Genomic DNA, 102,729 nt, shown 5'->3' on the forward strand with positions numbered 1-102,729 from the left:
GTCATCGCGAAGGTTCAGTCCGCAGGCGACGAGTTGATTGAGGCCGTGACGCGGAATTATCCCCCTCCCGTTTTTTGCCGAGCCGGATCTATTCGATGTAACGATCAGCCGGTCTACATCACCTCCCTGGACGAAGCGGCCATCCGCTGATTCAGCGTCGCTAACCGGATGGAGAAGCGCGTCCTGCGGGAATCCGAGCGCTATCTGGCTGAGATTTCGGCCAAACGGCAGGGTCCTCGCGTGTCTTGCACGAGGTCGGCCGGCTCGGACGCGACAGAGGCCGGCCCACGGGGGCCGGCCTCTTCAGTTGCCGGTTACCGCGTCAGATCCGTATCCACGGATGTGCTCGCGATGAGCGTGTCGCCCGGTTTGATCTTCACGGATTTCCCATGGACGAAATATCCGCCCACGAGGCCGATCGGGCCGGCCACCATGGCGCCGCCTACGGTAGCCCCCGCCGCCTCTCCACTCTTCTTTCCGCCAAGGACCTTGCCCTGGCTGGCTGCTTCCAGCGTCAGCGGCTGTCCGAATGTAGTCGTCACGGGATTCAGCCCCAGGTACAGTTTCGCGTTAACCCCGTAATGCTTCCGCCCGACGACCTTCGTCACCAGGCCCGTCACCGGCGTGCCCGCGTTCAATACGGACACTCCGTTTGAATTCACCACATCGCGCACGTGCAGGCGCACCGCTGCGCCCTCCTTCACGTGCCGCGAGTCCAACGCCTGGTCGAAGACCAGGACGACCTGTGTACCCTTAGGCACCGTCACCGTTTCGGCGCGCGCCGCTGCTCCCAGTGCCGCCCAGGCAACGCATCCGAGGGCCAGGGCCCTCATCGCCGATTTCATAAGCAACCTCCTTTCAGTAGGGTTGTTACCGTTTCTCTACCCGCGGGTTGAGGTTGCGAAAACGTCGGCGCACCCGCCATACGCCAAATCCCGGGGCTTCCTCAGCCCATCGGCCATCGAGGGTGTTAGCCCGAAACCCACGTTGTAACACCCCCTGTCGGGGTAGGGATGAAACAGACCCCGTGCGGAAGAGCGCGGGTGAGGAGGTTGCACATGCCGCGTCCGATATGGAAGGGAAGCATCAGTTTCGGTCTCGTCAACATCCCAGTCGCCCTCTACTCCGCGGAGAAGAAGGAGGAGCTCGCCTTCACTCTGCTGGATCGGCGGGACAACTCGCCGGTGCGGTACAAGCGGGTGAACGAAAACACCGGCGCGGAGGTCGCGTGGGAAGACATCGTGAAGGGCTACGAGTACGAGCCCGGCAAACGCGTGGTGTTGACCGAAGCGGACCTCAAAGAGGCGAACCCCGAGGCTGCCTCCAAGGTCGAGATCGTGGACTTTGTGGACGCCGCCGAGGTGGACCCGATCTACTTCGAGAAGCCATATTACCTCGGTCCATCCGGCAAGCTCGGCGACAAAGGCTACGTGCTCCTTCGCGAAACGCTGGAGCGCAGCGGAAAGATGGCGATCGGCAAGGTGGTCATCCGAACGAAGCAGAGGCTGTGCGCGGTGACGCCTGAAGGCCCTCTGCTTCAGCTCACCACGATGCGGTTTGCGGACGAGGTACGCGACCCGGCAGGTATCGGCGCGCCGAACAAGACGCCGAAGGAGTTAGGCATATCCCCTAAAGAAATCGAAATGGCGGAACGACTTGTGGAGGGCATGTCCGAGCCGTTTCGGCCGGAGAGATACAAGGACGACTATCGCGGGGATGTCATGGCGCTGATCCAGGCCAGGATCGCCGACGGACAGGCCCTCCGGACCAAGGGAGAGCCCGACAACACGGCCCCCGGAAAACGCGGCAAGGTAATCGACCTGATGCCTCTCCTGATGAAGAGTCTCGAAGCGGCTCGCGAGAAGGGAAAGCCCGCCCGCAAGGCCGGGCCGAAGGCCAAGGCGAAGTCCGCCCCGAAGGGTTCCAGGCCGCGTGGCTCTTGAACAGTACAAACGGAAGCGGGATTTCAGCAAGACCCCGGAGCCGGTCGGTGAGGTGGCAGCGGCTCCCGGGGACCTATCGTTCGTCGTCCAGAAGCACGATGCCTCGCGCCTGCATTACGATTTCAGGCTGGAGATGGACGGAGTGTTGAAGAGTTGGGCCGTTCCGAAAGGGCCCAGCTACGACCCGAAGGACCGCCGCCTCGCCGTGCACGTGGAGGATCACCCCGTTTCATACGGTTCTTTCGAAGGCACCATCCCCGAGGGCGAATACGGGGGCGGGACGGTGATGCTCTGGGATCGCGGATCGTGGTCCCCCATCGGCGACCCCGAGGAGGGCTACAGCAAGGGAGACTTGAAATTCATCCTTCACGGCGCCCGACTCAAAGGCGCCTGGGTGCTGGTGCGGATGGGCAAGCGTTCCGGCGATAAAGACAACTGGCTGCTCATCAAGGAGAAGGACGAGTTCGCGGACCCGGGCCACGCTGACAAAGCGCTCAAAGAGGGGACAGTGAGCGTTGACTCTGGCCGGTCGATAGACGAGATCGCGGCGGGTAAGCCTCCCGCCGACGGGAAAGCGGAGCCTCGCACTTTCAAGCCGGAGCTTGCGACCCTCTCGGAACGGGCCCCAGAAGGAGACGTCTGGCTGCACGAGATCAAGTACGACGGTTACCGCGCCCTGGGTATCGTCCGGGATGGCAGCGTGAAGATTCTGACTCGGAACGGCAACGATTGGACCACCCGCTTCCCGACCGTGGCGAAAGCGCTGGCGAAACTGCCTGTGGGTTCCGCGTGGCTGGACGGCGAAATCGTGGTGCTGGATGAGCATGGCGTCAGCAGCTTCCAGGCGCTCCAGAACGCGCTGAAGACCGGCCAAGTTGGCGATATGACTTACTATGCTTTTGATTTGTTGCGGCAAGATGGCGAAGACCTGGCTCCCCGGCCTCTGCTGGACCGCAAGGCGGCGCTGAAGGGCCTGCTGGAAACGGCTGGCAGCGATATTCTGCGGTACAGCGAACACGTTCGGGGTGACGGCGCGGAATTCCATTCCCTGGCGTGCCGCCACGGTCTGGAGGGCATCGTGTCCAAGCGGGCCGACAGCGCTTACCATCCCGGCCGTGGCCTTGACTGGCTGAAGGTGAAATGCCGCCTCGTTCAGGAGTTTGTCGTTGGTGGCTACACGGAGCCCGAGGGGAGCCGAAGCCATTTTGGCGCGCTGCTCGTCGGGACGTATGGCGGCGACGGCTGCCTGGTCTACGCCGGGAAGGTAGGCACCGGTTTCGATGAGCGCACGCTCGCTGACGTCGCCTCGCGCCTCGGAAAACTGGAGGCCGGCGAATCGCCGTTCTGTGCGGCGATCCCGCGCTCCGTCCAAAGAGGCGCGCGGTGGGTGAAGCCGCAGATGGTCGTGGAGGCGGAGTTCGCCAACTGGACGGGCGATGGTCTCGTGCGTCAGGCGTCGTTCCAGGGCGTCCGCGAAGACAAGCCTGCCAGGGAGGTCGTTCGCGAGGCGCCTTTGGCCGTTCCGGGAGTGAAAGGCGGGCCGAAGGTGAATAAGAAGGCCGCGACACCCTTGTATGCCGGTATTGAGCTCACGCACCCGGACCGCATTGTCTATCCGGACATCCAGTTGACGAAAGCGGAACTGGCGGCCTATTTCGAGGCTGCGGCGCCCTGGATCCTTCCCCATCTTGCCGGGCGGCCGCTCACCCTCGTCCGCTGCCCGGAAGGCGCATCGGGTAAGTGCTTCTACCAGAAGAATGCCGGCGCCAACCCTCCCGAGCACGTAGATCTGGTGTCGGTGACCACGGACGACGGGCCGGCCCAGTATACGGCGATCTCGCGGATCGAGGGCCTGCTCCAACTCGTCCAGTTGGGCGTGCTGGAATTCCACACGTGGGGTGCGACGATGCCGCGTCTGGACCGGCCGGACCGAATCGTCTTCGACCTGGATCCGGATGAGGGCCTCGACCCCCAGAAGGTCGTGGAGGCCGCCAGGGCAGTCCGCGACCGCCTTTCGAATATCGGGTTGCTGAGCTTCGTCAAGACCACGGGGGGCAAGGGGCTCCACGTGGTGGTCCCGTTCTCACGCCGGCACACCTGGGAAGATGCGAAATCCTTCAGCAAAGCCATTGCGGAGAGCATGGTCCGGGAAGCCCCCGACCGATATACCTCCAACCTCCGCAAGGCGGAACGTACCGGCCGCGTCTTTATCGATTATCTGAGGAACGCCGAGGGGGCCACAGCGGTCGCCGCCTACTCCACGAGGGCACGCGCCGGTGCACCGGTCTCCGTGCCGATCGGTTGGGAAGAACTGGACGCGAGCCTGCTCGTCGAACCGTTCACAGTCCGCACCGTCCAAACCCGCCTGTCGAGCGGAGACCCCTGGGCGGATTACGCCTCCACCCGCCAGAGCATCACCGGAAAGATGAGAAACGCCGTGGGCCTTCGCTGACGCCTGTAGAAGCCCGTATGTGCCTCCTCAATAGCGCTGCCCCCTGGCATACAATGAAACTATGGGTACGGAGACCGGTAAGGCGGGCAGGCTGAAGCACGACGAGGCGATTCGCCGCGTGCAGGAGTCGTGCGACGACCTCATCCGCATCATTACCCGCGACCACATCCCACCGGTCTCTTGCCGAGCGGGCTGCGATTGGTGCTGCCGCCAGCCGGTCTACATCACACCCCTTGAGGGAGTTGCGATTCGCGATTTCGTGACCCGGAACCGGATGGAGAAGCGCGTCCTGCGGGAAACAGAGCGCTACCTGGCGGAGGTCGGCGCGAAACGGCAAGGGCCGTCCGGCCTCGCGGCGCTGCACAAGAGCGTGCTGGGGGTGGGGCCGCCGCCGACCGACCGCCAGCGCCACGCCGTCTACGGCCCGAAGTGCATCTTCCTCAACCCGGACGGTCTCTGCTCCATCTACCCGGCGCGCCCTCTGATGTGCCGCGAGCACATCTCCTTTGACGACGTGCGGAAATGCGAGCGCGACGAGCCGTTCCTGGGGCTGGATAAGCCGAGATTTTCGGAGGTCACTTCGTACCTGACCCAGCGCTCCGTGGAACCACGCCTCCGTATGCTGCCGATTTGGGAGTACGAGCGCGCCGCCGCCCTCGCGGACGCCGCGCCCGAGGTGAAACCGGGCGAACTCAAAAAGGCGCTGCGGTGGAAAACGGGGTAGAGCGAAATCCAGTGGATGAGTAAATGAGTCAACGTGAGCAACGCGTCCGCGGACGCGTTGACTCATTCACCCAATGACTTGATGCTTCCCGGATCGACTTCCTCCACCCATCGGACCTTGTCTGCCACCGGGCCCCGAGTGCCCTGCGGCCATTCGCCTTTGGGCCACCCCAGGTAGAAGAATCCGAGGAGGCGCGCCGGCGGCTTGAGGCCGACGAAACCGGCTACGTACGGGTCGATGAGCGTCGATCCGGTGGTCCACTTGCCGCCGAGACCGGCGGCCGAGGCCGCGAGGTGGAGGTTCTGGATGGCGCTTCCGACGGCGATGATCTCCTCGACCTCCGGCCTTACCGGCGTCCCATCGGGCCGCAACGCGGGCGACATCGCCACGGCGATCCACACCGGAGCGCTCCAGACCCGGTCGCGGAAGTCGTCGAATTTCGCTTGTTTGAATTCCCCGTCCGGGGTTGCCATTCGGTAGGCTTCCGAGAAAGCCTGCCCCAGGGCGCGACGCGATTCCCCAGTGTAGACGGTGAACCGCCACGGCTCGGTGCCGCCGTGGCTGGGCGCCCAGTTGGCGGCTTCGAGCAATTTCTCAATCAGAGGACGGTCCACGGGCCTGTCCGCCTGGAGACGAACGAGCGGAAAGCTGCGGCGATTCTCAATGGCTCGCAGAAGGCTGGTCAGGTTTTCCGGAAGCTCCTCAGGCATTACCCATTCCCCCGCCGACCACGACGGTACTCCGTCTTCAAACGGCACAGCCGTATGATAGCCGCCTCACTGCCGAGGGTCCACGGCGGCTATGGCGAACGCAATTCAGGATTCGCTGAGATTGCCTTCCACGGAACACTTCGCCTCCGGCGCGGGTTCATGTCCATCGCTGCCGGAACTCCCTTGTGGAGCAACCGGCGCGCATGACTCCCGGACTGGAGACCAGGATGGCCTATCAGGATTCGATACATACGGCCGCGACAGAGGTTGTCGCGCCGCACACATATACTCTTCCCCCCGCGACCGGCGCCGGTTCCGCGGGATCGGGCCCATCGCCCGCTCATCTCTTTGCGGCCGTGAATGCCTTCCAGCAGACGGCTGTGCTGAAGTCGGCCGTCGAACTGGGCGTTTTCACGGCAATCGCCGATGGAGCCGCCACGCCGGCCGAAATCGGAGCGAAGTGCGGCGCCTCCGAGCGCGGAATTCGCATACTTTGCGATTTCCTCGTCGTCATCGGCTTTCTCACCAAGGCGGGCGCAACGTATGCCCTCACGGAGGATTCCGCCGTGTTTCTCGCGCGCCAGTCCCGTGCGTATATGGGAGGCGCTCTGGACTTCCTGCTGTCGCCGGCCATCGTCGGCGGGTTCCAGGACCTCACCGCCGCGGTGCGCAACGGTGGCACGACAATGCCGCACGAGGGAGCCCTGGCGCCAGACCACCCGATGTGGGTGCAGTTCGCGCAATCGATGGTCCCCATGATGATGATGCCGGCGCAGGCGATCGCGGGCATCGTCAACGGCGAGGCGCCGCGCTCCCTCAAAATCCTGGACATCGCCGCCGGCCACGGGATGTTCGGAATCACCATCGCGCAGCGAAACCCCGCGGCCCAAATCGTCGCCCTGGACTGGCCAAACGTGCTGGAGATTGCCAAGGGGAATGCGCGAGACGCGGGAGTCAGCGACCGCTACGAAACCATCTCCGGCAGCGCCTTCGACGTCGATTTCGGAACCGGCTATGACGTGGTCCTGTTGACCAACTTCATACACCACTTCGACGTTCCCGCCAACGATGCTCTCCTGCGCAAAGTCCATGCCGCATTGGCGCCGGCCGGCCGGGTGGTCGCGCTGGAATTCGTGCCCAATGAAGATCGCGTCTCTCCCCCCATGCCGGCGACCTTCAGCATGATGATGCTGGCTTCCACCCCGGCCGGCGACGCATACACCGCCGGACAGTTGACGGGCATGTACGCCGATGCTGGATTCCCAAGGTGCGAAGTGATCCCGTTGCCGCCCTCGCCTGAATCGGCCGTTGTCGGCTACAAGGAAAGCTGAATCGTAAGTAATACGTGGCCTTGTCCTGCGCCTTACCGCCTTCAGATGAGCGCGGTAAGGCGCAGGATTGCCTCGCGTGCCCGTGCGGATCCCGGCGGGATTTGCGGCCTTGATGGCGGTTCAGTACACAATGCATCATCAACGCGATGAGGTGTATCTCCATGAAGACCGGTATGCGCTGTCTGCTCTGGTTTGCCGCGGTATTGTCCCTCTCCAGTTCGGCGTTAGCAGGTGCCCTCGAAACGGGCTTTCACTCGCCCCCTCCATCCGCCCGGCCGTGGGTCTACTGGTTCTGGCTGAACGGTAACATCACCCGGGAAGGCATCACGGCCGACCTGGAGGCGATGGAGCGCGTCGGCATCGGTGGCGTGCTGATCATGGAAGTGGACCAGGGCGCCCCCAGAGGCCCGGTCGATTTCATGGGCGCCCAATGGAGGGCATTGTTCGCCCACGCCGCATCTGAGGCGAAACGCCTCGGCCTCGAAATCAACATGAACAACGACGCGGGCTGGAACGGCAGCGGCGGCCCGTGGATCAAGCCAGAACAATCCATGCAGAAGGTGGTCTGGAGTGAAACCTCTCTCGCAGGTCCGCAGCGCTTCGAAGGGACGCTTCCCCAACCCCAGACCGTTGCCGGCTTCTACCGCGACATCGAGGTGCTCGCATTCCCGACACCCGGGCCGTACCGGATACCGGATATCCAGGTGAAGGCTGCGTATCAGGTGGGCGCGGTTGGCGCGGCGGAGGCAGCTGACCTGGCACCGGAGATGGTCATCGACACGAAGCAGGTCACCGACATCACCTCCCGGATGGATGCGACCGGGCGAGTCAATTGGGACGTTCCTGCGGGAAATTGGACCGTCATGCGCTTCGGGCATACGAGCACCGGCGCCGTCAATGCGCCCGCCCCGGAAACCGGCCGTGGGCTTGAATGCGACAAGTTGAGCGTGGAAGGCGCCGAGGCGAATTTCGGCGGAATGATGGCCAAACTCGTCGCGGACACCGGCTCCGCTCCCGGCAAGGCGCTGGTTGCCACGCACGTGGATAGCTGGGAGAACGGGTCGCAGAACTGGACCGCCCGCATGCGCGACGAGTTCCGGCACCGGCGCGGTTACGACCCGCTGCCGTTTCTGCCCGTGATGACCGGCCGCGTGGTCGGGAGCGCGGAGGTATCGGAACGATTCCTATGGGATCTTCGCCGTACCATTTCCGAACTCGTCGTTCAGAACTACGCCGGACGCATCCGGGGCCTCGCCCACGCGAACGGCCTGAGATTCACCACCGAGGCGTACGGCGGCCCGTGCGACGACCTCCCCTACGGAGGGCAGGCGGACGAACCGATGGGCGAGTTCTGGATGGGCGGAGGCTCCATCGAGACGTGCCGGGGCATGGCCTCGGCCGCGCACGTCTACGGCAAGCCCATCGTCGGGGCGGAGTCGTTCACCGCCGGCAGTGACGAGCGGTGGCTCCAACACCCCGCTTCAATCAAATCTCTCGGAGACCGCGCCTTCTGCGAGGGAATCAACCGCTTCGTCTTCCACCGTTACGCGATGCAGCCGTGGGTGGATAACCGGCGTCCCGGTATGACGATGGGCCCGTGGGGGCTTCACTACGAGCGCACACAAACGTGGTGGAACCAGTCTGCCGCGTGGCACACCTACCTCGCGCGCTGCCAGCAACTGCTGCGGCAGGGAAGATACGCGGCCGATATCTGCTACCTCCAGGCAGAGGCGCCACCGCAGGCGTTCAACGGACACAGGCCGGCCGGTTACGCCTGGGACGAGTGCCCCGCCGAAGCCGTGCTCACACGCATGACGGTGAAGAACGGGCGCATCGTGCTGCCTGACGGGATGAGCTATCGGGTTCTGGTGCTGTCCGAGTCGCGAAACATGACGCCCGCCCTGCTGCGGAAGCTCGGCGACCTCGTGAAGGCCGGCGCAACCGTTATCGGCCCGCGTCCGCTGAAGTCGCCGAGCCTGAGCGGCTATCCGCAGTGCGATGACGAAGTGAAGCGACTGGCCGACGAAATATGGGGCGATTGCGACGGCAAAGGCGTGAAGGAGCACCGGTATGGCCTCGGGCGCGTGATATGGGGCGTCGCGCCGGAGAAGATTCTCTCTGGCTCGGGAACGGGACCGGATTTCACCGGCGGGCAGCGCCTGAACTGGATCCACCGCACTGTCGGAACCACGGAGATCTACTTCCTGGCCAACCCCCAGGCGAAGCGCGTGGCGGCAGCGTGCACGTTCCGCGTAAGCGGCAAGACGCCCGAGTTGTGGTGGCCGGAAGCTGGTCGCATCGAGCGCGCTCCGATATACCGCCTGGACAAGGGCGCTACGACCGTCCTGCTGCCGCTTGGGCCCAGCGAGTCCGTCTTCGTCGTCTTCCGGAGCGCCGCCGCGAAGAGCGACCCGGTGATGGCGGTCAAACGCGGCGGTACGACCGTGCTCTCCCTGGTGTCCGGTCCCGCGCTCCCGATCGTCGTGAAGAGAGCTTCGTACGGCGTTCTGGGTGACCCCGCCCGGACACGGGACGTCCGGGCAGAGGTTCAGCGCCTCGCTGACTCCGGCGAGCGCGAGTTTCAGGTCGCGGAAATGGCGGCCGGCGATGATCCCGCATACGGCATCGTCAAGACGCTCATCGTTGATTACACGTTAGGCGGTAAGCGGGCTACGGCCAGAGGCGTCGATCCTGAGCGCATAGACCTGGATTCATTCACGCCGGATACAGCCCCGCAGTGCGAGCTGGCCGGTTCGGGCAGCCTCGAGCGCCTCACCGTTTGGCAGCCGGGCCGATACACGGTCGTACGCGCAAGCGGCAGGGCTCAGATTCTGACCATGCCCGATGTTCCAGCTGCTTTGAGCATCGGAGGCCCATGGACGGTCTCATTCCCGCCCGGTAACGGCGCACCGGAGAGGATTCGGCTGGAACGGTTGGCCTCTCTGTCCGACTATCCCGATCCGGGTGTGAAGTACTTCTCCGGAACGGCGGTGTGGCGCACGACAATACACGCGCCGGCCGGCGCGTTCGGCAACGGCCGCACGATGCGGCTGGAACTCGGCGACGTTCAGGTGATCGCCGAGGTGAAACTGAACGGCAAGGGCCTAGGCATCCTCTGGAAGCCCCCGTACAGCGTGGACGTAACCGCCGCGCTCAAGCCCGGCGTGAACAGCCTGGAGGTCAAGGTGACCAACCTGTGGCCGAACAGGTTGGTCGGCGACGAGCAATTGCCCGAAGACAGCGATCGTAACGGGGACGGCACGCTCAAATCCTGGCCGCAATGGCTGATCGACGGTAAACCCAGCCCGACCGGTCGCCTCACGTTCACCAGTTGGCGCTTGTGGAGGAAGGACGATGCCCTGCTGCCATCGGGCCTGCTTGGTCCGGTGACGATCCGGGCGGGCCGAACGTTCGTAATTGAGTGAAGGAAGGCCGGGTGGTGAATCGCCCGCCCGGCTTGCTATCCGACCTTCCAGCATGCAGTATGATGGCAGGGACGCATGGCGTCGATTGGTCTGCAATCGTGAGCAAATGAGAACCCTCACTCTTCACCGCGCTCTGAAATGGCTGCTGGCGCTGTGCCTCGGCGCCGCCGCCGTGTTGTGGCTGCTGCGTCCGGTTGGGCAGGTGGCGCCGGTGTCGAACGCGGTCACCGCCGGCTCCACAGCCCGTAAAGGCAACGTCACCGTCTGGAGCTGGAACATCGCGGCTAAGAGCCTTCAGCAGTTGGTCCCCGCCTTCGAGAAGCGCCACCCCGGGGTTCGCGTCAACGTGGACATGACAGGCGCGCGGATGACCACCCGTCTGATGCTGTCGCTGGCCTCCGGCGTCGGCGCACCGGACGTCTCCCAATTCGAACTCAGCGACGCACCGCGTTACATCGCCACCGGCAAACTCGCGGATCTCACGCCGGTCGCGATGAAGTACCGTTCCAGCTTCCCGGCTTACCTGTGGGACAACTGTATGATGGACGGGAGGGTCTACGCGATCCCGTGGGACATGGGCCCGTGCGCCGTCTTCTACAAGCGAAGCCTCTTCAAGAAATACGGCGTGGATCCCGATCGCATCGAGACGTGGGACGACTATATCCGCGCCGGGCAGGCCATCTTGCGCAAGTCCGGCGGCCGCACGAAGATGCTCCCGCTGGGCGCCAATGCCTTGAACTGGACGTTTCAGATGCTGATCCAGCAGACGGGTGGCCAGATATTTGACGCTCAGGGGCGCATCGCGATCAACTCGCCACAGTCGCGCAAGGCACTGGACATCATGCGCCGGATGCGCGCCGCCGGGATCTGCTCGGATGTTCCGATATTCAGCCAGGAATACCTCGCCAGCATCAATGCGGACACCATCGCCTCCTATCCCGCCGCCGTCTGGATGGCCGGAACGATGAAGGATACCGCCCGGGACTACGCAAAGGGCGATATCACCTGGGGCGTGTTCCGCCTGCCCGCCATGGAGCACGGCGGCAAGCGCGTCGCCAACCTCGGGGGCTCCGTGCTCGTTATACCGGCCCAGTGTCGCAATAAGGAAGCCGCCTGGGCGTTCATCGAATACGCTCTTTGCACCCGCGAAGGGCAGTTGGCCCAGTATCGCAACTTCAGCCTGTTCCCGGGCTACCTCCCCGCGCTCCGCCACCCGGGCGTGGACGATCCCGACCCGTTCTTCAGCGGCCAGCCCGCCGGCAAGGTCTTCGTGACCGACGTCACCAGCATCTCCCGCCTCAACATGACCCCCAACTGGGCATCGGCCGTCGGATACCTCGACCAAGACCTCAGCCACTGGGCCGCCACGGGGATGCGCAACGAAGGCTTCTTCGAGAACGTCGAGCGGAAGCTCCAGCGGAGGCTGGGAGTGCCTCTGGCGCCGCAAACCGGGAGGGTTCCGCGATGACGAACACGCCACGGGCGCAATGGTGGGCGGAAGTGAAGCGATACCGGCACTTCTACCTCTTCGTGTCGCCGTTTTTCATCCTTTTCGCCGTCTTCGGCCTCTACCCGCTGCTGTTCTCGCTGTTCCTCAGCTTCATGAAGTGGGACGGCCTCACGGCGTGGCATTTTGTCGGCGCGTCCAACTTCGTGGCGATGGCGGACGACGAAATCCTCTGGCGCAGCCTGTGGAACACGCTGGTCATCGGACTGCTGTATATTCCGCCGATGATGATCCTGGCGTTTCTGTTCGCCCAGGTGCTGAACACGCAATGGCTGAAGATGCGGGCGTTCTACCGAGCCGCGTTCTTCCTGCCCTGCGTGACCCCGATGGTGGTCATCGCCATCGTGTTCAGCCTGATCTTCAGCGCTGAAAGGGGCGTCCTGAACTACTGGCTGGGCTTTGCGGGGGTAAAGGCGGTCCCGTGGCTCACCAGCGAGGAGTGGTCGAAGGTTTCGGTGGCCATCCTCGTCGTGTGGCGATGGACCGGCTATAACATGATCCTCATGCTGGCCGGATTGCAGGGGATCCCAGGCGAGTACTACGAGGCGGCGATGGTGGATGGCGCCGGCGCGCTTCAGCGCATGCGCGCGATCACCATGCCGATGATGCGGCCCACCTTTCTGTTCTGCGGATTGCTCTCACTGCTGGGCACCATCTATATGTTCGACGAGATCTTCGTCCTCACCAGCGGCGGCCCGGGCACTTCGTCGACCAACTTCGGGATGTACCTCTTCAACATCTCGTTCGGCGATTTCCGGTTCGGATACGCGTCGTGCGTGGCATACACGGTGGCCGTGGCCGTCTTCCTGGTGACCTGGCTTGTGTCGAAGGCCAACCGGCGCGGACTCGATGAGGGCCACGCATGAGAACCACCCACACCGCGCGGACTGGGTTGGGCCGTGCCCTCACCTATCTGGCGCTCACGCTGCTCGCCGCGCTGTTCATTTTCCCCTTCTACTGGCTCGTCGTGTCCGCGTTCAAAACGCAGGCTCAGATCTTCAGCACGCCGCCGCAGTGGCTGCCCAATCCGGTCACAGCCTCGAATTTCGGCGACCTGTGGCGGGAGACGGACATTCCCCGCGCGTTCCTGAACTCCGTCATCATGTCCAGCGGAAACGTGCTGCTCGCGCTGTTCCTGTGCTCGCTGGCCGGCTTCGCGTTCGCTAAATACCCGCGGGCGCCCGGCAACGGCAAGCTGCTGGCGTTCGTGTTGGGAACGATGATGATCCCCGGCGCCGTCACCCTCATCCCGTCGTTCCTCGTGATGGTCAAACTGCACCTCATCAACACCTATTGGGCGATGATCATACCGGGCACGGCCGGCGCTTTCGGCATCTTCTGGATGCGGCAGTACATGGCCGCCAACGTCCCGGATGACCTGGTCGCCGCCGCCCGCATCGACGGCTGCAGCGAGTTCGGAATCTACTGGCGCGTCGCCGCGCCGATCGCCACGCCCGCCCTTGCGGCGCTCGGCATCATGCAGCTCATCGGCAGTTGGAACAACCTGATGTGGGCCTTCATCGTGCTGCGCACCCGCGACATGCTGACGCTGCCGGTCGTTATCTACCTCTTGCAGGGGGAGATTCGCACGCCGTACGGTATGCTGATGGCGGGAGGTTTGCTGACCACCCTGCCGCTGGTCCTGGCGTTCCTGTTCTTCCAACGGCATTTCATCGCAGGCATCACCGCAGGCGCGATCAAACAATAGGCGGAAATGATGAAATCTGAACGATGAACGATGAACGCCGAGCTTCAAAGCGGAGGGCCGGGGGAACCGGCGGCGATCCGGCGCCTGATAAGAATCAGAGGCTATGCACACCCTTTTGGCGATAAGTCTCCTGCTCCTGCCTCTCGCAACCTGTGCCGCCGCGCCCGGCCCGGCGGTTATCCGCCCCGGCGTGGTCTGGAAGGACCTCCATGGCGCCGCGATCCAGGCGCACGGCGGCGGAATCCTCGTGCACAACGGCACGTACTACTGGTACGGCGAGGACAAAACGCACGGATGGTTCAACAGTTCCGGCGTTTCAGGCTACTCATCGCGCGACCTGGTCACCTGGAAACGCCTCGGCCTCGTGCTCCCCAAGGCAGCGTTCCCGGCCCAGTTTCAGGACACCGGTGTGTGCGAGCGGCCCAAGGTCCTCTACAACCGCAAGACCCGCAAGTACGTCATGTGGATGCACCTGGATGCCGCCAACTACAGCGTTTCCGCGGCGGGGATCGCCGTGGCCGACCGGCCGGAGGGTCCGTTCACCTTTCAACGCTTCTTTCGCCCGCGCCCAGAAAGCACTTTCCGCGATATGAACCTGTTGCAGGACTCGGACGGCCGCGCCTATGTGTTTTATTCCGGCGAGGGCAATGCCACGATGCACGTAGTGCGTTTGAACGCGGAGTACACGGGTGTGGAAGAACCGATGGTGGAAGGGCGGACGTGGGCGCGCATTTTCGCCGGCGCGTCCCCTGAGGCTCCCGCGCCGTTCCAGTTCGGCAAGCGTTATTACATCATCACGTCCGCCTGCACGGGCTGGAAGCCCAACGCGGCGCAGTACGCATGGGCCGATAGTGTCCTCGGACCGTGGACGGTGAAGGACAACCCGTGTGACGGCGCGGACGCCGGCACCACGTTCCAATCGCAGAGCACTTTCGTTCTCCCGCTCCCGGGCGGCAGGCCAAACGAGTTCATCTATATGGGCGACCGCTGGAAGCCCGAGGACCTCGCGGACTCGCGCTACATCTGGCTGCCCTTCGCGATACAGGAGGACGGTTCGTTCCGCCTGAAGTGGCAGGATGAATGGGCCTTGCCGAAGCGCTGACGCCGGAGACGAAAGGACTGAGGGAGAGGGATTATGATCGTCAACATACTTATCGTCGCGGCCGGTCTCGGCCTGGTGTTTCTGGCTCTGGAAGGAGACTGCGCTCAACCTCCGCCGAACACACCGCCTTCCGGTGGATCAACGTTCGTGGCGGATCGCAATCCGGTCTTCCGGGGCGCGGATCCGCACGCAATCGTCGTCGGAACGACGATTTGGGTGTACCCCACCGTCGGCCGCGGCCGCTTTGATGCGTTCTCCTCGGCCGATCTGAGGACGTGGGAGCGCCATAACGCGGTGCTGGAACTGACCGGCGTCAAATGGATCCACGACGGCGGATACACCGACTGTCAGGCGTGGGCGCCGGGCGTGGTTCAAAAGGGGGGGAAGTTCTATATGTACTTCTCCGTGGGGCCGCAGAGCCCTGGCTACCCATCCCGCATCGGGGTGGCGGTCGGCGATTCGCCCGCGGGCCCGTTCGTGGACTCCGGCAAGCCGTTACTCACCGGGGGCAACGGCTTTGAAGCGATCGACGCCATGGTTTTCGATGACCCGAAGACGCACAAGTTCTACTTCTATGCCGGCGGCAGCGCCGGGGCGACCCTCCGCGTATTCGAGATGAATCCCGATATGGTCAGCTTCGCCCGCGAGATCAAGGTGAACACGCCTCCGCATTTCACGGAGGGTTCGTTCATGCACTACCGGAACGGCGTCTACTACTTCACCTACAGCCACGGCTGGTGGGAGGGCGACACATACTCCGTCTACTACGTCACGTCCACCACGCCCGTTGGACCTTGGAAGGCCGGCGGCAAGATTCTGAGCAGCGACGACAAGCGCAAGGGTCCGGGGCACCACTCCATCATCAAGCACCCGGATCGCGACGAATGGTACATCGTTTATCACCGCTGGGAGAACCAATCCGGCCGCGGGCCGTACCGCGGATCCCGGCAGGTAGCGATCGACAAGCTTGAATATGGTTCTGACGGCTCCCTCAAGCCGGTGACGATGACCAACGTGCCGCCGCGACTCTGAGCTCGCAGCCCGGACCAGTTTCCTGACCTCTTTCGTCGCCGGCCACGCTCGTAAAATCGGTACTTTCGGCCCTGTCTGGTACAATTTCAACGCGATAGCATCGGTTGTGAAAGGGTTGGGTGGAGGGCACACCCGGCTCGGGAGCGGGACCGATGCGTTGCAGATTGGCCATCATCGTGGGTCTGGCATTCGCGGCGTCCGCATCGAACGCGGCGGACGACCGTTTGCCGCCCGGCGCCCCGGTCCAACCACCCCTTATCCGCGCCCTTCAGCGAACGATGGCGGGCCGGCCGGTCATCGGTGTGGCCCTGCCATGTATAGCGACGGCAGAAATTCCTACCGCCTTCGGACCCGATGAGGGACTGCTTCCACGGCTGCAAGCCATCGGTGACGCCGCCAGCGCCCCGGGCCTCCGCCTCATCCCGTTTGCCGTCGGCTCGGCGTGGGCTCTCGCCCCGGAAACCCGTGAGGAATTCCGGCTGCCCGACCCGAATGCACGACCGCTGGAGTATATGGACCGCCGATCCTCGCTGATGTGGTTCCTGGCGGCGTTGACGCCGGAACAAATCGGCCAGCTGGGCTCCGCGGACGGCCTCCCCGCGCGGGACTTGCGCGGCGCCCCGCGAGCCGCTCTGCTCCGCGCGCTTCAGCCGCCGCTCATCATCGCGGAACGGCAGGAGCCGGTGAAGCCCGCCGCCGGGGAGGGAGACTTTGAGACCCCGGTATGGCGCGACGTGCGCCGCGTGGATGACCCGCTGGATGCTTCCAGCCTCCGCGTTTTCGCCCGGCTGCAAGTCCGTGAGGCATACTTCCGGACCAGTGGAGACCAATATGTCAGCCTCCCTGTCGTCCCGCCGCCTGATGAACGCGCGCTGCGAGGGGATCGGGCCGGCAAGACCATTGGCCTTTATGGCAACCTTGAGATTCCCTGCATCACCATGGTCGCCAACCGCTACAAACCCTCGGATCTGACCGGCGGGACACTGCGGCAGCCGATCGGACTGGAAGGCGTCCACACGGTCAAAGAGGTCGTTGAAGCCGCATCCCGAGCGACCGGTTTGACGCTCCACGTGATTCCGATGTGGAAGGACATTCAGGTCTTCGTCGGCTCGAAGACCCTCCCGAGCGGCGACGTTATGGACACCCTTCGCCTGGCGCTGGAGGGGGCCTGGCGCAAAGTCGGGTCGGAATATGTGCTTGCCTGGGACGTCCGCGGCCTCGCGCCCCTGCAGCGGTCCACAATCGAGTCGTTGGCCGGAACCAGCAAACGGACTGAGGGTATACTGCACTCGGCTTATCGGTCAGGCGCCTGGATCTCGATGGCGCGGAGCCTCATGTTCGACGAAGACAATTCCCTGTCGCTCACACGGGAGCAGCGGGACATTATACTGCCCGAAATCCCGGCGGGATACCCGACGATCGGCTACGAACAAATGACCCCGTACCAGCAGGCATGGGTGCAGACGCAGGCCCGGACCCGCGCGGTGACCGGGAGGACCGATAGCGGTGCGGTTTTCGAAAGGGCCATCTCACGGGACGAAGTCAGGGCCACCGCAATCAACAGCCACCTCAATATCATCATCTCGGTCGAGGAACCTTCGGTCGGACGCCTGCGGCTCGACCCGGAGTTCGGCAGTATCGAGCTCATCGGGCAGGAGGATATCCGTCGGAGCGGGCTGAGGGACGCGGCCAAACTCTTCCCGGTGACTCCGGAAATGATGAACTCGCCGGGCATATCGGAAGAGGCGGCGGAACCGAAGGACGAAGATGGAACGGACGAGGACCAGTCTGCGGATCCGGGCGCGTTTGGACCAGCCGCGATCCCGTCGCAAGAGCGGGCGGTGATGGTGCCCCCTACGGGGCCGGCCACACTTGGCGATCTGGCCGCCACCATGCGCCGCCACGGCTTCAACACGCTGTTCTACCCGGTCCTTTATGACGGTTACTCAACGATCCCGAGCGCGGCGTTCCCGCTGCATCCGGCGCTGCGCGGCAAGGACGGGCTGGATGCGGCGTTTGCCGCGATGGCCGGGTCAGGCATCCAGGTCGTGCCGTACCTGAACACGCTCACGTGGCGTGGACCCGATCAACCGTCCCGAGTGCTGCGCAAGCACCCCGGATGGCTGGAGCGCGACATTCTGGGGCGCTGTCGTTCGGAATGGCTGGTGGATCATCCCCTTAAAGACGGTGATCGCGTCCTGGACGTGGCGATCGACCGCGACTACGTCCGCGGTTCGGATCCGGCGGTGGCTTCCCTGCTGCAAACGCTGCTCAAAGAGCTTTCGGCGCGGCAGGCGGTAACGGGCCTGGCCTTCAGCGACTGGCTGCCTGAGCGGTTCGAGGATAGGGCCTCCTCGAACGGGGTCTTGTCTACGTCCACGCAACCTCCCATGGGTTTCGCCGCACCAGACCGATCTGCCTGTCTGCGGGAGACCGGGATGGATCCGGTGGATCTCACCCTCTGGTGGGACCCGCCATTCATGCCGCGGACGATGTCGTCGCGCCGTGAGGATAATGAGCCGTGGGGGATTGGTTCCGATCGGTGGAACGGCGACGAGTCCGGAACCATCGGGCCCGCGGGTGCCCCTCACCCTGACGCCCGCCTGATTTCCGCCCTCCTTGGCTCGGCGAAGGACCTGCGCCCGGACTGGGAGACGTACCTGTTCGACGCATCGGGCAAGTACCCTGAGTTGGCCGGCGGGCCGGAGTCATCAACGCCCCGGCCTGACCGGACGCTAACGCTCCCCGACCACACGATCGGCCTGATCCTGTCGACCGGCGAGCACGCGGACGGAGTATGCATCCCGTTGGCGTCTCAACTCCTCGTAAAGGCAATCCAGGCGCCCGATGTGCTCAAAACGCTCAACGAGGCGATGGACGGGTTGCGGCGCGGAGAGTGGCGCGATTTCGAATTCCACATATCTGGTCCGGACGAACCTCCGGATCGGACGCGGTATGCCCCGCCGTATACCACCGTGTTGAACTTCCAGCGGATGCCGGAGTCCATCCGCGACACGCTTCGCCTCTTCCGCCCGCCCACTCCCAATGAACTGGCGCCGCCGAAGGTAACGAGCGCAACGAAGAAATTCGGCCCCGGTCACTGAAAGCGCCTGTCCGGACCTTGGCAGTTGCGCTACCGCCCGGCGCGCGGCGGACGGCGGCGCTTGGGCGTGGGCGATTTGGCCTTCTTCAGCTCCGCCACGCGCACTGCCTTGTCCATCCAGACCGCGAGTTCGTCCGGGTTGTCCAGCACGAAGGCGGGCACCTCGTAATACTGCATCACCTGATCCGGGTTGTCGAACGGCATGAACGGCCCCATGCCCTCCGCCTCGAAATCGCCGCGATTGGAGCTGTCGACCTTGAAGTACAACCGGTCGTTGGCCATGACGGCGAAGAAAAGCCCCTCCCGGTAAAGGCCCACGCCGCCGAACATGCTCCGGTCAGTCACGTGCGCAACCAGATTCAGGACGCTCAGGGTTTCCGCGCGATATGCGGGTGTTACGGGCACGGCGTTTCCTCCACGCGGCGACGCACATGATGGTGTACCCGCCATGGCTCAGCGCGCCGCTACACTGATATCATACACTCGCTGACGAGGAGACGCAACCAACCAAAATGGCTGTCACCGATCATTCAATCCTGCCGAAAACGCCCGCCGGGGAGATGCTCGCCCTCTGGCTGGACGCCGTGAACTCCGGCGACTTCGAGACGATCCGTCGTTTCATCAGCGAAAGCCATACCGCCGCTGCGCTGGCGACTCGCAACGCCAGGCAGCGGGCGGCGGCACGCGTGCGGACGTGGACCAACACGCGCGGCCTGACGGCGCGGCGGATCGTCGCGTCGAAGCCGCACGCTCTGAACGCCCTGCTGTTCGGGAACCTGGCGGAGGATTGGTGGAACGTTCGCATCGAAGTGGAGCCGGATCCGCCGCACCACGTCAAATCACTCTCGCTCTCGCCCGCGGCCGCGCCGGACGACCTGCGCGAAGGCGGCCCGTTGTCGCCGCCCGAGATTGCCGAACGACTCGACGCCTACACCGCGAAGCTCGCAGATGCCGACATTTTCTCCGGCGCCTATCTGCTTGCGCGAAACGGCGAGGTGCTCACGGCCGGGGCACGCGGCCTCGCCAGCCGCGCGTGGAAAGTCCCAAACACCGTGCAAACCCGGTTCAACCTCGGGTCGTGCAACAAGATGTTCACCTCGGTCGCGATCCTTCAGCAGATCGAATCCGGACGGATCGCTCTGGACGACCGGATCGGCGGCATTCTGCCCGACTACCCCAACGAAGACGTGGCCGCGAACGTGACGATCCGCCATCTGCTCACGCACACCTCGGGCCTGGGCTCGTTCTTCAACCAGCAGTTCGCGGGCGCATCGCGCGCGCGATTTCGCAAGGTCGCCGATTATACGCCCCTCTATGAGCGCGAGCCTCTCGAGTTCCGCCCCGGCGCGCGGTTCAGCTACAGCAACTCCGGCATGATGCTTCTGGGTGTGATCCTGGAGAAAGTGACCGGCGGTGACTACTTCGAGTACATTCGCGAGCGCATCTACGGGCCGGCCGGCATGACCCGCAGCGATTCCTACGACCTCGATGCGGACGAGGCGGACATCGCGGTCGGCTACACCAGCACGGGCGCGGACGGTGGCCACCAATCCGGACCGCGCCGCAGCAATGTCTTCACACACATCGCCAAGGGCAGCCCCGCCGGTGGAGGTTTCTCAACGGTCGAGGACATGCTGCGTTTCGACCAGGCGCTCCGGGGCAACGTCCTGCTTAAGCCGGAGACCACCGCGCTGATGCTCACGCCGCAGGCATCAACGGACTTCGATCCGTCAGTGAAGATCGGATACGGGGTCTTTCTGGAAGAGTCGGCCGGCAAGCGCATCGCGGGCCACAGCGGCGTGTTCGCGGGCGTGAACTCGCAGTTGGACATGCACCTGGACACCGGGTTCACCGCTGTCATCCTGAGCAACTACGATCCGCCCGCCGCCAAGCGCGTGGCCCACAAGGTGAGGGAGTGGGTGGCGGGGGGAGTGATGAATGATGAGTGATGAATGATGAGCGATGGACGCCCGGATTCAGGGGTTCAGTAACCCGGCTGGGAGAGAAGGGGAGCATTTATGAACAGAGACCCATTCTGGAAGGATCCTATGGAAGGGGAAAAGGCTGTCGTCTACTGGACGGGGACAAAGGAACCGCTGTGTGGAGAGTCGCTATGGGAGGGCAATATTGTCCGCCTGCCGGTTCCACCTGGGGATCCGTGGATCAGCATCGTGCTGGGTGGGGGCTTTATCCTGCCGGCAACGGATGGCAGTGGTACTGACACGATCAACCCGGTCGGGATCCTACACGATTTCTACAGCCGTGACGCCGAGGGGGCTCCGTTTCCGGAAAAGGTGACGGCGTGTCTGGCGGGAGAACGGAGGGTCTTCATCGGCTACCCGCATAGGACGTCCCACCTGTATGTTGACAGCGAGGACGACCTGGCTTTCGATATGGTCGCGAACGACTGGCTGGAGATGATGGACGCGGCGGGTTTCAATGTCCGAGTCGCTGTCGGCGACGGTCCCAAAGACTACCCGTACGTGAGCGCTATCGGAACTGGAACTCAGCTCGCCCGAACGCACTGGTTGAAAGGCCAATGCGAAGGGGACCCGCTCGTGTTGTTCGCATCGGACGGCGTGAGAACACCGTTGGAGGAGTTGATCGCGAAGTGGACGCCCTCCGGATCCAAAGCGCTGCGGGACGAGCTCACTCAGCAGATGTACCGTGACCACCGACCCATTTGGCAACTCATCGCCGGCGCCGACCTGTTCTTCTCCTGCTGTGGGTTCGAGGGAGGTTACGAAGCAATTCTAAACGTGCGTGGCGTCCCAGTGGAGAGGATTCACGAAGTGCTCAAGGAAGTAGCCGAAAGTCTCGGCCTCCATCTGTACTATGGTGGCGAAGCGCCACAAGCCCGCGAGTCGACGCGGTGGAGCTACGTCTTCGATGACCATTACCGGCGGATGCCGATACCCAGCCATTGGGAGCAGATCGTGTGAGGGTGAAGCGTTGGTTGCCGCATCCGGCTTTCATCGCTCATCGACCATCGTTCATCGTCTTCGCTACAGCGCGTACACCTCCGCACTTGGGACCACCTGCACGCCGCTGGCGGCCAGCGTGTCTACCGCCTTGTCGATGTCCTCCACACGGAAGATGACCAGGGCGTTGTCGCGGAACTTCTCCGTGAACGCGTAGAGGTATTCCACACTCACATCTGCCGAGCCGAGGGCTTCCATGATGTGTGACAGGCCGCCGGGCCGGTCCGGGACTTCCACCGCGATGACATCGGTGAGTCGCGTCACGAATCCGGCGGCCTTGAGCACCAAGACGGCGGCGGCGGGGTCGGTGACGATGAGGCGCAAAACGCCGAAATCGGACGTATCGGCCAGGCAGAGCGCCCGCATGTTGATGTGCGCCTCGCCAAGCACCTTTGTGACCGCGGCCAGGCGGCCGGGCTTGTTCTCAAGAAACACGGAGAGTTGCTGTACGCGCATCTTCACTCCCTCCTCATCCGAGGCATTCATGCCCCGGCATTATGGCCTTCGGCCACAAAAGCCCTGAAGGGCCTCCAAACCCCGAATCCCTGACTACACTTCCCGCAGATCCACCACCCGCTTCGCCTTGCCCTCGCTCCGCGGGATGGTGCGCGGCTCCACCAGCCGGACCCTCACCGAAATTCCAAGCACGTGCGTGATCTCGCTGTGGATACGTTTCTCAAGGTCTTCGATGGCCCGGATTTCGTCGTTGAACATCGCGTCCGACACCTCCACGCGGACCTCGATCTGGTCCAGATGCCCGGCGGCGCGGTCCACAACGATCAGGTAGTGCGGCTCCAGGTAGCCCAGTTCCAGAAGCGCCGATTCGATCTGCGACGGGAAGACGTTCACACCGCGCACGATGAGCATGTCATCGGTGCGGCCCATCAGGCGCTCCATGCGGGTCACCGTGCGCCCGCACGCGCACTTGTCCGTGTAGAGGCGCGAGAGGTCGCGCGTACGGTAGCGCAGCGCAGGCGCCGCCTGCCGGGAGATCGTCGTAAACACGAGTTCTCCGGTTGCGCCCGGCGGCAGGACCTCCTCCGTCTCGGGATCGATGATCTCCGGGATGAAGTGGTCCTCGCAGACATGAAGCCCGCACTGATGCGGACACTCATAGGAAACGCCAGGGCCGATCACTTCAGTCAGGCCGTAGATATCCAGCGCAGTGATCCCGAGCTTCGCCTCGATATCGCGCTGCATGGCGTTGGACCACGGCTCCGCCCCGAAGAACCCCACGCGCAGTTTCAGGGAGTCAAGCGGGATGCCTTCGTCGCGGATGGTCTCCGCCATGTACGCCGCAAACGACGGCGTGCACGCGAGAGCGGTGGCCCCGAAATCCTGAAGAAGCGTGATCTGGCGCTTGGTGTTGCCGCCCGAAACGGGAACGACCGTGGCGCCGACCCGCTCGGCCCCGTAATGAAGGCCCAGACCGCCGGTGAAAAGGCCGTAACCGTAAGCCACCTGGATGATATCGCCCGGAAAGACACCGCCGGCCGAAAGCGTCCGCGCGATGCATTCCGCCCAGAGCGCGATGTCGTCGCGCGTGTAGCCGACGACGATCGGCTTACCGGTGGTTCCCGAGGAGGCGTGAACCCGGACCACGTCGCCCATCGGGGAGGCAAACAGGCCGAACGGGTAGTTGTCCCGCAGGTCGGTCTTCACCGTGAAAGGGAGGACATGGAGGTCGTCGATTCCACGGATGTCGCCCGGGCAGATGCCCTTCGCGTCCATCGCCTTACGGTAGTGTGGCACGTTGTCGTAGCAGCGCCGCACCGTATCGCGAAGCCGTTGTGATTGCAGTTCGCGCATGGCATCGCGATCCATGCATTCGATCTGTTTGTTCCAGATGATGGTGTTGGTCATTTGGCCCTCATAGAGAATTGAGGGTTGAGAATTGAGATCTGAGGGTCCGGAGTCCGGTCTCATTTCTCCATTCTCATATCTCAAATCTGATGCTCCCACCCCGCGGCCAGGGCGCGTCGGTTCGACTCCAGGAACTTCGGCTTCACGGTGTCCGCCAGCGCCTGCTCCCATATTTCGCGCGGCAGGCCCAGTTCCCTGCCCAGACGTCCCAGAAGCACGACGTTCGCGGCTCGGGCGTTGCCGGCTTCGCACGCGAGGCGGTCGGCGTCCATGGCGAACACCTTCCCGCGCCGTGACACCGACTTCTCGACACCCTGCGGGTATTTCGCCGTGCCAAGGATCACCGGCATTGGCGAGATGATCTGCGTGCTCATGATAACAGCCGCATCCGGCTTCAGCATGTGCGACCAGCGCAGCGCTTCCAGTTGCTCGAAAGCCAGTATGAAATCCGCTGTTCCCGGGTCGATCGTGGGTGCGAAAATGCGGTCGCCGATTCGCACCTGGGTCACCACGGCGCCGCCGCGCTGGGCCATGCCGTGAGTTTCGGAGAACTTCACGTCTTTGCCCGCAAGTAATGCCACGCGGGACAGAATTCGCGCCGCCAGTATCGTCCCCTGCCCGCCAACACCAACAATGAGTATTGAGGTCGGGTCCAGGGCTGAGGGCTGAGGGCTGAAGGCTGGGAGAGACGCAGGTATCGGCGCGGCGCCTGAATCTTGAATCCTGGATACTGGATCCTTCATAGCTCCAGCGCTCCCGTCTGGCAAACGGTGACACACAGGCCGCACGAGGTGCACATCCCTTCGTTGATCACTGGCCTCTCATCATCGCTCCAGGAAATGGCCGGGCAGCCGGGATCCATGCACATCTGGCAACTGGCGCACGCTTCGTCCACCACTTTGACGGCCCTGCCCTCGAGGGTCGTGAGAAGCACGCACGGCCGCCGCGCGATAATGACGGACACCTCGGGCGCCTGCGTCTCTTCCTTGAGGGCTTGCTCAAGCCCCTCGATATCCAACGCGTCCAGCACGCGGATCCGGCGCACACCGAGGCCCTTGCAGATATCCTCGAGCACGGCCTGCGGCGCCGGACGCCCCTTGGCATCCTTTCCTGTTGCCGGGTGGTCCTGATGACCCGTCATCGCGGTGGTCGCGTTGTCCAGGATCAGAACCGTCCCGTGGCTACCGTTATAGACCATGTCCAACAGGCCGGTCATCCCGCTGTGAAGGAACGTTGAATCGCCGATCACTGCGACGGTCTTCTTCGCGTTCGCGGGATCCGCCTTTTCCATGCCCAGCGCGAGGCCGATGCTGGCCCCCATGTCCATGAACATGTCCAGCGCGTTGAGCGGCGGCAGCGCGGCGAGCGTGTAACAGCCGATATCGCCGGTTACGATCAGCCTCAATCGATTCAGCGTGAGAAACACGCCGCGGTGCGGACAGCCCGGGCACAACACCGGAGGGCGTCCCGCGGCCTCTTCCGGCGCGAACGGCGCGGGCGGCGGCGGCGGTTCAGCCATCGCTTTGGCGATCGCCGTCTTCACCATCGTTGTGGAAAGCTCCCCGATGCGCGGCAGGCCGAGTGGCACGATTTTTACGCCGGCCAGTCGAACATTTTCCGCGAGGAACGGCTCCAACTCCTCGACCACGACCACCTTCTCAACGCCCTCCGCGAACTCGCGGACCAGCTTCTCCGGTAGCGGGTAGGAGCACCCCAATTTCAGCACGCTGGCATCCGGGCGAGCCTCCTTCACGTATTGATAGGAGATCCCGGAGGTGATGATGCCGAGTTTGCGATCGCCCCATTCGATCCGGTTGATCGGCGTTGTTTCGGACCAGGCGGCCATTCGGTCGAACCGCGCCAGCACATCCGGCTGCCGGAGTTTGGCGTGCCCCGGGATCATCACGTATTTACGGACGTCCTTCTTATAGGGCCGCAGTTCGCAGGGTGTGCGCTCGCCGATCTCGACGAGGCTCTTCGAGTGCGAAATGCGCATAGTGGTCCTGAGGATCACTACCGTGTCCAGCTGCTCGGACATTTCAAGCGCCGCGCGCACCAAATCCTTGCATTCCTGGCTGTCGGATGGCTCTAGCACAGGAATTCGCGCGAAGCGGCCATAGAAACGGTTGTCCTGCTCGTTCTGGGACGAGTGGATCCCCGGGTCGTCCGCGCTGACGAGCACGATGCCGCCGTTAACGCCGGTGTAAGCGAGGGTGAGAAGCGGGTCGGCAGCCACGTTCACGCCGACGTGCTTCATAGCCGCCAGCGAACGGGCGCCGGCCATGGACCCGCCGATGGCGACCTCCAACGCAACCTTCTCGTTAGGCGACCATTGCGCGGCGATATCGTCGTACCGCGCGATGTTCTCCAGAATTTCAGTGCTGGGCGTGCCGGGATACGCCGCCGCCACCCGGACCCCATATTCATAAGCGCCCCGCGCAACGGCCTCGTTGCCCGAGAGCAGTTCCTTGCTCAAATGATGCCTCCCCTACATGCTTACGATACCGCGCCGCAAGGGGGGCAGGTCAAAAGGGGCGGGAGACGAGAATCAGGATGACTGCGGATGGCCAAGCGGAGGGGGCGGGGCGTCCACATGCGCCGGTGTGCCAGCCAGGTGCTCCCGCCACCATCGTTGGACCGCCAGGAACGCGAACCCCGACACAACTCCGAACGCGGAACCTGCGATGACGTCTGAGGGGTAGTGCATCCCGAGATAAGGCCGCGAGTAGCAGGTGAGGAGCGTAAACGGTATCAGCGCCGCGAGCCAGATGGGGCGGCGGGCTCCGAGCAGCACGGACACAAGCCAGGCGTAATGGGCGTGGCCGGACGGAAAAGAACTCGTGTACCACAACGGCCCCACCTGCCGCACACCATCGAGCGCAAGGAAGGGCCGCTCGCGGAATCCGTAAAGCGCCACAAGCTCAAACAGAAGGCGGTCCGCCAGGAGGAGCGCGACGCCGACGGCAGCCCATTCCTTCCAGCGCCCCCTGGGCGCTCCGACGAGTGTGCCCAAGACCAGCATCGCCAGCAGAAGACCGTGCTCTCCGAGGTACGAGATCGGATACAGCACGGCATCGAGCGCAACGCAGTGGTGCCCGTTCATCCAGAATAAGGTGCGTACATCCCAAGCCATCAAAGGGGTTCTCCCCTCTGTTCCTCGGAGCCCACTATTCGCCCGCCCTCACCGCTAGCGAGACCCCAGGATCCTGCGCGTGACTAGACACCGATATGCTCTATCGACGGATTATATCACGATGGGTATGCAAAGAAACCGCGCCAAACCTCTCTTCATCGCTCCTATGAGGGGCGCACGCACAACTGGAGTGGTATAATGAGGTAGCGCGGAGGCGCGGCCCGTTGATTTTCGAATGGGATCCTCACAAAGCGGGGCTGAACGAAGCGAAACATGGGGTGCGGTTTGAAGAAGCCGCGAGCGCCTTGGCCGATCACTTGTCGCTGACGAACCCGGATCCGTTGCACTCCGAAGAGGAAGACCGGTTTGTCACGTTTGGGATGTCTTCACGGCAGCGCGTGATCGTTGTCGTTCATACAGCGCGAGAAGGCCGAATTCGGCTGATAGGTGCACGCGTAGCGACACCGCGTGAAGTGAGAGCATATGAGCACAACCCTTGATCCGGACATGCTGGCTGAATATGAGTTTGAAGGTGGAGAGCGCGGCAAGTTCGCCGCGGACTACGCGCACGGCACAAACATCATAATCTTGGAACCGGAACTGATGGACGTTTTTCCGGACAGTGAAAGCGTCAACGCGGCGTTGCGCCCATTAGCGAACCTGATTCGGTCTCGAACCCTGTCGACTGCTCCATCCGCGAAGACTTAGCCGGCGCGGCTCAATCGGCCGCCTTCTTCGCTCCACGCTATAGCGCCCGTAGCCCCAGTTCGGCTTCGATCTCGACCAGAAGCTTGCGGTCCTCGTGCGTGAAATTGTGCCTCTTCAGGAGGTCCGGCCGGCGCTCCAACGTCAGGCGCATACTCTCCTTCCTGCGCCAGCGGCGGATCGCCTCGTGGTTGCCGCCCAGCAGAATCTCGGGTATCCTCCACCCCCGATACTCCGCCGGCTTGCTGAAATGCGGGTATTCGAGCAGCCCCTCGCTGAACGATTCTTCTTCGAACGACTCGCCGCGGCCCAGCACGCCCGGGATGAGCCGCGCCACGGAGTCCACGATCGCCATTGCCGCAATCTCGCCACCGGTGAGCACATAGTCGCCGATAGAAACCTCGTCGGTCACCAGATGTTCCCGCACCCGGTCATCCACGCCTTCGTAACGCCCGCAGAGGATGACCAGGCGGCCGCACGCGGCGAACTCCTCGGCTTTGCGCTGCGTATAGGGCTTGCCGCCGGGCGTGGTGAGCACTACACGCGCGCCGGTTTCGCCCGCCGTCAGGTCCTCCACGCAACGGAAAATCGGATCCGGGATCATCACCATGCCGGCCCCGCCGCCGAACGGCGTGTCGTCCGTCTGGTGGTGTTTATCCGTGGTGTAATCGCGCAAATTCACCGCGCGCAGATCGAGCAAGCCCTTGTCCCGGCCGATCTTGAGCATCGAGTTGTTCAGCACGCCGTCGAGCATCTCGGGGAAGATGGTCACTATGTCTACACGCAGCCTCGCGGCAGTAATCGCGTTGACCTCGTTCTTCTCGATCGGGCAATCATTCATACTGCAATTGTAGACCGCCTGCGCCCGCGCCAGGCTGCACCATGAGGAACCGGAATCTGTATGCAACCTATCGTGAACCTGTGGAACGACTCGGAGGCCGCCGCGCTCGGCGACGTCGATATCCTCGCCTATGTGTCCCGTCTGCTCGGCGCGGATCCCAGCCTCGTCGTCTGGGGTGGAGGCAACACATCCATCAAGACCAGTGAGACGGATTTCCGAGGCCGCCACGTCGCGGTGCTCCGCGTGAAAGGCAGCGGCAGCGACCTCAAGGCCGCCAAGCCCGCCGATTTCCCTGCGGTTTTCATGGACGACCTGCTGCCGCTGCTCAACCGCGGCGCGATGAACGACGAGGAGATGGTCTCGTGGGTGAACCACTCCCTCCTCGAACCGAACTCGCCGCGCCCGAGCATTGAGACGCTCCTCCACGCCTTCGTGCCCGCGAAATGCGTTCTGCACAGCCACGCTGACGCCATCGTGGCGCTCACCAACAACGAACGCGGCGAAGAGGTTATCCGCGAGGTATTCGGCGAAGACCTTGGCGTCATCCCGTACATTCGGCCCGGCTTCCGGATGTCTCAGATGGTCGGCGAGGCAGCCCGCAAAAACCCGGCGCTGAAAGGCGTCGTCCTGATGAACCACGGGCTGGTCACATGGCATGACGACCCGCGCGAAGCCTATGCGCTGCACGTGGAAATGGCGAACCGCGCCGTTGCCGGCATCCGGCATCCTGCATTCAGCATTCAGACTCCAGAGTCCGTCCTGGATGCTGAATGCAGGATGCAGAATGCTGCGTCTCTCGCGCCGACGCTGCGCGGCCTTCTGGGCGCGGACAAGCGCGTGGTGATGCGGTACGACGACTCCGAAGATGTCCTTCGGTTCGTGAACTGGGACCGCGCGCCGGAAGCGACCCGGAAGGGCGCCGCCACGCCGGACCACATCCTCAGCAGCAAGCGCCGTCCGATGTGGGTGATCGCGGACAACCCGGCCGACATCGAAAGCCTCCGCACCGCCGCGCGGGAAGGCCTGGAGGACTGGCACCGCGATTACCGCCAGTGGTACGAAACGTTCAACTCCGGCGAGGAAATGCTGCCGCCGTACCCCCGCGTCATACTCGTGAAGGGATTGGGCATGTTCACCGCGTGGGACAACTCGGCCAGGGCCGTTATCCCGGCGGATATCTACCACCATACCATCTCCATCATCGAAGCGGCGGAAAGCATCGCCCCGTACCGAAGCCAGTCCGACGCCGACGCCTTCGCCTCGGAATACTGGCCGCTGGAACTCTACAAGCTCACGCTCGCGCCGCCGGAAAAGGAACTCGCCCGGCGCGTGGCGCTGGTGACGGGCGCCGCCGGCGCGATCGGCGCGGGCATCGCGCGCAAGTTCGCCGCCGCGGGCGCACACGTAATCTGCGCCGATCTCGACCTGCCGAAAGCGCCATCGCTGGCTTCTGACATCACCGCCGCGAACAAGGCGAACCCCGCGTTGGCCGTCGAAATGGACGTCACGAGCGAGCCGTCGGTCCAGGCAGCGTTCCGGCAGATCGCTCTGGCGTACGGCGGCATCGACATTCTCGTTTCCAACGCCGGCATCGCGCATAGCTGCCCCATTGACTGTCTGGAACTCGCCGACTGGCAGCGAAGCCTCGATGTGAACGCCACCGGCCATTTCCTGGTAGCGCGCGAAGCGCTGCGGATGATGAAGCAGCAGGGGACCGGTGGAAGCCTTGTTTTCATCGCGACCAAGAATGTCACCTCGCCCGGAAAGGACTTCGCGGCCTACAGCGCGGCGAAATCCGCCGAGGCGCAATTGGCGAAGGTTCTGGCGCTGGAGGCGGGCCCGTTCGGCATCCGCAGCAATATGGTTAATCCGGATGCGGTATTCGAGGGCAGCGGATTATGGTCGGACGAGGTGCGGGAGCAGCGTGCGAAGGCGCAGGGTATCCGGCCGGAGGAAATCGAGGAGTTCTATCGGAAGCGCAACATCCTGCAGGCGAACGTAACGGCCGAGGATGTGGCGGAAGCGGCGTTGTTCCTGGCATCGGACCGCAGCGCCAAGACGACGGGCGCGATGATCCCGGTTGACGGCGGGATCAAGGACGCGTTTCCTCGGTAGCGCTCAGGAGCCCGTGGCCGGCGGCCACGGCAGGGAACGCAGCACCTCCGTGTCTGAGAAACCGCAGTCCAGACAGGCAGGCACGTCCGAACCGCCCTCGATCGGGGGGACGAAGGCGTGCTCAACCGGGCGGTGGCACTGGCTGCACCATCGCCATTTCTCATCCACGAGGAAGCGGTAATAGTCGCGAGCCATATGCTTCCAGTGGTACAGGGCGGGTCTCATGATCCCATCCTCCGTTGGAAGACCCCTGTTGGCGTCTTCCCTCCACAGGATATATACCACACTGGGGCGCGCCATCAAACAGTTAGCGGACGGACATTGGATGCGCCATTCGCCCACTTCCGCCCGTCGGCCAAAGCGGTCGGATAGCCCTGTCGGTTGGTCGATCCGCCGATTCCAAACGCCGCCTATGCGCTCGTTACAACCGCGGCGTCCGCCGTCGGACGGTTCCCCGTTCCCGTCTAAACCTGCGTCAGTCGGTGCGCCACTCGTTCACGGTGCGTCGGGCAAGGGAACACGCGTGGAATACGGCTCGCGGCCGCTATGCCGGGGGCCCTTCGTTTGGGCGAGCGCCCGGGAAGGTAAACATGTAAGCAAGGGAGAAGAAAAATGTTGATCAACCATAGTCGGATCCTGGCGGTCGTGGTCCTGGCGGGCCTGGCCACCGGATGCAGCAGTTCGAGCAGCCTGTTCAAGCCCAGCGTGGCCGACCAGAAGAAGCTGGGCGACCAGGCCGCCGTGGACCTCGAAAAACAGAGCAAGATGGTCGCCGGACCGCGCCTAGCCCGCGTGGAGCACGTTGGACAGAGGCTTGTGAACGCCCTGCCGTCCAACGACCGCAAGACGTGGGATTTCCGGTTCCACGTCATCGACAGCAAGGAGGTCAATGCCTTCGCGCTTCCAGGCGGCAACATGTTCATCTACACCGGCCTGCTCGACCGCATCAAGACGGACGATGAACTGGCCGCGGTGATGGGGCACGAGATGACGCACGTCCGTAAGGAACACTGGGCCAATATGGCCGCGAAAGACCAGGAGCGCTCGGCCGGGCTTGGAATCCTCCTGGGCGTTACGAGGGCCAGCCGCGACTGGTACAACGTGGCCGGGGTGGCTAATTCCCTGGTGAACCTCCGGTACTCCCGCAAGGATGAGGATCAGGCGGACGAAGGCGGCCTGAACAACATGGTCGCCGCAGGGTACAGACCCAGCGGTATGCTGGACCTGTTCCACACCCTGGAAGTGGCGGCCAGGGAGGGCAGCACGCCCACCTTCCTGCGCGATCATCCGCTGACCTCCACACGCATAGCCAAAACGAAGCAGCGCATCGCCAGGATGAATCGCTGACGCATAGAGGGCGAGATAAGGGGAAGGCGCAACGACGCGCTTTCCCCTCCCACTTTGGTGCCCGCCACCGCACAAATCCACGTAGCTCTGACGCCTGCTCCCGTCCCTCAGCCTTTACCCCTCAGCCCTCGAATCACGTCCAGGTTCCGCCTGTCGTCGTCCGGGTTGTTCTTGGGGGTCTCGAGGATGAACGGAACATGCGCGAGGCGTGGGTCGTTCACAAGCGCGCGGAACGCATCGGGGCCGATCTGCCCCTCCCCGATGTCCTGATGAACGTCAGATTTCCCACCCAACGCCTTGCGGTTGTCGTTGGCGTGGATGCAAAGCAGGCGGTCGAGGCCCACCAGCGCATCGAACTCGTCGATCATCGCCGTTGTGCCTTCGGCGCTGGAGATGTCGTATCCCGTGGCCCATACGTGGGCGGTGTCGATACAGATGGCAACGCGGTCCGCCACGGGCCCGCACAACTCGAGAACGCTCTCCAGTTCCTCGAAGCGCGAACCAACCAGTTTCCCCGATCCATTGGTCGTCTCCAGGAGCACGGTCGTGCCGCTCCCGTCCTCGGAAAGCACCTCGACCAGCGCGGCCGCCACGCGCCGGATGCCGGCGTCCATCCCTGCCCCGAGGTGGCTGCCGATATGGCTGTTCACGTACTCGCTGCCGCTGCGCTCGGCCTGCGCCAGTGCGTCGCGTAGCATCTGCTTTGAGCGGCCCCAGTTGAAATCGTCAGGCGATGCGAGGTTGATGAGGTAGGGCGTGTGCAGCACGCACGGCTTCATGTCCAGGCGTTCTCGCTCGGCGCAGAAAAAGGCACAGTCGGCCTCCTTCCACGCGGTCCCCTTCCAGGCGCCGGGGTTGCCACTGAAGATCTGGAGGCAGTTGCAGGTGGCGTCCTCGGCCCATTTCAATGAGCCGCGGAGGCCGCCCGACAGCGGCGCGTGGACTCCGAAGCGTTCAGGTAGGGCGCTCAAATCGTCTTCCCGCTCTCTGCCGCCGCGGGCGCCTTGGCCGTCGCAGGCTTCTTCATCGACTGCGCGAAAAGGTTGATCGCCGCCAGGATGAGGAAGATCGCGAACACGCGCTTCAGTATCTGCGGGTTCAGGCTGAGGTTCATCCGCGACCCTACCACGTTGCAGACCGCAAACCCGATGGCGACCCACAATACGATGCGCCAGTCTATCTGGCCCGCACGGTGGAAAGTGATCACGCCGGGAAGCGCGACCGGTAGCACAACGATCGCCAGGGAAGTCGCCGCCGCCCTGTGCGGGTCCATCTTCATCAAAATCGTGAAGATGGGCAGCATGATCAGCCCGCCTCCGATCCCGAACAACCCGCTGGCCACCCCAGCAATTGCGCCCACACACAATAGTCCCACCGCCGACTGAAGCCACATCTTCGCTCATCCCCCCTGTGAAAACATCGTTTCATTCAGTATGTATCCGCAATCGCCCCGCCGTATCGGGCACGGGAGTTGCTATCAATACCGCAACGAACAAAGGCTCCGCCGATGGCGGAGCCCAGGGTAACCGGAAGGAGGCAGGTCAGCGGCAGCGACGGGTGTTATCGGCGAAGGCCAGGATCGCATCGGCGAGGTCCCCGGCGGAGGGGTTGAACTTTCCGGCGGCCATCCGGCGGCGAACCTCCCGCACTTTGTCCAAACGAATATCCGGTAGCGCGGCGTAAGCTGCGCGAGCGCGCAGGGCCTGTTCCGCCGGAATCGCCGGCGCGGTTGTGGCCGCCACAGCGCCACGGTCCCCGATAATCGCCCCGTCATGTGTGTAAATCACGTGCTTCTCCCCGCTCTGGCGCCCGCGGCGGCGCCGTCCCGTCTGCTCACACTAACAGTTTCGACGGTGCAGCGCCGAAACTTGAGCGGGATTCACATCTGTACCACATTTCCGGAGAATTCTCACAAGACTTTTTTCAGCCGGCCAAATCCCATGCCTCCTCGCCCAGGCGACGCATGGCCAGCGACTGCTGCCAACGGTCGGACGTCTCGCGCCCCTGCGCGTCCACGATGCCGTAAGTCGGCGGCCCCAGTTCGCTGACGAACGGCAGGATATCGCCGGGAACCGCAGCGCGCTTCCAGTGCGCCATCGCGATGGTCCAGAGCCGTACAAAATCTCGAGCCGGCCCGGACAACCCGTCGCCGACATCCACCTGGATCTGCTGGCCGTTGGAGACGCGCGCGTGGAATGACGAAACGCGCTCCAGCACCGGCGCGAGGTGCTCCTCCGTCATCGCCGTGAACTCGGACCCGACGGCGAAGTGCGAGAGGTCCGCGCAAAAACGCACGTCCGGCACGCGCCGGACCAGTTCCCACACACGGAAGAGGTTCTCAGTCACGGTACCCCGGTGCGTCTCCACGAAAACGGGCAGCCCCACGTCATCGGATAGCGCCATCAGGTCCCGGACCAGCGCCTCAATCTCATCGTCGGTGTTGTAAGGCCCTTCCACGTGGCAGTTGGCATAATCCGCCCCCAGCGAGACCGCGTGTTTGAGTTTGCCCTCAAAACCGGTGATATTCCCGCTCCGCGCGCCGTATCCGAGGCGCAGCCCGTGCCGGCCAAGCGTATCCCTTATCTCCGGGCCGGTCTTCTCGTCAGGCCAGCACTCGACCGCTTCGAAACCGGCCTCCGCCACGCGACGGAATTTCTCGTCCAGGCTCCATTCGGGACCGCCGCGGGGCAGTTCGATCAGCGCCCACATCGCGTGGGTCGGTCTCAGGCGCGGCGGGTTGGCACTACCATCGTTCAGACGGCTCGGCATAAGTGACTCCTTGATCTGTGTTAGTCGGAGTCACAACACAGCATGCCTGCGCCGGGTTCAAGGGAGGCGCGGAGGCAGAAATCAGGCCTATGCAGGGAGGCTCACGGGAGGCCCGGCGCCGCCACGATGTTCGCCCGCACTTCGTTCCAGGGGCGGGCGGCCGCGTGACCGTCGCAGTAGACCGATACCGTGAGGCCGTCCCACTCCATGTAGGCGGGACGTCCCTGCGGCGGCGAATGCCACGGCAGCACGTCCGTGATCAGCACCACGCGCGTCGGCCGCGCAACTACCGACGTCGGACGGGCGGCCAGGGCAGAGTTCTCGGGCTTGGGATAGGGGTTCTCGTCCACCACCCGCGCGTACATATCGCGATAGAAATAACTGGCGCCGCCGTCTTTCCAGAACGGGCGGGCGGGGCCGGTCATCCAGTAATCGCTGAACTTGAGATTCAGGCCGGTGTCCGAGGGGCAGCGCCATATCTCGCGGGCCGCGCCGTACGGAGAGACGGCCTCGATAATGCCGGGCGTGCCTTCGATGAACGGTCCGAATGACGCGTACTGCGGCGTGTTCCATTCGTTCCACGCGGCGGGGAAGGTGTCATTCCAGTCGTCCGCGTACGCGCGGATAGCGACGCCTATCTGTTGCAGGTTTGAGAGGCAGACGGCACGATCTGCTTTCGTACGTGAACGCGATAGAACAGGCAGCGCGATGCCCGCCAGAATGGCGATGATCCCGCTCACCACCAGCATCTCCAGCAGTGTGAAGCCGGCCCGGGCAGTAGGCAGGAGGCAGGAGACAAAAGAGGGTGTCCCGCGCACCGAACCCCGATTCCTCATATACAATCTGCAGTACCTCCGCGCTACCTCCACGTTCCTCTGCGTCCTCCGCGTCCTCTGCGCTGAACTCCTACGTCCAGGACTACTGAAGCAAGATCGATGCCCGGTGTTGTAACCTCGCGATTCGCGCCGCCGTATCGGCTTTGGACGCGCTGGTGGCATCGCGTCATACACTATTGCCGATGGCTACCCAGGCCGCGACGCGGCGAAAGGACGGTTTACCACACATGGGTTATTCTGTCGTACTCATTGCTCTGGCAGTGGTTTTCACCATCGTCACCTACAACCGGTTGGTCGCGCTTCGAAACCGCGTGAAGAACGCGTGGGCGCAGGTGGACGTGCAATTGAAGCGCCGCCACGACCTCATTCCGAACCTCATCGAGACGGCGAAGGGCTACATGGCCCACGAGGCCTCCGTGCTCGAAAGCGTCACCCAGGCGCGCAATCAGGCCATGGGGGCGAGCGGCGTCGCCGGCGCCGCGCAGGCTGAGAACGCTCTCACACAGAGTCTGCGCTCGCTTTTCGCCGTCGCCGAGGCCTATCCGGACCTGAAGGCCAACACCAACATGCTCGCCCTGCAGGAGGAGCTTTCCAGCACGGAAAACAAGATCGCGTTCGCCCGCCAGTTCTACAACGACTCCGTGATGGGCTACAACAACTCCATTCAGCAGTTTCCCGGCAACTATTTCGCGGGCATGTTCGGCTTTCACGAGGAAGCGCTCTTCCAACTTGAAGACCCCGCCGAACGGGAAGTGCCCCAGGTTAAGTTCTAGGTTCCAGGAGAATTGAATGTCTGACAACACACACGAATCCGCCGGTTTTCACCACCTGGCCATGAAGGTCTGGGATTTCGACGCCACCCTGTCCTTTTACCGCGAAGCGCTCGGTTTCATCCCGGCGTACTCGTGGGGCGCGGACGAACGCGCTGCCGGGGGAACCGATTCACGAGCGGCCTTCCTGGACGGAGGAAACGGGAACTACATGGAGATCTTCGCCGGCGGCAGTCGACCGCCGACCGAGGAGCCTCCGGAAGGTGTCCTCCTACATATCGCGCTCCGCGCGCAGGATTGTGACGCCGCCCTCACACGCGCCCGCACCGCTGGAGCGAAGGTCACGATGGAGACGGCGGACATACCGGTCGCCGGAACGCCGCCGACCACCGTCCGCATCGCCTTCATCAAGGGCCCGGACAACGAAATCATCGAGTTCTTCCAGAACGATTTGCTCCGTTAGGGTATCGGGTGCGGGGTCCAGGGTCTAGCCACTCAACCCTACACCCTGGACCCCATACCCTAGACCCTTGCCATGTACGATCAGATTGCCGCGAACAAACGGGACTCCGGATTGCTGCTCATCGGCGTGATGCTGCTTCTGCTGGGCATCGGCTACGTTTTCGCGCGCGCCGAGGGCCTTCCTGTTGAGTTCGGCCTCTTTGCCGCCGCTTGCGTCGGCGTGGTCGCGTGGTTGACGGCCTATTTTGGCGGAAGCTCGATGCTCCTCGCGGCGAGCAGCGCACGGCAGATATCGCACGAGGACGCACCGCAGCTCTTCAATGTCGTTGAGGAGATGTCGATCGCGGCCGGGCTGCCGATGCCGAAGGTGTACATCATCGATGACTCGGCGCCCAACGCGTTCGCCACGGGCCGCAGCCCGGAGACCGCCAGCCTCGCCATCACTACCGGCCTGCTGGAGAAACTCAGCCGCGATGAGCTTCAGGGCGTGATGGCGCACGAGATGTCGCACGTCCGCAACTTTGACACCCGGCTCATGATGCTCCTGGCCGTGCTCGTCGGCGGCATCGTGCTCGCGGCGGACGCCTTCTGGCGCATCAGCTATTTCGGCGGCGGACGGCGGCGAGACAGGGACAGCGACGGCGGCGGGCAGTTGCAGCTGCTCTTCATGGTACTCGCGATCGCCCTGGCGATCCTGGCCCCCATCTTCGCCAAGATGCTCGAAATGGCGGTCTCCCGCCAGCGCGAATACCTGGCCGACGCCAGCGCCGCGCTCATCACTCGCTATCCGGCGGGGCTCGCCGCAGCCCTTGAAAAGATCAGCGCCGACCCCGAGCCGCTGGAGGCCGCCAATCGCGCTACCCAGCACCTCTATATCGTGAATCCGCTCAAGGGCGCCACGCAGAAGGCCGCCGGCCTGTTCGATACCCACCCTCCCATTGAGGAGCGCGTAAGAAGGCTGCGCGCGATGGAAAGCCATCCGGCATAGAGTTCCGGGTTTCGAGTTCCGGGTTCCGAGTTCCGGGTTCCGAGTTCCGGGTTCCGGGTTCAGGGTTCAGGGTTTCGGGTTCCGGATTCCGATCACACGGTACGACCGGCGTCCCGCCGGTCATTCACCCGGTGGGCCCGCAATCAATCTCCCACCGGGTGCGCTTCGCGCTTGTTGTCGACGAGTTTCTTTGCTCCGCTCAGAATGACAAAGGCCAGGACCCTCCGCACCTTTCCCCGTGTTAGGCCTATATTGAGACGTAAGGCTCGGAACCCGGAACTCGAAACTCGAAACCCAAACATGCCCAAACACGAATACAACGGCGCGCTCATAACCGCCATCGAACCCGGCAGCATCGCCGATGAAGCCGGCTTGGAACCGGGCGACCGCATCCTCAAGATCAACGGCGAGGAACTGCGGGACGTTCTGGACTACCAGATGCACGCCTATGACGAAGACGTGGACCTGGAGGTCGCGCGCGGCGACCAGGCCGAACTCATCCAGATCGAGAAATACGCCGGCGAGGGACTCGGCCTGGAACTGGGCGATGTGGTGTTTGACGGCGTCAAGCAGTGCACCAACCGCTGCGTTTTCTGTTTCATCCATCAGAACCCGAAGGGCATGCGCGAGACCATCTGGGTGAAGGACGATGATTACCGCCTCTCCTTCCTGGAGGGCCATTTCGTCACGCTCACGAATCTGTCCGATGTCGAATGGCGCCGCATCGTGGACGAGCGGATGTCGCCGATGCGGGTCAGCGTTCACGCCACGGACCCGGCCGTGCGGCAGAAGATGATCCTCCACAAAAACGCCGGCAAGGTGATGGAGCAGATCCGGGAACTCGTTTCGGTCGGCATCACGGTCCACTGCCAGGTGGTCCTGTGCCCCGGCTGGAACGACGGCGAGGTGCTGCGCCGCACGGTCTATGATCTCGCCCCGTTGTACCCGGGCGTGGAATCGCTGGCCATCGTGCCCGTGGGCCTCACGAAATACCGCAAGAACCTGCCGGACCTCGTTCCCGTAACCCCGGAGATAGCGCGCGACGTCATCAAGACGGTTGGCGGCTACCAGCGCGATCTCAAGCGCACCATCGGCAGCCGCTTCGTTTATCTGGGCGATGAGTTCTACCTCCAGGCCGGGATTGCGCTTCCGAAATACACGGAGTACGAAGGCTATCCGGCTCTGGATGACGGCGTGGGAACGTGCCGCTGGTGGGACCATCGTTGGCGCAACGCCCGCAAGAACCTGCCGGAAGGCATCGCCAAGCCGCGCCGCGTAACGGTTGTGACCGGCGAAATGGCCGGGCCGTTCCTCCAGAAATCGGTGGACCGCCTGAACGAGATCGCGAACGTGGATGCAACTCTAATCCCGGTGAAAAACGAGTTCTACGGAGGCGGCATCAATGTGGCCGGCCTCGTCACCGGATCGGACATCGTCACCGCCCTTGCCGGGACGGATGTGGGACAGGAGACGATCGTGCCGGAGATCATGGTCCGCCAGGGCCGCTTCCTCGACGACGTGACGCTGGAGGACATTCAAAGGGCCACCGGCCGCCCGGTCCGCGTGGTAAGCACGGATCCCGCCGGCCTCATCGATGGGGTGTTAGGACTGTGACGCGGCCACAAAGGGATCGATGAAGCGCACTCCCTCGACGGTGCGGTCGTTTTGGAAGTCTTCGCTGTAAAGCACCGTGGCGCCAGCTTCTCTGGCTGCTGCCCAGATGAGCGCATCCCAGAAGGAGAAGCCATAATTGGGCATCGCATCCAGGGCAAGAAAAGTCAGCGATGCTGTCAGCGGGACTACGGTGGCAGCGCTCGCAAGAAGGTAGACCATTTCGCTCGCCACCGTGTGGCTAAGTGCCGGCGGCTTCATCGGACGCGTAGCGACCGAGTAGAACTCATTCAGAACCTGCACGCTCACCACAAGGGAACCGCTATCGCGGAGCAGTTCCAATAACGCGAGGGCCGCGTCGTGTTTGGCCCCGGCGTCCGGATCAGCCGAGTAGACCAGGACATTGGTGTCAACGAAGCTCGCGTTTGCGGTCGGCCACACGATCGTGAATCTCCTCGCGAGTGGGGTATGGCGGCCCCCCGAGGGGAACCCCCTGCCTGAAACGGCCTATCAACCGCTCTAGCGCTTCTCGACGCTCGGCTGGGCCCACTTCGGCCGACTGCGCGAACGTCACCAGGACACGGGCATCGTCCCGGGCGAAACTTGGCTTCTCGTCCAACTCGACCTTGCCGTCTCGGTATGTGCCTTCCACTGTCAGCAGTCCCATGGGCAAACCTCTTGATTCACATGATACGCTGACGGGTGTTCAATGTACAACAGCAAGAACTCGTTGAAGCCGCACCAAACCTCCTCTGGTTGATGGTAGGTGCGCTTGCGCCTGCGATCCTTCTCGTTTCACTGCGGGATCTGTTTGACGGCGAAATGAGAGTGGGGAAACGGGGGAATGGACTCATTCCCTCATTTCCCCACTTTCCCCGTTTCCCTTGCCCGTCCCACGGGAAAGGCCGCGAGCGTATCTTATGGTCAAGGGTAGCGCGGGCTAATGGTGCGTATCAAACGATCAATCGGCCTGATTTGTCTACGCCGTACCACTGACGCCCCATTCCCCATCCCCTCCTCCGTGTTGACGCTCACAGACACCGGGGCGTACAATATAGCGTGTGGGGCGCCCCGGCGGGCGCCCCCATTTTACATACGTCCGCTCGGAGGAGCCCCCTGATGGAAAACGTCCTGTTGTCGGATCCAGGCTACGGCGAAGCTCGGCTCGCCAACGCCCGCGCAAAAGGCCAATATGAAGCCCTCGCGCAAGCCCTGCAAAAGGGCGCGGATTCCGTGCTGGACGCTGTCGGCGAATCGGGCCTCCGGGGACGCGGAGTCGGCTGGCCCGTCCACGACAAGTGGCTCACATACCGCAAATCGCCCACGGAAACGAAATACCTCATTTGCAACGCCCACGAAGGCGAGCCCGGCAGTTTCAAGGATCGGGCGCTGCTGGAGCGCTTCCCGCACAAAGTGTTGGAGGGCATTCTCCTCGCAGCCTTCGCCGGCGGCGCCACGAAGGGCATCTACTACACCGATGAGAACCACGATGACGCCCTCTCCGCGATCAACAAGGCTATGGACGAAGCCCGTGAGGCCAACCTCCTGGGCGCGAACATCCTCGGATCCGGTTGGGACTTCGAAATCGAGGTCGCCGTCTTCAACAGCTCGCAGTTCCCGAACTACGTGAACGTCAGCGGCGAAGAGACCGCCATCTGCGAGTTTCTGGAAGGCCGGCGTCCGCTCCCGCGGCAGAAGCCCCCTTACGCCGTCGAGGCCGGCCTCCGCGGCAAGCCAACACTCGTCCACAACGTTGAAACGTTCGCCCAACTCCCCGCCATCATCCGCAACGGCGCCCGTTGGTTCAGGTCGATGGGCACAGCGGCCACCCCGGGCACGCTGCTGATGAGCCTGATGGGCCCCGTCAACAACCCGGACGTCTACGAGGTTGAGGCCGGCACCAGCCTCCGCTACCTCATCGATACGCTGGGCGGCGGGTTGATCGAGAACCGGGCGCTCAAGGCCGTCGCGCCGGGCGGACCGGCGTCCGAGTTCATCCTCGGCAGCGCCGCCGATGTCGCCATCGACTACGCCCCGCTCGAGGCGGTTGGCACGCGCCTCGGCGTCGGCGCGGTGTGGGTCATCCCGGCCGGCACGTGCATGGTCGAGGAATGTCTCAAAATGTCGCGCTGGTACGAGCGCATGTCCTGCCGCCAGTGCACCGGCTGCGGCATGGGAAGCAGCGTCATCTTCAGCAACCTCGGCGATATCCGGCGCGGCGTGGTCGGCGTGGAGTACCTCGACTACCTGGCCAGCGTCTGCGAATGGATGCCGGGAAACGGCATCTGCGAATTCGTCGACCGCGTGCCGCGCCACATATTGAGCGCCATGAACCTCTTCCCCGAGGATTTCCTGCAGCACCTCAAAGAAGGCCGCTGCGCGGACGGCTCATTCAGCCTCGTCAACAAGAAGTTCTTCGACCCAACGGCGGTCCTGCAAACCGGCGATGAGGACATGCCGATCAGGCCTTAGCGCCGGAACTGACTTGTGAGCACCTGGAGATGAGGTTTCGAAATCAGGAACCCATTTCCCAGGTTCTCAAGTCTATAACCTCAATACTCGAATGACTTCATACGAAACAACCGACGATCTGAAGAATCTGCCGATCCACGACAACGGCGAGCCGCTTGTGGATTTTCGCACCTGCGGCGCGGTGTTCGCGCCGCGCCACAGCGTGTTCCCGTTCCCGCGGCTGCCGCTTCTGCGTTGGGGCGTCGTGGCCAGGCTCGTCGAGGTGGTGAAAGCGCTTCCCGTCGGCTGGACGCTGCACATCAACGAGGGCTTCCGGCCCATCGAGGTCCAGCGCCTTCAGTTTGAGGCGGGCCGGCGTCGCTTCGAATCGATGTTCCCGGACATGGATCCCGCTGAACGCGCCGCACTGCTCGAGGATTTCACCGCGCCGCCCGACGTCCCCGAGGTCCCGCCGCCGCACAGCACCGGCGGCGCATTGGACATCCGGCTGCTGGATGCTAACGGCGAGGAGGTAGACCTTGTCTCGCCGTTCGCGCGGGACGATACCTTGCACGTCGCCGCGTGGGATGCGCCCGTTTCACCTGAAGCGCGCGCGAACCGCGAGATACTGGGGGCCGCAATGGCAGCCGGCGGCATCACGAACTACCCCGCAGAGTACTGGCACTGGAGTTATGGCGACCAGGGCTGGGCCCACCGCGGCGGCCACCCCGCCGCGATCTACGGACGCCTGGACTACACGATTGCCGGCCTTGAGGCGATGACCGGCATACTCGCAAACCGCGAGAATCCCCTGCACGACTGGCCCGTGGACCTCCCAAAGGAAATCATCACATAGCAGACGGCCGGGGGCAGGGAGCCAGGGTTCTCCCCTGACCCCCAGCCGTTGCGGCACACCCTGCGTCAGTCTTCTTCCCAGCTCTTCGGGCTGAAGCCGGTGACCACACCCTTAACGTTCTGAAGCGCTTCGTCGTAATGCAGAACGGTGCCGTTGCCGTTGAAAGATACGGTCTTCCCGGCCAGGGAACCGTACACGTTCCCGGAGGTGCCGGCGCCGTTCAGCACGATGTCGGCTTCAGGGGCGTACACGGCCGCGGAAAGCGCCCCGTTGCCGGAGATGCTCACGCTGGTGCAGGTCGGCGTGCCGTAGAGGATGAGATCGCACGGCCGCGCCAGCCTGCCGGTCATATCGTTGTTGTTCACGATGCCGTTGCCGCCAATGAACATGCTGCCTGTAACGTAAAGGTACACGCGACCGCTGGTGGTGACGATGCTGTTACCGGTCAGGCTGATCGAATCGCAATAGTACGTGCCCGCAGGGATGGCCAGCGAGCCGGTGATGGCATTCCTGCCGCCATTGATCCTCGAAATCGGGATGGCGTCGCCCGGAATGGCCACATCGGGCATAGTGGCGGTTGCCGGGGCCGACAGTACGCTGCCGGATATGCGGCTGCGATCCAGCGTCACGCTGTTCAGATTCGTGCTTGGACCGTAGATCACGTTTCCGCCGCAGTGGCCGTTGTTCAAGATGGTGATGGCGCTGGGGTTCGTGGAATCCGTCCGAATGTCTCCCTTGGTGCCCACGTTGGTGCCGCCGTACGTACCGCCGCCCGTGGCGGGATCGGAGTTGTACGAGTCCGTTTCGCCGTTGGCCAGCGGAACGCCGTTACGGCCGAACGCCGCCGCGCTGAATGGTGTACCCCAACGCTTGTATGCTATCACCCGCACCTGCTTGGCCAACTTGCCCCGCCCGTTGGCGGCAGGGGAGTATCCATGCGCCGTCACCTGCAGGTAGTCACCCCCCAGTTCGATGATCGGATCCACCGTATAGGTTCCGATGGTGGTGGTCGCCCCGCCAACCGTTTCGACCAGCGGCTTATCGGTGAAATCCACCGGGCTGCCGGTGCAGCGCCACACAGGGTTCGTGTTCATCTGGTTCAGCGCGCGTTCGATACCGGCCTCCGCCAGATTCCGAACGATGAGCGTCTGGCCGCCCGCGCGCGTGGATTTCTGCTCCGATGTAGCCATCGTTGTCATCGCCACCCCCAGCGCGAGCACGATGACCATGAACGCCAGCGCCGCTATCATGGCGAACCCACGGCGCTTTCGATTGTGATTGATATCAGTCATTTTGTGTATCCTCTCGCGATGGGCAAAGTCAGACCTGTGGTGGGACGTTTACCGTCACGGAAGACGCCGCCGCCTCCCGACCCACAACAACGTTGGTGACCGTGGCCGCCGCGCCGTCGGTGGGTGATGCCGTGACGGAGTACGTCCCTTCCATCAGGCCATAAAGTTCAAAGGTCCCGATCGCGTCCGAAGTGGTGGAAATTACGATGGTGCCGACAGGGTAGGCGCCGGTGGTGCTGGTATACGTAGCCTTCACAACGGCATTTGGCACGCCCACGCCGTTGCGCATCACGCACCCGGGGATGCTTCCGCTGCGCATGTTCCGAAGCCGCACCCCGGTCACCGAGACGGGGCACTCGCCGCTGGCCCTGCCGGTACCCAGAATCTGCGTCTGGAAGTCGATGGAAGCGACCCTCGGGCCGGCGGTGGCGGCGACCGGCGTTCCGTCGCGATTTTTCAGTACAAGCGTGAACTGCTGGACATTGCGGGCTATTACCGCGGATCTCTCCGCCGAACGGTAGCTGGTTCGCGGCGAGTGCGCATCGTTGGTTACCACATTGACGGCCGGAACCACGGTTCGCCGCAGCGTCTGGTCCGCGGGATTGATGTAGTAGATAACAGTGTCCGTCACGATCGCCTGGGGCGTCGCCGTTCCGACCCCGTAGTACAGCAGACCGTAGGCGTCCTGCGAGGGAACCTGCAGAATCAAGCAGGCAGCCGGGCTCGGCCCGGAGGATGCCGTATAGGACACGCCGTCCACGATTGTGGAACTGAGAAATGCGGTTGCGCCGCGCGCGTCGGTGGCCATGCGGTCCAGCACCGTGCGCGTGCGAAGCTGCGCGTAGGTACGCGCCTGCTCGTTATGAAAGCCTCTGGTGCCTCCGACGTAAAGCCCGACGGCGGTGGCCATCAGACCGCCGGAAATAGCGGTCGCCACCACCGTTTCCATCAATGATACACCGTAACGGCCTATTCTGAATCGTTTCATCGTGCCCCGATTCCTCCCTGGGCGATGATGGTGCCCATAACCGCGTATCGCGGCTGCTTGTTGGGATCCGTCCAGCGCACGATGACGGTCACATGCTTGGCCGGGTACGTCGCGGTTGTGCCATTCGGGCCCAAGGTGGTGCTGGTGCCGTTCGAGTCGTTGGTGATGATTACACCGCCGCTGCCGCCGCTGAGATTGGCGAGGTTGGGGATCTGCCCCGGATAGCCGGCGTCACCCGGTCTTGAGGCATCGGAAGTCCCATCCGCCTTCAGAAAGCGGGCTTCCTGCGTCCCGGCCGGGGTCGGCGCCTTTATGATGGTCTGCAACGTCGCGAAGGGGATGTTGCGCACCAGTTCGATCTCGAGCTGCGCTGCCTGGTAGGCCTGGGCCATGTTCCTGGCATCGGAGTTGCCAACCGTGCTGATGGCCACCAGGTAAAATGCCGATACGATTCCCACTACGGTAAGGACGATCGCGCACAGAACCTCCACAAGCGTGAAGCCCCGGCGTTTCCCTCGGTGAATTGCAGCATGGCCGCTTCGGCGCGGCGCGCCTGAATCCGGTTTTCTCAAGGCAGCCTCCTTTACAGGCTCTATAGTCGCGGGCGATCCCTGGTGAGCGCCACGGGGAACGCAGATCACTGCAGGACCGGATCCGTTGCGGTGGCGGGGGCCCCGTTGTTCACAACGGATCGAATTGCGCCGCTCGCGTCGATGAAGAACGAACGCCGGCCGGTTGTCCCGAATTGAATGGGGCACGCGGTGATGGCGTAGTTGCTGGCGTCGCCGCCGCCCGCGAAAGCGTATCCGGACTTCTGCCCTGACGCGAGAATCGGGTCCAGTTCCGGTGGCACGAGCGCCCCCAGGTCCTGGATATGGGAGGGATAGGCGTAGTTCCCGCCCACGTTCCGCAGCTGATAGGTCTCCATCGCCTTCGAGATGACGCGCATCGAACCGATCGCGCTACTCTCGTTGGCGGCCATCCGGGACTCCAGCATGTTCGGTATGGCAAGCCCTGCCAGGATAAGGATGACCGTGATCACGATCAACAGCTCCACGAGTGTGAAGCCTCTCGGCCGGCGGCGGTACGCGTTTGCTATCAAAGACATGTACAAACTCCTGTGTAGGCGAACAACCACCCCATACGAAGAGGGCGGTCCCATGCCTTTATACCACGACGCCGGGGCCATCCGGCAGGGGGGAGCAGTACCAACTCATGTCCGCCCTAGTATGAAGGAGCCTGGTCGTTTACACTGAGGAGGCGGGAGGCTCAGGCAAAGCTGGCGGAGGTTCGAGGCATCCTGGCCGAAACGGAGCGGGGAACGAGCCCAGTGGAGACGAAAGACGCCTCCTCCTTCAACTTCGCCAGTCCGGGCCGGAATCGGCGCCGTGTCGCTCCCGCTCCCACACACCCCCTCCCGTATCGCCCCGGTCCCTACCGCGTCAGGCCTTTTCCCCTCCACGGCGCGAGTTCGGGGTGGTCCGGATAGGAATCCGCCGCCCAACCGAGCAAACGATCGCTCAGATCCGGCCGGTTTTCGTCCCGGAAAATGCCGGCAAGGCGCACATACGCCGACGGGTCCAACGGCTCCGACTCGATGGCGGCGCGTAACGTGTACTTTTCGCCGTAAGCGTTTCCGCTGGCCCGGTAGGCGCGCGAAAGGGCCATCCAGGTTGTGGACGATACCGGCGCTTCCCGCACGGCCTGGCGTGCCTGCGTAACGGCCTCACGCGTGTTCAGATAGCAAAGCGCTTGCGCCAGCCCCGCGCGCCATATGCCGTTGCGCGGCTCGGCGGCGAGGTTTGCCGAGTACGCCTCGGCAGCGTCCTCCGCCGGTCCCATCACCTCCATGCCGCTTTTCGCTGCGGCGGCTTCCAGCGCTGTCTCACCCAGCGCGCGACGATAGCCAACTTCCGACGGGTCGATCAAGGATGCCGCGCGGTAATACGGCACGGCTGCCCCCGGCCGGCCTTGCGCTCTTAAGTGCGCGCCAAAACCGCTCGCAGTGTCCGCTCCAAGGGTTGAGAGAGCTGCCACGATGGCCGCGGCGCCCCAGCCATATCCGGCGATTCGGGTTGCGTGGGCGGGTACGGTCCAACGCCTGCGGACAACAGGCTCCAGCGCCGCCGTCAGCCCCCAGCACAGCGCCAGGCACAGCGTGGTGGTTGGCGCGCGAGGAGTGAAGCTTCCCTGGATAACAAACGCGGCGATCGCGCCGAAAACCGCGGCGGCCGTGTCTGCGCGGCGCATTGCAGTTGGACTCCCGCCCGGTGTCGGAACCGGCCGCCCCTTCCTGGCCAACAGGCCGGCTTCTTCCCGCGCCCGGTCCGAGGCCAGGCCCGCGATCAACACCACGAGGAGCGCCCAGGCCACAAGTCCGAGTGCGCCGCCTTCAACGGCCGCGGAATACCACTCGCTTTGCGCGTTCTGGTGCGGCAGCAGGAGGGCGTCAGGCATATTTACAGAATCGTGGGCGATCGTCGACGCCGCGATCCGATAGCCATCCGGGCCGTAACCCAGGAACGGCCGCTGGCCGAAGAGGCCGCTGGCGACGCCCCACAACGTCTTGCGAGCCGACGCCGCCTGAGTTTCGGCGGTGGCCCGCCTCTCCGTACGCGCCGCCGAGCCGGGTAGATGCGTGTCCGCGAACACGGCTAGTGCGGCAACGGCCAGGCCGACCGCAAGCGCACGTCGGGCGGCGCTGAATCCCGGCAGCGATGCGAGCCACCATATGAGGAAGGCGCCCAGCGGCGCCGAAAGCGCGAATGCCGCGGAATGGGAACGCGTCCAGACGATTGGGAGCGCCATCATGATGATCATCGCTATCCCGCCGAGGCTGGGATTCAACGGCCTGGAAGAACCCCGGCCCGCGGCGTAAATCGTCACGATCAGTCCCGCCGCTGCCGCTACCCACGCGGCGCGCGCATAGGTCAACACCAGCGCGACGACGATCGCCGCGATGGCCGGTGTCAGCCAGCGAGGACTCCTCCGCATCCGGGAAATCGCCAGCGCAAACGGCAGCGCCAGCGCGAGGAACGCCCCCAGGTAAACGGGTGAACCCACCGTGCCTGCCGCCGCATATGCCCGATTCGCCGCGCCCCCTTGGAGAAGATCGAGGGCGTAGTGCTGCGCAATGGCGTAGGCCGAGGAGATGCCGGCCGATGCGACCAACGCGAGCATCAACCGCCGACGCGCCCCCGCCTTCCTCGCCACCTCCGCGAAGGCCAGCGCCAGCACAGCCCCCGGCAGCAGGTTCAGCGCCGCCCACGCACTGCTGACCCGCGATACCGCCGCCATCACCGTAACGAGCGTTGCGAGCATCCAGAACACCCCTGGCCAGAGGAGTCGCGATGGCAGCGCCGCCTTGCGCAATCTGCTGAAGAGGAATCCGGCGCCGCCGGCGGCCGCCCACATCGCGGCGATTTTGATCCTCCCACAAAGCGATTGCCCCAACGGGTTCATCAGCAGCGGAGTGAGAAACAGAACCAGGACGGCCAGCCTCTCAAGGGCGCGCCGTGCCTGTTGTGCCGCCAACCGTTCTCTGTTGTCCATGCCGTCGCTGCCTCCATTTGCGCGTTGTTCGCCGTTCGTTTACCTATCGTCGGTCGCTGGCGCCAACCTGAGCCGGCCCCAAAAGAGTGGGGGCGGTCCCGTCTCCGGAGCCGCCCCCAAACATCTTGCTCGCTATCAGCGTTACTGGATCGGGGTGCCTGCGCCCACTGCAACGGCAGCGGAGCCGGCGCGGATAACGCCCGTCTGGTCCACGGAGAAGAAGCGGTCGCCGGAAGAACCAACGGTCGTCGGTGCGGCGGTGAAGCCATAGGTGTTGGCGAAGGCGTCCGTCGAGACTGGCGCGCTGAACGTGTAACCGCTCTTGATACCGGTGGCCAGCACCGGGTCGATGAGGTTGGCGGCATCGCCATCGGCGACGAACAGGGCGACCGTGTTAGCGCCGGTCAGGGAACTGGCATAAAGGTGGCTGGCGCTGCGGGCGCGGAATGTCTCCTGCGCAGAAACCAGGGTGCGCAGCGAGGAAATAGCGCTGGACTCGTTCGCGGCCTTGCGGCTGGAGAGCAGGTTCGGGATCGCGATGGCCGCCAAAATGGCGATGACCGCGATGACGATCAAGAGTTCGATCAGGGTGAAGCCCTTGTTGGCTTTCATGTTCTTGCGCACTGTGGTTCTCCTTGGATTCGCAGTCCAAATGATTGAGACGGCTTCCGGCCGCCTGGTATGATGGCGAATCACCGTTCGAAATTGTCGTCGGGCATCCACTGTCGGCCTCTCTGGACTCTGTCACCCTCTCGGGGACCCCAGGAGACGCTGGGTGGGAGCGCCTGCGCGTTCTATGATCGAACTGTGTGGTTCACCGCGGCCGTGGCCGCTTGTCTACTAGCCGATAGGTCTCCGTCCACCACGCTCCGCCTCAGTTACGATGGGCCAACCCCCTGGTTCGCTCCTCTGCGTCGCGCACCGCCCGTGACCATCTACTCTCTTCTTCCACACTGCCCAGCACACCGGATACAGGATTGGTAGGAACATCGCTTCACCACGTAGCCAAAAAGCAAAACGGCCGGCGAATAGCCGGCCGCTTGCCTGTACCCCAACCGCGGATTCCCAACCCTCAATTCTCAGCCCCGCGTGCTCTCCATCAGGCGTTTCACGTTGTTGGTGCTGAACGACTTGTTGCCCTTGCGCTGGATGATCTCGTGGATGACCCCCGTCTGGGCAACGGGCTTGGTGAAGATCTGGAGCAGGTTGGCGTCCTCCAGGATATCGGCGGAGAGAAACTCCACGCCCTTTGCCTTGAGGTCTTTTACTGCGGCGTGGATGTCCGGCACGGCGTAGGCCACGTGGTGCAGCGCGTTGCCGTGCAGGCGCACCCACTCCTTCACTACCCCGCCGTCGCCGACGCCTTCACTGATGAAAATCTGGATCGAGCCGGCGTTCAACGCGGCGCAATTGGCGTGCGTTCCGTCCTCAAAATCGATCTCAAACCGGTCCGCCACCTCCAGCCCGATCACGCCGGTGTAGAAAGCCAGCGCCTTCTCCAGGTCGTCCACGCGGAAGGCGATGTGGTCGATTGGTCCTATCATCTGCGTCCTCCTGTTTACAGAATGACCCGCGTGACAGCTTGAAAGTTCGGGGGAAGGAGTCACAAGGGAGGTGGCGGCATCCGGGATGCACCGCGGGGGATTTCCTGCCGCGAAGCCGCTGAGGAAACCGAGGGACCGGGAGGCTTCTCACCCCTCCGGTTGAATCCCCTCATGACTCTGTGGACCTCTGTGCTCCTTCGTGCCCTCGGTGGTGAACCCGGGCCCACCGCTCATCGTTCTTCGTTCAGCGTTTGCGTGGGCAGGGGGTTCGTCATCCCCTCGGGAACGAGCTCATTGGCGAACTCGATGACCTTGTCGTCGTTCAATTCGGCGTCATCGTACCCGTTCCACTTCTCCAGGCTCCAGATCTCGGCCACGTTGCCGTTGCCGATAACCACCACGTCGCCCTGGATTTCCGCCTTGTCCCGAAGGTATTTCGGAATCAGCACCCGTCCCGCCTCATCCGGCGTCACTTCGGTGGCGGCGCCCATATAGAACCGCCGCAAAGCGAGGGCCTTCTTATCGGTGTCGGCGATCCGGCCCAGTTTGTCGAGGATCGTCTGCCACTGAGCCGGCGGGTAGAGCGCGATGCAGCCGCTGAACCCGCGCGTCAGGACGTAGGGCGCCTCGAACGCCTCCCGTAATTTCACGGGAAGAACGAGGCGACCCTTGCTGTCCAGGTTGTGGGTTGTGGAGCCGGAATACATGGTTCTGGGGGGCCGCTGAGCGGCTCGGGCCGTCAGGCCATCGCGACCGCGGGCGCCCTTCGCGCGGTGGCCTCGCTGGCCATATCACGCGCGCAGACCGTGCAATACACCTTTTCCGACGGGCGGATCTCACCGTCCTCGCCCGGAAGCATCATCGGGGCCGAGAAGGGGTCGACGGCGCCGCACACGCCGCAGGTTTCAAACGGGATGGACTCACTGCCGGTCGCCCGGACCACATCCTCGATAACCGCCAGAACGATATCCTGCAACGGCAGCTCGACCCGTCCGAACGCGAAATCGCGCTTCAGGGTGATCTCCAGCCCGTCGAGCAGCGGCAGGGCGCTCACCGGCAGACGGACAAGATACGTCACGACGGGACCGTCGCTGTACAGGCGTATCTGCCCGACCTGCGCCAGCCCGGCGGCGTATCCCGCCAGATCGTCGCGTTCCACCGTGTTTCTCGGCTCGGCGAAAAAGACCGCGTCCACCGTCTTTTCGGCCCCACATTGCCTGCTGGCGCGCTTCATTGCTTGTCTGCCCCCTCTGGAATGGTCGTAAATACCACAAAATGGCTCGGTCTGACACTGCCTACCACAAAATGGATTATGACATGTCCCGTCATGGCGCAGAGGGATCAGGAATGGATTTTCACGCCGGCCGGGTGTTGATAAGTGGCATCAGGCCGGTACGATGAAGCCGGATTCACCGCGGAGGACGCAGGGGAACGCGGAGGTCGCGCGGAGGAATCAGTAGGACGGGCGTCTCGCCCGCTACCGGGAAAACTTAGCAGGGCCAATCAAAAGGCGAAACGCGCCCACCGGAAAGGCGCAATCCGGCTCAGCACTTCGGTCAGTACTTACTTCTTCCGCCCATACCCGACTGCCCAGGCGCCTGCCAACGCGCACAGCGCCACGAACCAGTCGCCGAACCGCACATACGGGGTACGGTCGTTACGCAAGCCCACTGTGCCGCTGAGGGTGCCCGCCTGTCCGAGCGGCAGCGATTCCTGGACCTCGCCGGAAGGCGAAATGAGCGCGGAGATGCCGGTATGGCCGCACCGGACGACCCAGCGGCGCGTCTCGATGGCCCGTAGTCGCGCCGCCTCCAGGTGCTGGACCGCCATGCCGGTGCGCCCGAACCAGGCGTCGTTGGTGATGACCACCAGGAGGTTGGCCCCTTCGCGAACGAACGCTCGGGCGGCTTTGGGAGACGCCGATTCGAAGCAGATCGGCACGCCTAGACGCAAATCCCCCGCCGAGAGCACTTCGTACTTCATCCCCGGCTCTTCATCGCGTTCCACAACCCCGAAATCGCCCAGGAACGGCAGCACGTGGCGGAGCGGAACGAACTCCCCGAACGGCACCAATTGTCGCTTTCGATAGATCCCCGCGACGCTTCGATCCGGCCCGAACAGAACGGCGGCGTTGAACGGCGCGCCGCTTGCCCCGTACCCGATGGCGCCGGTCAGCAGCGGCGCATCGAGGCGGGCCGGAACGTCGGTCGCTCGCTGAAGGAGCGCCGGGTCCGCCAGGATGGCCCCCGGCGCAGAAGATTCCGACCACACGATGAGGCCGGCCCCTCCGCCGGCTTTCAGCGTCGCCGCCCGCATCGCCTCGAACGCGCGGTAGCCCCCGGCGCTGCTCCACGCATCGTTGGAGTCGCCCTGAACACACAGCACCGTCCCAAATTGATGATCGCTGTCCGCCGCGCCTGCTCGCGCCCACTCGCTCATCCCATAGCCGATGCCCGTTGCCAACAGCACAACGATGAGACCAGCTATACCGGCGCGTCGCCCGGCGCGATCCCCTCGGACCAAAAGGAACAACGCGGTTCCCGCGAACGCGACCATCGCGCTCACCATATAGCAACCGCCGATCGAGGCCCATTGCGCCACCGGTGTCGCGACGGCCGGCGTTGACAGACCGCCGAACGGGAAGCCATAGGTGCCACTGCCCCGCGCCCATTCTGCAACCGCCCAGATCGCGGGCACGCCGGCCAGAATCGCCACCCTGGAGCGCCGCAGCACCGCGGCCAGCGCCACCGCGATAGGGATGAACCAGAGCGCCTCGATCGCCGTGAACAACGCCCACGGCAGGACCGCCATCCAGATCACGCCCTCGCCGAATGAGGTCGTGAACAGGCCGACCCCGCCCATGAATGCCAGACCCATCAGATAGCCGCGGCCGACCGCCTGTTTCGGCGTCGCGCCGCTCAACGACCACAGCAGTGGAATCAGGGCGAACCAGACGAGGGTATCCCACCCGAACGGCGGAAAGCATGCCGCCAGGAGCAAACCGGACAAAAGAGCGGCCAGGGCGCGCATTTGCCCAGGCCGATTGAGGCATCCTGAGCGCAGCGCAGCGCCCCACCGACTGAAGGCGGCGGTTGTTGCCCCCCAAAGTCGGCTGAAGCCGACTGCGAACCAGCCGGCTTCAGCCGTCTTCGTACGGCAGACGTTGGCTTCAGCCAATGGGGCAACGGAATGGTTCAGCGGGCCTCGGGCGGCTATCATGGGGTCATGAAAATCGTGTCGCTCGTTCACATCGGTATGGTATCATTGTCGGCCGCACTTTTGGCAGGCTGCGCCCGCACTCCACCCGGAGCCACCACGGGCGCACAGACCCTCGTGACGTTCGAGGTGCAGGTGGCCGGGCAGATCGTACCCGGCGACCCAAATGCCTACTACTACATCGTTCTGGATACCGACAACAACCCGGCCACCGGGCCGATTCCGGTCGTGGCCCGCCCATGGGGAAACGGGTACGCCGCGGGCTCCTATACCCACTACGTGCTCTACCATAACGGCGTGTTCGGCGTCTACGAGTCCATCGACCCCAACCATACCACCTCGACCTACCTGGGGCGGCCCCTGCAGGGCGGCATCACAACCACCAACCGGCCCAACGACACCCTGTTCGTCCAGGTGGACCGCGCTCAGATCGCCGATATTCACCCGGACGTCCGCGCCATCGACGTCAATGTCATCAGCACCGACCGCGTGCCGCTCGACCCCCAGGAACTCACCGTTAAGGTAGTGGACGGCCTCGGAGCCTCAGGAAATGACTACGTGACCATCCCGTTCGGCTTCACCACCGTCTACACAAACGGCGTGGACCCCGACCCCGCCCATCCCGAGACTCCCCGCGACGCCGACGGACTCGCGAACAACCCTAACCTCGACCTCATTAACTGGCGCATCACCGTCCAGACACAGTGACTGGGAAACGATGAATGATGTGCGACGAACGATGAAACCGGATTCAGCGCGGAGGATGCAGAGGTAACGCGGAGCAATCCCTGACCCAGCGCTGAGCCGTGGGGCCAGCCCCACGTCCGCGGGCGGAAATGGCACTAATAGATTCCTCCGTGCACCTCCGTGTGCTCAGTGTCCTCCGTGGTGAAATTCTCCGCGTTACCTCTGCGTCCCGCTGCGTCCTCCGCGGTGAAGTCGGGAACCTCCGCGTTGAATCCGAACCCTAGAATCCTGGCGGCAAACTCGACGCCGTGCTGCTCTGCAAATCCCCGCCGCCGATGTTCAAGTTCTCGCCGAACATGCCGGTGGTGAACGGGTCGGCCATCGGGAACGCCTTGATCCGTATCAGCACGCGGATCCCCGTCTCGTTGCGCCAGCCTTTGTCGTTGATCAGCGCGACGGACGCCTCGGTGCAACCCATATCCTTCGCGACGAGGAAGTGGCGGTATCGCTGTCCGCTGTCCGTGCCGGCGAGAGCCCGCACGCGCCAGTCGCGGCCGACGGGCGTGTCGAGGCTGCCCAGCAGCCGTCCGAACCGTCCTGTCGCCGGTATGTAGCGGCCTTCGCCGTCGAAGTGGAGCCCGCCCAGCCGCAGCCGAAGGCCGCTGTTCACGTAGCGCACTTTTGACGTCTCGCCCGGCGCCTTGCCGTTCACGTTGATCGCCGCGTTGGTCACCCATCGTATCCCGGGAGTGGGCTGCACGATCGCCATCGCCAGGAGGTCGCGCCAGGGCGTGAGGTGGTTGCGGAAGTCATACGCCGTGCCGGCGCGGAGCTCCAGGGCGCGCATATCGGCCAGTTTCACTGTGCCGCTGAGGCTCTCGTACGCGAACGGACGGTCGAACTGGAACGGCGTGTAGCCCTTCGGCTTCGAGACGCTGTAGCTCAGCGTGAAGTCCGATTTGCGACCGAGAGGCTGCGTGACGCCCAGGTTGCCGGTCAGCGTGTAGAGCGCTGCGTCACTTGTGTAGATCGCCTGCCGAAATCCGCCGCCCACGTTCAACGTCAGCGATCCGGCCTTCCACCGCCGGTTCGGCGCGGTTGCCTCGAACAACTGCCGCCCCCCGCGATGCCCGTTCGCCTCGAACGAGCCGTCCGCCAGCGTGAGCGCAACCGGCGCCGATTTGGACGCGGTCAGCCCGAGCCTATACGCGTCCGATTTGAGCGTGAGTTCCGGCAGCCGCTGGACCGGCAGATACAGCCCGCCCGTTTCGCCGCCTCCGTGGACCGCTATATGGTTGGCCGCCAGTTCCACATCCACCGCGTTGAAGCCCTGCGCCACGCTGATCTTGTGGTCTACTTCGCTCGTGGCCGGGATGCCCGCCGATGACTGCCGCGTGCTGTCGACGCCGAATTGGAGGGTCCCCTTGGGGTCGAATTTGTACGCCTGCGCGAATCCTGCCGTCACGCCCTGGTATTTGCCGCCGCCCGACTTGCTGCCGTTGTAGCGGAGCGACAAACGGGTGTCCGATGCGCCCACCGCGCGTGCCATCGAGATCCCGGCGCTGCGCGACGTGCTGCCGGGCACATACAGGTAGGAGTTCTTCCGAAGTTCGCCTTCCAGCTGCGTGTCGAAGCCAAGGATCTTGCGGTTGTCGCGCAGATTGGCGCTCAGGTTGCGCCCCGCCTGCCCCGTCACCGAATACAACGACACCTCCCCCTTGCCGTTGGGCGCATAGTCGTGCGTAACTCCGAGGCCGAGCCCCTGCTTCTGCATTACGTCCACATGCACCGCGCCCGTCTGCCCGCCCCGGGCATAGTTCAGCAGCGTCTTAAGGAAGAAGCCTTCCTCCGTGCTCTGCCCCACCACCGGCACGACCGGCGCCTGCCCGCCCTGCTGCTTGATAGGAAAAACCAGCGTCGGCACGGTGGCCAGCCTCCGTCCGAACAGCAGCGTGGTCGCGTGCCGTGCGATGACCTTCCGGTCCGGCAGGATGGTCACCTCTCGGGCGACGACCTCGTACTGCGGCCGCACCGGATCGCACGAGGTGATGTGCGCGTTGTAGAGCGTGATCTCGCGCCTGGATCCCTTAATGCTCTCCGCCATCACGTGGAATGGTGAAAGCGCGCCCACGGGGGTCACATCCGTGGTCGACTTGCTCATCGACCACTCCCGCGTCTTGATGTTGAACTCCAGGAAGCTGTCCGCGCCGCCGCTGACGGTCTCTTTGCCGGTGTCCAGCGCCACGTTTCCGCGCAGGATGGCCGTCGACGTCGTCTCGTCGAAATCGCCCGCGTCCCCGGTCAAAACGTACTGCTTGTGCGTGATGCGAACGTGGCCCGCCGCGACCCAGTGCTTCGCGGACTCCTCGTAGTGGGTGATATCGGCCGAAATTGTGGCGTTCGGCGCGGGCGCGAGCGGCAGGCCGGGCGCGGTCTGCCCCAGTGCGCGCGGGGCGCAGAGGAGGGCAATCGCAGCGACGGCGGTTATTCCTCGCGCCATATCAGCCACGCTCCCACGCCGGTGAAGACCGCGTTCGGCAGCCACGCCGCCAGCACAGGCGGCAGCACCGAACCGCCCATTTCCTTGAAGAACAGGTATCCCTGCACGTAGAGGAAGAAGAGCACCAGCGCGATCAGGATGCCCGTGAAGCCGCCACCGCGGCCGAAATGCACCGCCAGCGGCAGACTGATGATCGTCAGCACCACGCACGCGAACGGCAGCGCGAATTTCAGGTAGTAATCCACCTTCCATTCCCGCGTGTTCGGGTTGCCGGTCCTCACCCCCTCCGCGATCGCCCGCGACAACTGCATCGCGTTCATCTCGTCCGTCGTCTGCGCCATCGTCCACAGCGTGCCCACCGTCCGGTCAACGTCGAACGTGAACTTGGGGAACGCGACCTCGTTGGTGGTGAACCCGCGCGCATCCATCTCGCGCCGCACGCCCCGGTACAGAGTCCATTTGGTGCCGCTGGCGGTGGCCGTCTCGGCGGTGTACAGGACCGGATACGTGCCGGACCGCATCTCGTAGACCATCACGCGCGTCAGCAGAAACGCCACCTCGTTCGGGTTGGCGGAATCCCGCGTCTTCTGCATGTCGCCGATGTAGAACTTGAACTGCCCCGTGCCGAAGAAGACGTCGCTGCGGATGGAGATCGGTCGCACCTTGAAGAACAGGCGGTACTCCGCCATCGACGCGCGGTGGTTCATCATCGGGGCGATGGTCTCATTGATGTAGAAGCTCGCCACGCTGATCAGCGCGGCGACGACCATCATGGGGACGAGGATGCGCTTCAACGGCATCCCGCTCAGGCGCATGACGGTGATCTCGTTCTCGCGCGCCATCCGGTTCACGCCCAGCGACACGCCGAACAGCACCGCCACCGGCAGCGCGTATACGATGAACTGCGGCATCCGGTAGGCGATGACCTTCGCTACTTGCGAAAGCGCCGCGCGGTCGTTCATCACCAGCCGGAACAGGTTCATCAGCACCGCGCTGACCTGCATCAGCAGGAAGCCGAACACCCCAACGAGGAACGGCGCCAGCAGCTCGCGCGCCAGATATCGGTCGGCCGTCTTCACGCTATGAGTATAGGGAACGAAGCGATGAATGATGAACGATGGGCGATGAATAGCGGAGGCGGATTGAGCTTGGAGGGACACAGAGAAAGCTGGTGATGGGCGTCCGGACAGGAGTGGAAGACCGAAGCGCTACCTTCCGTCCGCTCTCTTCCAAGGAATCACCGTTCCTGACGGGACCGGTCCTTCACGGTGAAAGTATGGTCCAGCCCTGCCGGACGCCCGGGATTGGCGTCCAGCAGGACACACCACTTGGACCGTTATTCTGGCACGGGAGGCGCAGCCTCCAATCGCGACTTTTCGTCTTTCTCTTGCTGCTTGATTCTGCTCAATGTCGCTAAGGCCTCCTCTCGCACGTCGAAAGTGATCGTATTGGAATTGAGAAGGTCATCAAGCAGTTTCTTGATGGGAGCACGATCATTGAGAGTCAGCGTGACCCCTTTGGAGACGATCTCGTCGCTCGACAAGAGGACCGATCCACCCAGCGCCACGTGGCGGATCTCCCCCGGTGTTCGGCCATGAACCTCAATCCAAATGATGGATTGCGAGATATAGGCGCCAAGCGCCGGGATTATAGTCTTCAGGACTACCGGATCCTTGGTAGTGCGCGCAGCGGTGATCAGCCATGGAAGCAATCGCCGATCGAGCAAATGCGACACACCGTCCGCAACAGGCTTGAGCCACGTTGCATCAGCACGGGTCTGTTCGATGAAGTCCAGATAGACGGGCGCGGCGTCTATGCCATAGAATGGAAGGCTCTTGAGGGCATCCTCTTTCTTCGTGCGAACAGTAGTGCTGCTTTTCAATATCCTCTGGATGCTCACAGCGCCCGCTTTGCCATTCCCATATTTCTGGAACAGAGACTCGCGCTCTCCGGCATAGGCGGGGGGCGATGCCGCCGCCATTACAGCGAGATACCCGATGTAGATGAATGATAGGGATTTCATGTTCAGTATCCTTTCACGGGCACGGCACGTAGACTTCAAGGCCACTATTGGGATCATGCCATGGGAAGTTGTACTTATCCACTCCGCCAAGATAGATGTTCGTTGGATGACCCGTAGGAGGAGGTGACATCGCAGCCGAAAGCCCAGCGCTATACTGGTCTACCCGATCACGGCAGCGTTGGGTATACACGGGGTAAGACTCGGTGTTGCCATTTGAAACGTCAGTCTCCAGAGAAGGGCGTATCGGGTTCTGTAAGAGCCATAACCTTCCCAAAGCCCAATGGCTTGTGTAGGGCAGATTGGTTGCTGGATCAACCTTTGTCGTAGTCGCCAGTCCTTCATGTACGCTCACATTCTCAAATTGTTGGCTCCAGGAAAAGAACTGAGGGGGGGCACTGGTTCGAGCTGTATGCCGATATCATGCTTGCTAGATCCCGATTCATGTAGGCAATGACATCCCAAGTCGGCGAGAAATTCGTAACGTAGTTGTACCCTTGATTCGGACCAGACGGTACGAAGTCCGTGACCAGGTTGCCGGTATAGGCAGGGTTCGGAGTAGCAGTTGTGCCTAGGTCTTTGGGAACGCGAGGTGGCTGATGCTCATTCAGCGGATTGTTGGCGCTATTTGTCCCATCGCTAGGTTGTGCAGGGAACGGCCCATCCGGCCAGTCCCTTGGGGCCACTGTTATTGCTCTGGACCCGGTGCTGGCAGCACACGCGCTGCGCACGGTTCCGACGCTGATAAACAATACGATCGTTTCCAACAACTCGGCGCATCCAGGTGGCGGCATCTGCGGCGAAGGTTGCTCAGCCAGCTTATTGGACTCGTAGACTTCCTTCGTGCCTTCCGCATAAACATCAGCTCTGGTTACATCGACGCGTGCCTTGAGGTCGGGGCGCAAAGTACCAAGCACATCGAGATACGCCAGAGCCTCCTGATGCCGGTCCACCGCGCCGAGGTCCTCCACGATTCTAAAGGCGGCTTCCTCGAACTGCGCGCTGTCGGGGTACTTCTTCGCATAAGCCTGGCCGGCGGTGATGGCTTCGGTGTATTTGCCGGCCGAGTGCGCGGTGTACGCCATCTGAAACAGGATGTCCTGCGCGTGCTCGGGTTACGCACCCCGGATGCTCTGGAACTGCTGATACGCCGCAGACCAATCGCCGGTCTGTTTGTAGTAGTCGCCGATCAGCAGGTCGGCTCGCGCCATATCGGTCTGAATCGTTGCCGCGCCGCGGCGCTGTTTCAGCAGGGCAAGGACATACTTCTCCTTGGCCGCGTCACCCTTGGCGTGGTACCGCATCGTCAGTTTGTGAAGCACCTCCGGCCAGCGGTAATCGGGACTGGTGGACGAAAGCAGTTCGAAAGAAGCGATGGCGTCGTCATCCATACTGGAGGACTCTTGAACAATGCCCGACCAGAACAGAGCCTGCTGTTGGAGATCGGCGGTGGGGTTGGCGGCCAGGATGGCCTTGTACTTGGCGAGGGCCTCGGTGGACTTTCCTACTTTGAAAAGGTGGTAGGCGGCGCCGAGGTCGGCTGATGTTGGTGCTGTCGTCTGCGCGCAAACGGGGCAGGCGAACAGCAGGGGAAGGGAGAGGGCCGTGAAAAGGCCCATGCGAACTCGCATAGCGTTCCTCCTCGCGATCAATAAGTGCGCATAGTGGCGTGTCTTAGTGGTCACATAGCGCGAGAAGAGCTTGGCTCATAAGAATTATACCCCCCCCGCCTACTTGTCAAGGATTCAAGAGTGCCACATGCGATTCACCGGCGCGGTAGACTGGCCAGCACGGAGGCCGGCCCTGTCTCCTGTCTCCTTCCGCCTGCTATCATTCACGTAGCGCGGACACTTCCGCACGAAGGGACCATATGCGACGCAACGTACTGATAGCGCTTAACAGCATCTACCTTCTGTTCGCGGGGGTCGTAATCGGCGTACCGCTGGGCATCGGCGCCATCGTCGCGCCGGTCGTGTTTCGGCATTTCGGCCAGGACAAAGCCTCGGCGGGCGCCATCGTGGGACGGGCCTTCGAGATGTCCGGCACGCTGTCCATCCTCATCCTGTCGTTGATGCTCGCGGTCGCGGCGGTCGAGTTCTCCTACAGGCGACGCACCAACACCAAACGCCTTCTGATCGTGCGGTGGGTCTTGAATCTGGTCCCGCTCCTCGTCAATCTGTACCTCACGGAGTCGCTGCTGCCGGTGATGAACCTGCGCCAACGCCTGGGTGACCAGAGGATGTTCATGGAACTCCACGGAGAATACCGGGCCTTGACGTGGGTCAGCATCGTGCTGTGCGCCGGCCTCATTGCGATCACCCAGGCGGTCAATATAGGCCCGCGCCGGGACGGCGGCCACCCCCGGCAGGTGTGATGATGGAAGCAGGATTCCTGGACGATCTCCGCGGCCTGCTGGCGCCGGACGCGGTTCTGGCCGAGGGCGCGGAGCGCGCGGTGTATGAATGCGACGCGTATACCGTGGAAAAAAGCGCCCCCAACGTCGTGGTGCTCCCATCCACCTCGGACGAGATAGTGTCCATCGTCCGCCTTTGCAACCGCCACGGCATCCCGTTCCTCGCGCGCGGCGCGGGAACCGGGCTCAGCGGCGGGGCTATCGCGCTTGGCCGCACGGTCATCATCGGCCTGGCCCGCATGAACCGCGTGATCTCGGTGGACGCGGTCAATCGTCGCGCCCGTGTGCAGGCCGGCGTCGTCAACGCGCGTGTCTCGAAGGCCGCCGCCCCGCACGGTCTCCACTTCGCGCCCGACCCCAGCAGTCAGAGCGCCTCCACCATCGGCGGTAATATCGCCGAGAATGCGGGTGGGCCGCATACGCTGAAATACGGCGTCACGACCAACCATATCCTGTCCATCCAGGTCGTCACGCCGGACGGCACGCTCGTCGAGGTGGGCGCTCAGGTCGAGGACCTGCCGGGATATGACCTCCTCGGACTCTACGTCGGCTCAGAAGGAACGTTCGGCATCATCACCGAGGCCACCGTCCGCCTCACGCCGGACCCGCCGGCGTGGCGAACGCTCCTGGCGGTGTTCGACACGCTCGACGACGCAACCAACACGGTCGGCGGCGTGTTTGCCGAGGGAATCGTTCCCGCCGCCGTCGAAATGATGGACGGCACGATCATCCAGTCGGTCGAGGCCGCCTTCCGCCTGGGCTTCCCGCTGGATGCCGCCGCCGTGCTCCTGATCGAACTGGATGGCCTTGAAGCGGGCCTTGACAGGAGCGAGCAGACCTGCCGCGCCGTCTGCGAGCGCTTCCACGCGCGCAGCGTACAGTCCGCCCGCAACGAAGAGGAGCGGACCGCTCTCTGGACCGCCCGCAAGAAGGGCGTCGGCACGTTGGGGCGCATATCGCGCAGCATGGTCACCCAGGACTGCGTGATCCCCCGCTCCTCGCTGCCGCGCGTGCTCAGCGCCATCAGCGGGATTGTCGCCGCTCACGGCCTGCGCGTGGCCAATATCTTCCACGCCGGCGACGGCAATCTGCACCCGATCGTCCTGTTCGACGAGCGAATCCCCGAGGAAGTGGAGCAGATGATCGCAACCAACCACGAGATAGTCGAACTCTGCCTCAGCATCGGCGGCAGCATCACCGGCGAGCACGGCGTGGGCGTGGAGAAACAGGATTTCCTCACCTTGCAGTTCTCGGAGGCCGATCTCGACGTCATGCGACGCATCCATACGGCGCTGGACCCGCGCGACCTCTGTAATCCCGGCAAGGTCTTCCCCGGCAGCAAAGGTTGTTCGCGAGGCTGCGTGACCACCGAATTCAACCTCGCCCGAAAGCGGGCCGCGGTATGAAACGCGGCCGGAATACCTCATCGGGAGGTGACGCATGATGCAGGACATCTCTTCCGCGCTGCGCCTGAAACTCGGCGCCCTGAACGTCGTGGACGGATCGAAGACCCCGTTCGGTGCGACTATCGCCGCGTTCCCCCGCGGCGAAGAGGAAGCCGCTTTCTGCATCGCGCGGGCCCGCGAGGCGGGACTACGCGTGGTCTGCGCGGGCGGCGGAGCCTATGTCGATTCGCTCGCCCCGCTCCCCCCGGCGTCGCTCCTCCTGTCCTCGCACCGAATGACCCGCATCGTTGAGCACCAGCCGGAGAATCTGGTGATGACGGCGGAGGCGGGGGTAACTCTCGCCACGCTGCAGGACGCCCTGCGCCGCCACCGGCAGTTCCTTCCCATCAACGTCCCCGACCCGGACACGGCCACCCTCGCCGGCATCGTTTCGGCGGCGGCCACCGGCTCGTGGCGGGCTGCCTATGGTCCCGTGCGCGACTGGGTGCTCGAAGTGAGGGGCATCGATGGTATGGCCCGGGACGTCCGCGGCGGCGCGCGCGTTGTTAAGAATGTCGCGGGATACGACATCCCCAAGCTCTATACCGGCAGCCGCGGCACGCTGGCGTTCATTACGCAGGTCACGTTCAAGGTCAGGCCGATGCCCGAGCAGGTAACCCGTCTCCTATTCTCCGCCGCGACGTGGGAAGCCCTCCACGCCCGGCTCGCGGCTCTCGCGGCCTCGGAAATACGCCCGACGATCGTCGAAGTGGTCCGCGCCGACATCCGTGACCCCGCCGAGCGCCCAACCGCCGTCATCACTCTGGAGGGCAGCGCCGAAACTGTCCAGTGGCAGGTGGTATCGTGCTCGGAGGTCCTGCGCGGCGAGGGCGCGATGATCGGCCGCGTGGATTACGCGCCGCAGCCTCCGCGGGGAGGCGATGTGGAGGTCACTGTCCGCGTCATCCCTTCCACGATCTGGGAGACGCTCGCGCGCGTCGCCGAATCCGGCTGGCGCGGTTCGGCCGCCTATTGCCCCGTGGAAGGGCGTATCTCCCTGCGTTGCACCGCGTACCCGGACACAATCGAACAGATTGAAGCCATCCGCGCGTATGTGGAGCCTCAGGGCGGAGGAGTGACCATCGAACGAATGCCGCGCGCATGGGCCGGCGTCGTCTCGCCGTTCGGCGCGCCCCGCCCGGACGCCCCATTGGCCCAGGCGATCAAGGCCGCCCTGGACCCGGACAACGTCTTCCCGACGCTTCCGAAATGAGATTTGAGGGCTGGGGGCTGAGGGCTGAGAGTAGAGCCAGACCTCCGGACAGGAGTTTCCCTGCCCGGAGGGCAGGTTTCCTGAACAGACGCCGGATTCATCCGGCTGGCCGGATGCCGGCCCTACCCCCTCAGCCCTACCCCCTCAGCCCTCAGCCTTCACCGCCTCTGCGCGGAGAGCTGGCGGATCAGCGATTGGGCGTCCCGCAAGTCAAGTAATAGCGTGGCATCCCCGGTCGCCTTATTCAGAATCGAGGCATCCACCGGCGTGGCCGGCGTCAGGCCGCCCGCTATCCGCAGGAGCCGCGCGATATCGCTCCAATGCGCGATCATAGAGGTCGCCGAAGACTCGAAGCAGCCCAGGTCCACGTGGCGCCCCTGAATGCGGGGCATTCCGTCCAGGTCTATGTCGCCGGCCGACACGTATTCATCGCGCCCCGCGTCTACGCAGGCAGATGTATCCAGCAAGCGATAGTCACCCTTCAGCAGGCTGTTGAACATCGGATAGACGCTGATATTGTTGTCCTTGCCGGACCGGTCGGTCTCGGAATAATTGGCGCCGTTGCCGTACACGCAATTGGAAAGGACTTTCGTCAATGGGATCGACCAGATCCCCGTATCGTTGAACGCCACGATGTTGTTCGCGACGATTCCTCCGTTCGGGGAAATCGCGATGCCGCGGTTGTTGACGAACGTGTTGTTGGCGATGATCCCCGTGCCCTGTACGCCGCTCACCGCCGAGTAGCCGCCACTCGACCCCGCGTTGTTGGAATCAAACAGGTTGTTTGTGACCAGCAAGGTACTGCCCTTGTCGCCATACACCGAGCCATACACCTGTGAGTTTGTGGACGCCGCGTTGCCCGAAAAGACATTGCCGACCACGGTCAGGAAACTGGACAAGCCGCCGACAACGTATGACGGATAGACCAGACTGTTGTTGTAGAACGCATTGTTTGTCAGGACGGGACTGCTGAAGCGGCACTGCACCGCGGCCCCCGTGTTCCGTGTAAAGACGTTGTTGCGGATATAGGGCGAAGCCCCGGAACAGGTGATGCCCGCCCCGTTCGAAGTCGTGATGCCCCCTCCCATAAGCACGAACCCATCGACCGCGCTCACGCGATACCCCCCACTCGCGCCGAGGATAGGGGTTTTCGATGCCGTGATAATCGTGGGAGTAGCGAGCCAGTCGCGCTGGTCCAGGGCGGTTTCCGTGCCCGCGAAGCCGCCATACAGGTAGCAGTACGGCGGGAGGACGATCATCGTCTTGACACTCGTCAGCAGCGTATAGGTGCCGCTTTGCACCCAGACGTCGCCTCCTATGGACGCGGCCAGGTCGATGCCGGCCTGAATGCTCTTCTTTGCCAGCGCCCACGACGAGCCGTCGTTGGAGTCCTTGCCGGTTGGGCTCACGCGAACGATATGGGGGCTGTACGTCCACGTTCTGCCGTCCGACTCGTCCGCGCCGATATCCACGTGTGCGCCCTGAATCCGCGGCTGGAGGTCGATATCTGTCTCGCCCGCCGCAACGACGCTGTCGTCACCCGCGTCCCGGCAAGGAGAGTCCGCCGCCAGGTGCAGGTTGCCGTACGCGTACACGGCAAACCGGGGGTCGGCCGTGAAATTCCCGTTGGCGCCGGACGGGTCGGTGCCGGCGAACTGCGTACCGATGAGGGGGAAGTTCTCAAACAGGCAGTTGTTGCGGTAGGTGGGCGGCTTCCCGTATGAGGAAAGATTCAGTTTCCCCAGATTGTACGCCACGATGTTGTTGACGATGAGGGCACTGGAGGAGCCGCTCATGGCGTAGCCGCTATTTCCGACGATCGTGTTGTTCGCGATGACGCCTGTGGCGCCTTTCAGGAGGATGACCGGGTAGATCACCTCACCGGTCGAAGAGCACGCGGTGATGGTATTGTCCCGGATTGCCGCCTTGGCGTTGGTGCAGCTGATGATGCCCGCGGGCGTGAGTTGCATCCCGGTGAAGACATTGTGCGAGATCGTTGGCGAAGCGGAATCGCATCGGATCGCCACGCCGGTGAATGCACCTCTCGGGTCTTGCATGAAGGTGAAGCCGTCAATGACCGTCGATTCAGTGATGACATTGCCCGTGGCGGAAATGATAACCCCGGTCCCGCTGGTTGAAAACATCAGTTTGGTGATGCCCTGAATGCCCAGGCGCATGTCCCGGAACAGCTCGAATCCGATGAATCCGCCATAGAGGCTCACATTAGGCTTCAGCGTAATCGCTTCGGTGTAGGCTCCGGGCCCCACCCAGACTTCGTCGCCGGCGTTTGCGCCGGCGTACCCTACGAGAACGGTGGTATAGGCCGTCTGCCACGATCTGCCGTCATGGGTCGGGCCGGGGGAGTTCTTGTCCACATAGACAATGGCTGCGGGCGCGGGAAGGGTCGCGGCCGCGAGGGCGAGCGCAATCAAAGCGCCCGCGATCGGCTGTTGCATCTTGATGCTCCTTCGTTAACGACGCGACGCAGGGCTGAATTCCCCGCGCCGATATGAGTTGCCCAGTTAAGGAGTCAGACGGCTCGCGTCCCAAAGATGTTCCGTCCAACCGCATTGCCCTGATCGCCCCATCTCCGCCTCACCCCATCTCCCGCTCGCAACTGCCTCCTGCCTCCTTCCGGTCTACAATGTAACGGCACCCATGGCACTCATAACCGCACAGAACGTTCAGAAATACTTCGGATCCGACCAGGTCCTCATAGACGCCTCCCTGCAACTCAATGAAGGGGAGCGTCTGTGCCTCGTCGGACCGAACGGCGCCGGCAAGACGACGCTCCTCCGCTGCATCCTCGGCGACGAGAATACCGACGGCGGTTCCATCGCCCTCCTGCCGGGTCTCCGCCTCGGTATCCTCGAGCAGCACTCATCCTTCACGGAGGTGCCAACCGTCTGGGATGCCGCCATGTCGGCGCGCCCCGAGCTCATCGCCTGCCGCGACGAAGCCCGCGCGCTGGAAGAGGCCTGGGCCGCCAACGAACACCCCACCGACGAGGATCTGGACCGCTATAACGAAGTCCACGAACGCCTGCGCCACCTGGGCGACGAGGCCTATGAAAGCGACGTGAAGGCCGCCCTCGCAGGGCTGGGCCTGTCGGAGCCAACGTGGGAACAGGCTCCGGTCACGCTCAGCGGTGGCCAGCGCACCCGCCTCGCCATCGCCCACCTGCTGCTTGCCGGCACCGACGTGCTCTGCCTCGACGAACCGACCAACCACCTGGACGTCGCTGCCATCGAATGGCTGGAGGAGTACCTGATCCGATATCCCGGCGCCGCGCTGATCATTTCGCACGACCGTTATTTCATGGACCAGGTCGGCACGAAGGTCACCGAGCTCGCGGACGGCCGCACCAAATCCTACCCCGGCAACTACAGCCAGTACATCCGCCTCAAGGAAGAGGAGGTTGAGCGACAGCGAAAGGTCTACGATCAGCAGCAGGAGACGATTCAAAAGCTCCAGATCTACATCGACCGCTATCGCGCCGGCAACCGCGCCACGATGTCCAAGTCCCGCCAGAAGGCCCTCGCGCGCATCGAACGGGTGGACCGTCCGCACGAAATCAGCGGTCCCAGCATCCAGTTCCGGGCCGACGTGCGTTCCGGCGACGACGTCCTGCAGGTGCGGGGCGTCAGCAAATCCTTCGACGGCCGGGATGTGCTGCGCGACGTCTCGTTCGAGGTCAGCCGCGGGGAGCGCGTGGGAATTATCGGCGCAAATGGCACCGGGAAAACCACTCTGCTGAAGATCGTCGCGGACGAGATGAAGGCCGATTCCGGCGCCATCCGCTGGGGGATGAACACGGAGCCCGGCTATTTCGCGCAGGAAATGGACATGCCGCTGGACGGCGACACGGTCCTCGACGCACTCATGGACGCCGCCCCGCTCTCCATCGCGGAGGCCCGTGACACGCTGGCGCAGTTCGGCTTCCGCGGCGACGACGTGTTCCGCGAACTGCCGGTCCTCAGCGGCGGCGAGCGCAACCGCCTGCAACTGGCCGTCCTCCTGGCGCGCGGCGCGAACGTCGTGATGCTGGACGAACCAACCAACCACCTCGATCTCCCGTCACGAGATGCGCTGCAAACGGCGCTTTCGAAGTTCGGCGGCACCCTGCTGTTCGTGACGCATGACCGCTACATGCTACACGGCATCGCCACGCGCCTGCTGATCGTTGAAAACGGGACGGTCACCAGTTTCGACGGGACCTACGACGAATACCGGCGCCGTTTGGAGCGCAAGAAGGCGTCGAAGAGCTCGAAGAAAGCGCCTACTCGCCGTGGCAGGGCGCCGAAGGGCCCGAAACCGGAGCAGATCGAGGCCGAGATTCTGGAAATGGAAAAGCGCATCGCTGCGCTGACCAAGATCCTCGCTAACCCGGCGACCTATGCCGACCCCGAGGCCGCCCCGAAAGCCACCGAGGAGTACAACACCCTCACGCTGAAGCTGCCCGAGATGTACAACGCCTGGGAAACCGCCAGCGCCGCCGCGGAAGAGTGATACGGAAACGAGAAAACGGGGAAAGAGAAAATGAGGAAATCGGAAAACTCTTGAGCTGAGCATCGGGACGCAGACCCGTCCCACATCGGAAGACCCTCGGATCTGGCTCCTGGCGCTCAACTCGGTAACGCGAGAGCGTCCTCGCGCAGCCTGGAACAAATTGGCCCCTGGAGCGCAAAGAGGAGGGTACAATGGGCAACGGAGAGGTGGTGCCGGAGACGAAAGGTGTTACGGTGGAGTTACTCGAATCGGTCGACCTTGGCCCTGAGATCGAGGGCATGGCGGGGCGCCGATTTCGAATGCGTTTGGTCACAATCGAGCCTGGAGGCGTGTTCGGCCCGGTTCACGATCATATAGACAGACCGGGCATCGTCTACATATTGCAGGGTACGATCATTGACCATCGCGATGGGGTCGCTACGGCCTATGGGCCGGGATTGGGGTGGCCCGAGGACAGGAACACCACACACTGGCTTGAGAACAACGGAACGATTCCGGCGGTGGAAATCTCGGTCGACATAGTTAGGCAGGAGTAGGCCCAGCGTCATGGGGAGACGAGGAAGCGACCCAGCCATTTCCCCATTTCCCCATTTCAGGCTGGGTCACAACGCGTGTGTTTTGAATATTTTGGTTACCATGGATGCCAGGTTCGAGCGCGACGTAAAATGTAGATAGTGACGTTCGCGCTTGAGAGGTTTCCATGCTGAAGAAGAAATACCGTGAGCAGCCGCACCGGCCTGAACAGCCATTTCTGCTTCCTCCATCTATGGATGACTTGATCCCGCAGAATGCGCCGGTTCGGATGCTACGCGACGTAGTATCGCGCCTTGACTTGAGTGAGCTGGAGCGCCGGTACTCTCGGGTTGGGAACCCTCGGTATAACCCTCGCATGCTGTTGACAGTGCACTTGCTGGGGTTCTTGGAAGGGGTCCGTAGCAGTCGCAGGCTGGAGCAGGCTCTGTTGACGGACATTCGGTTCATGTTCGTTTCAGGCATGAGCCACCCGGACTACCGAACGATCGCGCGTTTCCGTCGAGACAACGCGGAGCATTTGCAGGGCCTCTTCGTTCAGACGGTTGAGTTGTGCCAGGAAGCGGGTCTTGTGTTGCTGGAGCACGTTTCGGTGGACGGGACAAAGATCGAAGCAGATGTAGCGCTGCGGGAGACGTACTCCCGGGAGCGGTTGGCGAAAGCGCGGGCGGCGCTGACGGCGCGGATAGAGCGTTTGCTGGCAGAAGCGGAAGCCATAGACGCCCTTGAGGACGCGGAGTTGGGGGACCGCCGGCTTGATGAGTTGCCGGAAGAGTTGAAAGACGCGGAGCGTCGCAAGAAGCGGTTGGACGAGGCGGAGGAGAAGTTGCGGGAGACGCATCACAAGTCGGTACCCGCGACGGACCTGGACGCGCGAGTTATGAAGACGCGTTCCGGACACCGTGCGGGTTACAACGGTCAGGTGGTTGTGGATCGTCACCGCCTGGTGATTGTGGCTGCGGAGTTGACCAACGATTGCACGGACAATGCTCAGTTCGCGCCGATGCTGGATCAGGTGACGGCGAATACCGGGGCGCAGCCCCTGGAGGCTACGGCGGACTGCGGATACCACAACAAGGAGACGTTGGGCTACATCGCGGAATCCGGCCTCAACGCCTATGTCCCGTATGGTGGTCGTGAGGCGAAGGCGGCGGAGGCATATACGTATGACGCAGATCGGGACACCTATACCAGCGAAGACGGTGTGGTGCTAACGTTTCGGCACATTCGGACCTCGGCTGGGTTCACGCATCGCGTATATCGTTCACGACGCAGCAAGATGCACAAGAGCCGGGAACTGTGTGTGCGGGCGGACGATGACCTCCAGAAGATGATGAAGGCGAAGATGTCGACCGCCGAAGCGAAAGCCATCTACAAGTGGCGCCAACAAGTTGTCGAGCCGGTGTTTGGTCGCTTGAAGACACGGTTCAACCTGCGAAGGTTCTTGTTGCGCGGCCTTCCGGGAGCCAGTGCGGAGTTTCTGTTAGCCTGCATGGCACACAACCTGGACAAGATCAGGGTATTCGGTCGTCCGATGGGGGTGGCAGGGGCGGTGTAACCCGCATACACAGGGCGAAACGGCCCTTGGGACCGCTCAAGCAACCCTGCCACCTCCTCGGAACGCGTTCAACTGATAGCCACCAATCGGATTAACGGCGAAACGGGATATGACCACACAATTTGATCGACAAAAACCGAAAACCCGATCAAGTTGCGACCCAGCCTGTGATGGGGAAATACCTAATTCCATTTCCTCATTTCCCCCGTTTCCTCATTTCCTCATTATCCGTTTAATGCGGTCAGTCGCTGTTGATTACCGGTCGGAAGAGGCCGGCGATCGACTCATTTTCGTGCACGCGGCGGATGGCCTCGGCGAAAAGGGGCGCCACGTCGATGACGCTGATCTTGGGAAGCTGCTGCGCGAGATCCTGCGGCAGGGAATTCGTAACGACAACTTCGGCGACTTCAGGACGGGACAACCGTTCGAGCGCGACGTCCGTGAAAAGCCCATGGGTCGCCATGATGTGGATATCCGGATTGGCTCCCTTGGCCAGGAGCATATCAACCGCCGCCATCATGCTTCCGCCTGTGCTTATCATATCTTCAACGATGACGCAGGTCCTGCCCTTCACGTCGCCGGCGAGGTGCGTGACGCTGGTCTTCTTGTGCTCCGGGTGAAATTTGTATCCGATGGCGAGGGGAGCCTCCAGGATATTGGCAATCCTCCGGGCCTTTTTCGCCATGCCTTCATCCGGCGACACCACCACGAGATCGGGCAGCTTTTTCGAGGCAATGTAGTCGCACATCAAAGGGCGGGCGGTCAGGTGGTCAACCGGGATATTGAAGAACCCCTGTATGGCATCCGCGTGCAGATCGAGCGCCATGACGCGATCCGCGCCGGCGCTGGTCAGGATATCCGCGACCAGTTTTGCGGTGATCGGCTCGCGCGGCATGTCTTTCTTCTCTTGCCTCGCATAGCCATAATAGGGAATCACTGCGTTGATGCGGGCTCCGGAGGCTCTCTTGACCGCGTCCATCATGACCAGGAGTTCCATGAGGTTCATGTCGACCGGCGGTCCGGTGGGTTGAACCAGAAATACATCCTTGCCGCGTACCGTGTCCTCGAATCGGACATACACTTCGCCGTCGTGGAACCGGTCCACTTCAACCTTGCCCAGCGGGACATCCAGTTCGTACGCGATCCGCCGGCTCAATTCCGGATTGGCCGTACCTGAAAACACTTGTAGTCGGTCATAAATGGCTGCCATCGATCATGCGCCCTCCCGGCAGGATGATAGCACAATGCCTGTGGCGCAGGGGGGCGGGTTGCGCGTGGAGCGCCGCCTTCGGTTGTCTCTAATGTGTGTGAGTGCTATCGTGACAGGAAAGGAATCGCCGAGCGGATGCGCGTCCTCGTAATCGGTGGCAACGGCATGCTGGGCCGCGACGTAGTCGCGGCTTTTCGTCATGGGCATAACGTTCTTTGGGCGGACCGTGCGTGCGGCGATCTCACGATCGACATCACCGACCGGCACGCCACGACCGCGGCGCTGCGGCAGACCACCCCGGAACTGGTGATCAACTGCGCGGCCTTCACGGACGTGGACCGGGCGGAGCGCGAGCCGGACGAAGCGTACCGCATCAACGCCTGGGGCACATGGAATCTTGCCTCGGCGTGCGAACTGCACGCGCTGCCGCTGATGCACGTTAGCACGGACTTCGTGTTCGATGGGGAGAAGGGCGCGCCGTATATGGAATTCGACCGGCCGCATCCGATCAACGAATACGGATCGTCCAAACTCGCGGGCGAGCACGCGCTTCAGTGGAGCATGCGCCGGTTCTGGCTTGTGCGCACCCAGTGGCTGTTCGGCGCCGGCGGAAAGTGCTTTCCAGGCACGATGCTGAAACTGGCGGCCAGACAGGACACCATCGACGTTATCGACGATCAGTTCGGCTCGCCGGCCTATTCGGTCGACGTTGCGGCGTTCATGAAGACCATCGTCGAGGAGTGCCCTTTCGGCGTCTACCATGTAAACAACTCGGGGGAGTGTTCGTGGCACGATTTCGCCAGGGCCATCGTGGAACGCGGCGGATACGACGCGGACATGATCCGTCCGATATCGGCGGAGCGATTCGACTCTCCGACAAAACGCCCGCGACGAAGCACATTGCGACGCCTCAGCCTCGAGATGCAGGGCAAAGACAATGCGCGCAGCTGGCAAGACGCGTTAGCCGACTATTTTGCGTCGCTGTGAAACCCGGAATTGACTAATGGATTACTCGAAAACACTGAACCTGCCGAAGACCGATTTCGCGATGAAGGCCAATCTGCCGGACCGCGAACCGCCACGCCTCGCCAACTGGCTCGAAACGGACCTGTACGGGCAGCTGATGAAGCGCCCCGGCAAGGGCAAGTTCATCCTGCACGACGGGCCGCCCTACGCCAACGGCGATATCCATATGGGGCATGCGCTCAACAAGACCCTGAAGGATTTCGTCGTCCGGTCGCACGCGATGATGGGCTACACCGCGCCGTACATCCCCGGGTGGGACTGCCACGGCATGCCGATTGAGAACAAGGTCCGCGAACAGTTTCGCGAGAAGAAGGAAGCGCCCACCCGGGACGGCATCCGCAAGGCATGCCGCGAATATGCCGGGAAATGGGTGCAGACTCAGAAGAAGGAATTCGAGCGTCTGGGCGTGATGGGGGATTGGGACCACCCTTACCTCACGATGGACGACCGGCAGGTCGCGCGCGAGATTCGTGTTTTCGGCGAGCTTGCGGATAAGGGCTTCATCTATCGCGGCCTGAAGCCGGTGATGTGGTGCATCAAGGACGAGACGGCGCTGGCGGAAGCGGAGATCGAGTACGCGGACCACGTGTCGCCGTCGATCCACGTCCGTTTCGCGCTTAAGGACGACCCGAACGGCGTGTTCGCCAGCGATGTGCTCGACATCCCCGCGGAACGCTGCTACACCATCATCTGGACCACTACCCCGTGGACCATCCCCGCCAATACCGCCGTCGCGGTGGCCCCGGAGGAAGTCTACGTCGTTGTGAAAGCAGACGGCGACTTCTATCTGGTTGCCCGCGAACTGCTGGGCGCCACGATGGAAGCCATCGGCGCGCTGCCGTTCGAGGAGGTCAATGAGGTCAAGGGTAAGAACCTGTTGGGGCTGGTTTTCAAACACCCGCTATTCGACCGCGACTCGAGGTTGATCACCGCGGACTACGTGACGATGGACACGGGCACCGGCGTGGTGCATACGGCGCCGGGACACGGGCGCGAAGACTTCGAGAGCGGCGTGCGCTGGGGTTTGCCCATCATCAACCCGGTTTCGCCAAACGGCCACTTCACCGAAGAGGCCGGCCCGTTCGCGGGCATGAAATTGGGCGAAGGCGACAAAGCGGTGCGCACGGCCCTGAGCGAGAACGGCGCCCTGCTGAGCGAAGAGGAATTTACGCATTCCTATCCGCACTGCTGGCGCTGCGGCCGCCCGCTGATATTTCGCGCGACCGTCCAGTGGTTTATGGACATCGACCACGATGGCCACCGCGAGCGGTGCCTTGCCGACATCCCGTCGGTCCGCTGGGTCCCGTCCGAGAGCATCAACCGCATTTCCGCGATGGTGAGCCAGCGCCCGGACTGGTGTCTCAGCCGTCAGCGCGCATGGGGCGTCGGCATACCGGTTGTTGTCTGCGAAACCTGTGACGAACCGCTTCTGAAGAGCGCGCCGATCAACGCGGTGGCGGACCTAGTGGAAAAGCAGGGCTCCGACGCCTGGTTCAATGTGCCGGCCGAGAGGTTTCTTCCCGATGGAACGGTCTGCCCCAAGTGCGGCGGTACAAAGTGGCGCAAGGAAACCGACATCCTCGATGTCTGGTTCGACAGCGGGGCCACCTGCCGAACGGTTATGGAAGGCCGGGGCGAACTTGCGTACCCTGCAGATGTGTATCTGGAAGGGTCCGACCAGCATCGCGGGTGGTTCAACGCGGCGCTGATGGTCGGGGAAGCTACGAAGGGCGTGCCTCCGTTCAAAGCCGTCGTCACCAACGGCTTCATGGTGGACGAGCAGGGACGCGCGATGAGCAAGAGCAAGGGCACCGGCGTCTCGCCGCAGGTGATCATCCACAAGTTCGGCGCGGACGTTTTGCGCCTCTGGGTGAGCAGCACCGACTACACGGAAGACGCCAAGTTCGGCCCGCAAATCCTGGAGCGGGTGGCGGACGCCTACCGCAAAGTGCGAAACACCCTGCGGTTCCTGTTGAGCAACCTGAGCGATTTCGACGCGACGCAAAACGCCGTGCCCGCCGGGCAGATGCGGGAGATCGACCGCTGGGTGATGCTTCGCCTTCAGGAAGTGATCGCCGAAGCCCGCGATGGGTATGATAGCTTTGAATTCACCAGGGTCTACAGGGCTGTGTACGGGTTCTGTGTCACGGAGCTCAGTTCGTTTTACCTGGACGTTCTGAAGGACCGGCTTTATGCATCCGCGCCGAACGATCCGGGCCGGCGGTCCGCACAGACGGCGCTGTACCACATCGCCGAGACGCTTATCCTCCTGATGGCGCCGATCCTTGTGTTCACGTCCGACGAGGCCTGGCAGGAACTGCGGAAATGCAACAGCAGCCTTCCGGACAGCGTTCACCTGGCGCTCTTGCCCGGAGTGGACGCGACCTGGAAGAACGACGGTCTGAAAGCCGGGTGGGACCGGCTTCTGGCGCTTCGCGACGACGTAAACAAATCGCTGGAAGAGGCGCGAAACGACGGCACCGTGGGTAAGCCACTGGAGGCGTGTGTCAACATCTCGGTCAAGGACCAGTACACGGCCGCGACCGCCATGGAGAATGATCTCGAGGCGTTGCGCGAAGCGCTCAATGTCTCCGCGGTGAACGTACAGGTGAGCGCAGCGGAGGACCGCATTTCGGTGACCGCCGCAACGGGCGCGAAATGCCCGCGGTGCTGGCTCATCAAGAACGATATCGGATCGAATAACCGGCAGCCTGACCTATGCGGTCGATGCGCCGAAGCCGTCCCGGCGGAATCAGCCTGACTCCGTCCGAAATGAAGGGAGACACCGTGACCGCAAAACCACAGCGCAATCTGGAGCCCTATAAGAAGAAGCTTCGCGAACTCTACGCGCACCTCACCGCCGAACGGGACGCGATGGAGGAAGCCGGCCTGCACGAAAACCTCGTTGACGAGACCGGCGAGCGTCCGGGCGTCGACACGCACCCGGCTGACGCCGGAACGGAGCTATTCCTGCGTGAACGCGATCAGGTGCTGGAGAATAACCTGGACACCATCCTTGAGCAGTGTGAACGGGCTCTGAAAAAGATCGAGGATGGAACGTACGGCTACAGCGACGAGAGCGGGGAGTTCATCGGGGAAGACCGGCTCGACGCGGTGCCGTATGCCAACCTGACCGTTGAGGAGCAAGAGCATTACATCGGTGGTTAACGGTTGTCGATGAAGCGCTTCGCCTTCTACATTCTCGCGCTCGTTGTGCTGGCTTTCGACGGGCTTACGAAGTCCTGGGCACTGAGCACTCTGGCCGGCGGTCGAAACCTTTCCGTTATCCCCGGCTATGTCTCGCTGAGCGTGGTTTACAATCGAGGCTCGGCGTTCGGGATCGTGCGGCAGGGCTCCGCGGCTCTTGCAGTCATCGCGCTCATCGCGATCGGTTTCATGGTCTACATCGAGCGGCGAGGACTGCCGGACCGACTGGCCCGCGCGGCGATCGCCCTCCAACTGGGCGGCGCACTCGGGAATTTCGCGGACCGCGCGCGGTTCGGGTACGTCATAGACTTCATAGAGCTGGACTGGCGCGGGAAGAACATCTGGCCCGTGTTCAATATCGCGGACTCGGCGATCACGGTAGGTACCATCCTGCTGATCTGGTGGCTCTGGCGCTCGCAGGCCGCCGAAGCGCGGGAGGCCGCAAAGACCGCACGCTAACCAGGATTCTGACTGGATTCACTCGTAACCCATGCATCCGATATTGTTTCAACTTGGCCCGATAAGGGTGTACTCGTTCGGCGTCATGGTGATGCTGGGCTTTCTGGCGGCGGCCTGGTGGGCCACCCGGTCCGGCGCGCGGCGCGGAATATCCCCGGAGACGGTGATGGACGCAGCGCTCTTCATCTTTGTGCCCGCGATGGTGTTCGCCAGGCTCCTATTCGTGGCCCTGAACTACCGGGACTATCACAGCCTCGCCGAAATCGCCATGGTGTGGCAGGGCGGGATGTCATTCCACGGCGGCCTGCTTGGCGGCGTCCTTGGGGGTATGTACTTCTGCCGTCTGCGAAAGATCTCCGCGTGGGACCTTGCGGACGTCGTGGCGCCGGGGATTGCCATCGGATACGCCATCGGCCGTATCGGCTGCTTCCTCAACGGCTGCTGCTACGGGTCCGAGTGTCACCTGCCGTGGGCGATGCGTTTCCCGGACCTCAACTACCCTGGGATGCTCACGCCACCGAGCCACCCCGCGATGCTATATTCGAGCATCGCCGGCCTTTTAATGTTCGGCATCCTCACCGCCGTGGACAAGCGGCGGAAATACGCCGGGCAGACGTTTCTCACATTCCTCGTCCTGTACTGCGTCTACCGGTTTCTCATCGAATACGTGCGGGCCGGTGTCACCGCTGTCGTGGCTGTCGACGGCCTCACGCAAGCGCAGATCGCCAGTGTCGTTATCGCGCTGGTTGCGCTGGCGGTGGCGTTCCGGCGCTCTCGCAAGACGGGCGCACAGACATCAGCCGGGAACCGGGCCAAACCATGAACGAAATACAAACCGCCATCGTGCCGGAGGGGTGCCCTGCCCAGCGCCTGGACGTGTTCCTGGCAGCCCTTATTGAGGGGTCAAGCCGCAGCGCCGCCCAACGCATCATCCGGAACGGCCTCGCCACAGTGAACGGTAAGGTTGCGAAATCCAAAGACGCGGTACAAGCCGGCGATATTGTGGCGTTCACGGCGCCCGACGCGGTGACGCCGACGGCACAGCCGGAAGACCTCCCTCTGGAGATACTTTTCGAAGACGACTCTTTACTGGTGGTGAACAAGGGGCAGGGGATGACCACCCACCCCGCGCCGGGCAGCCCCGGGGGAACGCTTGTGAACGCCTTGCTGGGGCGTGGCGTCTCGCTGAGCGAAGGCGGCAGCGCCCTGCGGCCCGGGATTGTACATCGCCTCGACAAAGACACGAGCGGCCTGCTTGTCGTTGCCAAGAATGCTTCCGCGCACATTTTTCTCGCGCGCCAGCTAGCCGACAGGACTCTCAGCCGTCGGTATATCACGATTATCTGGGGGGTTCCGCGGTGGCTGCACGCGCGGGTCGATGCGCCGATCGGGCGCCACGCAACAAACCGCCAGAAGATGTCGGTGGTCCCGATGGGAGAGGGCCGCGCATCCATCACGGACCTTGACGTGCTGGAACCGTTGGGCGCATTCGCGCTGGTGCGGGCACGCTTACAGAGCGGGCGGACACACCAGATTCGCGTGCACGCGGCGTATTCCGGGCACCCGGTGCTAGGAGATCGCCTCTACGGCGGAGAGCGGCGAGGCCAGGTGAAGCTGCTGCCTCCGGAGGCTTCTGAGGCCATCGCCAGACTGCCCGGCCAGGCACTGCACGCGGCTCATCTCGCCTTCGTCCACCCCGTGTCCAATGAGAGGATGTCATTCACTTCCGCGCCTCCGGCAGAGTTTCTGTCCGTGCTCTCGGCGCTGGGCAGCGGCTTCACGGTTGACAGCTTGCTTGATGCCGTTCGCGCGGAACCATCATCCGAAAGCGTACTCACTTCGGCCTCAGGCCGCTAGACACAGGATCGGATAAGCATGCACCCGGAAATGCCACAACTTTTCGCGCTCCACGAGGTCGATGCGCTCCTCTTGAACCTGGAACGGACCTACCACAAACTGGATAATGGGGACCGGGCCCGCGCCGCTCTGGATGGCGCCCGCGACGATCTTCGCCGGGCTGAAGAAACCCTCCGGCAGGCGCGCGTGAGGCTGGGCGTCGCGGAGTCGACGCTGAAAGCGAACGAAGAGAAACAGAAGCAGCACAACAAGCGCCTTTATGGCGGCACAGTGGTCAACACGCGCGAGGCGGAGGCCGTGGAGCACGAGATCGTCGTGCTGAAGGCGGCCGCCGGCGACCTCGAGACCGAGATTCTGGAAGCCATGGACGCCATCGAGGCGGGTGAAGCTGCGGTCAAAGCGCTCACGAAATCGGTGGCGGACCGCGAGAGCGAACTGTCCGTTATTATGGCCGCGTATGCTAAAGACGGCGCTGTGATCAAAGAGCAGGCGAGCAGCGCGATGGCAAAGCGCGCGGTGGCCGCCGAACCGCTCAGCGCCGGCGTGATGGCACGATACGACTCGGCAAAGGCGCGCACCCGGGACACGGGTGTCGCTATGCTGGACGGACACACATGCGGCGGCTGCCACATGCAGGTTCACGGCGTTGCCATGCTGAACCTTCGGAACAGCACGGACATCGTGACGTGCGACAATTGCGGCCGGATTCTGTTCTTCCGGGCATAGAGCGTATCCAGGCAGGCATAGCAAGGTAGCCACCGGACGGGCCAACGGCCCGCCCGGTGGGTTTCGTGCTGTCGGGATAAAGGACGAACATACATTCGGACGCGCCGCCGTGCGCCCGAGACAGGTAACTCATGGACACGATCAGACTCATCGAAAACCACGCTTCACTCACCGAAGCGGTGAAATGCGCGGGCTCACGTCGCGGCGTCGGGTTGCACGGCGCAGGGACCGCCAGCCACGGATATCTGCTGGCGGCCTATCTCAACCTGGTTGACGCCAACGCGCCCGCTCTTGTCATCGCGCCCACTGCCGATACCGCGGAACGCCTGTATGCCGATCTCCAGGCGTGGTCCGCGCACGCGCCGGCGCTCTTTCCCGCGTCCGACCTCTACCTGCCGGGACCGGACCCCGTTGCCCCGGCGAGACTCGATGTGCTTGACCGACTTGATGCCGGGGAACCGGTCGTGGTGGTTTCCACCCTGCCGGCAACGCTCCAGCGCACCCGGCGCCATGTGGAACGCCTGACCCTTGCGCGCGGGGCTGAAATCGACCTGGCCGCCTTCTCGGACAGCCTCGGCAAGATCGGTTACGATCGCGCCCCCATGGTCGAACGACCCGGGCAGTTCAGCGTTCGCGGCGGCATCCTGGACGTTTTCCCCAGCACCGCGGAATTCCCGGTGCGGGCCGATCTGCTGGGTGACGAGATCGAGAGCCTGCGCGAGTTTGACCCGGATACGCAGAGAAGCGGGTCCGCGGTGGACTCGGTCCACATCCTTGCCGCCGCAGAGGCGGCCGAGGTCGCGAGCGACGCGTCGCTGATCGACTTCCTGTCCGATGCCAGCCCCGTCGTGATCGTCGAGGTCAATGCGGTGAACGCGCAGTGGGATGAGTTTGCCCGCGCCGCCGACGCGCGGTATCGAACGGCGCTAAAACAGGAGCAGGAGGTTGTCCGGCTTGGCAGCGCCAGCCCGCTCCATGAGTCCCACGAAACGCCGGACGTCTTCCGATCCTGGATGGCGCGCCGCCCGCGCCTCTATCTGGACGTGCTGGAGCGCGAAAACCCCTGGGAGCCGGCCGCAACGCCAGTTTCCATCCCGTCTCTGCCCGTGGACGTTTACCGGGGCCGGATGGACAGCCTGGCCGCTCATCTCACGCAATGCGCGAAGGACGGCGTGCGGACGGCTATCGTATCCAACAGCACACAGCGCTTACAGGAACTGCTGGCCGAGAACGGCGTCGCGCCACAGGACGGCGTCCTCTCACTGCTTCACGGAGAGCAGCGCGCGGGATTCCGGCTGCCCGACCTGAACCTCCTCGTGCTCACGGACGCCGAGGTCTTCGGTGAACGCGAGGCGCACGTCGCCCGCCGCCGGTTCAAAGAGGCCCAGCCGATCTCATCGCTGCTGGAACTGAAGGAAGGCGACCTCGTCGTCCACATCCACCACGGCATCGGCCATTTCCGGGGCCTCAGCGTCATCAAGAGCCCGGACGGGACGCAGAGCGAGTTCCTGCGCATCGACTATGCGGGAAGCGATAAGATCTACGTTCCGACGGAGCAGATGGACCGCGTGCAGAAGTACATCGGTAGCACCGAACGCCCGCCCGCGATCAACCGGCTTGGCGGCCACGAGTGGGCCCGCGCGACGTCCAAGGCCAAGGCGAAGGCCAAGGAAATGGCGGCGGAACTGGTGGCGCTTTACGCTGCGCGCCAGGCGGTGAGGGTGGTCCCCGCCGGGCCGGACACAAGCTGGCAGCAGGAGATGGAGAGCGCCTTTCCGTATCGCGAGACACCGGATCAGACGCAGGCCATCCGCGAGGTGAAAGAGGACCTGCAGCAGGCGCACCCGATGGACCGCCTCGTGTGCGGAGACGTCGGCTTCGGTAAAACGGAGGTCGCCGTCAGGGCCGCCTTCAAAATGGTGAACGAAGGGAAGCAAGTGGCCGTGCTTGTCCCGACGACGATCCTCGCGGAACAACACATGAACACCTTCCGTGAGCGCATGGATGCGTTTCCGATCACCATAGAGATGCTCAGCCGATTCCGTACGCCCAAGGAAACCAAGGTTATCCTCGAGGGGCTTCGCGATGGAAACGTGGACATCATCATCGGCACGCATCGGCTGTTAAGCAAGGATATCCATTTCCGCGATCTCGGCCTGCTGGTCGTTGACGAGGAGCAACGGTTCGGGGTGGTTCACAAGGAGCGCATCAAGCAGATGCGAAGGTCCGTCCACGTGCTTACGATGACCGCCACCCCGATCCCGCGCACGCTGCACATGGGGCTGGCCGGCATCCGGGAACTGAGCGTTATGAACGATCCGCCGGAAGGCCGGACGCCGATTCGCACCATCCTCACTGAGCAGTCCGATGCGCTGGTGCGGGAGGCCATCCTCCACGAGACGGACCGTGGCGGGCAGGTCTACCTCGTACACAACCGGGTGGAAGACATCGAATCCATCGCGCAACGCCTCGGCAAACTGGTTCCTACCGCGCGGATAACGGTGGGGCATGGACAGATGGCCGAGAAGCACCTCGAGCAGGTGATGTGGGACTTCTACCACCGGCGCTTCGATGTTCTGGTGTGCACGACCATCATCGAAAGCGGCCTCGACGTCCCCAACGCGAACACGATTATCATCAACAATGCCGACCGGTTCGGCCTGTCGCAGTTATATCAGTTGCGCGGCAGGGTGGGGCGCTCCCCCCGCCAGGCCTACTGCTATCTGCTGTACCGGGCCCACAAGCAGATGTCCGAGGAGGCCGAGCAGCGCCTTCAGGCCGTGAAGGAGTTCTCGGAACTGGGCAGCGGGTTCAAGATCGCGATGCGCGACCTGGAGATCCGCGGCGCCGGCAACCTGCTGGGAGCCGAACAGAGCGGAATGGTTGCGAGCGTGGGGTTCGAGTATTACTGCCAGTTGATTCAACAGGCCGTGGCCGAGTTCAAAGGCGAGGTGGACGAGCAGTGGAACCTGCCGGCCGCGGACATCCCGGTCCCGGCGTTCATCCCATCGGACTACATCGCCGACGACGGCCTGCGGATCGCCTTCTACAAGAAGGTGACGGCCGTAAGGGAAGAAAAGGGATTGAAGACGCTGCAGGAGGAATTCGAGGACAGGTTTGGCGATCCCCCGAAACCGGTCTGGAACATGCTGCGCCTGCTGGGAGTGCGGCTGAAGATGAAGGAAGGCGGCTTGATAGCGCTCGCCGGCAACCAGGCGCGCGTGGTGGTGAAACTGCCGCGCAACCTTGAGAGCGATGAACGGTGGGAGATGCAGCGCCGCCGCAAGCGCTGGACCGTTGAGCAGTCCAGCATCGAGATCCCGGTGACCAACGGAGATGCCCTTCGCGCCGCCGAAGACGCCATCCCGAGGGTAATCGCGGACCTGGGGCGGTAGTGTCTGGTGTTTTGCGCTTGAAAGTAACTCGATGCAACATACCGCTACGTGTCGACCCCGACCACGTATCGGATGACCCTAACCGCATCTGTCAGTTCAATGCCGTTTGCCGAACGGTCCACCCACTGGAAATCCAACCGGTAGGGCGCTGACGGAGAGGGGATCTCTAGCCCTCCAGCGATTGACAAAGCCTGGATAGCTTCGGAGAACGTGTATACCGGCAAGCGCATCGTGAACTCGCGACCGACGGCATCGAGGGGAACGGGCGAAACAGCCTCAGGTGCCGGCTTCCCCATCGTGACTTCGCGACTGACTGCTTCGAGCGGAGTGGGGGCAGCGGTGGCTGGGGCTTCGCGTCCAACTGCAACCTCACGCGAGACGGCGTCCTTCGGAAGAGGTTGCCCAACAATCGGCGCAGGGTTGTAGAAAGAAACTTCCCTTGACACCGCGTCCAAGGGACCATTCTGTTGGCTCTGTGCGGGTTCCACTATGGTGGCGAGAACGCAGGAGATCACCGCCATCGGGAATACCGCGCGGCGTGAGAGCTGCATCATTTTCACGACGCGCTCGCGCGGGCCTGAACGGCAGCCAGGCCAAACGGCACGTCCATTTGAGCCTGCCAAACGGACGATACGGCGTCGCCGCTCAAGAAAGTGGCGGTGAATGTGGAATCCGGTCCGGTGCGTGGAACAAGGCGAACAACCACCTTCCAATTAACCGGGACGTTTGTCGCTGCTATCGTGACCAAGACTGATGGAGTTGTGTCTAGTGTGACGTCCTGCCCTGGGTAGTTGAAGCTCGCGAGCGGATCAGATGGCACTTCGACGTTGCCAATCCTCGTTACCGTGACGGCGGGCCAATTGGACGGTGGCCAGATCTGCGGCGGCGTCGCAGGCGCAGAGAACGTGGTAGATGGTTGGCCAAAGTAATCTATCGCGTGGTTCGCCTCCGTGCTTGTGGTTGCCCCCAAAAGTCTCCCAGTCCTGCCCGCCAGCGTATCGCACACCAAGCGAACTGCACCTGAGCTGCCTCCTCCGTAGTATCCACCGCCGCCTCCGCCTGTGTCGACCAATCCTTCTAATGTGAGCTTCGTCGCGCAAGCTATCAGAATGGCACCTCCACCCGCGCCGCCGTCACTCGTGACCCCGCCGCTACCACCGCCATTGGATCCGGATCCTCCCGACCCCCCTATCAGGTAAGAGATTTTCGGATTCAAGTACGATGATGATCCGCTTGCACCCGAAAACACGTTATACTTCCCACCACCAGGTCCAAACCCAGGGGAAGGTAGGATGTATGTGGAGCCTCGTGACCCTCCGCGAAAGCCGCCGGGACCGGGTTCGGTCAGGTTTCCGACAGATATATCACCAGCTCCGCGCAAGTTTACTATTCCGGTAATCGTCACATCCCCCTGCACGAGCCAAACGACCGGGGGGTTGGCGGGGTGGTTCTTGAAGGTGACGGTAACGCCGGCGGGGATGTTCACGCTGCTGTACTTGAATACCACCGCCCATTTCGAGGAATCGTAGATGCCCTTGCCGGTGTTCGCGGTGTTGGGAGCATCCCACTGGCCGGTCACCGCCTGGGAAAGATCAATTTCCACGTTCGAGGTTGGATTGAAGGCTCCATCGGAACCATCTGATGGGATGCTGATGTTGGCGCGCCCGACTCCGCACAGGAGCCCGAGGGCTGCGAGACTAAGAAAAAAACGCTGGGACATAGGGGACGCACCTTTCGACAAGTTCGCTCCAGAAGTTGGCGTACTATATGTCGTGCTTGCTCGATAAGACAAACACCCAACCGCTCCGCGCCGCCGAAGACGCCATCCCGAGGATTATGGCGGACCTGGCGAGATAGTGCAAACCAACGAGTCTACGCAACGGATGTAAACAGGAGCGGGCCGCCGGATGGGATCAAAGAGGGAGGAAATAGACCCGATTCGCGAAATCTTCGGCATTGCCTGCGCGTGCCAGGTATTCCAAGTCATCAATGCACTGCGCGATTGAAACCCGTTGCTGTTGGGCGTAAACGAGGCCAACGAACGGAATGGATTCGTTTTGTCGCCGCATCGCTTCGGCGAGTAGATCTCGGTCCTGGCTGAACAAGACCCGGTTCAAGAGCGTCGCATGATCAAGAACGTCGGGGTCACTTGCACCCTCCCCCTGTTCCTGCTGGACGGCAAGGACATCCATTCCGCAGATTCGCAGGGCCGTGGTGATCGCCCCATTGACATTCTCATCCATGTAAAGACGCATTTCCGCCTAATCAATACTGCGCGGGCGCAACCTGGCCTCAAAGTCCTCACGGGTCAGGGGGTTCGGGCGCGCGGCTCGTGCCTCATCCGCAAATCGCTCGTCCTCCTCGATCTGCGCGTCGATCTGTGGCTTGTGGTCGTAGTAGTAACCCAGGGCAGCGTGCACCTGGCCAAGCGTCAACTGCGGATAGCCAAGGCGGATTTCCGCAGGTGTTTTGCCCCAGACGGCCGCGTCAATCGCCAACTGACTGACCTTAATGCGGGTTCCGGCGATCAGGGCCACGCCTCGGTCGTCTATTACAATGTGCTCGATAGGTACAGTTATCATCTTCCTGCTCCTCATGGCACATTATACCGCGCCCTCACCGAATTCGCTTCCGAAGCTGTCGCAACGCAGAGGCGGCGAGTTTTCGGGCGGCGGCAACGTCTACGCCCGTGAAATTGGGCTCATAGGACTTCAGGAGCTTTCGGCACGAGATGAAAAGGTAGCGTGGGCCGGTGACGAGGTCGGTCGTCACAAGTTGGCTCATACCAACGGTCAGCTGGATGAGCCCCTTGTGGAAATCACTTCGATCGGGGAACCACAGTGCCTCAATGAAATCGAGTGAGGTGTGATAGCGGCCGGCCGCAAAGTGTTCCAGCCAGAGCGCCATCTCCGGGGGGTAGGCGCTCAACGGGTCCAGGTTCAGAGAGACGGGCTTTCGCATAAGCGTCAACCTACGTTGCGAGGCCCCCGAATTTCCGGGTGCGGCGCTGGTAGTCGCGAACGGCGTTCAGGAAGTCCTCGTCGGAGAAATCCGGCCAGAGAACATCGGTTACGTGGATTTCGGCGTAGGCGATCTGCCAGAGAAGGTAATTGCTCACGCGCAGTTCGCCGGCGGTACGTATCAGGAGGTCCGGGTCCGGCATCCCCGCGGTGTACAGGTGATTTCCGATGAGGGCGTCGTCCACGGCTTCCGGCGCCGTGCCCTCGCGCATGATGGCCCGAACGGCGTCCACGATCTCGTTGCGCCCGCCGTAGTTGATGGCGAGGGTCAAGGTGAGGCCGGTATTGTCCCGCGTCAACGCCATATCGCGATCCAGTTCGGTTTTCAGACTGGCGGGCAGTTCGTGCAGGCGTCCGATGATGTTGAACCGGACGTTCTCCGCGTGGAGCGACTGGATCTCTTCGTGGGCGACGTGTTCAATGAGCGACATAAGGCCGCTGACTTCGTCCGCGGGACGCGACCAGTTCTCATTGCTGAACGCGTACATGGTGAGGTAGGGGATGCCGAGCTTACCGCAGAGATCGGTAACCCGACGGACGGTGTAATGGCCCTGCGCGTGCCCCGAGACCCGGGGAAGGCCCTGACGTTTGGCCCAGCGCCCGTTGCCATCCATGATGACGGCTACGTGCTGGGGGAGGCGGGAAAGGTCGATATCTGTCGGCATAGGATCCAGGGTGCAGGGTGCAGGGTGTAGGGTCCAGGATGCAGGACTCAAACCCTACACCCTGGACCCGAAACCCCTCCTCAGACTTCCATCAGTTCGGCTTCTTTGGCCTTCTGCACCTGGTCCAGTTCGACGATGTACCTGTCGGTGAGTTTCTGGACTTCAGCCTGCAGGCGTTTGAGCTCGTCCTCGCTCATTTCGTGCGATTTCTGGCTCTTCTGGAGGTGCTCGTTGGCGTCCCGGCGAACGTTGCGGATGGCCACCCGGCCGTGCTCCACTTCACCGTGTGTCTGCTTGACCATCTGCTTGCGGCGATCCTCGGTCATCTGCGGGATATTGAGGCGGATGCACGTTCCATCGCTGTTGGGGTTCAGGCCGAGGTCGCTCTTGAGGATGGCTTTCTCCAGCGCCGGCAGCATATTCCGATCGAACGGCGTAATGAGCAGCTGGCGCGCTTCGGGCACGGCGATGCTTGCGACCTGGTTCACCGGCAGCTCCGTACCGTACGCGTTCACCGTCACGTGTTCCAGAATCCCGGCGTTGGCCCGGCCGGTACGGATGTTACGCAGTTCCTTGTTCGTAGCCTCGACCGCCTGCTTCATGCGGTGCTCGGCGTCCTTCACGATGTCGTTTGGCATGGGTTGGTCCCTTTCAGTTGGGGGGCCAGCGCCGGTTTGGAAGGGCAGGGCGGGCCACCTTCCGCAAACCGGCTAACTGCTCCCGGATATCCGATCAAGCAGCGCGGCAACGGCGTCCCTGGTGCTGACCAGCGTGCCGATATCCTCGCCGCTGACGATTCGACTGATGTTTCCATGAACGCCGATGTCGCAAACGACGATCGGCATCTGGTGCTGCATGCTATGTGTGAGGGCGGTCAGGTCCATCACCTTCAGGCGATCCCGGATCACTTCTTCATAGGTCAGCGCGTGGTACTTGTTAGCCGTCGGGTAGATATTGGGATCGCTGTCGTAGACGCCATCCACCCTGTTCTTGGCCATAATCAATACATCGGCGCCGATCTCCGTGGCTCGCAGGGCAGCAGCGGTATCCGTGGTAAAATACGGGTTTCCGGTGCCTGCCGCGAAGACCACGACGCGCCCCTTCTCCAGGTGGCGGGTGGCGCGGCGCCGGATGAACGGTTCGGCGACAGCCTGCATCTGGAGGGCGCTCTGGACGCGGCAGGGAGTGCCGAGCCTTTCCAGGATGCCCTGCAGGGCCAGGGCGTTGATGACCGTGGCCAGCATGCCCATGTAGTGCGCCTGAGCCTCTTCAATGCCGGAACCGGCAGTGGCCGCACCCCGCACGAAATTGCCACCACCGACGACGATGGCGATCTCCACGCCCCGCGCGCGCACTTCGCTGACTTCGGACGCGAATCGCGAGATGACGTCCTGGTCCAGCCCCTGGCACTGGTCCCCGGCGAAAGCCTCTCCGCTCAGTTTGAGCAGGATGCGGGTGCGCCGGACGTCCGGGCCGGCAGAATCGCCCCAGCGACCGCCGGCCGGACTACCCGGTGAAAGAACTGCTGCCATATCGGGGGGAACGAGTTCCAACTAGGCCTCCGCCTGCTCGGTCTCCTCGACGCCCTCACCCACGCGAAAGGCGGCAAAGCGAGCGACATCTATCTTCTCGCCCATCTTCGCGCGAAGGTCATCCAGGATGTCCTTCACAGTGCGACCATCCGGGCTCTTGACGAAGGGCTGTTCCATCAGAACGAGTTCCTGCATGCGCTTATTGACGCGGCCCTCGGCGATCTTCTGGACGGCCGCTTCGGGTTTGCCCTCGTTGCGCGCGAGTTGCAGGTTGATCTCGAGTTCGTTGGCGAGGAATTCGGCGGGGATGTCCTCGCGGCGAACGAATTCCGGCTTCGCGGCGGCGATGTGCATCGCCAGGTCACGCGCCATGGTCTGGAACTCATCGTTGCGAGCGACGAAGTCTGTCTCGCAATTGAGTTCGATCATCACGCCGATTTTTCGGCCCACCGGATGGATGTAAGACCCGATAGTGCCTTCCTTCGCGACGCGGGCCGCGCGCTTTGCGGCGCCGGCCAGCCCCTTCTCGCGAAGCCACTTGCGAGCTTCTTCCTTGTCTCCCGTGCTGGCTTCCAGCGCCTTCTTGCAGTCCATCATGCCGGCGCCGGTTTCGTCCCTGAGTTCCTTAACTTGCGTTGCTGATATGGCCATTACTTATTCCTGATATTGTGCCTACGCGCGCTTGACGCGCCATTTTGGGACGGGCGGGAGCAAGACTCCCGCCCGATCGCTCTCTATTTATACGGCGAGCGCTCCGGGTGCGGCATGCGCACGAGGAGACGTTGCCGTGATTTGTTTACTCTTCGCCGGCTTCACCGAGGACGACGTTTTCCTCGGCAGCTTCTTCGATAGTTTCCGCGGTTTCTTCGGCCGGCTTTTCGCCGTCCGCGTCGGGAGCGGCGGTTTCGGCGACGGCGCCTTCAGCCTGCTCCATATCGCCTTCGAACTCGCCCTCTTTTACGGCGATGATCGCCTCCGCCACCTTGCCGCAGAACAGCTTGATGGCGCGAATCGCGTCGTCGTTGCCCGGGATGATGTAGTCAACCAAGTCCGGGTCACAGTTCGTATCCACAACGGCAACGATGGGGATACCAAGCTTGCGGGCTTCGTGAACCGCCAGGGCTTCCTTCTTGAGGTCCACCACGAAGAGCGCGCCGGGCAGGCGTCCCATGTCCTTGATGCCACCGAAGAACCGCTCCAGGCGCTCCTTCTCTTCCATCAGCCCCTGGGCTTCCTTCTTGGTGACTTTTTCGAAAGTGCCGTCCACTTCCATGCGCTCCAGTTCGCGGAGATGCTTGATGCGCTGGGTAATGGTTCCCCAGTTTGTGAGCATCCCGCCGAGCCAGCGCTGGTTCACATAGAACTGCTTGGACTTGATGGCGGATTCGGCGATGGCGTCCTGGGCCTGCTTTTTGGTGCCGACAAACAGAACACACTGGTTGTTTTCGACCACGCTCTGGATGAACTTGCGCGCGTCCTCGAACATCTTCAGGGTCTGGTGGAGGTCGATGATGTAGATGCCGTTGCGGCCTCCATAGATGTAGCGCTTCATTTTCGGGTTCCAGCGCTTGGTCTGGTGGCCGAAATGCACGCCGGCCTCCAGGAGTTCCTTCATCGTTGTACTGGACAAAATCGTGTTCCTTTCTCTGGTTGTGTGCCTCCCCCCGCGCGGCAAAGGGGCGTCTCACGCGCGACAAGGGGCCCGCCGACAGTGCGGTAGGGCCGGATATCAAGCGTGAAGCCCCCTCGACCAAGAGACGGCGAGGGTGCGGAATGTCCTTGCATAGTTTAACACGCTGGGAGGCGCGAGGCAAGGCAGCCGAGGATTCAGGAGACAGGATTCAGGATTCAGCCCCGAGTTCAACGCGGAGGACGCAGAGGGGCGCAGAGGTAGCGCGGAGGATCGGAAATGGCGTGTGACTCGGTCCCCACGGCATCCTGAGCGAGGTGAGGAACGAACGCAGACGAAGGACGATCACAGGTCATCCATCGACTGCGTGCTTTCGCGAACTCTACTGGCTGGTATCCAAGCCGACGGCCCGGCGGGCTACGCCGATGGCGTCCGCGATGTCTACCGATGCCGCCGCGGGGGCATCCGGAACCAGGTTGAGCGTCTGGATATTGCTCGCGGTAGCCGGCGTAATCCCCGCGGCGATCTTGAGCGCGGAAACCGCATCTTGAAGCGTGAGGCTGGACCAGGCACCGTACACCCAGGTGTCGCCGAGGATAGTGGGACCCAAGCCACCGAAGAGGATCACCTTGCCGGCGTTGGAATCGTATGTCATCGATGCTCCGGACCGAATCGAAGGTCCGGACGGGGAGGTCTGTGTCCAGGTCGTCCCGTCCCAATCCCAAGTGTCGTTGTATCGCGTTGTGCCATTGCTGCCGCCGAACAAGACAGTCCTGCCACGGGTGGCGTCGAACGCGATCGTGGCAAATGTGCGCGGAAGGGGTCCCGTCGTAGCAACCTCGTGCCAGGCAACACCATCCCATTCCCAGGTCTCATTCAATCGGCCGAGGCTGGGGTTAAAGCCACCGAATAGAACCGACCGGTTTCGCAGGCTGTCGTAGGCCATCACCGCGCCTGAGCGCGGCGCCATTTCCGGCGGAACAACCTCCTGCTTCCATTCGATCCCATTCCACGTCCACACGTCGCCATAGAACGTCGCACTGCCGGTGCTTCCGCCGTAGATGACCGTTTTCGCAAGCGCCGTGTCGTATACCATCGACGCATATTGCCTGGCAGGCGGGCCCGTTGAAGAGGCCTTTGCCCAGGCAGCGCCATCCCATTCCCACGTCTCTCCGAGAGTGTTGAAGAGGACCAGTTTCGTTCGGACGCTGTCGTAGGCCAGGGAGGCATAGGTGGCCCCTGAAGGGGCGGTGCCGGAGAGCTTACTCCAGGCCATGCCGTCCCAAGCCCACATGTCCTTCAGGCTGCCGGACAAGTTGCTGCCACCCAGGAGGATCGACGTCTTGTGCGCGCTGTCGTAAGTCATCACCGCCCCGCTACGCGACGGCGGAGCCGTAGGTGCGGCCAACGCCCACGCGTTGCCGTCCCATTCCCAAGTGTCACTGAAGTCAGTAGTGCCGGTGTTATCGGACCCCGCGAACAGCACCGTCTTCGATCGGGCGGGATTGTAGGCCATCGACGCCCACATTCGGGCCGAAGGGCCCGTGCTGGAAACCTGCGCCCAGGCCGTTCCATCCCATTCCCACGTATCGCCGAGCAATGCGGTGGATGCGGAGCCCCCGAACAGGACGGTCTTGCCGCGCGCGCTGTCATATGCCATGCAGGCCATCGTGCGGGCCGGCGGGCCTGTGGTGGACACCTGCGTCCAGACGGCGCCGTCCCACTCCCACGTGTCCGTGCCTCCGCCGCCGCCCCCGAAAAGCACAATCCTGGCCCGCTGGCTGTCAAACGCCATGGTCGCACCTGAACGGGGGGAAGGGCCGGTACTGGCAACCTGCGTCCAGGTGCTTCCATCCCACTCCCAGGTGTCATTGAGGCTGGTATTGAAGGTGCCGCCGAAGAGAACGGTCTTTCCCCTGGCGCTGTCGTAAGCCATCGCCGGACGATACCGATAGCCCGGCCCGGTGGTGGCGACCTGCGCCCACGTGAGACCGTCCCATTCCCATGTGTCTCTGTAGTAGGTGTCTTTGGTGATGCCGCCGAACAGCACGGTTTTGCCGCGCGCGCTGTCGTACGCCATCGGGGCATCCGAACGAGGCGACGGACCGGTATAGGCGACGGGCTTCCAGGCGCTTCCATCCGACTCCCACGTGTCACCAAGGCGGCCGTTATTTACGTCGGAACCGCCGAACATGACCATCCTGCCGCGACCGGTGTCATAGGCCATGCCAGGACCGCCGCGTCCCTGCGGAGGGGCGACCTGGCGCCAACTCTGCGCGGTGGCTGCTTCGAGTCCGGCGAAGCCGAACAAGACGAGGATTGCCGCGAGGGCCCGACTAAACACGCCGAGGCGCCGCGCCAAGCAGACAAGCGTGAGGGTAAGACTGACAGGGTTGCCGGTGCAATCCGGCACATTTCGCAACACCAAACATCCCATATCAATCACACGTTCCGGCCCTTGAATCCATCGGGCCGACAGCGAGTGCGGGACAAGGAGACGATGCATGCTCCATATCGTAGCCGTCTCCACAGAGATTCGGCAATGCTCCCGGGCGCCAACGACGATCCAGATCACAGAATCACGGCTTAGAACGGGCGGGCGGTGGGGACGCATATGCGATATGCGTCATACGCCAAGGCAAGGACCAGGGCGGCGATGACGAGGATGCCTTCGGCCCTGCGTGAGAGGACCGGGCGCGCGCTATCCCCGGTCAGGCGTGCCATCAGCCAGAAGAGGCCGAACGCGAACAAAGGCAGGGAAAGCGCGTTGTAGTGCCACGCGGCGGCGATGTTGCCGTGGGCCAGAGCGACGAACGCGTGCGTCATGCCGCAACCGGGGCAGGGGAGTCCGGTGAGGCCGCGGAACGGGCACAGCGTCACCCCTACCCGGTCGAGGAGGCGCAGGGGAATTGCCGCGCTCAAAGCGTAGACGGCGAGCACGATACATGCGAAGATGCGATCCGCCCGGCGCGCGGCGGGTGGTGCGAATGTCACGGTCTCCATGGCACAGGTTCCCAGATGCTGTTCAGATCGGACTGCATAATGCACATACCTATGAGGTCGCCCCAGGCGACGTACGGCGAGAGCCCGGACAGAACGCACAGCATTGTGGCATTATCGTGAACCGGCAGGCCCCGGGACGCCTGGAGTTCCGATACCAGCCGACCGTATTTGTACCACCAGAAGATAGTGTACAGCCCGCAGGTGAAGACCATCAGCAGGACTTCCATTCCCGGCGTGGTGTCACCCTTCCCGAGCGCATCCTGGAGTTCCGTCGATACCTCATAGTACCAGATGAGCGGGTAAATGCCGCACGTGAAGAGACTGAGCAGGATAATTGTCGGGATCGACCGGACTCGGCCCTGGTACATGATTCACCTCCGTGGCATTGGTGTCGCTTTCCGGTACGCGCTGTCAACCGAACAAGTTACACGCGGGTTTGCGACGCTGGCCGGATTTGAGATACCATGCGGTAACGTTTCGGGAAAACGCGATGGACGAACTCAGCAAACAACCAGCCACTAAGCCGGCCGCCGCCAAGACGGGACAGAACAACGGCGATGATGCCCTGCGCAGACGGATGGCCCGTGTTATCAAGGAGTATCTGCGTCTCGACCAGGAGCTGAAAGAGGCCGAGAACACCAATTTCCGCGTTTGCATTTTCGGATCCGCGCGTATTCGAAGGCGCGACGTCACCTGGCAGACGGTGTTCCGCCTGGCGCGGGCGCTGGCCAAATCGGGCATCGATGTCGTGACCGGCGGCGGTCCCGGCCTCATGGAAGCAGCCAATTTCGGACTGCGTGAGGCGACCAAAGATTCCTCCGTTGCGCACGCCATGGGGTACGGGCTTCCGCTCGATATCCCATCGCTCCGAGAGCCGGCGAACCTGCACCTGGACATCAAGAGCGCGCACCAGCGCTTCTCGACGCGCCTGGACGAGTTCATGCGCCTGAGCCACGCCGTGGTGGTTGCGCCCGGGGGCATCGGCACGCTCCTGGAGTTGATGTACGTCTGGCAGCTCGTCCAGATTGGGCTGATTCAACCGCGTCCCATCATCCTGCTGGACGCGGAATACTGGTCGGGCCTTCTGGACTGGATGGGGGGCGCCACGTTGAAGCGCGCGCTCATCAACCCGGAAGATCTCAACGAGGTTCGGCTCGTTTCCGACTGGCGCGACGCCCTGGCTATCCTGGAGGCGGCTCAGCACGATTTTATGGCCGTTCGCGGCCCGATACCCGCATTGCCCATCCCCGGGCCGGACCACACTGCCCCGGCCACGTGACCGGCCCGAGAACACGCTCAATTGACCGGGCGTTGATATCCTTGTACGCACGGGACCGCGGTGGTGACACACGGTTCCCGCGTCGAATCCCCTTATGAAGAGAGTAGCTGAAGTTATGGAAGACGTTTTCAATGCCACCCAGGAAGTAGTCATCCTCGGATCCGGACCCGCCGGACTCACGGCCGCCATCTACGCGGCGAGGGCGAATCTGAGCCCCGTGATCGTGGAGGGCAAGGACCCCGGCGGCCAGTTGATGATCACCACGGACGTCGAGAATTTCCCGGGCTTCCGCAGCGGCGTTATGGGCCCGTCCCTGATGGAGGAGATGCGCGAGCAGGCGAGGAATGTTGGCGCCCGGTTCGTCTCCGGCCACGTTGACAAGGTGGATTTCTCCTCGCGGCCGTTCAGCCTGCATATCGCGGACAGATCGATTCGGTCCCGAACGGTGATCATAGCGACTGGCGCGTCCGCGCGGTGGCTGGGCCTGCCGGAAGAGGCGCCCGCACCCAGGGGCCTGTACGGCCTCGGACTCAGCGCCTGCGCCACGTGCGACGGGTTCTTCTTCCGCGGCAAAGACGTCATCGTGGTGGGTGGAGGCGACACCGCCCTCGAAGAAGCCACCTTCCTCACACGCATGGTGAATAAGGTTTATGTGGTCCACCGACGCGATGCGCTTCGGGCCAGCAAGGCGATGCAGACGCGCGCCTTCAACGATCCTAAGATTGAGTTCGTCTGGAACAAAGCCATCACGGCGGTGCACGACCCCGCCGCGGGCAAAGTGACCGGCGTGACGCTGAAGGACACCGTTACGGGCGAGACGAGCGAAATGCCGATCGATGGGGTCTTCGTGGCGATCGGGCATTCGCCAAACACCTCGCTTTTCGAGGGGATTCTGGACCGCGATGCGAACGGATACCTCATCGCCGCGGGAACCCGCACCAACGTGCCGGGTGTCTTCGCCGCCGGCGATGTGGCCGACTCCGTGTACCGCCAGGCCATCACAGCCGCGGGAATGGGATGTATGGCCGCCATCGATGCGGAACGCTACCTTGCGGCGCTTGAAGCGGCCTAGCGCCGCCACCCAGCACCATCGTCAGACTTCGTGCAAGGCCTCAACACCTCGTTGAGGCCTTTCCGTTTGCGCGGCAGCCCGCCTGGCGGGCAATCGTCCTGCCGGCCGCTCGCTTCCGCTTCAGCATGAATGGGTCTGGCGGACAGGCTCTTTCCCCCTTTTCCCTGATAGTGGCAAATCGCCGTCTCCGGTAGAGTTTATATAGCGCCCGAGCATCTCAGTCGACGCGCTCTTTCTCTACTGGGAGGAGATGAGCATGCCACGTCAATATGGGTATTTGAATTCAAAATCGCATCTTGCCACGCTGGCCCTGGCCGGCTTACTGTGGGCTGTGCCCGCCGGAGCCGCAAGGCTGGACAAGATCGACAGTCTGGTTTCGCGGAATGCCGCCCAGGGCCCCGGGGAGCAGCGCTGTATCCTGCAGTTCGACACGGCGCCAACCGGCCCCCAGGCTACCCTCTACGAGCGGATGGGCGTCAGATTGGGCGCGAGCCTCGCCGGCGGAAAGCAGCGCGTCGTATCCCTCACGCCGGACGCTCTTGCGACGATCACGGACGATCCCAGGGTGATGCGCGTCAGCGCCGACACTCCGGTAACGGCCACGCTGGTCAATGCCACGCAGACCATTGCGGGACCAACGGCGGCGTGGAAGGGCTCGTTGAAGAAAACCCTCGGATACGAAGGCAAAGGCGTTAACATAGCCGTCATAGACTCGGGCATCGCCCAGGTCCACGGGCTGAAAGAACGCATCATCCAGAGCGTTGAGATATCGAACGCAATGGCCTCGGTTTCGCCCGGCAGGTTTTCGACCGATGAATACGGTCACGGCACGCACGTCGCCGGCATCATCGCCGGGACTGCGCGGCCGGATCAGGGCGCGGAGGTCACCGGGGTAGCGCCGGGCGCCGGGCTGATTTCCGTCAAGGTGCTCGACGCCGCCGGCGGCGGCTTTACCAGTGACGTGATCGCCGCGCTCGACTGGTGTACGGCGAACCAGGCCAAACTCAAGATCAGCGTCATTAATCTGTCCATCAGCCACATCCCGGCGGAATCGTATACAACGGACCCACTCTGCGAGGCCGTTGAGCGGGCATATAACAGCGGCATAACGGTGGTGTGCTCGGCGGCCAACTGGGGCTCACTGGGATACGGAACGATCGGGGTTCCGGGCAACGACCCCTACGTCATCACCGTTGGATCATCGAACGATGCGGACACCCCCGATCGCTCGGACGACTGGGTGGATACATACTCTTCCCGCGGCCCGACCGTGTTTGACCACATCCTGAAACCAGACCTCGTTGCGCCGGGCAACCGCATCACTTCCTGGGCGGCTCCCGACAGCACGCTGTACAACACGCCCGGCGTCGTCCACAGCGGCACCGCCGCGCCCAACGGATTCCAGCCGTTCATGGCGCTCAGCGGCACCAGCATGGCCGCGCCGATGGTGTCCGGCGTCGCGGCACTGATGATCGAGCAGGATGAGACCCTTTCCCCTGACCAGATCAAAGCGCGCCTGATGGTTTCGGCCGAGAAGCGCCGCGAAGACGTGTTCACGCGTGGCTCAGGTTACCTCGATGCCGCCGCCGCTCTCTCCACCGTCGCCGATACGGCGCCGTTTGTGGCCGACTCTCCGACCGTGGTTCAGAATCAGGACGGAACGTGCTCCTTCTATGACACCATCACCGGCGACCGCGTCGTATGGGGCGATCGAGTGGTCTGGGGGGATCGGGTTGTGTGGGGCGACCGGGTCGTTTGGGGCGACAGCGTCGTGTGGGGGGACAGGGTCGTTTGGGGCGACAGCGTCATGTGGGGTGACAGGGTCGTTTGGGGCGACAGCGTCATCTGGGGTGATCGGGTGGTCTGGGGTGATCGGGTGGTCTGGGGCGACCTGGTTGTCTGGGGCGACCGGGTTGTCTGGGGCGACCGGGTTGTATGGGGTGATATGCCGGCGGCGCCACTGGCGTAATCGCCTGATCCCGAGCGGAGAAAGCAGGGCCCGGTCTCGTGGGAGACCGGGCCCTGTCCGTTGTTCGACACGCACCGTTGGTACGGCACGCGCTACCTAGCGGCCTTCGCCGCCTGGCTCATCTTCAACCGGTTCGCACGCTTTCACGGCCAGCCTGCGTGCGTGTTCACGCACATCGACGGGCCATGTCTGGCTCCATTCGTCGAAACGTTCCATGTTCCCCGCGAACAGTGCCCTGGTTGCCTCCTCGAACCCATGCAAATTGCCGGCCACGGCGGACATGAAACGGAACGCCGATTCCTGCGCGCGGCGAACGCGGTCCTTTCCGGCATTGGCGCGCCGGGCGTGCTCGACGAGTTTGCGAAGGGCGACCGAGGCTCCGCCAGGCTGGTCGTTAAGCCACTCCCAATGACGCGGCAGAAGCGTCACTTCATGGCCCACAACCCCCAGCCTGGGGCGACCCGGGCCGCGCTGCGCGCCGGGTTCTTCCGGAGCCGGAGGAGCTGCGGCGGCGATGAGGGCCGCTCGATGCTCAAGTTTGCGGAGAACGTCCTCCGCGCTTCCGCTGTAGTCAATATCGATCTGTTCGCTGGTAACGTCGTCGAAGATCAGCACGGGGGCGATCTCACCGCGGTCGATGACTTCCTTGCCCTTCAGGGCGACTTCGGCCAACTCGCCCGAGCCGATGCGCCGAAACCCTTCGAAGGCCGTGCACTGTGTCTGCATCCCGTTATCCATATCCTGCTTCCTTTCCGGTGGTTGTTCACCGTTATTATACCACGGTACAATGGTTTTGTCTATATTACCAAGGTATAAGTAGACAGGACGTGAAAACGGGAGCGAATAGCGGCGGAAGGACGCACTACCGCCGCCCATCGGGACGGCATTCCGGTGCGTGCAGGCAATTCGCCCGCGTTGCGCCTGGAGGAGTACCGGTTCGGAGCTAACTCTTCGGCAGAAGGAGGCCGGGGTCCTTTTTGCGCCAGTCCTTGCGGACTTTGACATACAGGTCGAGGTAGACCGGTGACTGTGCCATTTCTTCGATCTCGTGGCGGGCGGCCGAGCCGATGGTCTTCAGCATCGATGCGCCCCTGCCGATCACGATGCCCTTCTGGCTGTCGCGTTCGACATAGATAGTGGCCGCGACGTAGAGGTGCCCGTCTTCGCGTTCCTTATAGTCCTCAACCACGACGGCAACGGAGTGCGGCACTTCCTCGCGCGTGAAGTGGAGGACCTGTTCGCGGATGAGTTCCGAAGCGATATCGCGCGCGTTGGTCTGGGTGACCTCTTCTTCTTCGTAGAACGGAGGGTTTTCCGGAATCGCGGCGAGAAGAAGGTCCATCAAGGTATCCAGACCGCCGCCCGTGACGGCCGATATCTCGATCGACTCGTCCCAGGGGGCCAGGACGAGGTAGGGGAGCGCGGCGTCCCGGGCCGTATCGGACGCGAGGAGATCGCGCTTGTTCAGGCCGAGGATGAGCGGGCACTTCGCCTGCTTGATGGCATCCACGACGATGCGGTCCTGATCGTTCGGCTCGCTGCTGAGGTCCATCAGGCAGAGAACGACGTCCGCATCCTTGAGGGATTCCCGCGCGGCACGGACCATGTGCTCGCCCAGAGCGTGGGCGGGTTGGTGGATGCCGGGGGTATCGACGAAGACGATCTGCGCGGTATCCGTGGTCAAGATGCCCAGCTGGTTGACGCGCGTCGTCTGCGGCTTGGGCGAAGTGATGGCGATTTTCTGACCGACGAGTCGATTGATGAGTGTGGATTTGCCTACGTTCGGTCTGCCCACCACGGCCACGAAACCCGCCCGATATGCCTGTCCTGCCGATGCCATAGTCGCCCCTTCTCGCGCCCCGTTTGAAACCACGTGGGCTGATGCCTGTAACATACCATCATAGCCGTTACTGAAGACCCGGAGGGGAGATGCCAGACGAGAAGACGAACAGCAAGCCGAAGCGATTGCCATCGGTCAACACCCTGATGATGGCGATGTCCAGCAGCCTGATTGCGTTCGGGGGGCATTCGCTGGCGGTTGAGATGGCGCAGAAAACCCTGGCCGTAGCGCGGGAGGAATGGCAGGCGGAAGGCACGCTGCCGACGCTTGACGAACTTGCCCGGCGCAGTAACGCACTCCTGACCAGGGAGATCATCCGCCCTCCGCTTCAGCCCGCTATCAACGCCACGGGCATCATTCTGCACACCGGACTCGGCAGAGCGGTTATTGCACCGGAGGCCACCCCGGTTGCGCTCCACGGGGGGCACTGTGTGCTGGAAGTTGATCTGGAGACCGGCGAACGCGGATCCCGGCAGGAGCACGTCGCTCCACTCCTGTGCGCCATCACAGGTGCGGAGGCGGCGCTGGCGGTGAACAACGACGCGGGAGCCGTGCTGCTGGCGCTGGCGGCCATCGGCCGCGGCCGCGACGTGATCGTCAGCCGCGGCGAGCTCGTGGAGATAGGGGGAGGATTCCGCATCCCGGAGATTCTGGCGGAGTCCGGCGCAACGATGGTTGAAGTGGGCACGACCAACAAGACCCGGCTCCGCGACTACGAACGCGCCATCACACCCAATACCGCGGCGCTCCTCAAAGTCCACCCGAGCAATTTCCGCGTCGTGGGATTCACGGAGACGACCGGCATCCGCGAGTTGTCCGAGTTGGCGGGCAAGCACGGGCTGCCGCTGCTGGACGACCTCGGCACAGGAGCCCTGCTGGATCTCGGTTTCGGTGAACCAACCGTCCAGGAACGGCTGGCGCAGGGCTCGGATCTCGTGATGTTCAGCGGAGACAAACTCCTGGGAGGGCCGCAGGCCGGGATAGCGGTCGGCCGCAGGGACCTGATCGACAAGATGGCCGTGCATCCCCTGGCCCGGGCTTTGCGCTGTGACAAGCTTACGCTTTCGTGCCTCCAACGAACCCTGGTCCTCTACCGGCGGGGCGGAGCCCAGAAGAGCATCCCGACCCTGATAGAACTAGCGACGCCGCCGGATGAGCTCAAGGCGTCGGCAGAACGGCTCGCCGATATGCTTTCCGACATTGACAGCCTTCACGCGGAGGTTGTTGAGAGCGACTGCCGCGTTGGCTCCGGCGCGCTTCCGGACTACCCGATTCCATCGTTCGCCGTCTCGATTGACGTTGCCGGGATGGGCCCGAACGCACTCGCAAAGGCGCTTCGCCTCAACGAGACACCTATCTTCGCCCACATCGCCAACGATACGGTGCTTCTGGAGGTCCGGACGATGTATCGATTCGGTGATCCAGCACACTACACTACGATACTCCGTGCGCTCAAGCGCATCGTGGGTGAAATGAAGGAAGGGAAGAAGTGAACCTCAATCTGGAAGGCAAAGCCGCGCTGGTGGCGGCGTCATCGAAGGGACTGGGCTATGGCTGCGCCCGTGCGCTGGCGCTGGAAGGCGCGATGGTGTGCCTTAACGGACGCGACGCAGAGGCCCTAGAGGGGGCCGCCGCCAGGCTTCGGGCCGAGACCGGCGCCACAATCGTGACGGCGCCGGGCGACCTTGGCAAGGCCGAAGACGTTGAACGCGTGGTCGAAACCGCGGTTCGCGATCTCGGCGGCCTGAACGTTCTCGTCACAAACGTCGGCGGACCGCCTGCCGGCGATTTCGATGCGTTTGACGACGCCGCGTGGGCGGCCGGGGTGGAAGCGACGCTGATGCCTGTTGTACGCCTTATCCGGGCCGCGTTGCCGTACCTGAAAGCGGATGGGGGCGCGATCGTCAATATACAAAGCACGTCGGTTAAACAGCCAATTCCCGGACTGCTGCTGTCCAACGCGCTCCGCCCGGCAGTCGTAGGTCTCGCGAAGACGATGTCGGTTCAACTGGCTAAAGAGGGGATCCGGATCAACACCGTTGCACCGGGCTCATTCGACACCGACCGCATCAAGTCACTGGTCACCCGCCGCGCGAAGGACGCGGGGCGCAGCTATGACGAACAACTGGCGCTGTTGAACGAATCGTGCCCGATGGGACGGCTGGGCGACCCGAAGGAACTCGGCGCGCTGGTAGCGTTCCTGGCGTCCGACGCGGCGAGTTACATTACAGGGCAAACCATATTCTGCGACGGCGGCGTGACATCGTTCAGCCTCTAGGCGTTCCTTGTTCCGGGTTTCGAGTTCCGGGTTCCGAGCCCGAACCAGAAACCCGAAGCTAGGAACCCGAAACCCGGACCTCGGAACTAGAGACTAGGAACTCGGGACCAGGAACTCCTCTAGCGCGGCGTTGAAGGCCTCCGGGTTTTCCAGCGGCGGGACGTGCCCGGAGCGGGGGATCTCCACGTAGCGGCCGTGCGGGGTCAAATGAGCCAGCGCTTCCTCGACAAGGCGGGGCGCAAGCTCGTCGTATTCGCCGGCGATGACGACGAACGGCGCCGTGAGCGAGCGGATAGCGGCCATATTGTCGCGCCGGTCACGCATGGCCTCAATGCAGGCGATCACGACCTCCGGGTCCTGTTGCTCGACCATCGCCTCGACCTCGGACATCAGCGCCCTGGGCGGGTCGTGCAGCATCCGCTCCACAAGTGGGGCGGTACCGTGCGTAACCCCATAGCGTCTCACCGCGTCGATCATAGTATCCCGGCCGGCTCGGCCTTCGGCGGATTCGGCGCCGGCGCGCGTATCGCACATGACGAGGCCGGCGAGGCGGTCGGGATGGGAGCGTACGAACTCGGCGGCGATGTAGCCGCCCATCGAAAGGCCAATGACGACGGCCGGTTCGCCCGGGGCGGCGCGTTCCAGAGCTTCCAGCGCAGCATGCGCCATCGCCGCCATCGAAGGTCCGTCTCCCACGAGATCGGCCACGTTGGGGGCAATTACCGGCCTCATCGGCCTAAAGTGGTCTGTCGTGTAGCGCCACATGCGGGCATCCATGGGGAAGCCGTGCAGGAGCAGGAGCGGGGTATCTGAAGGTACAGGCATCTTGTCATCTCCCTCCGAACGTGTGATGGGATGGATTGTAGCGACATCCGCAGTGAACTTCCACCCGTCGCCGGTGGTTAGTCTGAGGAATATGAAAGTCTACCTGCAACGAAAACGCGTCTTCTCGTGCGCCCACCGCTACTGGAATCCCAACCACGAAGCGTCGTGGAACGCCGCGTATTTTGGTCGGCTGGCCGAGATTCATGGGCACAACTACACGGTCACAGCGACTATCGCCGGCGAAGTCGATCCCGTCTCCGGCATCGTTATCAACCTGGTCGATGTGAAGGGTTGGCTCGCGGCTGCCGTTTCGCCGTTCGAGAACCGATGCGTCGATGCGGCGGCCGACATTATGGATGGCCGGCAGGCGAGCGGGGAGAATATCGCGCGCATCCTGTGGGAGCGGCTGCAGACCAGCGCCAGGGGGACGCCAGCGAGACTTGATTCCGTACGATTGGCGGAATCGGACGAGTTGTGGAGTGAGTACAGAGGGGAGGGAGACTTGGTCTACGTAACGAAGGTATACGATTTCAGCGCGGCCCACCGGCTGCACGCGGAAGACCTCTCAGATGAAGACAACGCACGCGTCTTCGGCAAATGCAATCGAGCGGGGGGCCATGGCCACAACTACATCATCGAGATAACGGTTAAGGGAGCCGTTGATCGGGAGACGGGGTTCGCCTACTGCCTGGACCGCCTGGATGCCATCGTTGACGAGCGCGTTATTCAACCTATGGACCACCGCAATCTGAACACCGACGTACCGCAGTTCGCGCACCTGAATCCGACTTCCGAGAATCTGGCTGTCGTGATCTGGACGGCTCTACACCCGGAGGTCGGTCCCGCGCTGCACAAGGTGCGCGTGGAGGAGACTCCGCGGAACGCCTTCGAATACCTCGGCGAGTAGCCGCCCGGCCGGGGGGGCCGCCCGGCGTGGTATAATCGTCTCAGGAGGCCGGAAATGGCGATTGTATTGACACGAAGCGCAGACGGCTCACTCACGCTGCCCGCGGAGTTGTTGGACGGACCTCAGAACGCAAAATACGCGATAAGGTCAGAAGGCGGCACGTTGGTTCTGACGCCGCTGGAGGAACTTGAAGAATCGCCAAGAGATGCGCCGGCGCTCGATGCGGAATGGGACGCCTGGTTCCAACGGTTTACCGAACTGAGTGAACGCATAGGCGCAGTGTGGCCGGAAGGCCTGAGTGCCGTCGATGCTGTGAACGCAATCAGGCGATGAACCTGTGTATCGACGCAAACGTTTTCGTCGCAGCGAGCAGACCGGGCGAGCTGCATCACGTTGAGAGTACCCGATTCCTTCATTACGTTCGTTCGGCCGCGGCCGTTGTCACGTGTCCAACACTAGAACGTATCTCAAAAATGATACACTCGTAGGAGCAGTACATTTTTGAGGGTGTGAATGGATTTGACGAAAGAGCAACGGTTGGTGATAGCGCCGCTGCTGCCGAAAACGGAAAAGCGGGAAGACGGAAAGGGCCGCCC

95 protein-coding genes are annotated in these 102,729 nt (G+C 63.2%); 45 read left to right on the forward strand and 50 right to left on the reverse strand.

What is annotated here, in order from left to right; genetic code table 11:
- Nucleotides 1-314: 314 nt before the first annotated feature.
- Nucleotides 315-845 carry a hypothetical protein gene (locus tag VGM51_00680; protein ID HEY3411548.1) on the reverse strand — a complete coding sequence of 177 codons (531 nt, stop codon included), beginning with the start codon at nt 843-845 and terminating at the stop codon, nt 315-317.
- 213 nt (nt 846-1,058) lie between these two features.
- Here VGM51_00680 and VGM51_00685 point away from each other — a divergent pair, with 213 nt between their 5' ends.
- The 3 genes from VGM51_00685 (at nt 1,059) to VGM51_00695 (ending at nt 5,119) form a co-directional block, all read left to right on the forward strand.
- Nucleotides 1,059-1,943: a Ku protein gene (locus tag VGM51_00685; GenBank protein HEY3411549.1), complete on the forward strand. Its 885-nt coding sequence runs from the start codon at nt 1,059-1,061 to the stop codon at nt 1,941-1,943.
- Nucleotides 1,933-4,395, forward strand: coding sequence for a DNA ligase D (gene ligD / locus VGM51_00690; protein HEY3411550.1), 2,463 nt, complete (start codon nt 1,933-1,935; stop codon nt 4,393-4,395). Before VGM51_00685 ends, ligD begins: the two co-directional genes overlap by 11 nt.
- Nucleotides 4,396-4,456: 61 nt before the next feature.
- Nucleotides 4,457-5,119, forward strand: a complete 663-nt coding sequence (locus VGM51_00695; protein HEY3411551.1) for a YkgJ family cysteine cluster protein — start codon at nt 4,457-4,459, stop codon at nt 5,117-5,119.
- A 62-nt stretch (nt 5,120-5,181) separates the two neighbouring features.
- On the opposite strand, the gene VGM51_00700 is transcribed toward VGM51_00695, so the two are convergent.
- Nucleotides 5,182-5,829, reverse strand: a complete 648-nt coding sequence (locus VGM51_00700) for a nitroreductase (protein ID HEY3411552.1) — start codon at nt 5,827-5,829, stop codon at nt 5,182-5,184.
- Nucleotides 5,830-6,056: 227 nt separating this feature from the next.
- On the opposite strand from VGM51_00700, the gene VGM51_00705 reads away from it, so the two are divergent.
- The 8 genes from VGM51_00705 (at nt 6,057) to VGM51_00740 (ending at nt 19,038) form a co-directional block, all read left to right on the forward strand.
- A complete protein-coding gene (locus VGM51_00705) occupies nt 6,057-7,160 on the forward strand; it encodes a class I SAM-dependent methyltransferase (GenBank protein ID HEY3411553.1) in 1,104 nt (367 codons plus the stop codon).
- Nucleotides 7,161-7,321: 161 nt separating this feature from the next.
- A complete protein-coding gene (locus VGM51_00710; GenBank protein ID HEY3411554.1) occupies nt 7,322-10,585 on the forward strand; it encodes a glycosyl hydrolase in 3,264 nt (1,087 codons plus the stop codon).
- Nucleotides 10,586-10,691: 106 nt separating this feature from the next.
- Nucleotides 10,692-12,053, forward strand: a complete 1,362-nt coding sequence (locus VGM51_00715) for a sugar ABC transporter substrate-binding protein (protein ID HEY3411555.1) — start codon at nt 10,692-10,694, stop codon at nt 12,051-12,053.
- Nucleotides 12,050-12,958, forward strand: coding sequence for a sugar ABC transporter permease (locus tag VGM51_00720; protein ID HEY3411556.1), 909 nt, complete (start codon nt 12,050-12,052; stop codon nt 12,956-12,958). The genes VGM51_00715 and VGM51_00720 overlap by 4 nt, the downstream gene beginning before the upstream one ends.
- A complete protein-coding gene (locus tag VGM51_00725) occupies nt 12,955-13,800 on the forward strand; it encodes a carbohydrate ABC transporter permease (GenBank protein HEY3411557.1) in 846 nt (281 codons plus the stop codon). The genes VGM51_00720 and VGM51_00725 overlap by 4 nt, the downstream gene beginning before the upstream one ends.
- Nucleotides 13,801-13,903: 103 nt before the next feature.
- Entirely contained in the window at nt 13,904-14,902 is a 999-nt protein-coding gene (locus VGM51_00730; GenBank protein HEY3411558.1) for a glycoside hydrolase family 43 protein, read from the forward strand.
- A gap of 33 nt (nt 14,903-14,935) precedes the next feature.
- Nucleotides 14,936-15,934 (forward strand): family 43 glycosylhydrolase, encoded by a 999-nt coding sequence (locus tag VGM51_00735; GenBank protein HEY3411559.1) that lies wholly within the window; start codon nt 14,936-14,938, stop codon nt 15,932-15,934.
- A gap of 152 nt (nt 15,935-16,086) precedes the next feature.
- Complete coding sequence (locus VGM51_00740) at nt 16,087-19,038, forward strand: hypothetical protein (GenBank protein HEY3411560.1); 2,952 nt, start codon at nt 16,087-16,089, stop codon at nt 19,036-19,038.
- A 29-nt stretch (nt 19,039-19,067) separates the two neighbouring features.
- Here VGM51_00740 and VGM51_00745 read toward each other — a convergent pair whose 3' ends face one another.
- Nucleotides 19,068-19,442, reverse strand: a complete 375-nt coding sequence (locus VGM51_00745) for a TfoX/Sxy family protein (GenBank protein ID HEY3411561.1) — start codon at nt 19,440-19,442, stop codon at nt 19,068-19,070.
- Between the two features lie 107 nt (nt 19,443-19,549).
- On the opposite strand from VGM51_00745, the gene VGM51_00750 reads away from it, so the two are divergent.
- The gene (locus tag VGM51_00750) at nt 19,550-20,986 is read left to right on the forward strand and encodes a serine hydrolase domain-containing protein (GenBank protein ID HEY3411562.1); all 1,437 of its coding nucleotides are present in this window, start codon (nt 19,550-19,552) and stop codon (nt 20,984-20,986) included.
- A gap of 69 nt (nt 20,987-21,055) precedes the next feature.
- Nucleotides 21,056-21,979, forward strand: coding sequence for a hypothetical protein (locus VGM51_00755; GenBank protein ID HEY3411563.1), 924 nt, complete (start codon nt 21,056-21,058; stop codon nt 21,977-21,979).
- A 63-nt stretch (nt 21,980-22,042) separates the two neighbouring features.
- Here the strand turns inward: VGM51_00755 and VGM51_00760 are convergent, their stop codons facing one another.
- From VGM51_00760 to VGM51_00780, 5 genes are all read right to left on the reverse strand, one after another.
- Complete coding sequence (locus VGM51_00760; protein HEY3411564.1) at nt 22,043-22,474, reverse strand: ACT domain-containing protein; 432 nt, start codon at nt 22,472-22,474, stop codon at nt 22,043-22,045.
- A 93-nt stretch (nt 22,475-22,567) separates the two neighbouring features.
- On the reverse strand, nt 22,568-23,881 hold the full coding sequence (locus VGM51_00765) for a phenylacetate--CoA ligase (protein ID HEY3411565.1): 1,314 nt from the start codon (nt 23,879-23,881) through the stop codon (nt 22,568-22,570).
- A gap of 80 nt (nt 23,882-23,961) precedes the next feature.
- Complete coding sequence (locus VGM51_00770; GenBank protein HEY3411566.1) at nt 23,962-24,624, reverse strand: indolepyruvate oxidoreductase subunit beta; 663 nt, start codon at nt 24,622-24,624, stop codon at nt 23,962-23,964.
- Complete coding sequence (gene iorA, locus VGM51_00775; GenBank protein ID HEY3411567.1) at nt 24,621-26,357, reverse strand: indolepyruvate ferredoxin oxidoreductase subunit alpha; 1,737 nt, start codon at nt 26,355-26,357, stop codon at nt 24,621-24,623. The genes VGM51_00770 and iorA overlap by 4 nt, the downstream gene beginning before the upstream one ends.
- Nucleotides 26,358-26,429: 72 nt before the next feature.
- Nucleotides 26,430-27,014, reverse strand: coding sequence for a phosphatase PAP2 family protein (locus tag VGM51_00780; protein ID HEY3411568.1), 585 nt, complete (start codon nt 27,012-27,014; stop codon nt 26,430-26,432).
- A gap of 224 nt (nt 27,015-27,238) precedes the next feature.
- Here VGM51_00780 and VGM51_00785 point away from each other — a divergent pair, with 224 nt between their 5' ends.
- Together VGM51_00785 and VGM51_00790 are read left to right on the forward strand one after the other, a co-directional pair.
- Nucleotides 27,239-27,514 (forward strand): BrnT family toxin, encoded by a 276-nt coding sequence (locus VGM51_00785; GenBank protein ID HEY3411569.1) that lies wholly within the window; start codon nt 27,239-27,241, stop codon nt 27,512-27,514.
- The gene (locus VGM51_00790; protein ID HEY3411570.1) at nt 27,498-27,722 is read left to right on the forward strand and encodes a hypothetical protein; all 225 of its coding nucleotides are present in this window, start codon (nt 27,498-27,500) and stop codon (nt 27,720-27,722) included. Before VGM51_00785 ends, VGM51_00790 begins: the two co-directional genes overlap by 17 nt.
- Before the next feature lie 37 nt (nt 27,723-27,759).
- On the opposite strand, the gene trmD is transcribed toward VGM51_00790, so the two are convergent.
- Nucleotides 27,760-28,506, reverse strand: coding sequence for a tRNA (guanosine(37)-N1)-methyltransferase TrmD (gene trmD / locus VGM51_00795; protein HEY3411571.1), 747 nt, complete (start codon nt 28,504-28,506; stop codon nt 27,760-27,762).
- A 114-nt stretch (nt 28,507-28,620) separates the two neighbouring features.
- Here trmD and rhaD point away from each other — a divergent pair, with 114 nt between their 5' ends.
- Nucleotides 28,621-30,675, forward strand: coding sequence for a bifunctional rhamnulose-1-phosphate aldolase/short-chain dehydrogenase (gene rhaD, locus VGM51_00800; protein ID HEY3411572.1), 2,055 nt, complete (start codon nt 28,621-28,623; stop codon nt 30,673-30,675).
- A 3-nt stretch (nt 30,676-30,678) separates the two neighbouring features.
- On the opposite strand, the gene VGM51_00805 is transcribed toward rhaD, so the two are convergent.
- Nucleotides 30,679-30,900 carry a hypothetical protein gene (locus VGM51_00805; protein ID HEY3411573.1) on the reverse strand — a complete coding sequence of 74 codons (222 nt, stop codon included), beginning with the start codon at nt 30,898-30,900 and terminating at the stop codon, nt 30,679-30,681.
- A 387-nt stretch (nt 30,901-31,287) separates the two neighbouring features.
- Between VGM51_00805 and VGM51_00810 the strand changes: the two genes are divergently transcribed.
- Complete coding sequence (locus tag VGM51_00810; GenBank protein ID HEY3411574.1) at nt 31,288-32,022, forward strand: M48 family metalloprotease; 735 nt, start codon at nt 31,288-31,290, stop codon at nt 32,020-32,022.
- Between the two features lie 107 nt (nt 32,023-32,129).
- Here VGM51_00810 and VGM51_00815 read toward each other — a convergent pair whose 3' ends face one another.
- From VGM51_00815 to VGM51_00835, 5 genes are all read right to left on the reverse strand, one after another.
- Nucleotides 32,130-32,993, reverse strand: coding sequence for a deoxyribonuclease IV (locus tag VGM51_00815; GenBank protein HEY3411575.1), 864 nt, complete (start codon nt 32,991-32,993; stop codon nt 32,130-32,132).
- A complete protein-coding gene (locus VGM51_00820) occupies nt 32,990-33,382 on the reverse strand; it encodes a sulfite exporter TauE/SafE family protein (protein ID HEY3411576.1) in 393 nt (130 codons plus the stop codon). Before VGM51_00820 ends, VGM51_00815 begins: the two co-directional genes overlap by 4 nt.
- 181 nt (nt 33,383-33,563) lie before the next feature.
- The gene (locus VGM51_00825) at nt 33,564-33,809 is read right to left on the reverse strand and encodes a flagellar biosynthesis anti-sigma factor FlgM (protein ID HEY3411577.1); all 246 of its coding nucleotides are present in this window, start codon (nt 33,807-33,809) and stop codon (nt 33,564-33,566) included.
- Between the two features lie 136 nt (nt 33,810-33,945).
- Complete coding sequence (locus VGM51_00830) at nt 33,946-34,791, reverse strand: TIM barrel protein (GenBank protein ID HEY3411578.1); 846 nt, start codon at nt 34,789-34,791, stop codon at nt 33,946-33,948.
- A 101-nt stretch (nt 34,792-34,892) separates the two neighbouring features.
- A complete protein-coding gene (locus VGM51_00835) occupies nt 34,893-35,609 on the reverse strand; it encodes a type II secretion system protein (protein HEY3411579.1) in 717 nt (238 codons plus the stop codon).
- Nucleotides 35,610-35,854: 245 nt separating this feature from the next.
- On the opposite strand from VGM51_00835, the gene VGM51_00840 reads away from it, so the two are divergent.
- The 4 genes from VGM51_00840 to VGM51_00855 all read left to right on the forward strand — a co-directional run bounded on the left by VGM51_00840 (nt 35,855) and on the right by VGM51_00855 (nt 39,461).
- Complete coding sequence (locus VGM51_00840) at nt 35,855-36,400, forward strand: LemA family protein (GenBank protein HEY3411580.1); 546 nt, start codon at nt 35,855-35,857, stop codon at nt 36,398-36,400.
- A 16-nt stretch (nt 36,401-36,416) separates the two neighbouring features.
- Entirely contained in the window at nt 36,417-36,860 is a 444-nt protein-coding gene (locus VGM51_00845) for a VOC family protein (GenBank protein ID HEY3411581.1), read from the forward strand.
- A gap of 72 nt (nt 36,861-36,932) precedes the next feature.
- The gene (locus VGM51_00850) at nt 36,933-37,847 is read left to right on the forward strand and encodes a M48 family metallopeptidase (GenBank protein HEY3411582.1); all 915 of its coding nucleotides are present in this window, start codon (nt 36,933-36,935) and stop codon (nt 37,845-37,847) included.
- A 300-nt stretch (nt 37,848-38,147) separates the two neighbouring features.
- Nucleotides 38,148-39,461 carry a DUF512 domain-containing protein gene (locus VGM51_00855; protein ID HEY3411583.1) on the forward strand — a complete coding sequence of 438 codons (1,314 nt, stop codon included), beginning with the start codon at nt 38,148-38,150 and terminating at the stop codon, nt 39,459-39,461.
- Here VGM51_00855 and VGM51_00860 read toward each other — a convergent pair.
- The gene (locus VGM51_00860; protein HEY3411584.1) at nt 39,450-39,899 is read right to left on the reverse strand and encodes a PIN domain-containing protein; all 450 of its coding nucleotides are present in this window, start codon (nt 39,897-39,899) and stop codon (nt 39,450-39,452) included. The genes VGM51_00855 and VGM51_00860 overlap by 12 nt on opposite strands.
- Complete coding sequence (locus VGM51_00865; protein ID HEY3411585.1) at nt 39,868-40,125, reverse strand: hypothetical protein; 258 nt, start codon at nt 40,123-40,125, stop codon at nt 39,868-39,870. The genes VGM51_00860 and VGM51_00865 overlap by 32 nt, the downstream gene beginning before the upstream one ends.
- Before the next feature lie 452 nt (nt 40,126-40,577).
- Here VGM51_00865 and VGM51_00870 point away from each other — a divergent pair, with 452 nt between their 5' ends.
- Nucleotides 40,578-41,930: an NADH-ubiquinone oxidoreductase-F iron-sulfur binding region domain-containing protein gene (locus tag VGM51_00870; protein HEY3411586.1), complete on the forward strand. Its 1,353-nt coding sequence runs from the start codon at nt 40,578-40,580 to the stop codon at nt 41,928-41,930.
- A gap of 91 nt (nt 41,931-42,021) precedes the next feature.
- The gene (locus VGM51_00875) at nt 42,022-42,765 is read left to right on the forward strand and encodes a M15 family metallopeptidase (protein HEY3411587.1); all 744 of its coding nucleotides are present in this window, start codon (nt 42,022-42,024) and stop codon (nt 42,763-42,765) included.
- A gap of 65 nt (nt 42,766-42,830) precedes the next feature.
- Here the strand turns inward: VGM51_00875 and VGM51_00880 are convergent, their stop codons facing one another.
- The 10 genes from VGM51_00880 to lnt form a co-directional block, all read right to left on the reverse strand.
- Nucleotides 42,831-44,057: a hypothetical protein gene (locus VGM51_00880; GenBank protein HEY3411588.1), complete on the reverse strand. Its 1,227-nt coding sequence runs from the start codon at nt 44,055-44,057 to the stop codon at nt 42,831-42,833.
- 28 nt (nt 44,058-44,085) lie between these two features.
- Complete coding sequence (locus VGM51_00885) at nt 44,086-45,045, reverse strand: carboxypeptidase-like regulatory domain-containing protein (GenBank protein ID HEY3411589.1); 960 nt, start codon at nt 45,043-45,045, stop codon at nt 44,086-44,088.
- A complete protein-coding gene (locus tag VGM51_00890; protein ID HEY3411590.1) occupies nt 45,042-45,617 on the reverse strand; it encodes a type II secretion system protein in 576 nt (191 codons plus the stop codon). The genes VGM51_00885 and VGM51_00890 overlap by 4 nt, the downstream gene beginning before the upstream one ends.
- A 65-nt stretch (nt 45,618-45,682) precedes the next feature.
- Nucleotides 45,683-46,153 (reverse strand): prepilin-type N-terminal cleavage/methylation domain-containing protein, encoded by a 471-nt coding sequence (locus VGM51_00895; GenBank protein HEY3411591.1) that lies wholly within the window; start codon nt 46,151-46,153, stop codon nt 45,683-45,685.
- A gap of 326 nt (nt 46,154-46,479) precedes the next feature.
- Nucleotides 46,480-48,597 (reverse strand): O-antigen ligase family protein, encoded by a 2,118-nt coding sequence (locus VGM51_00900; GenBank protein HEY3411592.1) that lies wholly within the window; start codon nt 48,595-48,597, stop codon nt 46,480-46,482.
- Between the two features lie 141 nt (nt 48,598-48,738).
- Nucleotides 48,739-49,221: a prepilin-type N-terminal cleavage/methylation domain-containing protein gene (locus VGM51_00905; GenBank protein ID HEY3411593.1), complete on the reverse strand. Its 483-nt coding sequence runs from the start codon at nt 49,219-49,221 to the stop codon at nt 48,739-48,741.
- 455 nt (nt 49,222-49,676) lie between these two features.
- Nucleotides 49,677-50,141: a VOC family protein gene (locus VGM51_00910; GenBank protein HEY3411594.1), complete on the reverse strand. Its 465-nt coding sequence runs from the start codon at nt 50,139-50,141 to the stop codon at nt 49,677-49,679.
- A gap of 230 nt (nt 50,142-50,371) precedes the next feature.
- On the reverse strand, nt 50,372-50,848 hold the full coding sequence (gene mraZ, locus VGM51_00915) for a division/cell wall cluster transcriptional repressor MraZ (GenBank protein ID HEY3411595.1): 477 nt from the start codon (nt 50,846-50,848) through the stop codon (nt 50,372-50,374).
- Nucleotides 50,849-50,880: 32 nt separating this feature from the next.
- A complete protein-coding gene (locus tag VGM51_00920) occupies nt 50,881-51,375 on the reverse strand; it encodes a hypothetical protein (GenBank protein ID HEY3411596.1) in 495 nt (164 codons plus the stop codon).
- 329 nt (nt 51,376-51,704) lie between these two features.
- Nucleotides 51,705-53,150 carry an apolipoprotein N-acyltransferase gene (gene lnt / locus VGM51_00925; GenBank protein HEY3411597.1) on the reverse strand — a complete coding sequence of 482 codons (1,446 nt, stop codon included), beginning with the start codon at nt 53,148-53,150 and terminating at the stop codon, nt 51,705-51,707.
- Nucleotides 53,151-53,366: 216 nt separating this feature from the next.
- Between lnt and VGM51_00930 the strand changes: the two genes are divergently transcribed.
- Nucleotides 53,367-54,065 carry a hypothetical protein gene (locus VGM51_00930; GenBank protein HEY3411598.1) on the forward strand — a complete coding sequence of 233 codons (699 nt, stop codon included), beginning with the start codon at nt 53,367-53,369 and terminating at the stop codon, nt 54,063-54,065.
- Nucleotides 54,066-54,324: 259 nt separating this feature from the next.
- Here VGM51_00930 and VGM51_00935 read toward each other — a convergent pair whose 3' ends face one another.
- The 5 genes from VGM51_00935 to VGM51_00955 form a co-directional block, all read right to left on the reverse strand.
- Nucleotides 54,325-56,544, reverse strand: coding sequence for a hypothetical protein (locus VGM51_00935; GenBank protein ID HEY3411599.1), 2,220 nt, complete (start codon nt 56,542-56,544; stop codon nt 54,325-54,327).
- Complete coding sequence (locus VGM51_00940; GenBank protein HEY3411600.1) at nt 56,529-57,623, reverse strand: LptF/LptG family permease; 1,095 nt, start codon at nt 57,621-57,623, stop codon at nt 56,529-56,531. The genes VGM51_00935 and VGM51_00940 overlap by 16 nt, the downstream gene beginning before the upstream one ends.
- A gap of 257 nt (nt 57,624-57,880) precedes the next feature.
- Entirely contained in the window at nt 57,881-58,567 is a 687-nt protein-coding gene (locus tag VGM51_00945) for a hypothetical protein (protein HEY3411601.1), read from the reverse strand.
- 356 nt (nt 58,568-58,923) lie between these two features.
- Nucleotides 58,924-59,649, reverse strand: a complete 726-nt coding sequence (locus VGM51_00950; GenBank protein HEY3411602.1) for a hypothetical protein — start codon at nt 59,647-59,649, stop codon at nt 58,924-58,926.
- 30 nt (nt 59,650-59,679) lie between these two features.
- Nucleotides 59,680-60,195, reverse strand: coding sequence for a hypothetical protein (locus VGM51_00955; GenBank protein ID HEY3411603.1), 516 nt, complete (start codon nt 60,193-60,195; stop codon nt 59,680-59,682).
- A gap of 239 nt (nt 60,196-60,434) precedes the next feature.
- On the opposite strand from VGM51_00955, the gene VGM51_00960 reads away from it, so the two are divergent.
- The 3 genes from VGM51_00960 to VGM51_00970 are packed head-to-tail and all read left to right on the forward strand — an operon-like array spanning nt 60,435 to nt 63,635.
- The gene (locus VGM51_00960; protein HEY3411604.1) at nt 60,435-60,938 is read left to right on the forward strand and encodes a DUF4149 domain-containing protein; all 504 of its coding nucleotides are present in this window, start codon (nt 60,435-60,437) and stop codon (nt 60,936-60,938) included.
- Complete coding sequence (locus VGM51_00965; protein HEY3411605.1) at nt 60,938-62,383, forward strand: FAD-linked oxidase C-terminal domain-containing protein; 1,446 nt, start codon at nt 60,938-60,940, stop codon at nt 62,381-62,383. The genes VGM51_00960 and VGM51_00965 overlap by 1 nt, the downstream gene beginning before the upstream one ends.
- Before the next feature lie 34 nt (nt 62,384-62,417).
- Nucleotides 62,418-63,635, forward strand: a complete 1,218-nt coding sequence (locus tag VGM51_00970) for an FAD-binding oxidoreductase (protein ID HEY3411606.1) — start codon at nt 62,418-62,420, stop codon at nt 63,633-63,635.
- A gap of 158 nt (nt 63,636-63,793) precedes the next feature.
- Here VGM51_00970 and VGM51_00975 read toward each other — a convergent pair whose 3' ends face one another.
- Nucleotides 63,794-66,091 carry a right-handed parallel beta-helix repeat-containing protein gene (locus VGM51_00975; protein HEY3411607.1) on the reverse strand — a complete coding sequence of 766 codons (2,298 nt, stop codon included), beginning with the start codon at nt 66,089-66,091 and terminating at the stop codon, nt 63,794-63,796.
- A gap of 202 nt (nt 66,092-66,293) precedes the next feature.
- On the opposite strand from VGM51_00975, the gene VGM51_00980 reads away from it, so the two are divergent.
- The 3 genes from VGM51_00980 to VGM51_00990 all read left to right on the forward strand — a co-directional run bounded on the left by VGM51_00980 (nt 66,294) and on the right by VGM51_00990 (nt 70,233).
- On the forward strand, nt 66,294-68,144 hold the full coding sequence (locus VGM51_00980) for an ABC-F family ATP-binding cassette domain-containing protein (GenBank protein ID HEY3411608.1): 1,851 nt from the start codon (nt 66,294-66,296) through the stop codon (nt 68,142-68,144).
- Nucleotides 68,145-68,335: 191 nt separating this feature from the next.
- Entirely contained in the window at nt 68,336-68,680 is a 345-nt protein-coding gene (locus VGM51_00985; GenBank protein HEY3411609.1) for a cupin domain-containing protein, read from the forward strand.
- A 164-nt stretch (nt 68,681-68,844) separates the two neighbouring features.
- On the forward strand, nt 68,845-70,233 hold the full coding sequence (locus VGM51_00990) for an IS1182 family transposase (protein ID HEY3411610.1): 1,389 nt from the start codon (nt 68,845-68,847) through the stop codon (nt 70,231-70,233).
- Between the two features lie 241 nt (nt 70,234-70,474).
- Here VGM51_00990 and VGM51_00995 read toward each other — a convergent pair whose 3' ends face one another.
- Nucleotides 70,475-71,443 carry a ribose-phosphate pyrophosphokinase gene (locus VGM51_00995; GenBank protein HEY3411611.1) on the reverse strand — a complete coding sequence of 323 codons (969 nt, stop codon included), beginning with the start codon at nt 71,441-71,443 and terminating at the stop codon, nt 70,475-70,477.
- 135 nt (nt 71,444-71,578) lie between these two features.
- On the opposite strand from VGM51_00995, the gene rfbD reads away from it, so the two are divergent.
- The 8 genes from rfbD to mfd all read left to right on the forward strand — a co-directional run bounded on the left by rfbD (nt 71,579) and on the right by mfd (nt 82,113).
- Complete coding sequence (rfbD, locus tag VGM51_01000) at nt 71,579-72,430, forward strand: dTDP-4-dehydrorhamnose reductase (GenBank protein HEY3411612.1); 852 nt, start codon at nt 71,579-71,581, stop codon at nt 72,428-72,430.
- 16 nt (nt 72,431-72,446) lie between these two features.
- Complete coding sequence (ileS, locus tag VGM51_01005; protein ID HEY3411613.1) at nt 72,447-75,230, forward strand: isoleucine--tRNA ligase; 2,784 nt, start codon at nt 72,447-72,449, stop codon at nt 75,228-75,230.
- Between the two features lie 26 nt (nt 75,231-75,256).
- Nucleotides 75,257-75,637 (forward strand): hypothetical protein, encoded by a 381-nt coding sequence (locus tag VGM51_01010; protein ID HEY3411614.1) that lies wholly within the window; start codon nt 75,257-75,259, stop codon nt 75,635-75,637.
- A 9-nt stretch (nt 75,638-75,646) separates the two neighbouring features.
- On the forward strand, nt 75,647-76,135 hold the full coding sequence (gene lspA / locus VGM51_01015) for a signal peptidase II (GenBank protein HEY3411615.1): 489 nt from the start codon (nt 75,647-75,649) through the stop codon (nt 76,133-76,135).
- Between the two features lie 31 nt (nt 76,136-76,166).
- Nucleotides 76,167-76,958 (forward strand): prolipoprotein diacylglyceryl transferase, encoded by a 792-nt coding sequence (gene lgt, locus VGM51_01020; GenBank protein HEY3411616.1) that lies wholly within the window; start codon nt 76,167-76,169, stop codon nt 76,956-76,958.
- Nucleotides 76,955-77,992 carry an RluA family pseudouridine synthase gene (locus VGM51_01025; GenBank protein HEY3411617.1) on the forward strand — a complete coding sequence of 346 codons (1,038 nt, stop codon included), beginning with the start codon at nt 76,955-76,957 and terminating at the stop codon, nt 77,990-77,992. The genes lgt and VGM51_01025 overlap by 4 nt, the downstream gene beginning before the upstream one ends.
- Before the next feature lie 30 nt (nt 77,993-78,022).
- A complete protein-coding gene (locus VGM51_01030; GenBank protein HEY3411618.1) occupies nt 78,023-78,718 on the forward strand; it encodes a C4-type zinc ribbon domain-containing protein in 696 nt (231 codons plus the stop codon).
- A 131-nt stretch (nt 78,719-78,849) separates the two neighbouring features.
- Nucleotides 78,850-82,113, forward strand: coding sequence for a transcription-repair coupling factor (mfd, locus tag VGM51_01035; protein HEY3411619.1), 3,264 nt, complete (start codon nt 78,850-78,852; stop codon nt 82,111-82,113).
- Nucleotides 82,114-82,157: 44 nt separating this feature from the next.
- Here mfd and VGM51_01040 read toward each other — a convergent pair whose 3' ends face one another.
- The 13 genes from VGM51_01040 to VGM51_01100 form a co-directional block, all read right to left on the reverse strand.
- Nucleotides 82,158-82,667 carry a hypothetical protein gene (locus VGM51_01040; GenBank protein HEY3411620.1) on the reverse strand — a complete coding sequence of 170 codons (510 nt, stop codon included), beginning with the start codon at nt 82,665-82,667 and terminating at the stop codon, nt 82,158-82,160.
- A 2-nt stretch (nt 82,668-82,669) separates the two neighbouring features.
- Nucleotides 82,670-83,833, reverse strand: coding sequence for a hypothetical protein (locus tag VGM51_01045; GenBank protein HEY3411621.1), 1,164 nt, complete (start codon nt 83,831-83,833; stop codon nt 82,670-82,672).
- A 193-nt stretch (nt 83,834-84,026) separates the two neighbouring features.
- Nucleotides 84,027-84,356, reverse strand: a complete 330-nt coding sequence (locus tag VGM51_01050) for a DUF5615 family PIN-like protein (GenBank protein HEY3411622.1) — start codon at nt 84,354-84,356, stop codon at nt 84,027-84,029.
- An 18-nt stretch (nt 84,357-84,374) separates the two neighbouring features.
- A complete protein-coding gene (locus tag VGM51_01055; GenBank protein ID HEY3411623.1) occupies nt 84,375-84,695 on the reverse strand; it encodes a DUF433 domain-containing protein in 321 nt (106 codons plus the stop codon).
- A gap of 34 nt (nt 84,696-84,729) precedes the next feature.
- Complete coding sequence (locus VGM51_01060) at nt 84,730-85,074, reverse strand: hypothetical protein (GenBank protein HEY3411624.1); 345 nt, start codon at nt 85,072-85,074, stop codon at nt 84,730-84,732.
- A gap of 10 nt (nt 85,075-85,084) precedes the next feature.
- Nucleotides 85,085-85,798 carry an isoprenyl transferase gene (locus tag VGM51_01065; protein HEY3411625.1) on the reverse strand — a complete coding sequence of 238 codons (714 nt, stop codon included), beginning with the start codon at nt 85,796-85,798 and terminating at the stop codon, nt 85,085-85,087.
- 80 nt (nt 85,799-85,878) lie between these two features.
- Nucleotides 85,879-86,436 carry a ribosome recycling factor gene (gene frr / locus VGM51_01070; GenBank protein HEY3411626.1) on the reverse strand — a complete coding sequence of 186 codons (558 nt, stop codon included), beginning with the start codon at nt 86,434-86,436 and terminating at the stop codon, nt 85,879-85,881.
- 72 nt (nt 86,437-86,508) lie between these two features.
- Nucleotides 86,509-87,351 (reverse strand): UMP kinase, encoded by an 843-nt coding sequence (gene pyrH / locus VGM51_01075; protein HEY3411627.1) that lies wholly within the window; start codon nt 87,349-87,351, stop codon nt 86,509-86,511.
- Complete coding sequence (tsf, locus tag VGM51_01080) at nt 87,352-87,981, reverse strand: translation elongation factor Ts (protein HEY3411628.1); 630 nt, start codon at nt 87,979-87,981, stop codon at nt 87,352-87,354. It lies immediately after the preceding gene.
- A 145-nt stretch (nt 87,982-88,126) separates the two neighbouring features.
- Nucleotides 88,127-88,960: a 30S ribosomal protein S2 gene (rpsB, locus tag VGM51_01085; GenBank protein HEY3411629.1), complete on the reverse strand. Its 834-nt coding sequence runs from the start codon at nt 88,958-88,960 to the stop codon at nt 88,127-88,129.
- Between the two features lie 382 nt (nt 88,961-89,342).
- Nucleotides 89,343-91,385, reverse strand: coding sequence for a kelch repeat-containing protein (locus VGM51_01090; protein ID HEY3411630.1), 2,043 nt, complete (start codon nt 91,383-91,385; stop codon nt 89,343-89,345).
- A gap of 161 nt (nt 91,386-91,546) precedes the next feature.
- On the reverse strand, nt 91,547-91,963 hold the full coding sequence (locus tag VGM51_01095) for a DUF2752 domain-containing protein (protein ID HEY3411631.1): 417 nt from the start codon (nt 91,961-91,963) through the stop codon (nt 91,547-91,549).
- Entirely contained in the window at nt 91,951-92,331 is a 381-nt protein-coding gene (locus VGM51_01100) for a DUF4234 domain-containing protein (protein ID HEY3411632.1), read from the reverse strand. Before VGM51_01100 ends, VGM51_01095 begins: the two co-directional genes overlap by 13 nt.
- A gap of 122 nt (nt 92,332-92,453) precedes the next feature.
- Here VGM51_01100 and VGM51_01105 point away from each other — a divergent pair, with 122 nt between their 5' ends.
- The 3 genes from VGM51_01105 to VGM51_01115 all read left to right on the forward strand — a co-directional run bounded on the left by VGM51_01105 (nt 92,454) and on the right by VGM51_01115 (nt 96,283).
- Nucleotides 92,454-93,242, forward strand: coding sequence for an LOG family protein (locus VGM51_01105; GenBank protein HEY3411633.1), 789 nt, complete (start codon nt 92,454-92,456; stop codon nt 93,240-93,242).
- Between the two features lie 94 nt (nt 93,243-93,336).
- Nucleotides 93,337-94,314 (forward strand): thioredoxin-disulfide reductase, encoded by a 978-nt coding sequence (gene trxB / locus VGM51_01110; GenBank protein HEY3411634.1) that lies wholly within the window; start codon nt 93,337-93,339, stop codon nt 94,312-94,314.
- Nucleotides 94,315-94,570: 256 nt separating this feature from the next.
- Nucleotides 94,571-96,283, forward strand: coding sequence for a S8 family peptidase (locus VGM51_01115; protein HEY3411635.1), 1,713 nt, complete (start codon nt 94,571-94,573; stop codon nt 96,281-96,283).
- Nucleotides 96,284-96,379: 96 nt separating this feature from the next.
- Here VGM51_01115 and VGM51_01120 read toward each other — a convergent pair whose 3' ends face one another.
- Together VGM51_01120 and era are read right to left on the reverse strand one after the other, a co-directional pair.
- Complete coding sequence (locus VGM51_01120; GenBank protein HEY3411636.1) at nt 96,380-97,021, reverse strand: DUF2239 family protein; 642 nt, start codon at nt 97,019-97,021, stop codon at nt 96,380-96,382.
- Nucleotides 97,022-97,226: 205 nt separating this feature from the next.
- Nucleotides 97,227-98,123: a GTPase Era gene (gene era, locus VGM51_01125; GenBank protein HEY3411637.1), complete on the reverse strand. Its 897-nt coding sequence runs from the start codon at nt 98,121-98,123 to the stop codon at nt 97,227-97,229.
- A gap of 89 nt (nt 98,124-98,212) precedes the next feature.
- Between era and selA the strand changes: the two genes are divergently transcribed.
- Together selA and VGM51_01135 are read left to right on the forward strand one after the other, a co-directional pair.
- The gene (gene selA / locus VGM51_01130; GenBank protein HEY3411638.1) at nt 98,213-99,616 is read left to right on the forward strand and encodes an L-seryl-tRNA(Sec) selenium transferase; all 1,404 of its coding nucleotides are present in this window, start codon (nt 98,213-98,215) and stop codon (nt 99,614-99,616) included.
- Nucleotides 99,613-100,401, forward strand: coding sequence for an SDR family oxidoreductase (locus tag VGM51_01135; protein HEY3411639.1), 789 nt, complete (start codon nt 99,613-99,615; stop codon nt 100,399-100,401). Before selA ends, VGM51_01135 begins: the two co-directional genes overlap by 4 nt.
- Before the next feature lie 93 nt (nt 100,402-100,494).
- Here the strand turns inward: VGM51_01135 and VGM51_01140 are convergent, their stop codons facing one another.
- The gene (locus tag VGM51_01140) at nt 100,495-101,226 is read right to left on the reverse strand and encodes an alpha/beta hydrolase (protein HEY3411640.1); all 732 of its coding nucleotides are present in this window, start codon (nt 101,224-101,226) and stop codon (nt 100,495-100,497) included.
- A 25-nt stretch (nt 101,227-101,251) separates the two neighbouring features.
- On the opposite strand from VGM51_01140, the gene VGM51_01145 reads away from it, so the two are divergent.
- Nucleotides 101,252-102,133, forward strand: a complete 882-nt coding sequence (locus VGM51_01145) for a 6-carboxytetrahydropterin synthase (GenBank protein ID HEY3411641.1) — start codon at nt 101,252-101,254, stop codon at nt 102,131-102,133.
- A gap of 54 nt (nt 102,134-102,187) precedes the next feature.
- Nucleotides 102,188-102,466: a hypothetical protein gene (locus tag VGM51_01150; protein ID HEY3411642.1), complete on the forward strand. Its 279-nt coding sequence runs from the start codon at nt 102,188-102,190 to the stop codon at nt 102,464-102,466.
- The last annotated feature ends 263 nt before the right edge of the window (nt 102,467-102,729 follow it).

Source organism: Armatimonadota bacterium (genome assembly GCA_036504095.1).
Classification (GTDB): domain Bacteria; phylum Armatimonadota; class DTGP01; order JAKQQT01; family JAKQQT01; genus DASXUL01.

Excerpts from the sequence above, each read along its gene's own strand:
- VGM51_01030 (HEY3411618.1), top strand. The coding sequence starts at position 78,023 with ATGCCACAACTTTTCGCGCTCCACGAGGTCGATGCGCTCCTCTTGAAC.
- rhaD (HEY3411572.1), top strand. The coding sequence starts at position 28,621 with ATGCAACCTATCGTGAACCTGTGGAACGACTCGGAGGCCGCCGCGCTC.
- VGM51_00910 (HEY3411594.1), bottom strand. The coding sequence starts at position 50,141 with ATGATAGGACCAATCGACCACATCGCCTTCCGCGTGGACGACCTGGAG.
- VGM51_01045 (HEY3411621.1), bottom strand. The coding sequence starts at position 83,833 with ATGTCCCAGCGTTTTTTTCTTAGTCTCGCAGCCCTCGGGCTCCTGTGC.
- VGM51_00750 (HEY3411562.1), top strand. The coding sequence starts at position 19,550 with ATGGCTGTCACCGATCATTCAATCCTGCCGAAAACGCCCGCCGGGGAG.
- VGM51_01055 (HEY3411623.1), bottom strand. The coding sequence starts at position 84,695 with ATGATAACTGTACCTATCGAGCACATTGTAATAGACGACCGAGGCGTG.
- VGM51_00870 (HEY3411586.1), top strand. The coding sequence starts at position 40,578 with ATGGAAAACGTCCTGTTGTCGGATCCAGGCTACGGCGAAGCTCGGCTC.
- VGM51_00715 (HEY3411555.1), top strand. The coding sequence starts at position 10,692 with ATGAGAACCCTCACTCTTCACCGCGCTCTGAAATGGCTGCTGGCGCTG.
- VGM51_01145 (HEY3411641.1), top strand. The coding sequence starts at position 101,252 with ATGGGATGGATTGTAGCGACATCCGCAGTGAACTTCCACCCGTCGCCG.
- VGM51_00765 (HEY3411565.1), bottom strand. The coding sequence starts at position 23,881 with ATGACCAACACCATCATCTGGAACAAACAGATCGAATGCATGGATCGC.
- VGM51_01025 (HEY3411617.1), top strand. The coding sequence starts at position 76,955 with ATGAACGAAATACAAACCGCCATCGTGCCGGAGGGGTGCCCTGCCCAG.
- VGM51_00990 (HEY3411610.1), top strand. The coding sequence starts at position 68,845 with ATGCTGAAGAAGAAATACCGTGAGCAGCCGCACCGGCCTGAACAGCCA.
- VGM51_00840 (HEY3411580.1), top strand. The coding sequence starts at position 35,855 with ATGGGTTATTCTGTCGTACTCATTGCTCTGGCAGTGGTTTTCACCATC.
- era (HEY3411637.1), bottom strand. The coding sequence starts at position 98,123 with ATGGCATCGGCAGGACAGGCATATCGGGCGGGTTTCGTGGCCGTGGTG.
- VGM51_00920 (HEY3411596.1), bottom strand. The coding sequence starts at position 51,375 with ATGAAGCGCGCCAGCAGGCAATGTGGGGCCGAAAAGACGGTGGACGCG.
- VGM51_00985 (HEY3411609.1), top strand. The coding sequence starts at position 68,336 with ATGGGCAACGGAGAGGTGGTGCCGGAGACGAAAGGTGTTACGGTGGAG.
- VGM51_00695 (HEY3411551.1), top strand. The coding sequence starts at position 4,457 with ATGGGTACGGAGACCGGTAAGGCGGGCAGGCTGAAGCACGACGAGGCG.
- VGM51_00945 (HEY3411601.1), bottom strand. The coding sequence starts at position 58,567 with ATGAAATCCCTATCATTCATCTACATCGGGTATCTCGCTGTAATGGCG.
- VGM51_00680 (HEY3411548.1), bottom strand. The coding sequence starts at position 845 with ATGAAATCGGCGATGAGGGCCCTGGCCCTCGGATGCGTTGCCTGGGCG.
- selA (HEY3411638.1), top strand. The coding sequence starts at position 98,213 with ATGCCAGACGAGAAGACGAACAGCAAGCCGAAGCGATTGCCATCGGTC.
- VGM51_00855 (HEY3411583.1), top strand. The coding sequence starts at position 38,148 with ATGCCCAAACACGAATACAACGGCGCGCTCATAACCGCCATCGAACCC.
- VGM51_01100 (HEY3411632.1), bottom strand. The coding sequence starts at position 92,331 with ATGTACCAGGGCCGAGTCCGGTCGATCCCGACAATTATCCTGCTCAGT.
- VGM51_00975 (HEY3411607.1), bottom strand. The coding sequence starts at position 66,091 with ATGCAACAGCCGATCGCGGGCGCTTTGATTGCGCTCGCCCTCGCGGCC.
- frr (HEY3411626.1), bottom strand. The coding sequence starts at position 86,436 with ATGCCAAACGACATCGTGAAGGACGCCGAGCACCGCATGAAGCAGGCG.
- mfd (HEY3411619.1), top strand. The coding sequence starts at position 78,850 with ATGGACACGATCAGACTCATCGAAAACCACGCTTCACTCACCGAAGCG.
- VGM51_01040 (HEY3411620.1), bottom strand. The coding sequence starts at position 82,667 with ATGATGCAGCTCTCACGCCGCGCGGTATTCCCGATGGCGGTGATCTCC.
- VGM51_00970 (HEY3411606.1), top strand. The coding sequence starts at position 62,418 with ATGATGCAGGACATCTCTTCCGCGCTGCGCCTGAAACTCGGCGCCCTG.
- VGM51_00930 (HEY3411598.1), top strand. The coding sequence starts at position 53,367 with ATGAAAATCGTGTCGCTCGTTCACATCGGTATGGTATCATTGTCGGCC.
- VGM51_00900 (HEY3411592.1), bottom strand. The coding sequence starts at position 48,597 with ATGGACAACAGAGAACGGTTGGCGGCACAACAGGCACGGCGCGCCCTT.
- VGM51_00880 (HEY3411588.1), bottom strand. The coding sequence starts at position 44,057 with ATGACTGATATCAATCACAATCGAAAGCGCCGTGGGTTCGCCATGATA.
- VGM51_00810 (HEY3411574.1), top strand. The coding sequence starts at position 31,288 with ATGTTGATCAACCATAGTCGGATCCTGGCGGTCGTGGTCCTGGCGGGC.
- VGM51_00755 (HEY3411563.1), top strand. The coding sequence starts at position 21,056 with ATGAACAGAGACCCATTCTGGAAGGATCCTATGGAAGGGGAAAAGGCT.
- VGM51_00965 (HEY3411605.1), top strand. The coding sequence starts at position 60,938 with ATGATGGAAGCAGGATTCCTGGACGATCTCCGCGGCCTGCTGGCGCCG.
- VGM51_00720 (HEY3411556.1), top strand. The coding sequence starts at position 12,050 with ATGACGAACACGCCACGGGCGCAATGGTGGGCGGAAGTGAAGCGATAC.
- VGM51_00805 (HEY3411573.1), bottom strand. The coding sequence starts at position 30,900 with ATGAGACCCGCCCTGTACCACTGGAAGCATATGGCTCGCGACTATTAC.
- VGM51_00705 (HEY3411553.1), top strand. The coding sequence starts at position 6,057 with ATGGCCTATCAGGATTCGATACATACGGCCGCGACAGAGGTTGTCGCG.
- VGM51_00830 (HEY3411578.1), bottom strand. The coding sequence starts at position 34,791 with ATGCCGAGCCGTCTGAACGATGGTAGTGCCAACCCGCCGCGCCTGAGA.
- lgt (HEY3411616.1), top strand. The coding sequence starts at position 76,167 with ATGCATCCGATATTGTTTCAACTTGGCCCGATAAGGGTGTACTCGTTC.
- VGM51_00950 (HEY3411602.1), bottom strand. The coding sequence starts at position 59,649 with ATGGCGTACACCGCGCACTCGGCCGGCAAATACACCGAAGCCATCACC.
- VGM51_00730 (HEY3411558.1), top strand. The coding sequence starts at position 13,904 with ATGCACACCCTTTTGGCGATAAGTCTCCTGCTCCTGCCTCTCGCAACC.
- lspA (HEY3411615.1), top strand. The coding sequence starts at position 75,647 with ATGAAGCGCTTCGCCTTCTACATTCTCGCGCTCGTTGTGCTGGCTTTC.
- VGM51_01050 (HEY3411622.1), bottom strand. The coding sequence starts at position 84,356 with ATGGATGAGAATGTCAATGGGGCGATCACCACGGCCCTGCGAATCTGC.
- VGM51_01140 (HEY3411640.1), bottom strand. The coding sequence starts at position 101,226 with ATGCCTGTACCTTCAGATACCCCGCTCCTGCTCCTGCACGGCTTCCCC.
- tsf (HEY3411628.1), bottom strand. The coding sequence starts at position 87,981 with ATGGCCATATCAGCAACGCAAGTTAAGGAACTCAGGGACGAAACCGGC.
- VGM51_00700 (HEY3411552.1), bottom strand. The coding sequence starts at position 5,829 with ATGCCTGAGGAGCTTCCGGAAAACCTGACCAGCCTTCTGCGAGCCATT.
- VGM51_00980 (HEY3411608.1), top strand. The coding sequence starts at position 66,294 with ATGGCACTCATAACCGCACAGAACGTTCAGAAATACTTCGGATCCGAC.
- VGM51_00845 (HEY3411581.1), top strand. The coding sequence starts at position 36,417 with ATGTCTGACAACACACACGAATCCGCCGGTTTTCACCACCTGGCCATG.
- VGM51_00935 (HEY3411599.1), bottom strand. The coding sequence starts at position 56,544 with ATGGCGCGAGGAATAACCGCCGTCGCTGCGATTGCCCTCCTCTGCGCC.
- VGM51_00875 (HEY3411587.1), top strand. The coding sequence starts at position 42,022 with ATGACTTCATACGAAACAACCGACGATCTGAAGAATCTGCCGATCCAC.
- VGM51_00780 (HEY3411568.1), bottom strand. The coding sequence starts at position 27,014 with ATGGCTTGGGATGTACGCACCTTATTCTGGATGAACGGGCACCACTGC.
- VGM51_00735 (HEY3411559.1), top strand. The coding sequence starts at position 14,936 with ATGATCGTCAACATACTTATCGTCGCGGCCGGTCTCGGCCTGGTGTTT.
- VGM51_00960 (HEY3411604.1), top strand. The coding sequence starts at position 60,435 with ATGCGACGCAACGTACTGATAGCGCTTAACAGCATCTACCTTCTGTTC.
- VGM51_00885 (HEY3411589.1), bottom strand. The coding sequence starts at position 45,045 with ATGAAACGATTCAGAATAGGCCGTTACGGTGTATCATTGATGGAAACG.
- VGM51_01150 (HEY3411642.1), top strand. The coding sequence starts at position 102,188 with ATGGCGATTGTATTGACACGAAGCGCAGACGGCTCACTCACGCTGCCC.
- trxB (HEY3411634.1), top strand. The coding sequence starts at position 93,337 with ATGAAGAGAGTAGCTGAAGTTATGGAAGACGTTTTCAATGCCACCCAG.
- VGM51_00850 (HEY3411582.1), top strand. The coding sequence starts at position 36,933 with ATGTACGATCAGATTGCCGCGAACAAACGGGACTCCGGATTGCTGCTC.
- VGM51_00895 (HEY3411591.1), bottom strand. The coding sequence starts at position 46,153 with ATGTCTTTGATAGCAAACGCGTACCGCCGCCGGCCGAGAGGCTTCACA.
- VGM51_00770 (HEY3411566.1), bottom strand. The coding sequence starts at position 24,624 with ATGAAGGATCCAGTATCCAGGATTCAAGATTCAGGCGCCGCGCCGATA.
- VGM51_01060 (HEY3411624.1), bottom strand. The coding sequence starts at position 85,074 with ATGCGAAAGCCCGTCTCTCTGAACCTGGACCCGTTGAGCGCCTACCCC.
- VGM51_00740 (HEY3411560.1), top strand. The coding sequence starts at position 16,087 with ATGCGTTGCAGATTGGCCATCATCGTGGGTCTGGCATTCGCGGCGTCC.
- VGM51_00760 (HEY3411564.1), bottom strand. The coding sequence starts at position 22,474 with ATGCGCGTACAGCAACTCTCCGTGTTTCTTGAGAACAAGCCCGGCCGC.
- VGM51_00955 (HEY3411603.1), bottom strand. The coding sequence starts at position 60,195 with ATGCGAGTTCGCATGGGCCTTTTCACGGCCCTCTCCCTTCCCCTGCTG.
- VGM51_00685 (HEY3411549.1), top strand. The coding sequence starts at position 1,059 with ATGCCGCGTCCGATATGGAAGGGAAGCATCAGTTTCGGTCTCGTCAAC.
- VGM51_01065 (HEY3411625.1), bottom strand. The coding sequence starts at position 85,798 with ATGCCGACAGATATCGACCTTTCCCGCCTCCCCCAGCACGTAGCCGTC.
- VGM51_01120 (HEY3411636.1), bottom strand. The coding sequence starts at position 97,021 with ATGGATAACGGGATGCAGACACAGTGCACGGCCTTCGAAGGGTTTCGG.
- VGM51_01105 (HEY3411633.1), top strand. The coding sequence starts at position 92,454 with ATGGACGAACTCAGCAAACAACCAGCCACTAAGCCGGCCGCCGCCAAG.
- VGM51_00995 (HEY3411611.1), bottom strand. The coding sequence starts at position 71,443 with ATGGCAGCCATTTATGACCGACTACAAGTGTTTTCAGGTACGGCCAAT.
- VGM51_01095 (HEY3411631.1), bottom strand. The coding sequence starts at position 91,963 with ATGGAGACCGTGACATTCGCACCACCCGCCGCGCGCCGGGCGGATCGC.
- rfbD (HEY3411612.1), top strand. The coding sequence starts at position 71,579 with ATGCGCGTCCTCGTAATCGGTGGCAACGGCATGCTGGGCCGCGACGTA.
- VGM51_00865 (HEY3411585.1), bottom strand. The coding sequence starts at position 40,125 with ATGGGACTGCTGACAGTGGAAGGCACATACCGAGACGGCAAGGTCGAG.
- mraZ (HEY3411595.1), bottom strand. The coding sequence starts at position 50,848 with ATGTATTCCGGCTCCACAACCCACAACCTGGACAGCAAGGGTCGCCTC.
- VGM51_00790 (HEY3411570.1), top strand. The coding sequence starts at position 27,498 with ATGAGCACAACCCTTGATCCGGACATGCTGGCTGAATATGAGTTTGAA.
- VGM51_00725 (HEY3411557.1), top strand. The coding sequence starts at position 12,955 with ATGAGAACCACCCACACCGCGCGGACTGGGTTGGGCCGTGCCCTCACC.
- ileS (HEY3411613.1), top strand. The coding sequence starts at position 72,447 with ATGGATTACTCGAAAACACTGAACCTGCCGAAGACCGATTTCGCGATG.
- VGM51_01115 (HEY3411635.1), top strand. The coding sequence starts at position 94,571 with ATGCCACGTCAATATGGGTATTTGAATTCAAAATCGCATCTTGCCACG.
- VGM51_00710 (HEY3411554.1), top strand. The coding sequence starts at position 7,322 with ATGAAGACCGGTATGCGCTGTCTGCTCTGGTTTGCCGCGGTATTGTCC.